Annotated in this window: 102 protein-coding genes and 1 tRNA gene (1 of these 103 cut by a window edge); 53 read left to right on the top strand and 50 right to left on the bottom strand. The window is 64.4% G+C overall.

The genetic code is table 11. The features are described from left to right. Window positions 1–335, top strand: the 3' portion of a protein-coding gene (locus ASC66_RS04460; RefSeq protein WP_055835162.1) for a hypothetical protein. The gene continues 49 nt to the left of window position 1, outside the view; 335 of the gene's 384 nt are visible here — the last part of the coding sequence; its start codon lies beyond the left edge, outside the window; its stop codon occupies window positions 333–335. Between the two features lie 3 nt (window positions 336–338). Here the strand turns inward: ASC66_RS04460 and ASC66_RS04455 are convergent, their stop codons facing one another. Beyond that, window positions 339–1,211 (bottom strand): hypothetical protein, encoded by an 873-nt coding sequence (locus ASC66_RS04455; RefSeq protein WP_055835159.1) that lies wholly within the window; start codon window positions 1,209–1,211, stop codon window positions 339–341. Between the two features lie 236 nt (window positions 1,212–1,447). Between ASC66_RS04455 and ASC66_RS04450 the strand changes: the two genes are divergently transcribed. The 5 genes from ASC66_RS04450 (at window position 1,448) to ASC66_RS04430 (ending at window position 5,276) form a co-directional block, all read left to right on the top strand. Then, complete coding sequence (locus ASC66_RS04450; RefSeq protein ID WP_055835156.1) at window positions 1,448–1,750, top strand: hypothetical protein; 303 nt, start codon at window positions 1,448–1,450, stop codon at window positions 1,748–1,750. Window positions 1,751–2,235: 485 nt separating this feature from the next. Continuing rightward, window positions 2,236–2,661: a hypothetical protein gene (locus ASC66_RS04445; RefSeq protein ID WP_055835153.1), complete on the top strand. Its 426-nt coding sequence runs from the start codon at window positions 2,236–2,238 to the stop codon at window positions 2,659–2,661. Between the two features lie 447 nt (window positions 2,662–3,108). Further along, window positions 3,109–3,612, top strand: a complete 504-nt coding sequence (locus tag ASC66_RS04440; RefSeq protein ID WP_055835150.1) for a hypothetical protein — start codon at window positions 3,109–3,111, stop codon at window positions 3,610–3,612. A gap of 504 nt (window positions 3,613–4,116) precedes the next feature. Further along, entirely contained in the window at window positions 4,117–4,398 is a 282-nt protein-coding gene (locus tag ASC66_RS04435; protein WP_055835148.1) for a DUF3892 domain-containing protein, read from the top strand. Window positions 4,399–4,880: 482 nt separating this feature from the next. After that, a complete protein-coding gene (locus tag ASC66_RS04430; RefSeq protein ID WP_157509639.1) occupies window positions 4,881–5,276 on the top strand; it encodes a hypothetical protein in 396 nt (131 codons plus the stop codon). 974 nt (window positions 5,277–6,250) lie between these two features. Here ASC66_RS04430 and ASC66_RS04420 read toward each other — a convergent pair. The 5 genes from ASC66_RS04420 to ASC66_RS04405 all read right to left on the bottom strand — a co-directional run bounded on the left by ASC66_RS04420 (window position 6,251) and on the right by ASC66_RS04405 (window position 10,116). Beyond that, window positions 6,251–6,883 carry a hypothetical protein gene (locus tag ASC66_RS04420; RefSeq protein WP_157509638.1) on the bottom strand — a complete coding sequence of 211 codons (633 nt, stop codon included), beginning with the start codon at window positions 6,881–6,883 and terminating at the stop codon, window positions 6,251–6,253. A 56-nt stretch (window positions 6,884–6,939) separates the two neighbouring features. After that, window positions 6,940–7,260 carry a hypothetical protein gene (locus ASC66_RS18040; protein ID WP_157509637.1) on the bottom strand — a complete coding sequence of 107 codons (321 nt, stop codon included), beginning with the start codon at window positions 7,258–7,260 and terminating at the stop codon, window positions 6,940–6,942. 143 nt (window positions 7,261–7,403) lie between these two features. Continuing rightward, window positions 7,404–8,420 carry an ABC transporter permease gene (locus tag ASC66_RS04415; RefSeq protein WP_055835137.1) on the bottom strand — a complete coding sequence of 339 codons (1,017 nt, stop codon included), beginning with the start codon at window positions 8,418–8,420 and terminating at the stop codon, window positions 7,404–7,406. 140 nt (window positions 8,421–8,560) lie between these two features. Continuing rightward, window positions 8,561–9,205, bottom strand: coding sequence for an ABC transporter ATP-binding protein (locus tag ASC66_RS04410; protein WP_055835135.1), 645 nt, complete (start codon window positions 9,203–9,205; stop codon window positions 8,561–8,563). Beyond that, complete coding sequence (locus ASC66_RS04405) at window positions 9,202–10,116, bottom strand: peptidoglycan-binding domain-containing protein (RefSeq protein ID WP_162243472.1); 915 nt, start codon at window positions 10,114–10,116, stop codon at window positions 9,202–9,204. Before ASC66_RS04405 ends, ASC66_RS04410 begins: the two co-directional genes overlap by 4 nt. A gap of 653 nt (window positions 10,117–10,769) precedes the next feature. Between ASC66_RS04405 and ASC66_RS04400 the strand changes: the two genes are divergently transcribed. The 6 genes from ASC66_RS04400 (at window position 10,770) to ASC66_RS04375 (ending at window position 15,709) form a co-directional block, all read left to right on the top strand. After that, window positions 10,770–11,669, top strand: coding sequence for a ScbA/BarX family gamma-butyrolactone biosynthesis protein (locus ASC66_RS04400; protein WP_055835127.1), 900 nt, complete (start codon window positions 10,770–10,772; stop codon window positions 11,667–11,669). Between the two features lie 48 nt (window positions 11,670–11,717). Then, window positions 11,718–11,933 carry a hypothetical protein gene (locus ASC66_RS04395; protein ID WP_055835125.1) on the top strand — a complete coding sequence of 72 codons (216 nt, stop codon included), beginning with the start codon at window positions 11,718–11,720 and terminating at the stop codon, window positions 11,931–11,933. Between the two features lie 379 nt (window positions 11,934–12,312). Then, window positions 12,313–12,594: a hypothetical protein gene (locus ASC66_RS04390; protein WP_157509636.1), complete on the top strand. Its 282-nt coding sequence runs from the start codon at window positions 12,313–12,315 to the stop codon at window positions 12,592–12,594. Between the two features lie 138 nt (window positions 12,595–12,732). Continuing rightward, a complete protein-coding gene (locus ASC66_RS04385) occupies window positions 12,733–13,929 on the top strand; it encodes a Gfo/Idh/MocA family protein (RefSeq protein ID WP_055835118.1) in 1,197 nt (398 codons plus the stop codon). Continuing rightward, the gene (locus tag ASC66_RS04380; protein WP_055835114.1) at window positions 13,926–14,630 is read left to right on the top strand and encodes a ThuA domain-containing protein; all 705 of its coding nucleotides are present in this window, start codon (window positions 13,926–13,928) and stop codon (window positions 14,628–14,630) included. The genes ASC66_RS04385 and ASC66_RS04380 overlap by 4 nt, the downstream gene beginning before the upstream one ends. After that, on the top strand, window positions 14,609–15,709 hold the full coding sequence (locus ASC66_RS04375; RefSeq protein ID WP_055835111.1) for a Gfo/Idh/MocA family protein: 1,101 nt from the start codon (window positions 14,609–14,611) through the stop codon (window positions 15,707–15,709). The genes ASC66_RS04380 and ASC66_RS04375 overlap by 22 nt, the downstream gene beginning before the upstream one ends. Before the next feature lie 72 nt (window positions 15,710–15,781). Here ASC66_RS04375 and ASC66_RS04370 read toward each other — a convergent pair whose 3' ends face one another. Further along, on the bottom strand, window positions 15,782–16,816 hold the full coding sequence (locus ASC66_RS04370; protein ID WP_055835108.1) for a LacI family DNA-binding transcriptional regulator: 1,035 nt from the start codon (window positions 16,814–16,816) through the stop codon (window positions 15,782–15,784). 226 nt (window positions 16,817–17,042) lie between these two features. Between ASC66_RS04370 and ASC66_RS04365 the strand changes: the two genes are divergently transcribed. The 6 genes from ASC66_RS04365 to ASC66_RS04340 all read left to right on the top strand — a co-directional run bounded on the left by ASC66_RS04365 (window position 17,043) and on the right by ASC66_RS04340 (window position 26,689). Then, the gene (locus ASC66_RS04365; protein ID WP_055835103.1) at window positions 17,043–18,557 is read left to right on the top strand and encodes an ABC transporter substrate-binding protein; all 1,515 of its coding nucleotides are present in this window, start codon (window positions 17,043–17,045) and stop codon (window positions 18,555–18,557) included. A 20-nt stretch (window positions 18,558–18,577) separates the two neighbouring features. Further along, window positions 18,578–19,519, top strand: coding sequence for an ABC transporter permease (locus ASC66_RS04360; protein ID WP_055835100.1), 942 nt, complete (start codon window positions 18,578–18,580; stop codon window positions 19,517–19,519). Further along, the gene (locus ASC66_RS04355) at window positions 19,516–21,309 is read left to right on the top strand and encodes a dipeptide/oligopeptide/nickel ABC transporter permease/ATP-binding protein (RefSeq protein ID WP_082492001.1); all 1,794 of its coding nucleotides are present in this window, start codon (window positions 19,516–19,518) and stop codon (window positions 21,307–21,309) included. Before ASC66_RS04360 ends, ASC66_RS04355 begins: the two co-directional genes overlap by 4 nt. Then, entirely contained in the window at window positions 21,302–22,150 is an 849-nt protein-coding gene (locus tag ASC66_RS04350) for an ABC transporter ATP-binding protein (RefSeq protein ID WP_055835098.1), read from the top strand. The genes ASC66_RS04355 and ASC66_RS04350 overlap by 8 nt, the downstream gene beginning before the upstream one ends. Window positions 22,151–22,213: 63 nt before the next feature. Beyond that, window positions 22,214–25,069 carry an alpha-L-rhamnosidase gene (locus ASC66_RS04345; protein ID WP_082492000.1) on the top strand — a complete coding sequence of 952 codons (2,856 nt, stop codon included), beginning with the start codon at window positions 22,214–22,216 and terminating at the stop codon, window positions 25,067–25,069. A gap of 102 nt (window positions 25,070–25,171) precedes the next feature. Next, window positions 25,172–26,689 (top strand): glycoside hydrolase family 43 protein, encoded by a 1,518-nt coding sequence (locus ASC66_RS04340; protein ID WP_055835095.1) that lies wholly within the window; start codon window positions 25,172–25,174, stop codon window positions 26,687–26,689. A 324-nt stretch (window positions 26,690–27,013) separates the two neighbouring features. Here the strand turns inward: ASC66_RS04340 and ASC66_RS04335 are convergent, their stop codons facing one another. After that, window positions 27,014–28,003 (bottom strand): Gfo/Idh/MocA family protein, encoded by a 990-nt coding sequence (locus ASC66_RS04335; RefSeq protein WP_055835093.1) that lies wholly within the window; start codon window positions 28,001–28,003, stop codon window positions 27,014–27,016. Continuing rightward, on the bottom strand, window positions 28,000–29,727 hold the full coding sequence (locus ASC66_RS04330) for a glycoside hydrolase family 3 protein (RefSeq protein WP_157509635.1): 1,728 nt from the start codon (window positions 29,725–29,727) through the stop codon (window positions 28,000–28,002). Before ASC66_RS04330 ends, ASC66_RS04335 begins: the two co-directional genes overlap by 4 nt. A 142-nt stretch (window positions 29,728–29,869) precedes the next feature. Between ASC66_RS04330 and ASC66_RS04325 the strand changes: the two genes are divergently transcribed. Further along, entirely contained in the window at window positions 29,870–30,499 is a 630-nt protein-coding gene (locus tag ASC66_RS04325) for a TetR/AcrR family transcriptional regulator (protein ID WP_055835088.1), read from the top strand. An 8-nt stretch (window positions 30,500–30,507) separates the two neighbouring features. Here the strand turns inward: ASC66_RS04325 and ASC66_RS04320 are convergent, their stop codons facing one another. The 5 genes from ASC66_RS04320 to ASC66_RS04300 all read right to left on the bottom strand — a co-directional run bounded on the left by ASC66_RS04320 (window position 30,508) and on the right by ASC66_RS04300 (window position 36,557). Further along, window positions 30,508–31,353, bottom strand: a complete 846-nt coding sequence (locus tag ASC66_RS04320; RefSeq protein WP_055835085.1) for an ATP-binding cassette domain-containing protein — start codon at window positions 31,351–31,353, stop codon at window positions 30,508–30,510. 4 nt (window positions 31,354–31,357) lie between these two features. Continuing rightward, window positions 31,358–33,160 (bottom strand): dipeptide/oligopeptide/nickel ABC transporter permease/ATP-binding protein, encoded by a 1,803-nt coding sequence (locus ASC66_RS04315; RefSeq protein ID WP_055835082.1) that lies wholly within the window; start codon window positions 33,158–33,160, stop codon window positions 31,358–31,360. After that, a complete protein-coding gene (locus tag ASC66_RS04310; protein ID WP_055835079.1) occupies window positions 33,157–34,098 on the bottom strand; it encodes an ABC transporter permease in 942 nt (313 codons plus the stop codon). The genes ASC66_RS04315 and ASC66_RS04310 overlap by 4 nt, the downstream gene beginning before the upstream one ends. Before the next feature lie 68 nt (window positions 34,099–34,166). Beyond that, window positions 34,167–35,714: an ABC transporter substrate-binding protein gene (locus ASC66_RS04305; protein WP_055835076.1), complete on the bottom strand. Its 1,548-nt coding sequence runs from the start codon at window positions 35,712–35,714 to the stop codon at window positions 34,167–34,169. A 267-nt stretch (window positions 35,715–35,981) separates the two neighbouring features. After that, the gene (locus ASC66_RS04300) at window positions 35,982–36,557 is read right to left on the bottom strand and encodes a TetR/AcrR family transcriptional regulator (RefSeq protein WP_082491998.1); all 576 of its coding nucleotides are present in this window, start codon (window positions 36,555–36,557) and stop codon (window positions 35,982–35,984) included. A 154-nt stretch (window positions 36,558–36,711) separates the two neighbouring features. On the opposite strand from ASC66_RS04300, the gene ASC66_RS04295 reads away from it, so the two are divergent. The 3 genes from ASC66_RS04295 to ASC66_RS04285 are packed head-to-tail and all read left to right on the top strand — an operon-like array spanning window position 36,712 to window position 41,452. Next, entirely contained in the window at window positions 36,712–39,006 is a 2,295-nt protein-coding gene (locus ASC66_RS04295; protein WP_082492074.1) for a glycoside hydrolase family 3 C-terminal domain-containing protein, read from the top strand. Between the two features lie 8 nt (window positions 39,007–39,014). Next, entirely contained in the window at window positions 39,015–39,824 is an 810-nt protein-coding gene (locus ASC66_RS04290) for an SDR family NAD(P)-dependent oxidoreductase (RefSeq protein WP_055835070.1), read from the top strand. Then, window positions 39,821–41,452, top strand: a complete 1,632-nt coding sequence (locus tag ASC66_RS04285) for an MDR family MFS transporter (protein ID WP_082491997.1) — start codon at window positions 39,821–39,823, stop codon at window positions 41,450–41,452. Before ASC66_RS04290 ends, ASC66_RS04285 begins: the two co-directional genes overlap by 4 nt. Before the next feature lie 911 nt (window positions 41,453–42,363). Here the strand turns inward: ASC66_RS04285 and ASC66_RS04280 are convergent. From ASC66_RS04280 to ASC66_RS04250, 7 genes are all read right to left on the bottom strand, one after another. Beyond that, window positions 42,364–43,263 (bottom strand): dihydrodipicolinate synthase family protein, encoded by a 900-nt coding sequence (locus ASC66_RS04280; RefSeq protein WP_055835067.1) that lies wholly within the window; start codon window positions 43,261–43,263, stop codon window positions 42,364–42,366. Beyond that, on the bottom strand, window positions 43,260–43,610 hold the full coding sequence (locus ASC66_RS04275) for an antibiotic biosynthesis monooxygenase family protein (RefSeq protein ID WP_055835064.1): 351 nt from the start codon (window positions 43,608–43,610) through the stop codon (window positions 43,260–43,262). The genes ASC66_RS04280 and ASC66_RS04275 overlap by 4 nt, the downstream gene beginning before the upstream one ends. A 298-nt stretch (window positions 43,611–43,908) precedes the next feature. Further along, window positions 43,909–44,487 carry a B3/B4 domain-containing protein gene (locus ASC66_RS04270; RefSeq protein ID WP_235496670.1) on the bottom strand — a complete coding sequence of 193 codons (579 nt, stop codon included), beginning with the start codon at window positions 44,485–44,487 and terminating at the stop codon, window positions 43,909–43,911. Window positions 44,488–44,536: 49 nt separating this feature from the next. Next, window positions 44,537–45,142, bottom strand: coding sequence for a helix-turn-helix domain-containing protein (locus ASC66_RS04265; protein WP_055835060.1), 606 nt, complete (start codon window positions 45,140–45,142; stop codon window positions 44,537–44,539). Window positions 45,143–45,480: 338 nt separating this feature from the next. Next, the gene (locus tag ASC66_RS04260) at window positions 45,481–46,698 is read right to left on the bottom strand and encodes a MalY/PatB family protein (protein ID WP_082491996.1); all 1,218 of its coding nucleotides are present in this window, start codon (window positions 46,696–46,698) and stop codon (window positions 45,481–45,483) included. Between the two features lie 129 nt (window positions 46,699–46,827). After that, entirely contained in the window at window positions 46,828–48,060 is a 1,233-nt protein-coding gene (locus tag ASC66_RS04255; RefSeq protein WP_055835057.1) for a Bcr/CflA family efflux MFS transporter, read from the bottom strand. A 181-nt stretch (window positions 48,061–48,241) separates the two neighbouring features. Continuing rightward, entirely contained in the window at window positions 48,242–50,764 is a 2,523-nt protein-coding gene (locus ASC66_RS04250) for a Tat pathway signal sequence domain protein (RefSeq protein ID WP_157509633.1), read from the bottom strand. Between the two features lie 659 nt (window positions 50,765–51,423). Between ASC66_RS04250 and ASC66_RS04245 the strand changes: the two genes are divergently transcribed. Beyond that, window positions 51,424–53,859: a glycoside hydrolase family 2 TIM barrel-domain containing protein gene (locus ASC66_RS04245; protein ID WP_055835052.1), complete on the top strand. Its 2,436-nt coding sequence runs from the start codon at window positions 51,424–51,426 to the stop codon at window positions 53,857–53,859. Between the two features lie 228 nt (window positions 53,860–54,087). Here ASC66_RS04245 and ASC66_RS18035 read toward each other — a convergent pair whose 3' ends face one another. Together ASC66_RS18035 and ASC66_RS04240 are read right to left on the bottom strand one after the other, a co-directional pair. Then, entirely contained in the window at window positions 54,088–54,513 is a 426-nt protein-coding gene (locus ASC66_RS18035; protein ID WP_157509632.1) for a hypothetical protein, read from the bottom strand. Window positions 54,514–54,529: 16 nt separating this feature from the next. After that, window positions 54,530–55,600, bottom strand: coding sequence for a hypothetical protein (locus tag ASC66_RS04240; protein WP_157509631.1), 1,071 nt, complete (start codon window positions 55,598–55,600; stop codon window positions 54,530–54,532). Between the two features lie 234 nt (window positions 55,601–55,834). Between ASC66_RS04240 and ASC66_RS18030 the strand changes: the two genes are divergently transcribed. Next, window positions 55,835–56,056: a hypothetical protein gene (locus ASC66_RS18030; protein WP_157509630.1), complete on the top strand. Its 222-nt coding sequence runs from the start codon at window positions 55,835–55,837 to the stop codon at window positions 56,054–56,056. Between the two features lie 139 nt (window positions 56,057–56,195). Here the strand turns inward: ASC66_RS18030 and ASC66_RS04235 are convergent, their stop codons facing one another. Continuing rightward, window positions 56,196–57,041, bottom strand: coding sequence for an NAD-dependent epimerase/dehydratase family protein (locus tag ASC66_RS04235; RefSeq protein ID WP_055835047.1), 846 nt, complete (start codon window positions 57,039–57,041; stop codon window positions 56,196–56,198). A gap of 86 nt (window positions 57,042–57,127) precedes the next feature. Here ASC66_RS04235 and ASC66_RS04230 point away from each other — a divergent pair, with 86 nt between their 5' ends. Continuing rightward, window positions 57,128–57,784: a ScbR family autoregulator-binding transcription factor gene (locus ASC66_RS04230; protein ID WP_055835044.1), complete on the top strand. Its 657-nt coding sequence runs from the start codon at window positions 57,128–57,130 to the stop codon at window positions 57,782–57,784. Window positions 57,785–58,359: 575 nt separating this feature from the next. Here the strand turns inward: ASC66_RS04230 and ASC66_RS17745 are convergent. Further along, window positions 58,360–58,578 carry an EamA family transporter gene (locus ASC66_RS17745; RefSeq protein ID WP_286145581.1) on the bottom strand — a complete coding sequence of 73 codons (219 nt, stop codon included), beginning with the start codon at window positions 58,576–58,578 and terminating at the stop codon, window positions 58,360–58,362. A gap of 463 nt (window positions 58,579–59,041) precedes the next feature. Beyond that, window positions 59,042–59,935: a hypothetical protein gene (locus tag ASC66_RS04220; protein WP_157509628.1), complete on the bottom strand. Its 894-nt coding sequence runs from the start codon at window positions 59,933–59,935 to the stop codon at window positions 59,042–59,044. Window positions 59,936–60,404: 469 nt separating this feature from the next. Between ASC66_RS04220 and ASC66_RS18020 the strand changes: the two genes are divergently transcribed. Next, the gene (locus tag ASC66_RS18020; protein ID WP_157509627.1) at window positions 60,405–61,187 is read left to right on the top strand and encodes a hypothetical protein; all 783 of its coding nucleotides are present in this window, start codon (window positions 60,405–60,407) and stop codon (window positions 61,185–61,187) included. On the opposite strand, the gene ASC66_RS18015 is transcribed toward ASC66_RS18020, so the two are convergent. From ASC66_RS18015 to ASC66_RS04185, 5 genes are all read right to left on the bottom strand, one after another. Beyond that, on the bottom strand, window positions 61,180–62,388 hold the full coding sequence (locus ASC66_RS18015) for a hypothetical protein (RefSeq protein ID WP_157509626.1): 1,209 nt from the start codon (window positions 62,386–62,388) through the stop codon (window positions 61,180–61,182). The genes ASC66_RS18020 and ASC66_RS18015 overlap by 8 nt on opposite strands. Further along, on the bottom strand, window positions 62,385–63,227 hold the full coding sequence (locus tag ASC66_RS17740) for a serine/threonine-protein kinase (protein WP_162243470.1): 843 nt from the start codon (window positions 63,225–63,227) through the stop codon (window positions 62,385–62,387). The genes ASC66_RS18015 and ASC66_RS17740 overlap by 4 nt, the downstream gene beginning before the upstream one ends. Window positions 63,228–63,538: 311 nt before the next feature. After that, a complete protein-coding gene (locus tag ASC66_RS04195) occupies window positions 63,539–63,847 on the bottom strand; it encodes a hypothetical protein (RefSeq protein WP_055835023.1) in 309 nt (102 codons plus the stop codon). A gap of 176 nt (window positions 63,848–64,023) precedes the next feature. Continuing rightward, a complete protein-coding gene (locus ASC66_RS04190; RefSeq protein ID WP_055835019.1) occupies window positions 64,024–65,091 on the bottom strand; it encodes a DUF4238 domain-containing protein in 1,068 nt (355 codons plus the stop codon). A 157-nt stretch (window positions 65,092–65,248) separates the two neighbouring features. Further along, the gene (locus tag ASC66_RS04185; protein ID WP_502691556.1) at window positions 65,249–66,550 is read right to left on the bottom strand and encodes an Ea47 family protein; all 1,302 of its coding nucleotides are present in this window, start codon (window positions 66,548–66,550) and stop codon (window positions 65,249–65,251) included. 564 nt (window positions 66,551–67,114) lie between these two features. On the opposite strand from ASC66_RS04185, the gene ASC66_RS04180 reads away from it, so the two are divergent. Further along, entirely contained in the window at window positions 67,115–69,268 is a 2,154-nt protein-coding gene (locus ASC66_RS04180; protein WP_082491992.1) for a putative bifunctional diguanylate cyclase/phosphodiesterase, read from the top strand. A gap of 181 nt (window positions 69,269–69,449) precedes the next feature. Here the strand turns inward: ASC66_RS04180 and ASC66_RS04175 are convergent, their stop codons facing one another. Further along, a complete protein-coding gene (locus ASC66_RS04175) occupies window positions 69,450–70,292 on the bottom strand; it encodes an alpha/beta fold hydrolase (RefSeq protein ID WP_055835013.1) in 843 nt (280 codons plus the stop codon). Between the two features lie 96 nt (window positions 70,293–70,388). Between ASC66_RS04175 and ASC66_RS04170 the strand changes: the two genes are divergently transcribed. Further along, window positions 70,389–70,988, top strand: coding sequence for a TetR/AcrR family transcriptional regulator (locus ASC66_RS04170; protein WP_055835010.1), 600 nt, complete (start codon window positions 70,389–70,391; stop codon window positions 70,986–70,988). A 130-nt stretch (window positions 70,989–71,118) separates the two neighbouring features. Here ASC66_RS04170 and ASC66_RS04165 read toward each other — a convergent pair whose 3' ends face one another. Further along, window positions 71,119–71,466 carry a carboxymuconolactone decarboxylase family protein gene (locus ASC66_RS04165; RefSeq protein ID WP_055835007.1) on the bottom strand — a complete coding sequence of 116 codons (348 nt, stop codon included), beginning with the start codon at window positions 71,464–71,466 and terminating at the stop codon, window positions 71,119–71,121. A gap of 248 nt (window positions 71,467–71,714) precedes the next feature. On the opposite strand from ASC66_RS04165, the gene ASC66_RS04160 reads away from it, so the two are divergent. The 5 genes from ASC66_RS04160 to ASC66_RS04140 all read left to right on the top strand — a co-directional run bounded on the left by ASC66_RS04160 (window position 71,715) and on the right by ASC66_RS04140 (window position 73,934). Further along, on the top strand, window positions 71,715–72,074 hold the full coding sequence (locus tag ASC66_RS04160; RefSeq protein ID WP_082492073.1) for a DMT family transporter: 360 nt from the start codon (window positions 71,715–71,717) through the stop codon (window positions 72,072–72,074). Continuing rightward, a complete protein-coding gene (locus ASC66_RS04155; RefSeq protein ID WP_055835001.1) occupies window positions 72,071–72,400 on the top strand; it encodes a DMT family transporter in 330 nt (109 codons plus the stop codon). The genes ASC66_RS04160 and ASC66_RS04155 overlap by 4 nt, the downstream gene beginning before the upstream one ends. Window positions 72,401–72,486: 86 nt before the next feature. Further along, window positions 72,487–73,167 carry a pentapeptide repeat-containing protein gene (locus tag ASC66_RS04150; protein WP_055834998.1) on the top strand — a complete coding sequence of 227 codons (681 nt, stop codon included), beginning with the start codon at window positions 72,487–72,489 and terminating at the stop codon, window positions 73,165–73,167. A gap of 208 nt (window positions 73,168–73,375) precedes the next feature. Further along, entirely contained in the window at window positions 73,376–73,642 is a 267-nt protein-coding gene (locus tag ASC66_RS04145; protein ID WP_055834996.1) for a GlsB/YeaQ/YmgE family stress response membrane protein, read from the top strand. Window positions 73,643–73,736: 94 nt separating this feature from the next. After that, on the top strand, window positions 73,737–73,934 hold the full coding sequence (locus tag ASC66_RS04140) for a hypothetical protein (RefSeq protein WP_055834991.1): 198 nt from the start codon (window positions 73,737–73,739) through the stop codon (window positions 73,932–73,934). A 103-nt stretch (window positions 73,935–74,037) separates the two neighbouring features. Here the strand turns inward: ASC66_RS04140 and ASC66_RS04135 are convergent, their stop codons facing one another. Further along, the gene (locus tag ASC66_RS04135; RefSeq protein WP_353612510.1) at window positions 74,038–75,279 is read right to left on the bottom strand and encodes a LacI family DNA-binding transcriptional regulator; all 1,242 of its coding nucleotides are present in this window, start codon (window positions 75,277–75,279) and stop codon (window positions 74,038–74,040) included. 69 nt (window positions 75,280–75,348) lie between these two features. Here ASC66_RS04135 and ASC66_RS04130 point away from each other — a divergent pair, with 69 nt between their 5' ends. The 8 genes from ASC66_RS04130 (at window position 75,349) to ASC66_RS04095 (ending at window position 85,654) form a co-directional block, all read left to right on the top strand. Then, window positions 75,349–76,635: an ABC transporter substrate-binding protein gene (locus tag ASC66_RS04130; RefSeq protein ID WP_055834985.1), complete on the top strand. Its 1,287-nt coding sequence runs from the start codon at window positions 75,349–75,351 to the stop codon at window positions 76,633–76,635. A 113-nt stretch (window positions 76,636–76,748) separates the two neighbouring features. Then, complete coding sequence (locus tag ASC66_RS04125) at window positions 76,749–77,684, top strand: carbohydrate ABC transporter permease (protein ID WP_082491991.1); 936 nt, start codon at window positions 76,749–76,751, stop codon at window positions 77,682–77,684. A 5-nt stretch (window positions 77,685–77,689) separates the two neighbouring features. Beyond that, window positions 77,690–78,514, top strand: coding sequence for a carbohydrate ABC transporter permease (locus tag ASC66_RS04120; protein ID WP_055836329.1), 825 nt, complete (start codon window positions 77,690–77,692; stop codon window positions 78,512–78,514). Beyond that, complete coding sequence (locus ASC66_RS04115) at window positions 78,511–80,538, top strand: glycoside hydrolase family 127 protein (RefSeq protein WP_353612509.1); 2,028 nt, start codon at window positions 78,511–78,513, stop codon at window positions 80,536–80,538. Before ASC66_RS04120 ends, ASC66_RS04115 begins: the two co-directional genes overlap by 4 nt. A gap of 203 nt (window positions 80,539–80,741) precedes the next feature. Continuing rightward, entirely contained in the window at window positions 80,742–82,103 is a 1,362-nt protein-coding gene (locus tag ASC66_RS04110) for an NAD(P)H-dependent oxidoreductase (protein WP_055834979.1), read from the top strand. Window positions 82,104–82,192: 89 nt separating this feature from the next. Next, complete coding sequence (locus tag ASC66_RS04105; RefSeq protein ID WP_200944694.1) at window positions 82,193–82,939, top strand: FadR/GntR family transcriptional regulator; 747 nt, start codon at window positions 82,193–82,195, stop codon at window positions 82,937–82,939. Window positions 82,940–83,011: 72 nt separating this feature from the next. Then, the gene (locus ASC66_RS04100; RefSeq protein WP_055834976.1) at window positions 83,012–84,340 is read left to right on the top strand and encodes an MFS transporter; all 1,329 of its coding nucleotides are present in this window, start codon (window positions 83,012–83,014) and stop codon (window positions 84,338–84,340) included. A 66-nt stretch (window positions 84,341–84,406) separates the two neighbouring features. Beyond that, a complete protein-coding gene (locus ASC66_RS04095) occupies window positions 84,407–85,654 on the top strand; it encodes a four-carbon acid sugar kinase family protein (RefSeq protein WP_055834973.1) in 1,248 nt (415 codons plus the stop codon). A gap of 50 nt (window positions 85,655–85,704) precedes the next feature. Here the strand turns inward: ASC66_RS04095 and ASC66_RS04090 are convergent, their stop codons facing one another. The 3 genes from ASC66_RS04090 to ASC66_RS04080 all read right to left on the bottom strand — a co-directional run bounded on the left by ASC66_RS04090 (window position 85,705) and on the right by ASC66_RS04080 (window position 88,688). Continuing rightward, window positions 85,705–86,529 (bottom strand): carbohydrate ABC transporter permease, encoded by an 825-nt coding sequence (locus tag ASC66_RS04090; RefSeq protein ID WP_055834970.1) that lies wholly within the window; start codon window positions 86,527–86,529, stop codon window positions 85,705–85,707. A gap of 4 nt (window positions 86,530–86,533) precedes the next feature. Beyond that, window positions 86,534–87,424 carry a carbohydrate ABC transporter permease gene (locus ASC66_RS04085; protein WP_055834966.1) on the bottom strand — a complete coding sequence of 297 codons (891 nt, stop codon included), beginning with the start codon at window positions 87,422–87,424 and terminating at the stop codon, window positions 86,534–86,536. Window positions 87,425–87,527: 103 nt separating this feature from the next. Next, on the bottom strand, window positions 87,528–88,688 hold the full coding sequence (locus tag ASC66_RS04080; RefSeq protein WP_055834964.1) for a sugar ABC transporter substrate-binding protein: 1,161 nt from the start codon (window positions 88,686–88,688) through the stop codon (window positions 87,528–87,530). Between the two features lie 329 nt (window positions 88,689–89,017). On the opposite strand from ASC66_RS04080, the gene ASC66_RS04075 reads away from it, so the two are divergent. After that, window positions 89,018–90,508, top strand: a complete 1,491-nt coding sequence (locus ASC66_RS04075) for an alpha-N-arabinofuranosidase (RefSeq protein WP_235496669.1) — start codon at window positions 89,018–89,020, stop codon at window positions 90,506–90,508. Window positions 90,509–90,540: 32 nt separating this feature from the next. Further along, window positions 90,541–91,530, top strand: coding sequence for a LacI family DNA-binding transcriptional regulator (locus ASC66_RS04070; protein WP_235496726.1), 990 nt, complete (start codon window positions 90,541–90,543; stop codon window positions 91,528–91,530). 66 nt (window positions 91,531–91,596) lie between these two features. Here ASC66_RS04070 and ASC66_RS04065 read toward each other — a convergent pair whose 3' ends face one another. Continuing rightward, entirely contained in the window at window positions 91,597–94,644 is a 3,048-nt protein-coding gene (locus ASC66_RS04065) for a hypothetical protein (protein WP_162243468.1), read from the bottom strand. A gap of 80 nt (window positions 94,645–94,724) precedes the next feature. Here ASC66_RS04065 and ASC66_RS04060 point away from each other — a divergent pair, with 80 nt between their 5' ends. Then, on the top strand, window positions 94,725–96,614 hold the full coding sequence (locus ASC66_RS04060; protein ID WP_200944692.1) for a BCCT family transporter: 1,890 nt from the start codon (window positions 94,725–94,727) through the stop codon (window positions 96,612–96,614). Window positions 96,615–96,848: 234 nt separating this feature from the next. Then, window positions 96,849–97,502 (top strand): hypothetical protein, encoded by a 654-nt coding sequence (locus tag ASC66_RS18010; RefSeq protein ID WP_157509624.1) that lies wholly within the window; start codon window positions 96,849–96,851, stop codon window positions 97,500–97,502. 19 nt (window positions 97,503–97,521) lie between these two features. Here the strand turns inward: ASC66_RS18010 and ASC66_RS04055 are convergent, their stop codons facing one another. Next, the gene (locus ASC66_RS04055; protein WP_055834955.1) at window positions 97,522–99,021 is read right to left on the bottom strand and encodes a DHA2 family efflux MFS transporter permease subunit; all 1,500 of its coding nucleotides are present in this window, start codon (window positions 99,019–99,021) and stop codon (window positions 97,522–97,524) included. Between the two features lie 181 nt (window positions 99,022–99,202). On the opposite strand from ASC66_RS04055, the gene ASC66_RS18310 reads away from it, so the two are divergent. The 3 genes from ASC66_RS18310 to ASC66_RS04045 all read left to right on the top strand — a co-directional run bounded on the left by ASC66_RS18310 (window position 99,203) and on the right by ASC66_RS04045 (window position 100,629). Continuing rightward, entirely contained in the window at window positions 99,203–99,370 is a 168-nt protein-coding gene (locus tag ASC66_RS18310; protein ID WP_200944690.1) for a hypothetical protein, read from the top strand. Further along, entirely contained in the window at window positions 99,367–99,621 is a 255-nt protein-coding gene (locus ASC66_RS04050; RefSeq protein WP_055834952.1) for a DUF6458 family protein, read from the top strand. The genes ASC66_RS18310 and ASC66_RS04050 overlap by 4 nt, the downstream gene beginning before the upstream one ends. Before the next feature lie 93 nt (window positions 99,622–99,714). Beyond that, on the top strand, window positions 99,715–100,629 hold the full coding sequence (locus ASC66_RS04045; RefSeq protein WP_082491987.1) for an arginase family protein: 915 nt from the start codon (window positions 99,715–99,717) through the stop codon (window positions 100,627–100,629). Here ASC66_RS04045 and ASC66_RS04040 read toward each other — a convergent pair. The 4 genes from ASC66_RS04040 to ASC66_RS04025 form a co-directional block, all read right to left on the bottom strand. After that, the gene (locus ASC66_RS04040) at window positions 100,626–101,315 is read right to left on the bottom strand and encodes a thermonuclease family protein (RefSeq protein ID WP_162243467.1); all 690 of its coding nucleotides are present in this window, start codon (window positions 101,313–101,315) and stop codon (window positions 100,626–100,628) included. The genes ASC66_RS04045 and ASC66_RS04040 overlap by 4 nt on opposite strands. A 56-nt stretch (window positions 101,316–101,371) precedes the next feature. Then, window positions 101,372–101,445: transfer RNA gene (locus tag ASC66_RS04035), tRNA-Met, on the bottom strand. Between the two features lie 121 nt (window positions 101,446–101,566). Then, complete coding sequence (locus ASC66_RS04030) at window positions 101,567–102,313, bottom strand: glutamine amidotransferase (RefSeq protein WP_055834946.1); 747 nt, start codon at window positions 102,311–102,313, stop codon at window positions 101,567–101,569. Further along, complete coding sequence (locus tag ASC66_RS04025) at window positions 102,313–103,092, bottom strand: LysR substrate-binding domain-containing protein (protein ID WP_055834943.1); 780 nt, start codon at window positions 103,090–103,092, stop codon at window positions 102,313–102,315. The genes ASC66_RS04030 and ASC66_RS04025 overlap by 1 nt, the downstream gene beginning before the upstream one ends. A gap of 207 nt (window positions 103,093–103,299) precedes the next feature. Between ASC66_RS04025 and ASC66_RS04020 the strand changes: the two genes are divergently transcribed. Then, window positions 103,300–103,671, top strand: coding sequence for a DUF5997 family protein (locus ASC66_RS04020; RefSeq protein WP_055836315.1), 372 nt, complete (start codon window positions 103,300–103,302; stop codon window positions 103,669–103,671). Between the two features lie 110 nt (window positions 103,672–103,781). Beyond that, window positions 103,782–105,290 carry a CoA-acylating methylmalonate-semialdehyde dehydrogenase gene (locus ASC66_RS04015; protein WP_055834939.1) on the top strand — a complete coding sequence of 503 codons (1,509 nt, stop codon included), beginning with the start codon at window positions 103,782–103,784 and terminating at the stop codon, window positions 105,288–105,290. A 163-nt stretch (window positions 105,291–105,453) separates the two neighbouring features. Here the strand turns inward: ASC66_RS04015 and ASC66_RS04010 are convergent, their stop codons facing one another. After that, window positions 105,454–106,992 carry a PucR family transcriptional regulator gene (locus ASC66_RS04010; RefSeq protein WP_055834936.1) on the bottom strand — a complete coding sequence of 513 codons (1,539 nt, stop codon included), beginning with the start codon at window positions 106,990–106,992 and terminating at the stop codon, window positions 105,454–105,456. 167 nt (window positions 106,993–107,159) lie between these two features. Here ASC66_RS04010 and ASC66_RS04005 point away from each other — a divergent pair, with 167 nt between their 5' ends. Then, window positions 107,160–108,500 (top strand): aspartate aminotransferase family protein, encoded by a 1,341-nt coding sequence (locus tag ASC66_RS04005; RefSeq protein ID WP_055834933.1) that lies wholly within the window; start codon window positions 107,160–107,162, stop codon window positions 108,498–108,500. 149 nt (window positions 108,501–108,649) lie between these two features. Here the strand turns inward: ASC66_RS04005 and ASC66_RS04000 are convergent, their stop codons facing one another. After that, window positions 108,650–109,303 carry an alpha/beta hydrolase gene (locus ASC66_RS04000; RefSeq protein ID WP_055834930.1) on the bottom strand — a complete coding sequence of 218 codons (654 nt, stop codon included), beginning with the start codon at window positions 109,301–109,303 and terminating at the stop codon, window positions 108,650–108,652. Window positions 109,304–109,313: 10 nt separating this feature from the next. Then, window positions 109,314–109,976: a GNAT family N-acetyltransferase gene (locus tag ASC66_RS03995; protein ID WP_055834927.1), complete on the bottom strand. Its 663-nt coding sequence runs from the start codon at window positions 109,974–109,976 to the stop codon at window positions 109,314–109,316. Window positions 109,977–110,080: 104 nt separating this feature from the next. Here ASC66_RS03995 and ASC66_RS03990 point away from each other — a divergent pair, with 104 nt between their 5' ends. After that, a complete protein-coding gene (locus ASC66_RS03990) occupies window positions 110,081–110,671 on the top strand; it encodes an NUDIX hydrolase family protein (RefSeq protein WP_055834924.1) in 591 nt (196 codons plus the stop codon). A 73-nt stretch (window positions 110,672–110,744) separates the two neighbouring features. Here ASC66_RS03990 and ASC66_RS03985 read toward each other — a convergent pair whose 3' ends face one another. Further along, window positions 110,745–111,305, bottom strand: coding sequence for a dihydrofolate reductase family protein (locus ASC66_RS03985; RefSeq protein ID WP_055834921.1), 561 nt, complete (start codon window positions 111,303–111,305; stop codon window positions 110,745–110,747). A 153-nt stretch (window positions 111,306–111,458) separates the two neighbouring features. On the opposite strand from ASC66_RS03985, the gene ASC66_RS03980 reads away from it, so the two are divergent. Next, window positions 111,459–112,376 carry a 3-methyladenine DNA glycosylase gene (locus ASC66_RS03980; protein ID WP_502691553.1) on the top strand — a complete coding sequence of 306 codons (918 nt, stop codon included), beginning with the start codon at window positions 111,459–111,461 and terminating at the stop codon, window positions 112,374–112,376. 132 nt (window positions 112,377–112,508) lie between these two features. Here ASC66_RS03980 and ASC66_RS03975 read toward each other — a convergent pair whose 3' ends face one another. The 3 genes from ASC66_RS03975 to ASC66_RS03965 form a co-directional block, all read right to left on the bottom strand. Then, complete coding sequence (locus ASC66_RS03975; protein WP_055834918.1) at window positions 112,509–113,465, bottom strand: nucleoside hydrolase; 957 nt, start codon at window positions 113,463–113,465, stop codon at window positions 112,509–112,511. A 205-nt stretch (window positions 113,466–113,670) separates the two neighbouring features. Then, complete coding sequence (locus ASC66_RS03970) at window positions 113,671–114,174, bottom strand: GNAT family N-acetyltransferase (RefSeq protein ID WP_055834914.1); 504 nt, start codon at window positions 114,172–114,174, stop codon at window positions 113,671–113,673. Window positions 114,175–114,316: 142 nt separating this feature from the next. Further along, window positions 114,317–115,009: a DUF4232 domain-containing protein gene (locus ASC66_RS03965; protein WP_055834911.1), complete on the bottom strand. Its 693-nt coding sequence runs from the start codon at window positions 115,007–115,009 to the stop codon at window positions 114,317–114,319. Window positions 115,010–115,343 lie beyond the last annotated feature (334 nt).

Raw genomic sequence — 115,343 nt, 5'->3', positions numbered from 1 at the left:
ATTTTGGCACCACATCTCAGATTCGCTGGCGATCTGCGGAAGGGCTCAGCACCGGCGATTACGTCAACCTTCGAGTCGCGCAGGTCCACCACGCGCTTTCGCTCCGCGTGCGCAATGCTGTCGCAGTGAACGGCACGACCATCATGGAGCTTGCTGATGGCATGGGGATGAACCATCTTCGACTTGGTCGGCTACTCCGGGGCGAGATCGTCCTGCGATTTGAGGACGTCGTCTTGATTGACGACGAGCTCGGTACGACCATGCTCCAGGAGATCGCAGATGTGCTCGCAGGCTCGATGAACCAGCGCCGAACTGCCAACGACACGGTGCGCTGACCGTCAGAACGACAGCGGGTGATTTGTCGCGGCGTCGGGGTCAACGAATTGCAACAGTCGGTCCAAACCTTCGGCGTTCTCGAGCCCCGCGGCTTTGAGTAACGCGATCAGCGGGGCGCCGGAGTTGAGGTGATACACGAGCCACGTCGCTCGCATCTTGCGTGCCTGAAGCGGGACCTGCGCCGGATGCCGAGTGACGAAGTCAGTGACGAGGTTGTGATTTAGCGCATCGCGTCCTTCTCGGAACAGCCATGTGTCCGGTGATTCGGATTTCTGCGCGAGAATGAGCGCCGCACTCCACTCGTCGAGGACCGGGACCGTCCTGGCGCGCGGACCCCTAACCGCGACTGTCACTCCGCTCGCGGCCAGTTTGATGTCGCCGATATGAGCCCGCCCGATCTCGCTACCGATGAGGCCGGCGCCGAGCCCCAGGCTGAGCAGTCGCTGCGCCTGAGTGCTCCGGGCCGAAGGCAACGACCGCGCCCACGCGCTCAGCATGATCTGCTGCGCTTCGGAGTAGGGCGCGTTCGGCACTGACGGCCCAAACGCCCGTTCGCGGGGCGGCTCCGCAAGGCCCGGCAGTAGCACTTCGCTAACCCGGCGGAGTCGAGAGCGCATCGTCCCGCGCCCGGCCTTTGTGTAGCGAACCAAGCCCTCCATGCAGAACCTGTCGATGGTGTGCGGGTCGAACGCAACTTCGCGATCAAGCGGGAGCCCGGCTTGAGTCACCATCCAGGCCGCGAGCGGCGTAACGGCGGCGTAAAGCTCGACGTCTCGATATGGAGTGAGCGCGACCGCGTCAACGACCGAGCCATCGACGAAAGGCTTGAGCTGAAGCCAGAGCTGAACGGGAAGTCGGGGAAGGTAGTCAGCCATAGTCGCCTCGCAAAGTTGCGCCCAACTGGCTGTGTGTCCTCGAATCGAAACTCGAGCCGCGGCAGCCACGCCCAGAGGGCAGTCCGGTCGTGTGCGGTGGCAACCAATTCGGGAGATCAACCGCCCGCTTGTGTTTAATACTATCAACACCGTATCTTGGTGTGAATGACCAATTGGACTGGCGTACATCGCGCGCCCATTCAGGCTGACGGCGCGCTCGCCTCTAGTCTTGAGGCATGCCCCGGACCGCCCGCAGAAAGCCGAACGAGATCGTTCGCTCGTGGCCGACGGTGAAGTCTGAAGACCCGGTCGGTGAAGTCGCGAGGCGCTTTACTCTCAACCTGCGCGAAGCGATCGGGGAGCGCAGCATTCGCGCCGCAGCCCGCGCCGCTGATCTCAGCCATGTGACGCTCGTCGCCATTCTCGAAGGCCGGACGTGGCCCGACATGGAGACGATCGCGAAGCTGGAGCTCTTTCTTGACGCGGACCTCTGGCCCGGGCGCCAAAAGCCTTCGTCAGACGAGCAGCCGGCGGACTAGAGCGGTATCACCGTTAGCTTCGAGGTGTGATTTGAGTGATTCGACGAGCATGACGCTCACCTCGCCTGGGCGTATCGGTTTGCCTGGATTGCGGACGGCGACAGTCGTGTCGGAGCATGCCGTTAGCGTCCAGCTCCTGCCGCGAACCCTTCCTGTGGGCGCGAACGTGCGGATCAAGCTGCGCGATGACTTGACCTACAGCGGTAACTAAGCGCTGAACGTTGCCGGGACGAGTTCGCCTTCTCGTCCTCTTCGGCGCCGCCGTCCTGCTTCCTCAGTGTCGCTGCGCAGCCTGATTGGGCCAGCTAACGTGGTTACGGTCGCGGGGGTCGTGGCGACTGCGGGAAAAGTGGCAGCGACCCGATCGCTGCGCCGCACCCCGCACATGCCGGGAACGGACGGTGCCTCGTGACTCTTGGTCGCAATCGCAGGGGTGCCATCGGCGCGATTCACCTCGCGCGTTTGCAGTATGCAAGGATTCAGGAGTGAACCGCAAACTTATTGCTGCTGGTATTGCAGGTATCGCCGCCACGATGCTGGCTGGTTGTACCCAGGCTCCAGAGAGCGTCGCGACTCGCGAGTATGAGGGGTTCCCGGACAGCTTTCATGGCGGAATTGCCGACCTGCCGACCGAGGGGTATGCCGTTCTGATCGACGACGGAGAGACCCTCTCTTACACGATGAGGGCCATGTCAGGTTGCTTTGGGGTGGCGACCAGCATTCGCGCAAACGACTCGGATCAACTTGAATTGCTCCTGACTCCGCACCAGCGAGAATTCCCATGCAACTCTGCTGAACGCGCCGTGACCTATGAAGTGCCCATCCCGGAATCGGTGGGCTCAGTGCAGCTAGACCGCATTTCGGTGGGCAACTTTGTAGTGGCGCTTGAAGCCGCGGGAGAGCCCGGGTAGTCCCGACCCTCCCGCGGCGCGGTCGTATTAGCGGATCGTGCGGTTACACCCGCGTGCGGTACTGAAACGCATACCGACCGTCACTGGTTCGTGCGCAATAGGACAGCACGGTGTACCCCTGCAAGGTGCTGATAAGTGACCGACGAGTCGCACACTTTTCGTACGTACTGAAGTACTCTGCCACGTTGCCCTCTGCATGGGCAGGAACTACCCCGCCGAACGCTACGCTCCCCGCGATCAATAGCCCACTCATAGCGGTGACAGCAAAACGGCGCACAGATTTGTTCATGATTCCCCCAGTTTTATCTTCGAGCAGAGCCGAAGCGGCCCCCGGCGCTCATGCTAGCGCGATCACTCAAAAAAACGGGTCAATTGGTATGTGAATGCTAACGTGGCTCCGCCGCCGGCCGAGAGTAGCTTCTGGAGCGAAAAGACCAGGAGATCACCATGCACACCGAAGCCATTGCAGTCGCCTTTCAGTCAGATTGGGCCTTGGTTCATTGGATGGTGGCGCTCGGGCTTGTTGCGATCGCCTTGGGCGTTTTCTGGTTCGCGGAAGGGCTCGGTGAGTGGGCGGATGCTGCCGCCAGCACAGGCACTTGGGTGCGCAGCACAGTGAAGTGGGTTGTGCTGATTGCTTCAGCGCTCACACTCTTCTTCGCCCCAGGCGCGATGATGCGTCACGTCGAGGTGCAGGCCGCCACATGGATTGTGATTGTGCTGTGTCTTGCTGGCGCGGTGGCGCTTGCGATTCACGGTCTCGACGCCTATGAGCAGCGGTCTGTCATCCTCGGCGGCGCAGCTGCGCTCGTGGCGGGCGCCCTGCTTGGCGGACTCAATGATGCGATCACGCGCATAGCTGCTTCGGTGCCAATGACCGTCACTGGGTTCGTCCTACTCGTCCTCTGCGGGGTCGCTGCTCTGTTCTTTCACTTTCGCCGCACAAGCTGATTGGGCTCTCCCCGGCGGCGGCGGCGGCGTGGTGGTGGCGGAGTCGTGGCGATCGCAAGAAACAGGGGCAGCCCCCCGATCGCCATGGTGATCAAGGATTCATATGCAGTCACTGGGCAGCCTTTCTGTCACATTGTCTTCTGGCCACGGAATCATGCTCGGCCACCTAGTCATATGCGGCAACTGGAAGCAGCTGCCAGTGGAGCGCCGATGCCGACTCACCTATTGCCTAAGGCCGCGGCGGGCACAGATTCTGTTCGCCCTGCGCGAGCATCCCCACCGAAACCATGAAAGCCCGGTATCTTTGAAACAGGACGGTCGGTATTGAATGGCCAGCATGCAGACCCGCAAGCCAGCGGGTTCCAAGTGCGGGCAGTCGACGAGAGCTTCTCTCGATTCCGATCCAAAGCCGCTCGCTCACCCAAGCGACTCAGCGGAGTCCTAGACCAACAACCGAACGTGGCTTACCGAATGGGCTGCAAACAATGAAAGGTACCTAGCAAAATGACCACACGTCGTATTGCCAACGTCCGCTACAGCGGAACTGTCCGCACCCACGAGACGCTCTCCGAGTTCAAATGGGTGGACTCCCTCGGAACGATCGGCAACAACACCAAGGCAGGGATGGTCGCCTGGCTGGACGCGGCCGGAACTTCCGCACACGTGGGCACCGGACCCTCACGGGTTGAGGTGGCGGTAGTTCGCACGCCGGGCGTCACGCCGCACCTGCGCACCCACGCGGATGGCAAGTACAACAACAACCTCTTGTCGCTGCCGCTCTTCTAGGCCGCGAAACGCAGGCGGGCCGCCATCGGTTCGATGGCGGCCCGCCTCTGTCTGTCGCCCAACATTTTGCTTGCTGCTGGCCGGCGCTCTTCGCGCTGTGAACACCGTCTTGAGTTGCGACGAGAGTGCGACCAACTACCCCCTTCGGGGCGCTCATTGTGAGCAGAACCGAATGACAGCGTCCAATGACTACACGACTCGAGAGCAGCCCCACCGTTCGCGACACGGCAAGGCTCGCGACTTTTCGCGACGTGGGATGGATTGCAACGGTCTCGTCACGCGCGTTCGCAACCAACGCGAAACCGCGCTTCCGCGGGTGGCGGGTCGCTCTGGTGTGGCCGCTCCTCGCCATGGCCGTAGTGGGCCAATGCGCAGCGAAAGAGCAGTGGGTCGCCGGTCGGAGCACTGCGGTAGCGTTGCTCGCTCCCAACGGAAGCAAGCGGGCTCGGGTTCGGCGTGCAGCGGCGTTGGCCGCTCCCGGGGTGCTGGCCGTTCTCGTGGTGGGACTCCTCACCATGGTGATGGTGTTTGACCAGGTGGGAGCTCTCGTGCTTGGTGCAATCATATTCTCGCTCGCCGCGATATGGATGGTGCTCGCGACGATGGCGGCAAAAACGATCATTCCGCCGCGTGCCATTCTGCGCGACTTCAAGGAAATGAAACGGGCGCTGGGAAGCGGATGGACTGTGGAAGGGCTTGTCTCTGACGGCTCAGAGGTTGGTCAGTCGCTAGCACTGGCGACATTCGCCAGCGCCGCGCTTCCGGCGGGAGCGATCGTGTTCGCGTCGGCCAGTACCGAGCGCGTTGCGAAGCTTTACTCAAGGCGCATGACTCCTTGGGGCGACTCGGGGCTCGTCTTTTACAGACGTCTGCCCTAACAAAAGAGCGCCAGCATCGCGAGCGCTCCGACGAGCGAGGCAGTACAGATACTCCACGCCCGAATGGCCACAACCGTCGCAACCACTGATGCTGCGACAGCGACCAAACCCAGCCCCATCGCGAGAAAGGGGTGGAACGGCTCGGGCCAGGTCGCGAGCAAGATCACGGCCACCCTCGCGACCGCCACCACGGCAACGCACGCTGGAACAAATTCGAGCGCACGCCACCAAGCCCGCGTAAGGGTTGTTTTCAGATCGGGTGTTGTTACTGACGGGTGCATACCAATCTGTATGCGGCGAAACGAGAGGGCGTGGTGGCGGTTCCTGCGACAAGGGTGTGGGCGCTCAGAACTGGGTCGCGTTCGTCCGACTGCGTCTCTAGAGCTGGAGGTCGCTATCCAGCGAGTGACTCCGCCGATGGCTGCGGACAGCGCTTCATTAGCTCATCAAATCCAGATGAAAGCGCCGTGTCCGGAAGGGCGATATATGGGCTCCACGCCCCGACTGATTCAAGGAACACTTGCTCAGATGGTGGCTCAGGAAGGCTGAAGCCTTCACGAAGGAGGCAGTCTCTTGTATCGAGTTGGGCCTCATACAGGCGCTTCAGCTGCCCTGCGGTTGGGACCGGGCGATCGCTGGCACCAATGAGCTCCAAGCACTGATCGCGGGCTGCGGTATAGGCGGACCGCTGTTCAGAGGGAATGCTTGTGATTACGCCGCCGTCGGCGTCCCGGACGGAATCCCAGCCGAGGTCGCTCATGCATGCTGGGTAATTCTCGCTGAAGTCGGAATCGCTGCCAGTGCTGTTAGAAACGGCGGTGCAACCCGTGAGCAACCCGGCGACCCCAAATAGGACGCCGACGGTAACGTATGCGCCGATTCGCCTCGGCCGATCTCTGAGTGTCAAGCGCGAACCCGATCGACGTTCATCCTCGCGAGATCCAACCGTGTTGGTTTGGCGGGTGCTTCACGCCTCATCCCCACAATCCTTCTGGGACTTGGGGACATTTCTCGTCAAGATCGGCGACGGCCGTCACCGGTACCTCCGAGTATGGGCTCCACGCTCCAGTCCTGTAATAGCTCTCGATGAACTTCTCTCGCGAAGGCGGGTCCGAGGGTGTGTACCCGGCATCGATCAGGCAGTCGCGGAGCGTTGTCGTGTAGTACACGTACAGGTATTCCAACTGCGAGTCGGTTAGCTGCGAAAGGTACTTTGGATCGACGGGGTACTGCGCCTCGCAAGTGTATTGAGCCAGTGCAGATGGCTCCCTCTGGGCTTCTGTGACTCCAACGAGACCAACTCCGCCGTCTTCAGACGTCGCGTTCCATCCGGCGTCTCGCAGACACTGTGCGACTGCTTCAGGCCACTCCTGCAAGGAGACCAGGCGGACAAGCTCGACGTCGGGTCGCTTGTCGTCCGGTAGCGCCGCCCGCACCCATGCGTCTTCGATGGCCGCCGCGGTCAGCTGGTCGGCCGCGCTTTCAGACAAAGCGGCGGGCTTTGGAGATGGGGTCCGGGCTGGCGTGGGTGCGCTGCATCCGGAAAGCAGAAGCCCACTCACCGCGATCGCGATCGCAGCTGCAATCGGCAAGGGTCTGATTCTCATTGTTGTCCTTAGTCGGAGGGGCGCCGGCGCGAAACCGACGCCCCCAGGTGACCGCGCTATCCGCAGTAGTAGGTGCCCCAGCTGGCTGATGCGCCTGCGACGCTAGCCCCTTCAGTCATGCCGACCCAGAAGGTCTTAGCCCTCGTCTGGTTGACCGTGCCATTGGCAAATGTCACGGTCGAGTAGGACCCGCTGATCTTGTGCGCATGGGTGACGTTTCCGCTCCCTCCGCTGCCCGTGTAGACGTACTGGCTCGACGGGGCGCAATTTTTGGAGCCCCACGCCCATTCGCCCGCATATGCGGGGAGTGCAGATCCAGCAACCATGAGCGCCGCGCCGGCAGCCGCCGTGAGTCCTAGTGCCAGTTTCCTCTTCATTGAAGACCTCCAACTTCGTCACCGCGATCTGCGGTAATACATACCTACCGTATGGTTTGTTTTAAGGCAAGCAATGGACCATTCCCGTCGGACGCCTCTACGAGTGAAGCATCGTGTCCGGGGTCGTATCCTGTCCGACGAAGTCAGGGCACTCGAAGCTCGGTGATCGGTTCGCGGCTGGCGGCGTTCAGCGCAGGCGCAAGGGTTGCTACGAGGCCGATCATCACGGCAAGCGTCGCAACGCCAACCACATACGTTGGACCGGGCAGCGGGTCGTTGCTAATCGCGAGGAGGAGCAGGGCGAGCGTCGTTCCGAGGGCAGCGCCGATGAGTGAGAGCAGCCCCGTTTGGATGAGGAGAAGCGCGACGATGAGCCGTTGTGATGCGCCGAGTGCCCTCCTGCGCCCGAAGTCCTTCCGCCGAAGCATGACGATGCCATAGAGAATCGCAGATGTCAGCACCGCAGTCATCGCCAGGATGCCCAATGTGAGACTTCGCCCGAATGTCCCGAGCTGCCCTTCGATCAACGCCCGCAAGCTCGCAAGCCCCTCGCTGGTTGAAACTGTCACCTTCGTGGGGTCGCTTGTCGCGAGCACACCTGTCACGGCGGCCGCAACTGCCGCTACGAGATCCGGGCGTTCGGCGACGACCACGAGAATTCCGACCTCGCCCGGCGCGGTCAGCGGCTGGGGTGCGACGAGCATTGGTTCAAGGAAGCGAAGATGCTCTGGCACGTCGACCCCACCGACTACCGAGAGTTCCACGCCGCTCGTTTGTTTGACGCCGCCTACCCCGTCGGCAAGCCCCAAATCTTCGAGTGCTGGCGGTGACCCGTAACCTGTGTCTCCAGGGCCGGGCGGTACTTGTGCGAGGCCGAGCGGACGCCAGTCTTCGCTCCACGCGAGGCGCAGCGGGACCTTGGTGCCGCCGGAGAACGCGCGGTTTTGCACGTCAGTCGCGGCGCCGAACGCGCCGGCCCATTCGATGCCCTCGATGTTTCGGATGCGGCCGAGCACCGACGAGTCAAGCTCCGCCGAAGGTTCGGCTCGCATAATGATCGAGCGTGTGCCAGCAGAATCGATCGAGCCGATAACGGCATTCTCGGCGCCCACCGTTCGGCCGCTGGTCAGCAGCACGGACGCGCAGAGGCCGGCGATCATGACAACCGTTAGTGCGGACGCTACGGGTGCAGACATCGCTGTCGCCAGCGCCTCACGGAATACGGGGAGAATCGATCGCCTCGAGGCGCCCCCGCCGGAGAAAGGCCTCGCGTCGGCCGCCGCCGATTGATGCTGCACGATCAGAGCTCAATCTTGCGATGGCAGCGCGCGACTAGGGCGGGGTCATGGGTGACGACGATTACTGCGGCGCCCCGAGCAGCCTGGTCGTGCATCGCCTGGATGACGATGTCTGACGAGCTTGGGTCAAGATTGCCGGTCGGCTCGTCGGCGAGGAGAATCCGGGGGTCACCGATCAGTGCTCGGCACAACGCAATGCGCTGCGCTTGCCCGCCCGAGACTTGTCCCGGTTTCGCACCCGCGCGCAGGCCCACGCTGAACTGCTCCATCAGTGCCTCCGCCCGCTTCGCGGCCACAACACGCGATTCGTTCCGGTAGAGCACTGTCTCCAGGATGTTGTCCATGACTGTTCGGGAGGCATCGAGGGCAGAATCCTGGAATACGAACCCGAACACGCTCGCGCGAAGATGCGCGCGGGTGCGGTCTGGAAGTGCGTGAACCGGTTCGCCATCGAGCAGCACTCGTCCCGCAGCCGGCTTCAGCATCAAGCCGAGCAGGTATAGAAGCGTTGACTTCCCTCTCCCAGACGGGCCCGTTACCGCCACGACCTCGCCCGCTTGAAAGTCGGCGGACCACGACTGGAGCAGTGGCGCCGTGGCCTCATACGAGAACGACAGACCATCGGTGCTGAGCAGCGCTGCGCTCATTCCTGGGTGTCTTCCGAGACGGGGACTTGAACGCGCATCCCGGCCTTCGCGCCGTCAATGACGGACATGCCTTGTGCGTTTGCTGTCACGGTCACAGGGTGGGTCCGGCCTTCGTCGTCGATGACGTTGATTGTTCCATCGGCTTTCGTGAGGAGGGCGGCGGTGGGCGCGATGATTCCGGAGACGGGTTCTTGCAGCACGATTTCGCTTGTCAGAAGGTTCTGACCCGTTGCGGGCAGGAGAGCGCAGGAGTCTGCGCAGATCGGGGCGCCGTCGATTCCTTCTAGCGACACATCCACTTGATTGCCGTCTGCAGACGGTGCCTGTCCTGAAACGACGGCTGGCCATTTTGTGTCCTGAAAGGTGATGAGCACGGTCGTTCCCTCCGGCATCAGCGCAGCCTGGGTGGGCGTCGCCGGAATGCTGAAGCTCGGCGCGGCCGCGAGCCCGGATACGACTGACTCTCCACCGGCGAGGGTGGCTCCGCGGAACACGATTTCCTCGTCGATGACCACGCGGCCCGGGAGGTGAGGCACGAACACCAGGTCCCCGCGGTTGACGACTCCAGTCGCCTCGATGCCGAGAGATTCCTGCCATTGTTCGATGGCTCGTTCGCTTTCGACGCCGAGGTCGCCATCGACCGCTCCTTCATAGAATCCGAGCTCAGCGAGAAAGGCTTGCAATTGTGCGGCATCGGCGCCGACGGAGTCACGCGCGAGGGTACGGAACGCTGGCACGTCGCCCTCTGCCACAACGACGGGCCGGAGATCGACTGAGTAGAGGACAGCACCCGCCCCCACTTCGTTCCCTGCAGCTGCGGAAACGGATGTGACTGTCCCCGCTGCTAGATTGGTGCCAACGGGTTCCGGGTCCCACTTCGCGATTGCGTTGAGCGTGATCGAGGAACTCACCTCTCCTTCGGTCAGAGTCGCGAACGTGGATTTCGTGGGCGCAAGGACGTCACCGGGCGAGGCGAACACCGCGGACGCTGCCCAACCGAGCGCACCGCCTACGGCTAGTACAACGACTCCAGACACGGCCCAAGCAGGCCATTTCGCGCGATCGTTCATCGAACGCGCAACTCCGACTCGACCACAAACGATGCCAGTTCATCCGTGTATGGATGACCTAGTTGATCACTCGCATTGAAACTGCCGGATGCCACCCCATCGCAAAGACGACCGCTCATAACTCCCTTTCCGAATGCTTCGCCCCAACCTAGGAATCTGGCGTTGCTGGGCTCTGACCGGAGCCGGAGCCACGGTGAATACAAGCTACGCCGTGCGGAGACTAAAACCAAACGAATGGTTTTCTTTGGACTTACTCGCGACGTCGTTCAAGCGCCGACGGCTGGATTCGTGCCGATATCCCGAGGGGCCCGGGTGACTGGCGGAGTTTCTCGTTGATTGCGCGCCACTCATCGCGAGACAGTCGAGCTGGCATTGTGCCTGATGCTGCCCCGAAATGGGGACGTAGAGCGGCGCCTTTAAAACCAACCAAACGGTATTCTTGGTGCCGGAGCCAGAGCCGATCACGCTCGCTCGTTTCGTCGGCTGGGGGAGCTGTGGGTGATTTGCTCGTTGAATTTGAGCGCGCGGTAGCGCGGAAGCTCACACATCGGCAATCGATCAGTGAAGTCTTCGTCACTGACGTTCACCCCATCTCCGCCGACACGTTCGTCGCTGGCATCCAGCTGCCTAGGCGCCATGCGCTTTTCGGCTCGCCAGCGACCCGCGTCGACTCGCATCTGATTATCGAGATCATCCGCCAACTCACGATCGTCACCTGCCACACCTTCTACGACGTCCCGCTGACGTCAAAGTTTTTGATGTCCGGCGTCGGGTGCGTGATCAACGAGCTCGCCGAGATAGCGTTCGTCGCCGGAGGCTCAACTGATTGCGTGGTCACTCTTCGCGGGCGAGATGTCGTGCGTCGACCGTCGGGGGACCTCCGCAGCATCAGAGTAGATATGGAGGTTGTACGCGCAGGGCTCGTCGTCGCTACTGGCCACGGCGATGCCATTATCGCCGGCCCAAACGTCTACAGCCGGATCAGAGGTGAGCGGGCGAACCACAGTTCACTCGACTTCAGGCGAGAACCCGGTGACCACGTGGAGTCGGCGACGGTTGGGTACTCGGCTGAATCAGACGTCGTCCTCGCCGCTTCCGGTGCCGAGCACTGGCGTCTCAGCGTCGACACCACGAACCCTTTCTACTTCGACCACCCTCTTGATCACGTCCCGGGAGTGCTGGCAATCGAAGCAGCCCGTCAAGCGATTCGAATCGCGCAAGAAGACCCTCAGCTTGACCTTGCTCGTGTCGAGGTCTCGCTCGCGCACGTGCTCGAGTTTGGCGAGCCGATCGACGTTCTGCTGATGCGCACTGCGCCTGGATATGTCGTCGAGTTCGTGCAGGCGGGGCGTATCGCTGTGCGGGTCGTGTGCGAGGCGAGGGCGACTCTCTGAGCGCTCAATCGCGAACGTGTCTAGACGGCCGAGTGGAAGTAGGAAGCCATGACTGGTTCAACAAACGAAGACGTCGCATTCGCCGTCGTCACGAAGTCTTTCGACCCAGGAATGTTCATTGAAGCACTCGAACCCTACGCCTCTGGCCGCTGGCCGATCCGACTTGAGGCCGTTTCAAAGGTCACCCGGCTGATCGCCGTGTACCGGGGCGGGCCGATCGCCGTGTGGCGGGTGCGAGGCGTGTTCGAAACAGAATGGGTCTAAGAAAATTCGTCGCCAACCCCTACACGTTGGCTCCTCGGCTGGTCGGGAGTCGGTGAGGCAACGCTACCGGGATGGGCTACCGGGACGTCACTTGCCGAATGGTGGCAACACTTTAAGCAGGCCGGCTGACTTTTCGACATTCCATCTGAGCTTGCCGTGTTGTCGCCCAAGCCTCAGCGTTCCAGAGAACGCATCCTGTTTCGGGCCAGAAGTCGGATTCGCACAGGCGCAGTCATCCCCGTCGACGGTGCCCCGTTTACGAGTTGTGGGGATAGTCGAAGGAATTCCGGTCGAGGGAGGTCAGATCGGTGCTCAGCGTCGTGTCCGAACGATTAGAGACGAGTACGACGCCATGGTGCGGCAAGTCGCGAGAAGTGAGGTGCCGCAGCTGGTCGGGCCAACCGGCGTTGCGCTACTGCCGGATCCAACCATTGACGACGACTTCACCCGTGCAGTAGATCTGGCTGCCCGAGCGATTGTCGCGGGCTTAGACCCGATTGAAGCCCGCCTGGCGGCGAACGCGGAGCTGCTGCGCAGTGGGCTGGACGTTGTCGCGCTGCGCTCCGGTGATCTTCGGCGTCACAGTGACGCGGTGCGCGCAATCCGTGACGACGGAGACGCGGAACTGCTCTTCAGGCTGATGCTCGAGCGCTACGACTAGGACGACTAGCGCGCGGGGCGAGTACGCGCGGATCGCAGCCGGGCTCGTTTTGCGCAATGCCGTGCGCGAGATATCGAAATCTGCGAGTCTCGGTTAGGAACGGTAGTCGGCCTAACGTCCAATGGAGGAGCCTGGTCCATGTCTGAGCGCAAGCCCCTGCGAGTAGCCATGATCGGAACCGCCTTTATGGGGAGGGCACACTCGCAGGCATGGCACACGGCGCCGCGCTTTTTTGACCTCGCGTTGGAGCCAGTTCCGGCGGTCATAGTTGGCACCTCGGCGAAGCGGACCGAGGAGCAGGCGAGGATGCTCGGCTGGGCCGAAGCTTCAACGGACTGGCGAGCCGTGGTCGAGCGCGACGATATCGACCTCGTCGATATCTGCTCGCCCGGGGACACTCATGCGGAGATCGCGATCGCCGCACTCGAATCTGGGAAGCACGTGCTTTGCGAAAAGCCATTGGCTAACTCGGTAGAAGAAGCCGAACGTATGGTGGGCGCCGCCGAACGGGCGTTTGCGATGTCCGCGTCGATTGCAATGTGCGGGTTCAGCTATCGTCAAACCCCTGCTCTCAGTTTGGCACGCCAGTTCATTGCCGAAGGTCGACTCGGAGCGATACGCCACGTTCGCGCAAGCTATCTACAGGACTGGCTGAGCGATGCGGACGCTCCCTTGAGTTGGCGACTCGATAGATCCAAGGCCGGCTCTGGCTCGCTCGGGGATATCGGTGCCCACAGCATCGACATCGCGCAGTGGCTCACCGGGCAGGCGATCGTCGAGGTGTCGGCGACGATGCGGACCTTTGTGGCCGATCGTCCCATGGGCGTTGCGGCAGCTGGACTTGGTGGCGTCGCAATCGGGGGTGCGCCGAGGGGCCCTGTCACTGTTGACGATGCGGTCGCGTTCACAGCGACACTCTCCGGAGGGGCGCTCGGCGTGTTCGAAGCCACCCGGATGGCGACGGGACGAAGAAATGCGAATCGCGTCGAGGTCAATGGAGATCGCGGTTCCGTTGCATTCGACTTCGAGCGCATGAATGAGCTTGAGTACTTCGATGGTCGCAGCGTCGACAAGCGTGCAGAAGGATTCAGACGCATTCTCGTCACCGACCCCACACACCCATACGCGTCGAATTGGTGGCCAACGGGGCATGGGCTGGGCTACGAACACCTTTTCACCCATCAGGTAGTTGACGTAGTCAGAGCGGTTGCCGATCGTGCTGTCCCATCACCATCTTTCGCAGAAGCGCTCGATGTTCAGAGAGTCCTCGCCGCAGTCCAGGCGAGTTCCGCCGCGCGGTCAATGGCGACAACAGTGAAAAGGACCCCAGAATGATAAGACCCCAAGCTCTCATCGTGCGCGGAGGATGGGACGGACACGACCCCGTCACCGCCACCGAAAGGTTTATCCCCTTTCTTGCAGCAAATGGTTACGAGATCCGTGTGGAAGAGTCGACTGCTGTCTACGCTGACCCCGCGACAATGGCAGCTACCGACCTGGTCATTCAATGCGTAACGATGTCCGAGATCACCTACGACGAGGTCATGGGTCTTCGCGCTGCTGTCCAAGCAGGCACCGGGCTGACCGGCTGGCACGGTGGTATCGCGGATTCGTTTCGGGCATCGTCGGACTACCTGCAGCTCATCGGAGCTCAGTTTGCAACCCACCCAGCTCGGCAGCCGGTAGCAATGTCGCACGACGTGGCCGACATCAACTTCCGCACGTACACGATCGATTTCACGCCGCTGGGGCGGAGTCATTGGATCACGGAGGGGCTCGAGGACTTCGAGCTCACAACCGAACAGTACTGGGTGCTGCATGACGACCTCAACGACGTGTTGGCAACGACAACTCACCCGGCGCCGGAATGGCAACCATGGCATCGACCGATCGTGTCGCCGGCCATTTGGACGCGCTCGTGGGGAAAAGGCCGCGTCGTTGTGACGACTCCTGGACACAGCGTGGAGATCCTTGACGACAAGAACATCACTACCGTGATCGAAAGAGGGATCCTGTGGGCAACTCGCACCGCGTAGGAATCGTCGGGCTTGGAAACATCTCTGCCGTTTACCTTGAGACGCTCTCACAGAGCCGGACAGTGTCGATCACTGCAGTTGCAGACCTCGATGAAGCGCGCGCGAAGGCCGTCGCCGAACAGATCCCCGGTGCGCGTGCACTCACTGTTGAAGACCTCGTCACCAGTAGCGAGGTGGACACAGTTCTGAATTTGACGATTCCATCGGCTCACGCCCAGATCGCACTCGCCGCGATTCGAGCGGGGAAGCACACATACGGTGAAAAACCACTGGCCGCATCGATGAGCGATGCCCGCGCCATCGTCGAAGCGGGAATCGCCGCCGGCGTCCGTGTCGGCTGTGCGCCAGATACGGTACTTGGCACCGGCGTCCAGACCGCCCGAGCATTCGTAGATAGTGGGGGCATCGGGCGGCCGCTAGCCGCTTCGGCGACCATGGTTGCCCCCGGTCACGAGCGGTGGCATCCGAATCCCGACTTCTTCTATCTTCCTGGTGGGGGTCCGCTTCTGGATATGGGTCCCTACTACGTATCGGCGCTCGTGCAGTTGCTTGGCCCGGTTCGTTCAGTTGTCGGTGCTTCTAGCCGGCTACGTGCTGAGCGCGTGATCAACAATGGAGGACGCGCGGGAGAAGCAATCCCAGTGAAAGTTCAGACACACATCTCAGGTGTGCTCGAGCACGAGAACGGAGCCTTGTCGACGCTGACAACCAGCTTCGACGGGGCGGCGACAAACGCCGCGAACATAGAGGTCCACGGTGAGCTCGGCACTCTCGCACTGCCGGATCCCAACTGGTTTGACGGCGAAGTCAGGTTCATTGAAACCGGTGGGACCGAGTGGCGTGCTCTCGATGTCGCCGCCGGCTACCAAGAGGGTGCTCGCGGTGCCGGCCTGCTGGACTTCATTGAGGCGACCCCGGAACGCCCAGCTCGAGCGAGCGGCACGTTGGCTCTGCACGTGCTGGAAATCATGACAGCCTTGCTGCAGTCAGCCGAGCAAGGTCAGCGAATCGCCCTCGCCACGACCGCGGAACGCGGCCCAGCCGTTCCACTCACCGCGCGGTCTGAGTGGCTCAAATAGTCGGGTCGTGTCTCGACGGCCTCTTCGATCACTCGACGTAAAGGCATCGGTGCGGATGGCGTGTGCTCGATATCAACGTCCGTCGCTGGGGAGCGCAGCGACCGACAAGGTGGATTCGCGGACCACGAGCTTTGAGGGGAGCTCGACCCGCTCATGGCGCTTCCCGTCCGTATCTCTCAGTTCGCGCAGTAGCTCCACAGCTCGGTGCGCCATTGCCCTAAGTGGTTGACGAACCGAGGTGAGGGGCGGTTCTGCGGCGGCGGCACGCGGCTCATCGTTGAAGCCGACCACACGGATGTCGGATGGGATGGCACGTCCGATAATGGCCGCTGCTGCATACACGGCCAAGGCCATCTCGTCGTTGGTGGCGAACACCCCTAGTGGGACGGGCGCATCCTTGAGCACTCGGATCAGCTCGGCGGTCGGCCGTGCGTGAGTCCATTCGCTGGCCAGTCGATGGGTAGTGGCTTCCGGCGCGAGCTCTGTGATGGCTGCTCGAAAGCCCTCCTCGCGAGCGCGCCCGAACCTGAACGCCGGAACGCCGGTGACCACCGCGAATGAGGACGCTCCCGATTCAACGAGGTGTGCGCCCGCGTCGTAGCCGCCTTGCCAGTCAGTGGTCCCAACGCTCGCGAGCTCCCCGTCAGGGTCGGACCGTGGATCGAGTAGGACGATTGGGATTCGTAGGCCACGCAGTTCGTCAAGTTGGCGGTGTGTGGGACGAATGATGCCGAGGATCACTCCTGACGGTTTCCGCCTTGCGACCCGCGCTGGCCAGTCGTCGGCCGGGTCATCCCGCTCGAGCGTCAGTACGAGATCAAAGCCAAGCCGGAAGGCAGCTTCTCGGGCGCCGCGGGCAATTTCCTCAGTCCATGCGTCGTCGAAGCTTCCGAGCACGAGTTCTATGAGTCGTTGATCAAGAGCGGGCGGCCGACCCCGTTGCCCGGCCACGCGGTCATACCCCAGGGCGTGCGCCGTCTCTAGGACGAGCTCTCTCGTCTCCCGCTTCAGATCGCCGCGTCCCGCGAGCACTCGCGAGACAGAGGAGATCGAGACGCCAGATTGCTCGGCAATCATCTGAAGCGTGACGTGGACATGGCCTGCCATCAGAGTCCTCCTCGACTATTGCGCAATAAGCTCGACACTAGCGCTCGCAGTGTGCACTCGTAGCCTCGCGCATAGAAAGCTCCGCAAACGTCACGGTTTTTGCGCAACTACTACTTGCATCTTTGACCGAGTGATCTGGCCCGGCGTAGCGTTCCCGGTGGAGCTCGAAGAGTGCACTCAACCCTCTCCAGTTCCTCCCGCACCGATTCACAACAAAGGAGTTGACATGCGCATCACCCGACGCCGCGTTACCGCGGCCTTGGCCATTCCGGCGCTCGCCACAGTCGCCATGCTTTCCGGTTGCGCGCCGAGCAGCGGCGCTACTGACGGCGAGAAGGATACGCTCGCGCTCGGCATGACCGCCGATATTCCTGGCCTCAGCTTCACGATCCAGCCGTCGTACCAAGGATGGTTTGCCGATGCTGTCTGGGACACCCCGTTGAACTGCGATGAGTTCGGAAAGCCGTTGCCGCAGCTTGCCGAAGAATGGGAATACAACGAAGACAAGAGCGCCGTGACTTTGAAGCTCCGCGAGGGCGTGAAGTTCAGCGACGGATCAGAACTCGACGCGGCCGATATCGAGGCGTCCTTCAACGCAATCGGTGAATCAAACGCGCGGTTCGCCGACCTGACCTTTGATTCCCCGGATCCCCGTACGATCACGGTTACTTGGCCCGCGCCGATTCCCACCATCGACCTGGTGCTGTGCGAGCCGCAGATCTCATCCTCCGAGGCCATCGCAGCAGGCAAGGACGACACGACTGTGGTCGGTTCTGGGCCGTACCTTTACGACGCGGCTGCTAGCACCCAGGGCTCGAGCTACACACTGACGAAGAACCCCGACTACTGGGACTCCGAGACCTACCCGTACGACAAGCTTGTGCTGAAGGTGTTGGCTGACTCGACTGCTGGTGTGAACGCCCTCAAGACTGGCCAGATCGATGGCATCCTTGCCGATGCCTCGACCGTCGACGAGGCGAAGAGTTCTGGGCAAGAGATCGTCACGCTCCGCGGTGTCACCACGCGCTTGCTCATCACGGACCACAACGGCGAGAAGATCCCCGCGCTGGGCGACGTCCGTGTGCGCCAGGCCATGAACATGGTCTTCGACCGCGATGCCATTGCGGAACAGCTTTACCGCGGCTACGCCGACCCGGCATCACAGATCTTCCGCGTCGGCAGCGACGCGTACATCGAGGATCTGGTCGACCCATACCCGTTCGACGTGGAGAAGGCGAAATCTCTCATGACCGAAGCCGGCTACGCAGACGGATTCACGCTTCAGATCCCGTTCTTTGAGGGTCAGAACCACGATCTGCTCTTCCCGTACGTGACGGAGCAGCTCGCCCTGCTGAACATCACAGTCGAACAGGTCAACCTGACCGGCCCCGACGCCATCAACAACCTCCTGAGCGGCGAATTTCCCGTACCGCTGTGGCAGCTGGGTAACTACGGTGAATCGCTTCGGGACATTAAGGACTACATCCTGACCGACGGCATTTGGAATGTCTCCCACCAGCCTGATGCCACGGTAGATGCCCTCTGGCAGACGATCCTCACTGCCGACGACGAAGAAAGAGTCGCCGCCCAGCAGGAGATCAACCAGTACGTTGTTGACCAGGCGTGGTTCGTTCCGATGGCCTACCCGGACGGGTTCTACGCCCACAATCCTGCGGTCAAAATCCCAACCATGTCCGACTTCTCGGCGCTGCACCCGCTGTTGCGCGACTTCCAGAAGTAACCCGTCGACGGGCCCCGGCAATGCTGCGCATTCTTCCCATTCATCTCGTCCGAGCAGTTGGCGTCCTCCTGATCGTGAGTCTCCTCACCTTCTGCATGATGTACACCGACGGCATCGGGATCGCTCGAGCTGTCCTCGGTGTCACGGCATCCGACGAGCAAGTGGCGGCGAAAGCGGCAGAGCTGGGGCTCGATCGTCCCCTCATCGTCCAGTACCTCGATTGGCTTTGGGGGGCGGTGCAGGGTGACTTGGGCTCGTCTTTCCTGACTGGCCAACCGGTCACTGACGCCATGTCATCGCGTGTGCCCGTGACACTCTCCCTCATCATTGGAACGATTGTCCTCACGGCGATCATCAGTGTCGTGCTAGGCGTTACTGCCGCGCTCTACGGAGGCTGGGTTGACCGGCTGGTGCAATTCATCTCCGTGCTCGGCGCGGCAGTCCCTGGCTTCATTGTGGCGATCGGCCTGATCTTTGCGTTTGCGATCGCGATCCCGCTCTATCCAGCGACCGGGTACATTCGCGCGACGGACAGTGTTCAGGGGTGGATCTGGTCATTGACACTTCCGATAACGGCGCTGCTGATCGGCACAATCGCGAATGCGGCCTCCCAGTTCCGCGGTTCGGTTCTGGACACACTGTCCCAGGACTATGTCAGGACGTTGCGCTCACGCGGCATTTCGGAACGTGCGCTGCTCTTCCGCCACGTGCTGCGGAACGCAGCGGGACCCGGTCTCATCGTGCTCAGCCTGACAACGTTGGGCCTGCTCGGTGGTGCCCTCTTCATCGAAGCCGTCTTCGCCCTTCCTGGTGTCGGCCAGCTCGCGAACCTCTCGGCGCAGGCCGGCGATGTCCCGATGGTGATGGGTACCGTCATCTTCGCGATGATCCTCATCCTCGTCGTCAATTTCCTTGCGGATCTATTCGTTGGTCTGCTCAATCCGAAGTCGAGGATCCGATGACTATCGACCAGCACGAACTCGACCCGGTTGTCGATGGCACCGCAGATCTCACCACAATCAGAACTCGCCGTTCCACGTTCGGCGCACTGCTGAGAAACCCGTTCGCGATCTTTAGCTTCCTTTTCCTCCTCGCCATCGTGGTCACCGCGATTACCACCCCCTGGCTTGCGCCGTACGCCCCCAACGCCACTGACCTCGGCGCGACGAATGCTCCGCCGTTCAGCGACGGGCACTTGCTGGGCGCCGACGCCTCCGGGCGCGACATCCTCTCTCGACTGATGTGGGGTTCGCAGCAGACGATCATCGCGTGCGTGCTCGTACTCGGCGTCTCGCTCATTCTCGGCCTGACGTTCGGTCTCCTCGCTGGCTACTACCGCGGCAAGCTAGAGACGGTCGCAAACTTCATTTCCGACGTCATCATGTCGCTGCCCGGCATCGTGATGCTTATCGCGTTGTACGCTCTCACCGGCCCGAATATCCCGGCAGCCATGGCTGTGTTCGGCGTCATCGTGGCTCCCTCCTTCTATCGTCTTGTACGTGCGGTCGTCATTTCGGTGCGATCTGAGTTGTACATCGATGCCGCAAAGGTCGTCGGGCTTTCCGACGCAAGGATCGTCGGGAGACACGTTCTTTCCGCCGTCCGCGCACCGGTCATCGTGCAGAGTTCGTTCGTTCTCGCCACTGCGGTCGGAATCCTCGCCGGCGTCGACTTCCTCGGGCTGGGCGACCCGTCGCAGCCGTCGTGGGGTCGCGTGCTCCAAGAGGCGTTCAATAACCTCTACACAAACCCCGCGAACGTCGTGTGGCCGTCTCTGTTGATCAGTCTGACGATCCTTTCCTTCGTGCTGCTCGGCAATGCATTGCGTGACACACTTCAAGCATCAAGCCGCAGCGCAGCGCTGAAGCCCGCCCGGCGACGATCACTCGCGCGCGCGGCGCAGGATGAGCGGGTCGCTGGTGTGAACGATCTGACTCCGGCCCAAGACGTTCTCCTTTCCATCCGAAACCTTCGGATCGGGTATCCGACCTCGGCCGACACAGTGCGCGAGGTCGTGCATGGTGTCGATCTCGAAGTCAGGAAGGGCGAGATCCACGGGCTCGTAGGTGAATCCGGTTCGGGCAAGTCGCAACTCGCCTTCTCCACGCTCGGTATCTTGCCTCGCGAAGCGGTGGTGCTCGGCGGCAGCGTGTTCTTCCAGGGCAAGGATCTGTTGGCGGACTCCGCACGGATGCGCTCCGCTCGGGGCCGTCGCATCGCCTATGTGCCGCAAGAGCCGATGTCGAATCTCGACCCCTCGTTCACCATTGGTGCGCAACTCACGTACGGCCTGCGAGCGGCAACCGGGGTGTCAAAACAGACAGCGCGCAAGCAATTGCTCGATCTGCTCACACGGGTCGGCATCGACGACCCGCAGCGGGTGATGGCGCTCTACCCGCACGAGATCTCGGGTGGGATGGCGCAGCGTGTGCTCATCTGCGGTGCCGTTGCGTCGGCGCCTGAGCTCATCGTCGCCGACGAGCCCACGACCGCGCTCGACGTTACGGTCCAGGCTGAAGTCCTCGAGCTTCTCCGCGAACTCAGTAAAGAACGAGGACTTGCGATGATCATCGTGACTCATAACCTCGGGGTCGTCGCCGACATCTGCGACACAGTGAGCGTGATGAAGGACGGGCGTCTCGTGGAGAGCAACGATGTGGACTCGCTCTTCGCATCGCCGCAGCACGAGTACACCCGGGACCTGCTCGAATCATCGCGGTCGGTCGAACTGCTGGAGGTTGGCAATGAGTGAGAACCTGTTGGAAATCCGTGACCTCGTGGTTCGGTACGGCGGGAAGCGAGGAGGTAAGACCGTCATCGAGGATGTGTCGCTCGACCTCCGAGCAGGGGAGACGGTGAGCCTCGTCGGCGAATCGGGGTCGGGAAAGACGACGATTGGCCGCGCCATTCTTGGCCTCGCTCCCGTCACCGGCGGAACGATTTCCTTCCGTGGACAGACGATCAGCAACATCCCTCGGAACCGGCGGCGCCAGGTCGCGCGCGACATCCAAGTCATCTTCCAGGACCCGTACTCCTCATTGAATCCGTCGATGACGATCGAGAACATCCTTGTGGAACCGCTTCGAGCCGCGGGCATGACCGAGGGACGTGCCCGCGTCCGTGAACTCCTCGACGCGGTCGGCATGCCAGCGGATTCGGGGACCCGGTACCCGCGGGAATTCTCTGGCGGCCAGCGGCAACGAATTGCGATCGCACGCGCTCTCGCGATGGAGCCCTCTGTCATCGTGTGCGACGAGCCTACGAGTGCCCTCGACGTGACGACGCAGTCGCGGGTCTTGTCGCTGCTCGCCGAGCTGCAGAAGGAGACTGGTGTCGCGTATCTCTTCATCAGTCATGACCTCGGCGTGGTTCAAGCGATCAGCGACCGTATTGCGGTGCTGCGCGGCGGCCGCATCGTCGAGCTCGGCGAGGCGCGGCAAGTGGCGACAAACCCGCAACATCCGTACACGAGACGACTGCAGATGTCTGCACCGGTCGCGGATCCCCCTAGGCAGCGGGCCCGACGAGCTGAACGCGCGCGCGTTCTGGCCGGGGAGACCGCGGCGAAGGGTCCGGGGTTGACAGTCAGCTGACGGAACATTTCCGCCGCTTGCACACCCTACGACCGCTCGTCCCACCCAGCCTCAGAGAGACCAATGACAGTCATTTCCGCCCCGACCACGCCGCGATTCGAGCATCGAACCGGAGACGCGCTCGGAATCGCCGTGCCTACTCCGCGATTGTCCTGGACGATTGAATCGGCTCCGGCAGGTTACGTGCAGGCAGCCTACGAAGTGGAGATTCGGCGCAACGACGCGACAGAGACGCTGGTCGTCGAGTCTGATGAGCAGGTACTCGTCGATTGGCCGGGCGCGCCGCTACGGTCACGAGAACGAGTGACCGTCCGCGTCCGTGTCCGCTCTGCTCAGGTCGATGCTGTGTGGAGTGGGTGGAGCCCTGGCGGCACCGTCGAAGCCGGCCTTTTGGAATCGGACGATTGGGCGGCTCGCTTCATCAGCCCCGTGGGCATTGGCGGCATCCGCCAAGCTGCGCCGGAGCTCCGCGGCATGATTCAGGTGCCCGGCCCCGTGGCCAGTGCTCGCCTCTACGCGACCGCGCACGGGATCTACACGGCTCGCCTCAATGGAGCTCCGATCGACGACACCGTCCTTGCGCCGGGCTGGACAGCGTACGAGCACCGGCTTCGCATCCGGGCGTACGACGTGACCTCGCTCGTCGCAACAGGGGACAACCACCTCGACTTTGTCCTCGGAAACGGGTGGTGGCGCGGGCGATTCGGGTTCCTTGGCGAGCGGGCTATCTATGGAGACCGGCTCGCGCTCCTCGCGCAGCTCGAGGTCACCCTGGTCGACGGCTCCGTTCAGATCCTGGCGACCGACGGATCGTGGGTGGCGCGTCCAACAGGAATCCTGTCCGATGACATCTATGACGGCCAGACCACCGATCTGCGCAATGATCCGGACGCCCCGTTCACCGCTACCGTCGAGGAGGTCGACGCCGACCTCTCCCGTCTTGTCGGTGAAGACGGTCCGCCGATGCGAGTAACCGCGACTATCCCGGCCGCCAAGATTTGGACCTCTTCCAGCGGAAAGACGCTCGTCGATTTCGGCCAGAACCTCGTCGGCTGGGTCCGCCTGCGCATACGCGGTGCCGCCGCCGGAAGCGAGATCATCTTGCGTCACGCAGAGGTCCTTGAGGACGGCGAACTCGGCGTCGGACCGCTCCGCACCGCGCGCGCCACTGACACCTTTCTGCTCAGCGGGGCAGCCGAGGAGTTCCTCGAACCGTCGCTCACCTTCCACGGCTTCCGATACGCGGAGATCTCGGGAGCAGGAGAGATCCCCGCTGCCGACATCGAAGCCGCTGTCATCGGCAGCGACCTCGAGCGCACCGGATGGTTCTCCTCCTCGCACGAGCTGCTCGACCGATTCCACGAGAACGTCGTGTGGGGGATGCGCGGAAACTTCCTCGACGTGCCCACCGACTGCCCGCAGCGGGATGAACGCCTCGGCTGGACGGGCGACATCCAAGTCTTCGCTCCGACCGCCACTTACCTCTTCGACTCCGCCGGATTCCTCAGCTCCTGGCTCGCCGACCTCGCCGTCGAGCAGCACCCGGACGGCAGCGTGCCACACGTGGTCCCCGACATCCTCCGCACACAGCTGACGTCCGCGCCGGCCGCGGCATGGGGCGATGCCGCGACCGTCGTCCCATGGACGCTCTGGGAACGCACCGGTGACCGCGGCATCCTCCGGCGCCAATTCGACAGCATGCGAGCGTGGGTCGACTGCGTGCACAAGCTCGCCGGCGACGACCTCATCTGGCGAGGCGGATTCCAGTACGGCGACTGGCTCGACCCGACCGCCCCACACGATGACGCAGCTGCGGCTAAGGCCGATCCGGATGTCGTCGCGACCGCCCACTTCGCCCGCTCTGCAGAACTCGTCGCGCGTGCAGCAGCTGTCCTCGGAGAGGAGTCCGAAGCAGCGCGCTACGGTTCGCTCGCGAATAGCGTTCGTGTCGCATTCCGACACGCTTTCGTCACCGGAGACGGCCGTATTCTGTCCGATGCCCAGACGGTGTACGCCATCGCTCTTGAATGGGAGCTGCTCGAGGATCCCCGTCAGCGACAAGTCGCCGGGCAACGCCTCGCGGACCTCGTTCGCACGAGCGACTTCCGCATCGCAACGGGGTTCGTGGGGACCCCGGTCGTCGCCGATGCGTTGATGAACGCCGGTCATGCCGATGTCGCGTTCCGACTCCTCCTGCAGACTCACGCTCCCTCGTGGCTCTATCCCGTCACCATGGGAGCCACGACTGTCTGGGAGCGCTGGGACAGTCTCCTCCCAGACGGCTCGATCAACCCGAGCGGAATGACTTCGTTCAACCACTATGCGCTCGGGAGCATCGTCGACTGGGTGCACCGCCGTGTGGCGGGCTTGGCGCCAGCCGAACCTGGGTACCGTACGCTCGCGGTCCGGCCAATGCCGCCAGCGCAGCTCGAACACGCCAGCGCCCGACACACTACGCCCTACGGCGAAGCCGCGGTCTCCTGGAGAAAGACGGACGGGACACTCGTTCTCGACGTCCAGGTGCCGGTCGGAAGCACGGCCACGGTCGAGCTCCCTTGGGGAACGGGCACGGCGACGGTCGGCCACGGCGCCCACCAGTGGATCGTGGACCAGCCAGATAGGCCCCGCGCTGCCATCAACACTGTGCGCGAGCTCATCGATGACGAGCCGTTATGGCAGGACTTCACCCGCCTCGTCCTCGCGCACGGTGACATCCTCGATGAGGCCCGGATCGCACATTTGCTGGCCGGCATCCTCGATCAGTCCATTGAAGAACTGCCAGAGGGGGTCTGGACCAAGGCCTGGCCATCCGATTCCACGAAACGGGAGCTCGCCGCCTTCGTGCGGGCGCTCTCCGGCGAAACCGTAGCCGAAACCGAATCCCGCACACCAGTCGGGCACGAAGGAGCACCAGCATGACTTGCACCCATCTCGACGCGGACCTGCCCATAGATGAACGGGTGGAACCCATGCGCGCACAGATGGCGCTGCGGAGCTTCTTCTGGGGTGTGAGCGTCACCGATGCCTGAGCCTGTTGCCGCTTTGCTCGATGCAGAACTCGGTACCTCAAGTGCCGCGATCGAACCAATTCTGCCGGGCTTTCATCCTGATCCGACGGTTTGCCGAGTTGGCGACGACTACTACCTTGCGAACTCGAGTTTCGAGTACTTCCCCGGTGCGCCGATCTTCCATAGTCGTGACCTCGTGTCGTGGACGCAGATCGGTAACATCTTGACCACGCGTGAGCAGTTTCGAAGGACGATTACGGGGCCCTCAACGGGCATCTATGGCTCGACGCTTCGATTCCATGACGGCCGCTTCTGGTTCATCACGACGAATGTGAGTGACTTCAATTCGGGTCAGGTTCTTGTGCATGCTGTGGACCCGGCGGGGCCGTGGAGCGATCCAGTGTTCGTCCCCGGGGCCATCGGGATCGATCCTGATCTCGCGTGGGACGACGACGGTATCTGTTATCTCACCTGGCATGTCCTTGACTTCGTCGTGGGTGGCCAGGGGATCGCCCAAGCTCCGATCGACCTCGAGACGGGGACGCTGCTCGAAGAGCCGTACCCCGTATGGCAGGGCAGTGGCATGATGGCCGCCGAGGGGCCGCATCTCCATCGTGTTGGGGAGTACTGGTACCTCTTCCTTGCGGAGGGCGGCACGGAGCGGGGCCACTGCGTCACGGTCGCGCGGGCCTCGAGTCCCCGAGGGCCCTTCGAGCCCTGCCCGCAGAATCCGGTGTTCACGCACCGCAGCAGTGCCCACCCCGTGCAGAACGTCGGACACGCGGATCTTGTTGAGGCGCCAGACGGGCGCCACGCGGTCGTCTATCTCGGCGCGCGACCGAAGGGTTCGACGCCCGGGTTCCACGTGTTGGGGCGCGAGACCTACCTGGGGGGTATCGACTGGGTTGATGGCTGGCCCGTCTTCGACGAAGCGCGTTTCGATTTCACTCCCGGTGACACCACTTTTTCGGATGCGTTTGGTCCGGGGCCACTCGACGTGCGTTGGGTGGTCGCCGATGGTGAGGCGGAGGCGTTGATTGATCGCCATCCGAGCGGTGGGCTGAGCTTCTTCAGCTCAGGAACCGCAGCGGATCTGCTCTGCTTCCGCGTGCGCGATCTTGAATGGACGGCGGAGGCGGTTGTCGATCATGCTGGCGAACTTCGGCTCCGCCTCGACGACCGCCACTGGTGCTCGATTGAGCACAATCAGGGCGTCGTCCGGGCTACCGTCCGCATCGGGGACATAGAGCAGGAACTCGGCCAGTTCGAATCAGGTACTGATTTGGTCGTCCTGCGACTCCAGGCCGTTCCGCCGGCCTCCGCGCCAGCGCCGTTCGGCCACGGCGGACCCGATGACATTCTGCTCTCGGCAGATGCGGGCGATGGCTTCATCGAGCTGGCCCGCCTCGACGGCCGCTACTTCGCCACCGAGATCGCCGCAGGCTTTACCGGGCGAATGCTGGCGATCGGATCGCCCGACTCTGACGGACGGGTACTCTCGGTCAACTACCGCCCGGCGCGTCGGCGCTGACGTGCGCTCCTAAGAATTTCGACCCAAGGGGGCCGCCACGTATTGCGGTGGGAGACTTCCCCGAGCAATGGCCAGAGAACACCGAGGAGGAGAGACCTAGGAGGATGCTCGGTCACCCGAGCACCCACCCGAGCCAGTTTCGATGCGACTGTCGGGCCGCGTTGCGCTTCCGCCAAGCCGCACCGCCGGCCAGCGTGGCGGCGGCGGGCCTGTGACGCTCGGCGGGATGAGTCCGGATGAGCTCTGTATGCACCTCGCTGTAGTAGGTACGCAGAGCAGGACGTTTCGGTACCGCGCATCATTGGCGTTTGCCAGACGACACGACTACTTCTCGAGCCGAAGTTGGCCGAGCGCCCCGTCGATGGTGGTGAACACGGCGATCGTCGCTGCCTCATCGTGACGTGGGTGCTGTGTCCGTCCGGTAAGCACGGCCTCGCTTACCGCGCGGAGCATCGGGGTGTAGCCGTAGCCCTCTCGCTCCATTGGGAGGCGTTCGGGCTCGTCGAAGATTCGTCGAGCATCGTCGGTGTGCAGAACCAGCTCCGGCGAATTCCAGAACGGCGCGCGCAGATCGATCCAGCCGCGGGGGCCTGCGATGGCCGCCCCCAGATCGCTGAACTCGAGCATGGACGTCGCAAGCTGGGCGTGGCGCCCGTCGCCATAGCGCAGGAGCAACTGGCACGACACGTCCAGTCCATCGTCGCGGATGATGCCATGGCAGATGATCGTGTCTGGGGACCCAAGCAGCGCCTGAGCGAGCGCGATCGGATAAACGCCTTGGTCCCTCAGCACGCCGCCTCCCAGAGTCGGATCCCAGCGGCTGCCGGTGTGTGGCTCCGGCGCCGGCAGTCCGAATGCAGCGCGGACACTTTGTACGGGGCCGATCCGCCCGCGTTCCAACTCCTCGAGGAGTCGTTCGAAGGCCGGAGTGAACTTCATCCACATGCCCTCCATCAGGAAGACGCCATGCTCGCGTGCGATGGCGAACAACTCCGCGACCTCGGCAGCGGTGAATGCCAGGGGCTTCTCTACGAGGACATGCTTGCCCGCCCGAATCGCCCTTTCCGTCAGCTGGCGATGTGTGGCGGCGGGAGTCGCCAGATAGACGACATCAACGTCCGGATCCTCAAGGACCGCGAGGTCGTCGGTGCTCCGCGAGATTTCGTTGGCTTTCGCAAAGGACGCCGCCTTCGCCCCGTCGCGACTGTAGACAACGACGATCTGGTTGTCGGCCACGCGGCGGAGATCGGCGACGACTTTGGTCGACACTGAGGCGGCGCCGACGATGGCCCAACGCAGCGAGGTTCGGGTCACAGGACGAGACCGTCCCCGAAGCGGAACGTGGGGGCCGTGGTGTCGAATGGCACATCGGGTCGGCTTTCCGAGACCGCAGCCATTGATGATGGCACGTCGAAGGGAAGCGTGCCTGTTGGAACGACCTCCCCGAAGATGACCTGCAGGAGAGCCTCGTCTCCTGCCCCGAAGTCAACCGTTAGAGAGTGAGCGAGGTCGACAAGCGGGGCAAGGATGGCCGGACGGTCCAAGTAGACATCGATGACGGTCGGGACGCTTCGGGCGATCTCCTCGATGTGCGCCCGCGTCTCGGGAGCGAACTCGAGCGAACCTGCGTGGAAGTATGACTCCAACGTCCCCGCTTGACCCCGAGGGTCCCACGGGGCAGCGAGACGGATGATCGCCACATCAGCTTCGGCTGGAGAGTCGACGATCCGCGCGTACGTCGCGAGTTGATCAGTATCGATGCCCTCGCTGAAGACCGCGATGCCGCGTGCCAATGGCAGGTGGGCCGCTCCCTCCCGATTGACAAGTGGCGTGATGGCGAGTGCTTGTGCGCGAATGCCCGCCTCGCGATCGGACGGGATTCCGACGATCCGCTCAGCTTGGTCAGCATCGACGTACGGTGATTCGAACAGGCCTAGGCGGAATTTTTCGATCAGCAGCCGGCGCGCCGAACGATCAATGCGCGCTTCGGTGATCCGTCCCGATGCGATGAGCTGGACAAGAGCATCCACATCGGTTTCGCCGCCGAACTGGTCGACGCCTGCCTCGATGGCTTTGACCATCCGCTCGGCGTAGGTCAGGCCCTCGACGCCCCAGTAGTTGCGGCTCAGAATGCTCCAGTCCGCGCACACGATCCCATCGAATCCCAGTTCACCGCGAAGGAGGCCGTCGATGATCCCGGCATTGAAGCCAAAGCCGACCTCTTCGTACTCAAGACCGATGGGCATGCCATAGTAGGGCATCAGTTGGGCGACGCCCGCGGCGATCACTGCTTTGAACGGACCTAGGTGAAGTTCAAACTGCCCGCCCGGGTAGATCTGTTCCCTGCCGTAGGAAAAGTGGGGGTCCTCGCCATCTTTCTGCGGGCCTCCGCCAGGAAAGTGTTTCGCCATGGCCGACACCGAGTCAGCCCCGACCTGTTCGCCCTGCAGGCCCTCGACGTAGGCCACGCCATGCCGGGCCGCGACGTCCGCACTTTCGCCGAAGGTGCCAACGGCGCGGGCCCAGCGCGAGTCGGTCGCTAGGTCGATCTGTGGGTGGAGTGAGACGCGGATGCCGACAGCGAGGTATTCGCGCCGCACTGTGTCCGCGTACGCCCGCGTGAGCTCCACGTCGTCGATTGCTCCGAAGCCAAGGAATTCGGGCCATTGCGAGAATGCACTTGTGCGCAGCGACGTGCCCGGGTTGTAGCCAAATGAATGGCGCGGATCAGTGGAGAAGGTGACGGGAATACCGAGTGGGAGGCTCAATGCTGCGCTCTGTGCGCTGTTGTGCCATTCAGCCATCGCTCGCGCGCTTCCGCCCTGCAGCGTGTTGAAGTGGTTGATCCTTCTGTGTACCAGCTCCTTTGTGGAGGGGGTGTCGAAGACGCTCGGCTGGTCTAGGCCGGCGTGACCGCCCCGGGGGTGAAACATCAGCCCCGCTTTGTCCTGCGTGTCCATCCGTGTCAGCAAGTCGTCCGCACGCTGTTCCGGCGAGAGCGTGGGGTCCTGGTAGGGAAAGTGCGTGTTTCCGGTCATAGTGGTGCTCCTGAATATCGTGATTGAATTTGGTGCCATCGTGTGGATTTCAACTTTTTGCCGAGGTCTTGCCATAGAAGTTAGTGGGACGGGTAGTTCGGTTTTCGGATAGTCATGGCGCGCTACACTGGGAGCCGTGTCGATGGAGAACCGCCCGGCTGATGCCGCGGGCAGCAATAAGAACGCGAAAGTGCGCGGGCCGTACGCCAAATCCGCCGAGGTGCGGGCGCGCATCCTGGATGCGTGCATTGAGGAGTTCAGTGTCAGCGGCTTCCATGGCGCGACTATGAAGGACATCGCCCTGCGGGCCGGGATCAGCCAGACTGGCCTGCTGCACCATTTCGCTACGAAGCGCGACCTTCTCGACGCGGTGCTCCACGCCCGGCAGGAGCAGAACGCTCGGGTAATTCGAGAGGCCCCTGAATCGAACACGCTCCACGCCCAGATGGCCGTCATCCGTGACAACGCTGCCCGACCCGCTCTGATCCAACTTCACAGCATGTTGTCCGCCGAGGCCACTGCACAAACGCATCCGGCGCACGATCACCATTTGCTGCGATACGAGCGGTTCCGTATGCGACTCACAATGGTGTTCACGGAGCTGCGTGACACAGGTCGGCTCAAAACTGAGGCCACGCCGGGTCAACTGGCGAGCCTGTATATCGCCGCCCTTGACGGACTTCAGATCCAATGGCTTTATGACCCGACTTCGGTTGACGTCGAGGCGGGGATGCGCGCTTTTGTGCAATCGGTCGCCGACATTGACGTCTGAGACCGATCTCACGAGGCGATGGACGCGGCCTCCTGCGCGTCTAGGGCACGTCGCCGCTCGGCGCGCCGCTCGGCTTGTAACGCAGGGTCGGGGATCGGCGCGGCGAGGAGTAGCCGTTTGGTGTACTCGTGTCGGGGCGTGAGCGTGACCGTGGCCGCGTCGCCTATCTCGACGATGTCGCCGTGATACGCCACGGCGACGCGGTGTGAGACATGCCTTACGACCGCGAGGTCGTGCGAGATGAAGAGGTAGGCCACGCCTGTGTCGCGCTGGATTTCTAAGAACAGGTCGAGCACCCGTGCCTGAGTCGATAGGTCCAGCGCCGACACAGGTTCGTCACAGACGATGAGCTTCGGACTCGGGGCCAGAGCGCGCGCAATGGCGACCCGTTGGCGTTGACCGCCGCTGAACTCCCGCGGCAGTCGCTCGGCCGCATCGAGTGGGAGGCCCACCTGGTCGAGGAGGCTACGTACCCGTCGACGGGCGTCCTTGCGGCCCATGCCTTGTGTGACCAGTGGCTCACTGAGAATGTCGCCGACCGACATCGACGGGTTGAGCGAGGTGTACGGATCCTGGAAGACCACTTGCAGATCGCGGGAAAGCCGGCGGCGCTGGGTGGCTGTTGCATGGGTGACATCTGTACCGAGTAGGCGGATGGTCCCGCCCGTGATCGGGGCCAACCCGAGGACGGCGCGGCCGATCGTGGTCTTCCCGGAGCCGGACTCGCCCACAAGACCCACGGTTTCGCCTTCGTGTATGTCGAGTGTGATTCCGTGCAGCACCTCCTTGGGTGGCTTTCTGAACCCTGGAGTGGGGTAGCTGACTCGCAGATCGGAGATTTCAAGAAGCGTCATTGGATCAGGCCTTTCCTTGTTCGCTTGAAACGAACGAACGTTCGCGGGGCGGATCGCTGCGGACCGTGGTCTCGTCGAGAATCGAATCTAGAAGCTGACGCGTGTACTCGTCCTTCGGCGATGCGAACAGCTCGTGGGCGTTTCCCTCCTCGACGATGCGTCCGTGGTTCATCACCAGCACCCGGTCGCAGAGGTCTGCGACGACGCCGAAGTTGTGGGTGACGATGAGGACACCCATATCGAGGGTCTGCTGGAGGTCGCGGAGAAGGTCGAGGATTTCGGCCTGCACTGTCACATCTAGGGCGGTGGTGGGCTCGTCCGCAATCAATAGCTTCGGACGACTGGCGACTGCGCCAGCGATGAGTGCTCTCTGAGCCATTCCCCCGGAGATCTGGTGTGGGTAGGACGAGAAGACCCGATCGGGGTCGACGATGCCGACCCGTCGCAATAGCCCGAGGATCCGCTCCTTGGCTTCCTTCTTGCCGAGGGGCGTGGTCGCGCGTAGCCCCGCAACGAGCTGCGCTCCCACCGTCGAGGTGGGTACGAGGTTGCTCATCGGCTCCTGAGGTATGTAGGCGATGGTGCGACCTCGCAGGCGGTTGAGCTCAGCGGCTGGGAGTCCGACGATGTCCCGACCCTCAAGTAGGATCCGACCGGAAGTGATGATCGCCTCCGGAGGGAGCACGCCCAGGACCGAGAACGCCGTCTGGGTCTTGCCCGAACCGGATTCGCCGACCAAACCGACGATCTCGCCTGCCTCGACCCGAAGTGATACGTCGTGGACAACCTCGACGAGTTCTGATCCGGCCGGGTATGCTACGGCGAGGTTCTCGATGCTGAGCAGGCTTGACGAGGTGCCGCTGCCGCCCTTGGAGGATGCGATCCCCTGGGCCTTTTGTATCGAGCGAGCTGCCGCTCCGGCCTTCGATGCCTTCGGTCGGGCGCCCTCGAGAGCATCGCGGAGCGAGTTGCCGAGGAGAACCAGCGAGGCCGTGATAAGTCCGAGAGCCAGGCTCGGCCACAGGAGCTGAAGGGGGTAGGTGTACAGGTTTATGAATGCCGCGGCGATCATCGCCCCGAAGCTGGGCACGTCGGTGGAGCCCAACCCGAGGAATGCGAGTCCCGACTGGGCCCCAATTGCGGAGTTCGCGAGGAAGGCTGCAGCAATGATGATCGGGCCGCGAATCACGAAGAGGACGTGCCTCGTCAAGATCCTGAGATTCGACAAGCCGGAGACACGGGCAGCGTCCACGAAGAGTTCGTGCTTGACCGATACCACTTGGTTGCGAACGATCCGATAGATCGTGGGCGAGATGATGATGCCGAAAAGCACCATTGTCACGCGGAAGTCGCCCCGTGTCACCGGCATGAGCAGGATCAGGACCAGGAGTCCAGGAAAGGTCATAACGAGGTTGAACAGCCAGTCGGTGCCGCTGCGTACTCGATTGCTTAGGTAGCCGCCGATCAACCCTGCGCTGACTCCGACGAGGAGTGCGACGCCCGTGCCGATCAGTGCCGACTGAAAGCTGGTACCCAGCGAAAACAACAGACGTGAGTAGATGTCGCGCCCGCTGCTGTCTCCGCCGAGTGGATACCCTTCCGTTCCGATCGGAGCGTTGATGAGGCTGAGCGTGGCATCGTTCGGTCCGTTGGTTGCGATCAACGGTGCAAGGGCGCCGAGGATCGCCAAGACGATCAGGATCGATCCGGAGACAATCGCTTGCGGATCGCGACAGAGTCGTCCGAACGGCGAACGACGTGGACGTTTGGCCTCGGCCGATGAGATAGCGATACTGACGGTGCTCATAGTGCTCTCGCTTTCGGGTTAAGCCAACCGCCGACGAGATCGACGACAAGGTTGACGGTCACCACGAGCAACACCGAGAACAGAGTGATGCCCATGATGACGGGGATGTCGCCCTGAAGGGACGAGTTGAATGCATACGTACCGAAGCCTGGCAAAGCAAAGACTCGCTCGATGATCAGGGCGCCGCTGAACATGCCGATGAACTCGAGCGAAAGCACCGTGAGTGCCGGACCGGCCGCCCCGCGCAAGGCGTAGCGCAGCACAATCGTTCGGGTGGGGAGTCCACGGGTGGTGAGCGTGCGGACGTAATCCTTGCGCAGCTCGTCGATCATCGCGCCGCGGACTTGAGCCGCGATACCCGCGACGCCGCCGATTACGAGGACGATGGTCGGTAGCGTTATCGAGGCTAGCCATCGGCCCGGGTCTGTAGTGAGTGGTGTGAAGCCGGTAGCGGGGAAGAGTCCCAGCTGGATGGCGAAGACGTACACGAGCATGATCGCCAAAAGTAGGTTGGGGACGACGAGTCCTACCAGTGACACAGACTGCGTGACGCGGTCCACGGCGCCAGCGCGCGTGGCGGCCATCACGCCGAGTGCGGTACCGATGATGGCGGTGGCAACGAGGGCGAAGAGGACGATGGAGAGCGTGACGGTTAGGCGCGAGATAGCGGCGGCGCCGACGGGCTCATTCGTGAAGTACGAGACACCCAAGTCACCCTGAACAACCCCCAGCAGCCATTCGCCGTACTGCAGGGGAACGGGTCTGTCGAGGCCGAGCGAGTTGGCCCGCTGCTCGAGGATCTCCGGAGTCGCTCCAGGGCCGACGAGGCTTAGAACAACATCGTCGAAGGAGAAGCTCAGGAGGAAGAACGTGATGGCGGTCACCAGCAACGCTAGAACTAGTCCTGCCGCCAAGCGGCGTACTGCATAGGAGATCATGGGGCTCCGTGTCGGGAATCTAGGGTCTGGGTTGGGCGGCACAGCCGCCCAACCCAGAGTGGAGGGAATTAGTCCGAGAGACCGAACAGACGGACGCTGGTGGTGTAGGCACCGCCGTTTCCGAGGTACTCGATGCCGGGCGCGGTCGCCCAGGTCTGAGCTGCAAAGAACAGCGGAACGCTGAAGGCGTTTTCAACCAGGTAGGTGTTCAGCTCCTGGTAGGAGGCCTCGATCTCGTCGTCCGTGATGGCTGCGTTCGTCGCGTCATAAAGGACGTTGAACTCAGCGTCCGACGGGTTGAACGGGTTCAGGAACCCGCTCGGCCCAAAGTACGTTTGCAGGTCGCGAGACTGGGCAGAAATTGTCGTGATGTAGAAGGCAGCTCCGTATCGCTTAGCTGCCAGCGAGCTCGCGACCTCCTGGGCCGGCACGGGCTCCCACACGGCAGCGATCCCGATCTCGCCCAGCGCCTGAGTGACGAGGGGCTCAAGCTGGGTCGAGAGGAACGTGCTCGGGAGTGTCAGGCTGAATCCATCGGGGTAGCCGGCCTCCGCCAGGAGCGCCTTCGCGCCATCGACATCGAACGAGTAGGTCGAGTCGAGAGCGTCCACGTGGCCAGAGGCGCCGGAGTAGAAAATTTGCTGCGTCACACCGCCCCGCCCCCTTAGGACGTTGGTTGCCAGGCCCTCGCGGTCGAAGGCCATGTTGATGGCCTGGCGCACGCGGGCATCGCCCAGCGCGGGTACCAGCTCGCCCGCGCGATCGAGCAGGACAAGCGATGCAAGGGAGGTGTTGTTGAGCGTCTTGGTCGTGAACCCGGCGCCTTCGGCAACCGCAACCTGATCGGGCTGCACGGACGCTGCCGAGATCTCGCCCGACTGCAGCGCGTTGAACGCCGCGGCGTTGTCAGAGATGACCTTGATCGTGACGGTCTTGAACGGGAAAGCCTCCGCGTTCCAATGGTCGTCACGACGTGTCAGAACGTAGGTCGCGCCGTTGGTGGTCGCGGCGTCGTCGATCACGTATGGTCCGGAGCCGACGGGGCGGAGAGCAGTAGCTTCGTCCTCGATGGTCGCGGGATCGCCAATGACTCCAGCGCCGAAAGCCAAATTCGAGAGCAGTGCCCCGTCGGGTCGTGACAGGTGCAGCTTGACGGAGAGATCGTCGACTACCTCGATTGATTCAATCGCCGTAAGGCGCGACGACGGCGTGCTCGATGCGGCCCGGGTGCGATCAAGGGTGGCCTTGACCGCCTCCGCGTCGACCGGAGCTCCTGAACTGAAAGTCATCCCGGCTCGTAAGTGCAGCGTCAGATCCAAGGCGTCATCCGAGTACTCCCAACTCTCGGCTGCGTTGGGCTGGAGCTGGCCCTCGGTATCAAGATAGACCAGCGTGTCGAAGACCCCGTTCCAGATGTACTGAGACTGGCCGTCATCCAGGTACGCAGGGTCGAGCGAGGGCGGAACGCCAAGGATTCCGAGCGAGATGTTGGCGTCGCCCGGCTCAGTCGGGGGCGCAGGGGTAGCGCAGGCGGAGGTGAGGAATACAGCGGCGACGATCGCCGCTGCTGCGAGCGTGCGCACTGCCGTGCGTCCGCGGGACGTGCTCCAATGCATGGGGGACTCCTTTGTCGATGGTGCTCACAGCAACCGGCGGACCATGATGGTGCCGCGGTTCAGGCTGAGGGCTGGAGGTAAAAGTAGCATCAGGATTCGAGATTCAGCAAACTGTATTCTTGCCATCGTCCGAAAGTGTGAGCCAAACGCGGATTGCAGGACGTCCGCAAGAGGCTTCCGGAGTTATCCAAAATAGCGATTGAGTGCTATTTCGATGTGACCTCGCTGACCGGTGTCCGTGAAGCCTGTGGCCCGCGGCGGGTGGGATCAGGGCCGGCGGGCGAAGTACGCATCGGCGAAGCTGGTCCACCGATCCCATAGGTCAACGTCGGGATCGCGAAGCCATGTCAGCTGAAGACCATCCATGAAAGACAGGATCTCGATTGCGACGTCGTACGGTGAGCGGTCGAATCCGCCGAGCAGCGGCGTCAGTTGTTGGGCGCCTCGCCGCATCCGCATCTTGAAGTAGTCGTGGGCTGGGTGCGTTGATGTCAGCGCTTCCGCCGATAAGACGGCCAGGAGCCGCATGTGCTCGGGGCGCGCGATGTTGTGCCGCACGAGCAGGTCGAGGACAGCTCGCGCTTCTCTGGCTCCCTCGCGTTCGAGAAAATCATTCGTGAGTTCCTCGGACTCGCGTTCCTTCTCGTTGAGGACTTCGATCAGCAGCTCTTCCCGTGACTCGAAGTGGTGTAACACCCCGGCCCGGGAAATGCTGCAGCGCTGAGCGAGCCCAGCGATGGAGAAACCCTGAAAACCCGATTCGGCGATCATCGCACTTGCTTCTTTGACGAGCTGTGCGCGGCGTCGATCCGCAGTGAGTCGGACCCGTGTGCTGATCGTCATACCAATACCTCACCACATTGGCTTGCATTTGTAATGCTCATTACCTACGATCATGCTACCTACGCTTGTGTAGGTAACGCCATGTGTGGCCCGTAGAGACAAGGATGCCAGTTCGATGACGAACAGAACCGCGAGCGAAGACACTCGCCCGATCATGCCCGCTCGCGCAGACGACCCGAGGACTCCCCTCGCGAAAGTTATTCCGTCGGCTTCGGAAATCGTCGCAGGTCTGACGCTTGAGGAACGAGCCTCTTTGGGAAGCGGCGAGTCGTTCTGGCGCACTAAAAGCGTGCAAGGTTTGCCGGTCGCCGTTCTCGAAGACGGTCCACATGGGGTCCGCCACCAAAGCGGTGCGGAGGACCATCTCGGCATCTCGCCGAGCGATCCGGCGACCTGCTTCCCGCCGGCCACGGCGCTCGCCCAGACCTGGGACCCAGAGCTCATTGAACGCGTGGGCGTCGCTCTGGGCGTCGAGGCGCGCGCGTTCGGCGTCGACGTCCTGCTCGGGCCAGGTGTGAACATCAAGCGCGACCCGCGCTGTGGCAGGAACTTCGAGTACTTCAGCGAGGATCCGCTTCTGAGCGGTTCCATCGGAGCGGCCTGGGTCAGGGGGCTGCAGAGTCGCGGCGTAGGCGCATCTCTGAAGCACTTCGCGGCGAACAATCAGGAGTTCGAACGGATGCGCGTGAGTGCCGACATCGACGAGCGTCCTCTACGCGAGATCTACTTGCGCTCGTTCGAGCGCGTCGTCCGGGCGAGCGCGCCGTGGACGGTCATGGCGTCGTACAACCGGGTCAACGGCATTGCATCGACTGAGAACTCCTGGCTGCTGACAGAAGTCCTGCGCGACGACTGGGGTTTCGATGGGGTCGTGGTGAGCGATTGGGGCGCGGTCAGCGACCGGGTCGCCGCCGTCGCCGCCGGGATGGATCTGCAGATGCCAGGCGGTGATCGCGAGTCGGACCGGGAAGTGGTCGACGCCGTGAGCGACGGATCGCTTCCCGAGCGTCACGTGACGGAGTCGGCGCGACGGGTGATCGAACTCGCGGAGCGCGCGGCTGCGGGACGGGCCAAGTTCGGGGGAGGCGCATTCGATACGCAGTCCCATCACCAGCTTGCCCGAGAAGTCGCTTCGCGCGCGATTGTGCTCCTCAAGAACGATGGTGGGACGCTCCCTCTCCCGCGGACGGGACGCATCGCGGTTGTTGGCCCTTTTGCTGTGGAGCCGCGTATCCAGGGAGGCGGAAGCTCTCGAGTCGTGCCGACTCAGGTAGACATCGTCATCGACGAGCTGCGCACGAGCGCTCCCCAATCGACCATTGACTATGCCGAGGGATATCTGCACGACGGCAGTCGAAGCGAGGAACGAATCGATCAGGCCGCCTCGCTCGCCGCCGCCTCCGACGTGGCCGTCGTGTTCCTGGGCCTCACTGCCGCTGAGGAGGCCGAAGGAACCGATCGCCCGGACATCGAGATTCCTGCGCACCAGATGGCCGTGCTGCGAGCGGTCGTTGCCGCACAGCCGCGGACCGTCGCCGTCTTGGTGCACGGCGGCGTGCTTCGCCTGAACGAGGTCGCGGCGCTCGCCCCGGCGATTCTGGACACCACGATTCTGGGCCAGGCCGGCGGAGGAGCGATCGCCGATGTACTGTTCGGCGATGTCAACCCGTCGGGACGTCTGGGTGAGACGGCGCCCCTCCAGCTCCGAGACGCCCCGTCTTTCCTAAATTACCCGGGCGACGGTTTACACGTGCGATACGGCGAAGGGATCTTCGTCGGCTATCGAGGATACGACCAGCTGGGTAAAGCTGTTGCGTACCCATTCGGGCACGGGCTCAGCTACTCGACGTTCGAGTACGGCGCGCTTCAGCTCGTCGCTACCGAGAGCGGGGTTTCCGCCGCAATTGATGTGGTCAACACCAGCTCCATCGACGGCCGCGAGGTTGTCCAGTTCTACGTCGGAGGCTCGACGGGCGTCACCCGTCCTGTTCGTGAGCTGCGCGCGTTCCGTTCAGTCGCGATCCCCGCCGGCGCGACAACTCGTGTTGAGGTGGAAATACCCCGCGGCGAGTTCGCATACTGGGACATTCGCGAACACGGTTGGCGAGTAGAGGCGGGCCAATACGTCATCGAAGCTGGAGCCTCCAGCCGGGACCTTCGCGCTTCAGCGCAGATTGAGCTCGACGGGGATCCTCGACTTGCTCCCTTCACCGGGATCTCGACCATCGGAGAGCTCATGGAGCACCCCGTAGCGGCGGACCGAATCAAAGCCGTGCTGGTCGCGAGCGGAGCTGGGCAGACGAGCGTCGCCTCGAAGGAGCTTGGCATCGACGCTCACAAGTCGACACTGCGGATACCTCTTAATAGGGTCCGCGGGTTGAGCGCTGGTCGCGTACTGGGACGCGAGCAGCTCGGGGAGCTTCTCGCCGCTGTAAATGAAGAGAGCTGACGATTCACATGCGCATTGAAACTGGCAATATCGCCGTCGTCACAGGGGCCGCTAGCGGCATTGGCTTTGGCCTCTCTCGGGAGCTCGCGGCTCGCGGAGTCTCGCTCGTCATGACAGACGTTCGAGCGGATGCTCTCGAGCTCGCGGCCGCCGGACTCCGTGCCGACGGGGTGGATATCCTCAGCGTTGCCGCCGACGTGAGCAACGAGAAGTCGATGCTTCACCTCGCCGATCTCACATTCAAGCGTTTCGGCAGGGTCGACCTGCTCTGCAACAACGCAGGGTTGGTCGGACCGTCCGCTCCCGCCTGGGAACAGACTTTGGAGAGCTGGAACCGGCTCATCGCGGTGAAAGTAGTCGGCACCGTGAACGGGGTGCGCGCTTTCGTTCCTCACATGGTCGAGCGCGGCAGCGGCCACGTGCTTAACACGGCGTCCTCAGGCGGACTCTCGGTCCTTCCCACACGTACCCCCTATACAGCGACTATGCACGCGGTCGTGGGGTTCACTGAAACGCTCGACGCCGAGCTTCGCGCGGTTTCTCCGAAACTCGGTGCCACGGTGCTCTCGCCCGGGCTGGTCGACACGGACCTCGGTCGTAATTCGCAAGAACTCGGCGCAGTGACTTTGCCCGCCGGGTCTCTAACGTCTATCCGGGATTTTGCTCCCGATGCCCTTACTGCTGAAGAAGTCGCTCGGGCCGCGCTTGATGCGATTGAAGCGGGGTTGGTGCACGTCGCACCGGGCGCGGGTGTTTTGAATCGGGCCCGGGCGAGGGTCGCAAGCCTCCTCGCGGACCTGGAGATTGCGACTCGATGAGCGCGATCGATTCCTCGAATAGGCCTTCGACGAACGTGCTGCGCACACTTGCCGGACTGCTCATGGGGCTCCTCGTGGCACTTTTGGCAACTTCAATCGTCGCGACGTCGCTGCCAATCATCGTTCACGATCTCAACGGCAGCCAAGCAACCTTCACCTGGGCAGTCACCTCGACGTTGCTCGCGATTACTGTCTCGACACCGCTCTGGGGAAAACTGTCGGACCTAGTTGACCGCAAAGCGCTCGTGCAATCCGCGCTGATTATTTTCATCGTCGGCTCCATCGTCGCTGGGTGCGCCCAAGAGCAGTTCACCCTGATCGGAGGGCGCCTCCTTCAGGGGGTGGGTGCCGGCGGGCTCATGTCGCTTGTGCAGATCGTCATGGCCGATATCATCAGCCCGCGCGATCGCGGCAAGTATATGGGCCTATTCGGCGCCGTTATGGTAGTCGGGACAGCCGCCGGGCCGCTCGTCGGGGGGATAATCACCGACGGGTTTGGATGGCGCTGGAACTTCTTTATTCCCGTCGTCGTCGCACTGCTTGCGTTGGTGCTCATTCACTTCACTCTGCACCTTCCACGGCACCAGTCGAAAGGAACTCTCGATTATCTCGGGGCTGTGCTCATCACTTCAGGCGTCTCGCTCCTCCTGATCTGGATCACTCTTGCCGGCAAGGACTTCGCATGGGTCTCGGCACCGTCGGGGTATCTGGCAGGGGGAGCACTGGTGCTCCTAGTAGTTGCAGCAATAGTGGAGACAAAGGTGAAGGACCCGATCATCCCACCCGCCCTCTTCCGGAACCGCACCTTTAACATCGCCATAGTAGCCAGCCTCTCAGTCGGTGTGGGCGTCTACGGAACCTCCGTCTTCATCAGCCAGTATCTGCAACTCGCCCGCGGTGCCAATGCGACGGAGTCGGGCCTTCTCGTCCTTCCGCAGCTCATCGCAGTTGTCCTTGCATCGACCATCGCCGGGGCAGTGATTAGCAGAACCGGAAAGTGGAAAGCGTGGATGGTGGTTGGCGCTACCTTGCTCGCTGCGGGCCTAGCTGGACTTTCGACGATTGATCTCTACACGCCCTACTACCTCATATGGATCTACCTCGCATTGGTTGGCACGGGAATCGGCACGGTCATGCAGAACCTCATTCTCGTCGCGGAAAACACAGCGGACATCCGGCACATGGGAGTGACCAGCGCCTCGGTCGCCTTCTTCCGAACTCTCGGCGGCACAATTGGGGTCACGGTTCTGAGTGCAATCCTTGCGGCCAGCGCTTCACGATCGCTCGACGATGCTAAGCCGGGACTCATCGGGGAGGGAGTTCCCGCGGACGAAGTCGATCTGACGACGCTACCGGACATGACCGCGCTATCAGAGCCCCTCCGCTCCGCAGTCGCCGAAGCCTACGCACAGGGAGTCTCGGACGTATTCCTTGCCTGCGTTCCCCTCGCCCTCGTGACGATCCTGGCGATTGCACTTCTTCCAAATCTTCCCCTCAACGCACGAAACCGTTCTCAACGGCTTGCCGACGCGGAGACAGACACTGCCGTCGAGATCGCTGGCGGGCATGGGGTGCTGGGTGATGGCGAGGAAGCATTGAATGAGGAAAAATCAAGACGTGGATTGTAGAAGGCCGCTGCCGCGCTTTGTTCTGATCGCGAGGCACTGACCGCGCGCGGCCGACAATAGTCCGTTGTTGTATATTGCCGCCTCTGGGCACCGACTAAGCATGAGTCAAATGAGGGTCACCGTGTGCCCGGGCAAGGGAGCCGGACACTGGCGGGCGTGCGGATGGGTTGTGCGACGGCTTGCGCGGCCTGAGTCAGTGGGTCCCGCCAGTGACCAGCTTGAACTTTGGGGTCGGGATCGGCGGGGCGATCTGACCGTCCAAGCGAGCGCGCAAGTCACTTGCAATTCCGGAAATGAGCTCGCGGAAGCTCGTGTCGACTGACGACAATGGAGGCGACCACAGCTGCCCTCTGCCGGCCACGGGTTCAAGGGCCGTCCGCCCTACCGTCAGATTGACCTGATCAGGGTTTCTTGCCGTGGCGAAAAGGCGGAGACTTGATACATCCAACGTCTGTTCAACACTTATTCGCTGAAAGCACACTCCTGCGGACCCTTTCGGGGTGGTGTTCGGCCCGTCCCGATTCACCAAAGGACCTCGAGCACCTTGGTGTTCTGAACGCTGAACGCCTCTCCGGGCTCGGCCTCGAGCCGGTTTTCACCACGAGCGAACTCGCCGAGTACCTCCGCGGTGCACGTGCAGGCCCTCTACCACCTGATATGTCGCCGAGCAGCCGTTGAAAGACTTGACTCGGCCGGCTGCCCGCGGAGCAAGTGCGGGCGGTTTTGGTCCGCTGTACGGGGTCCGCGGTCGGCCGGGCAACGCATTGAGTAACAGGGCGCGCGGGACCCCGCCACCTTTGCCTGGTCGGGAAAACGATCAAATGCGGCGCCGGACGCAAAGGCCGTCGGCAGTTTCGCGATCGAGCGGGGGCGCAGAAGGCGAGTGGCGCTTCGGCTCGGCGTCCGTGCTGTTAGCCAAGGCCGAGTTCGTCCACCACGTCGGCAACCCGCGCCCGCTGAGCATTGGTGAGCCCCTGGATCGGCAACGGCAGGCACTTCTCTGGTGTGAGGCCGAGGTGCTCAGCGATCGCCGCGACCACGCGCAGACTGCCCCCGAACTCCGCGAACAGACCCCACAGTGGGGCAAGTCGCTCCGACTCTGCCACCGCCTCACCGGGCCGACCTTCTAGTGCTGCACGGGTGATCCTCACCGCTGGGTCCGGGAGAGTGCCACCGATAACCGAGTACCAGGCATCGCAGCCCGCGTTCAGCCCATCGGCTGCGAAGGCGTCGCCGGACACACCGATCGTGACGTGCTCGGGCACCACCGCCCGAATCGCCGCGACTCGCTCCCGCTCCTTTCGGGGATCAGCGGGGGCGCCGGGGATCTTGATCGACACGACGCCGGGCAGCTCGGCGATCCTCGCATAGAGATCGGTGGTGAAGGTGAAGTGGGTGGTGCCGGGGTTGTCGTACACGATCACCGGCAGCCGGGTGTGCTCGGTGGCGGTGCGGTATAGCTCGAACACGTCATCCGCGGTCAGAGGCTGGTACGTCATAGGTGCCAGCAGTACCCCTGCAGCGCCGGCAGTTTCGGCGTTGTCGATGTGAGCGAGGACGTGGGAAGTGCGCAGGGCCCCGACGCCAACAAAGACTGGAGTGCTCCCGGCGTGCTCGACTGCGAGGCGGGCGACGCGGGCGCGCTCTTCGCTTGCGAAGTAGGCATAGGAGCCAGTCGAGCCGAGCGCGGTAATCGAATCTACCCCGGCTTCCGCCAGACGCACGACCAGGCGAACGAACGCGGCCTCGTCAACTGCGTCACCCTTGAGCGGGGTGAGAGGGAAGGCGCTTAGACCGGTGAAGATGCTCATGCCTGCTCCTCAAGCCCGGGGGTATGTTCAAGGCCGAGAGTCGGGTTGCCGTATACGGTCTGCACCTCGGAGATCACGACGCGGTATTCGCCGAGCCATTCCCCGTACCGTGACTTTGCCAGCCGGTGAGTGTTCATATCGACGAGCTTCCGCAGGGCATCCATGTCGGCCCAGTAGTACACCTCGGCGTGTAGCCCGGTGTCTTCGTTGCGCCAGGCCTCCTCACCCAAGAACCCGGGGATCTGGCGGGCACGCAGCGCGATCTCGCTATTGATGCGATGGAAATCGCCAGTGAGATCCTTCGTCTCGAAGATGAATGTCGAACTGTACTTCGGAGTTGCGGTCATGGTGCCTCCTTCGTTGTCGTGGGCATTTCGGCGGAAACGGGGTTGGTCGTGCGTGCCCCGCCGCGTTGCGCGGCGGCTCCGGCGACGACGATGAGGGCGATGCCGAACAGTTGCCCGAGCGTGGGTGTTTGGGCGAGAACCAGCAGCCCGATGAGGAGGCCGAAGGGCGACCGCCATCGACCACGGAGGCACTCCCGTGGCGCGTCGGCCGATCACGGGGCGGCGAGTTGACGCCGCACCGCCCGAACCTCGCTGCCGAGACTGCTGAGGGCATCGGCGAGTGCGTCTGCCGCTTTGGTCAGGGCTTCGTCGCGAGGGCATCGAGAATGAAGAACGCCGTATCCGTGGCATCGGAAAGGGCGGTGCGTCGTCCCTGCCGCCAGTTCCAGCGACGGCACGTCACCCCGGCACTGTCGCACCAGGTCACCTCGCCGGGCTCTGGATGCTCGATCACCGTGTCTCCGTTCGCGGTTGTATCGAACGGTTCCTCTCCGGTGGCACGGGTCAAGCGGGCGGCGCCGTCGTAGAGGTGGAAGTCTTCGCCGCCGAGCGGAATCTGATGCAGCACGGAGATCGCGTTGTAAATGTCGGTGAGCGCATTCACCCGCGGGAGGCCCTGCTCGGCGCGGCGGGTGAGAGCTTCGAGGCTGTTGCGGGTGCGTTGCGGCTTCGCCCCGAACGCCCGATACGCCTCCCGCCACGCTGCGATATGCGGCAACTCCTCAACAAGGGAAGCAGCGAGCAGCGCGCGGGAATGAGCCTCAGCCGCCGCGACCAACGCATCGAGACGTGCACCGCCGCCCGGATCGCTCCCGTCGGGGGCGAGGCCGTCAACCACGAGCAGCATGGCCCGGTAGTCCGGGCGCAGATCGAACACGGCAGGGTCCACCTCGCTGGCGTCCAGGAACTCGTTCGGGGTCATGGGGTTAGGCATTCGGAATCTCCGTTCTGTGCGCGGCACCGACTCCCGGTTCGAAGACCGTGAGCGAGAACCGGGCAGGCTCGTCATGACGGTTGATGTAGGCGTGGGCGATGTCACCGTAGAACGACAGTGCGTCGCCGGTGGCGACCTCGTAGCTCTCGCTGTCGACCGCAACGGTCAGAGTGCCGTCCTGGACGTGAAGTAGTTCCCGGGTGCCGTCGGCATGGGCTTCGCTCTCATGGCGTTCGCCCGGTGCAAGAGTCCAATCCCACAGCTCGACCACGTCCGGCCCCCCTGTGCCCGCGACCAGCACCCCCTTCCCGCCAAGATCGCCGGTCCACAGCACTGCGCCCTCACCGCGGCGGGTGATCTTCGCGGTGCGCGCGGCGGGTGGCTCGACCAATGCAGGCAACCCAACACCGAGCGCATCCGAGAGTCGCAGCAGCGTACCAATGCTTGGATTGACCCCACCCTGCTCTACGTTCACGAGCATGCGGCGACTGACGCCTGCCGCCGCGGCGAGCTGGTCGAGCGTCCACCCGCGACCTTTGCGCTCCTGCTTCACCCGCGCACCAATGGCTCGTGCCAATGACTCCGCCACTTGATCCATTTGGTGCATAATACTGCACTACTTTGGCACTGTCGATGGCTGACCAGTTCTTGCGAGATCCTTCAGAACTCAACGGAACTGTTGCCTAGTCTGCTCAGCTCGCATTGATCCGGAGACGGGCAAGCATCGATGCGGGGTCGACGTGCAGGCCGAGCGCTGTTGGCCAAACTGGCGTCGGTGCTCTCGGCCGCGAAGCCGCGGATTGCAGACATCGTTAAGGTGAATGCCTAAACGGGACGCGGTCATCGTTGACTGAGCACGGTGGATCTTTTGACCCCGTGCTCCATAAGGGTTGGACGCGCCGACCTCTACGGCGCGGCCAGCGCTCGGGACCGTCGTCAGTCCTTCGCGGCGGCCGCCTCTCCCATCCTTTTCAGAGCGAGGGTGAGGATCGCGCTTGAGGTCGCGAAGTTGAGCCGCACATACCCGTCTCCTCCCGATCCGAAGATGTGTCCGGAGTTGAGTGCGACCCGCGCCCTGTCGCGGAATAGCTTTGCGGGGCCGTCGATGTCGGTGGCGACAGCGAACGCCGTGCTCGCCGGGGTGGTGCGCGGAATCGCGAGCTGCCGGCAATCGAGCCAAGCCAGGTAGGTGCCTTCAGGTGGGATCCACGACAGCTGTGGTAAGTGCTCCTTTAGGAGCCGCCCGAGTAGCGTGCGGTTCGCGTCGAGACCGCCGAGAAGGTCGTCGAGCCAGTCAGTGCCGTACCGGAAAGCGGCCGTGTGCGAGATGACCCCGAGGTGGCTCGGTGCGTAGTCGATCTCGGCTGGCACGCTTCGGAGGTCTGCGGCGGCCTCAGGGCCCGCAACTGCGAGCGCGGCCTTCAGCCCCGCGAGGTTCCACCCTTTCGATGCCGAGATGAAGGAAATCGCGTCCTCCGAGCCGGCAACGGTCAGGTACGGGACGAAGTCTGCACCGGCGAGTACCAGTGGGCCATGGATCTCGTCGGCCAACACCCGCACACCAGCCGAGCTGGCGATCACCGCGAGTGCCTCGAGCTCGGAGCGGGTGTGGACAGTGCCGGTGGGGTTGTGCGGGTTGCAGAGCAGTACGACGCATTGCCCGCCTTCGCTCTGCACTCGCTCGATCGCGGACGCGACTGCATCGGGATCGAGGCGGCCCGACGGAGTCAATGGCGCCTCGACGACATGGCGACCGGCGTGGGCAATGTACGAGAAGAAGGGTGCGTAGACGGGTGACATGACGATCACGGAATCTCCCGGATTGGTGCTGACGCGCAGCACCTCGACGATGCCTGTCATGACCTCGGCGAGCACCCGGGTGTCAGCGACTGGGAGATCAGGCCACCCCCAGCGGGCGGCGGCGAATTCCGCGACAGCCTCGGCGTAACCATGACGCGAGGCGTAGCCAGTGTCCCCAATGTCGATCGCGTGCCGGATTGCGTCCGCCACCGGCGGCGCGAGCGGAACATCCATCTCCGCCACCCACAGCGGCAGCAAGTCGGCATCGTGCGCCTGCCACTTCTGGCTCGTGCGCCGACGCAATTCGTCAAGAGTGAGTTGCTCCAGTGGGTTCGGTCTCAGGGATGAGGTCATCTGAGCAGCCTAACTGCCGGACTCGAACGTGGACGAGGAGGCCTTTGTGCTTGCAGCCAACGATGCCAACTTCGCCACGCGAGGGAGGCTCGCCGCCGCCCGCCAGCGTGTCTCGCGGCGTCGGCTCGTTCAGAGACCTGGCCCATCCGATACGGATCTACGCAGCACCATTGTCCAAAGTACTAGTGTCGCCAGTGCCATCGCCGAACCCATAACCACGCCGAGCGGAAGCACCGTGGCGATGCTGATCGCACCGACGATGGGGGAAGCGAGGCCCGCAAGCCCAAAGTTCACGGCACCGAGCAGGGCCGCCGCAGTGCCCGCTCGGTCTGCGTTGTCGGCGAGGCCGAGCGCTCCCAGACAAGGGCCGCAAGCACCCGCGAACATCATGAACAGCAGCATCACGGCGATCACCGGCCAGATTGAATCGGACGACAGCCCAATGACGCAGAGCGAGAAACCACTCAGTGCTATGGAGGGCAGAACCACGGCGAGGATTCGTTCCGGCGCGGCGCGCTGCGCAACGAACGCGGACACCTGCGTACCGAGAACGAAGGCGACCGCATTGAACGCGGAGATCACGCCGTAGAGCTGCGGGGTGAGCCCGTACTGCTGCTGGAAGAGGAAGGACGACGTGGAGAGGTAGGCAAAGACCGAGGATACGAGAAAACCGCCGATGAGTGCGATGCCAACGAACCGTCGGTCGCCGAGCAGCCCGCGGTAGCTGCGCCAGACAGCGCTGCGGTCCGAGCGAAGGAATCGTCGTTCGAAAGGGAGCGTCTCCGGCATCCAGATGAAGGCGGCGGCGAGCATCAACAGCCCGTAAGCGGCGACCACCGCGAACAAACCCCGCCAGCTGAGCGCAGCCATGAGTTGGGCCCCGAGGAACGGAGCGATCACGGGTGCGATCCCTGTGAAGAGTGCGACTCGGGCGAGACCCTTGACGAGTTGCTTGCCCTCAGCGACATCACGCATCATCGCCATCGCGACCACACCACCCCCCGCGGCGCCGGCGCCCTGCAACACTCGGAGGACGAGGACCCAGGTGGTATCGGGCGCTGCGGCGATCGCGATACTGGCAACAACGTGCAGGGCCGTCGCAACGAGTAGGGGCCGCCTGCGCCCGATCGAGTCACTCCATGGCCCAACGACGAGCTGGCCGAGCGCGAAGCCGAGCGTGGCAGCGCTCAGGGTGAGCTGAATTAGCGCTGGTGTGGTGTCTAAATCGGCCTGCATCTGCGGAAATGCCGGCAGGTACAGGTCGATTGTGAGCGGGCCCAGTACGGCGAGGAGGCCGAGGAGTATGACGAGACGAGGTGAGGCCCCGGCTCGGGTCTGCGGTGTGAGCAGCGTTTGGGACATGGTGGCAAAGCCTCCGGGAACGTGAGCGACATTTCCGGGGCGGAACCGGCCGGGCGAGAGCCCTCATTCAGCGTTCCATGGTTCCTCAAGGCTTGCATTTGTTTGCGCAAAAGAAGGAGCGGGCGGGCCGGTCAGGCTGTCGCCATTTCCGATCCGCCCGCGAACCATGGTTGCTGCCGCGTCAGCGGCGAGCTGGCCGTCTCCGAACGCTGAAGAGGATGCCCCCTCCGAGCAGAGCGATTGCAAGGATGATCCAGCCGGCCGCCTGTACACCGGTGGTCGCGAGATCTTCCTCGGGAGCTGCCGGCTGACTACTCGGCTGAGGGGAGCTCGTCGGAACCTCTGAGATGAGCGTGACCGATGCGGCCGCGCTCGTGTTCCCTGCGATGTCGGTGGCCCGATAGACAATCCCGGTCGTGGCGGTTGCTGGCTGCACCGGTGAGCTATATGCCTGCCACGCTGCCTGCCGTCCCGTATCGTCGACCTCGGCGTATTCGATGGTGTCTAGCCCCGATGTTGCGTCGTCGCCGGTGATGGTGACTCGGCCCGATGTCGCGTCTATGGATGCATGGGCGGCGGGGGCGGTCTGGTCGATCCGACCCGACCACTCTGCCTCAGCGGAACTGGCTGCTGAATCCGTGGCACGCACCCTAAAGGTGTGTTCGCCATCACCATCGAGGGTGATCGGGCCGCTCTGCGGAACGAAGCCGTGACCGTCGACGTCGATCTCGACATCAGGGTCTGGGTCTACATCGTCGGTCGCCGTTGTGGAGAGCGTCACTGGACTCCGATACCACCCATCGTTGCCGTCGGGCGACTCGGGGCTTGAAGCGATCGAGACATGCGGCGCCGCAACTTCGTGCACGACGACCCGTACCCGGTCGAGGTTTTTCACCTGGGCGAATTCTTCGTCGACTTCGCCATTCCTATCAGTGGTCACGCGCACCGCGGCAAAGTAGGTTCCGGGCGTCGGGTAGCTCTGTTCGGCGGTCGCGGTGATCACGGAGCCGGTCGAGTCCAGGCTCGCCGCGCTCCACGTTCCGGTTCCCGTCAGATCCCAGTCGATGCGGACGATCTGCCCGGTTCCCGGCGGAGCTGCAGCTTGCACGGCAAAAGATGTCGGCTGACCGACCTCGACGTCCACGCGTTGTTCGCCTGACACAGTGAGATTCACCGTGGGCTGGATGCCCCCACGTGTAGTTGCGGCGGCGTTTACCGAGATTTGTGCGTCGTCAGTGACGTCGTAGGCAGTCGACGCGGCTGGCTCGATATCGCTCTCCGCCCAGGCTGAAATGTCGCGCAGCGCCTGCTGCAGCACGTCTTCGAACGATACGACGTAGGTCGAGCGGGTGCCCGTCACCGGGCCCTCGAGGTGATCGGCACTCTCCAGATACCAGACCCGGAAAGTATCGTCGTACGAGCTTCCCAGCGCCTGCTCAGCTCGCTTCGCGTACCAGTCAGCGTGCCAGGAGTATGCGTCTACATCGAGCAGGTTGCCCACCACGATTGTCTTCGCGGTGACTTTCCCCGAGTACGCCGCGCCGCCGGAGATGCTGCCAGCGAGCACTTCGCCGAGTTTCAGTGGCCTGGTCGGGTACTTCGCACTCCCGTCAGCATTGCGGTGCTGATTCCACGCGTGGAAATCCAGAGCTGTCGGGGTTTGGTGACGTTCGTAGGCAAAGAGTGCGAGCGACCACGAATTGTCGAACCGGATGGTGGCGCCCTCGACGAGTGCGGCCATTGCCTCTGCCGAGTTCTCACCCAGAGTGAAGGTGCCACTCGCGGCGTCGAGGGAGCCGCTCAAGCGTTGCTTCGTGCCGTCGGCTTCGAGCACGGAAACGTCTAGCGGGATCCACCCTTGCTCGCTGTGGGGCAGGTCGGCGGCGGTTATTGCTGTGACCGCGCCCCCTCCATCCCGGGTGAAGCTTGCGATCGAGGTGTCGGCGACTATGCGATGGGAACGAAAGTAGTCGCCGAGGGGCGTCTCTTCAGTGCCGAGGTAGCCAGGAGCCGTCCAGAAGTCGTTCTCGTACCCTGAGTCGATTTGGCGGACCGTTGCACCGAAGCCGAGCAGCGCGTCATTGCTCGTGCCCTGCAACAGATAGTCGGGGGCGATCCAACCCGCAAGCGGCAGGCCGAGTCGAGTGACTTCAGTCAAGACGTCGGCTTGGAGGTCGTCGAGCGTCGCATAGGGGTCGCCACTACCACCGGGGAGCATGGCGTCAGCAATTGCAGGGGCCTCTTCTTCGAGCACGAATCGCGCGAGGGCACGGCTGAAGAAGGTGTTTGGGATCGCGGTCGGCGTACCGATCACGAACGGAACGAAGCCGTCCCAGAGTCCAGTTGTGTTCTCGGCAGCGCCGATAGTCGGGTATGAGCCTCCGCTGCCTCCATAAAGATATGCATGTATCTCCGCGTCGGAGCCGTAGTGCTCGGCGGCAAGTGACTTGGCAAACTTGACGGCCGCCGCCTCCGCCCGATAGCCGGATGCGCCGGCCACCTGCACGGTTCCAGCTCCGCTTGCGATGCCGAACGCGATGGTCTCGTCGCTCGCCTGTGCGCTCTGCAGCGGGTAGGTGCGCTGGAAAAGCCTCCCCTTCCAGCTTTCTGCAGGCGGCAGGTAGACCGTAAACTCACGGCCGCCGACTGTACCGGATATCCGATGGTGCGGAGTTGGCAATGTCTCCTCAGACTCGGCTGTCACCAGAGGTTCTGCGAACTCAGGGTCTGTGCACGCTGCTGTGATCAGCCATGCCCGACCAACTTGCTGGCAATCTTCCCCACCAGCGGCTACCGCAGGACCGGGCGATGCACCTACGAGGGACGCGGCGAGGGCGACCATGACAGCTCCCAGTGGGATTCGAAACCGGCGTCGCTCCATTCGTTCAGCGCGTTTTGATGAGGTTGACGAATGATGATGCAGCATACTGCTCCTTTGCAGACGGATGGCACGACCATCGGTCGTGCAGCCGGGTTCACGACGGACGGGCGTACCGGGCGATACTTCCAAATGCGCCGCGAAAGTGCCGCGTTTTGCGCAACAGCCAGCGGCGGCGTTGACGGGCCTTTCCGCGAAATCTAGGCTCAGTTGAACTCACTGGGCGGCTTTTGCTGCGCTTCCGGCCCGAACGCTCTCGTCGCTCTGCGGCCGTCGCGCCGGTCCTCGGAGAGAGTCAGCATGCACGAATCGTGTCCCCATGGAGACGTGCGGTTTGGGCTCAGTATCTGCTGGACGCTAGCACCACACATCGGTGTGTCTGGTCCGAAGCCAGAGGATCAACGCGAGCCCGATTGGGCAGTCCTCGATGAAGGTAAGAATGGGTGCTTAGACATGCGCTGGGCCGAACGAATGGAAAGAACACGATGACGAAGTCCTTCTTCAACGGCGACTGGAGCGTGCGGAGAAAGGTGAGCGGCTTCGTTGATCTGCTCGGCGGAGCCATTCCAACAACCGTCACGCTCCCTCACGATGCCATGCGTGAGTTGCCGCGGTCGGGTCGCGACGGAGGAGGCCCGTCGTCGGCATTCTTCCCCGGCGGAGAAGTTGAATACACCAAACGCTTCGACGTGCCTGCGGAGTGGCGCCAGCGGCGCGTATCAATCGAGTTTGAGGGGGTCTATCGTGACGCGATGATCTATGTCAACGGCGAGTTCGCAGGGCAGTGGAGGTATGGATATTCCGTGTTCCGGATCTCCCTGGACGCCCACCTGCGATATGGCGAAGAGAACACGATTAGCGTTGAAGCACGAGCACATGAGGACTCCAGATGGTACTCCGGGCTCGGAATTTACCGGGACGTGCATCTCATTGTGGCGCCGTTGGCTCATATCGTGGACGACCACGTGCGGGTCAGCACGCCGGACGTCGATGATGAGCGCGCCGTCGTTGAGACGGCCGTGATCGTGCGGAATTCAGATCTCGGCACGCGCCGGCTCACGCTGGAGGTAACCGTCCGCGACGCAGAAAGCAATGTCGTTGCATACGACCAAAGCCCGGTGACGGTCAGGCCAGGCGGCGAGGCCGTGGCGCGGAACCGACTCTATGTTGACGAGCCGAAGCGGTGGAGTGTGGATGATCCGTACCTGTACCGATTCAGCGCTCGTCTTCTCGAGGAGGACGGCCGTGCGAACGACGAGGATGTCGACGTTCACTTCGGCATCCGGACTGTGCGAATCGATCCACGGCGGGGGCTCCGCATCAATGACGAGCCCCTGAAGCTGCGGGGAGCGTGCGTGCACCACGATAACGGTCCACTGGGCGCTGCGACTATCCGCCGGGCGGAAGAACGTCGTATCGAACTCCTCAAGGCGGCAGGTTTCAATGCGATCCGCAGCTCGCACAATCCTCTGAGTCCGGCGATGCTCGACGCTTGCGATCGTCTGGGGATGCTCGTGTTCGATGAGTCTTTTGACGCTTGGACCGAGATGAACAAGCCATTCGACTACACGCTCGACTTCAATGAGTGGTGGGAGCGCGATGTCGATGCGATGGTGCGAAAGGATTTCAACCACCCGAGCGTCATCCTCTACTGCATTGGCAATGAGATCCATGAATACGGGACAGGGGCAGGTGCGGCTATCGCCCGAGACATCGCAGAGCGTATTAGGGCGCAGGACGACACCCGGTTCATCACCACGGCGGTCAGCGGGTTCTGGGCTGTGGCAACCGAGGTGATCGGCGATCTCAAGGGGCGCCTCGATGACGCCGCTGCGCGAGGTGTCAATGACGTCATGAATGAAATGACGGAGTTCTTCGACGAGGTCACCATCTCCGATATCGTCGGCGAAAGGACGGCCGAGGCGCACGCCGTCGCCGACATCGCCGGGTTGAACTACGCAGAAGCGCGATACTCCGCCGACGGGGCACGCTTTCCGAACCGGGTTGTCCTCGGCACCGAGACGAATCCCCGTGATACCGCCAAGTCGTGGCTGCGGACTCTCGAGAACCCTCACGTCATCGGTGGGTTCACCTGGACGGGGTGGGACTACCTGGGAGAGGTCGGGCTCGGCCGCACGGACTACACCGACGATCCGGACGTCCGAGGCGGCGGCGACCCGGAGTTCCCCTGGCTGACGTCCTGGTCCGGCGACATCGACATCACTGGCGTCCGCCGCCCCCAGTCCTACTTCCGTGAGATTGTGTTTGGTCTTCGCAATGAGCCATATATCGCGGTCCGCCGCCCCATCGCAGAGGGCATGCGGCGTCTGGAGATGCAGTGGGCCTGGAGCGACGCAATTGCTAGTTGGACCTGGACGACTGGCCACGGGACACCGATGGAGGTGGAGATCTATAGTGCTGCCCCGGAGGTAGAACTTGAGCTGAACGGGGTCTCGTTGGGTCGCCGGGCGGCCGGAGCAGACTCCGAGTTTCGCGCCATTTTCACGGTCCCATACGAACCGGGCACGCTCACGGCGTTCAGCATCGCAAGTGACGGCAACCGGTCCCGCACCGATTTGCAAACGGCTGGGGCAAGCACCCTTTGGACGACCGCGGACCGGTCGGTTCTCAGTGCCGACAGTGGCGATCTCGCGTATCTGAGCATTGAGTTGCGTGACGGCCTGGGCATCCTTGATACGGCACGAGAGACAGTCGTGACCGTTCGTATCGAAGGGCCCGGGGTGCTTCAAGCGTTGGCCAGTGGCCGACCCTCCACCGAGGAATCGTTCACGCATCCGAGTTGGAGAACGTTTGACGGGCGCGCGCTCGCAATCGTTCGCCCCACTGGTCCCGGCGAGATCACCGCGATCGTTACGAGCGACGATCTAAAGGAGTCGAGGGTGAAACTGACCGCGGTGTGAGTGCGTTGATTGCGTTGCCGTTGCAGTAGAGAACGACACTCGGTTGGTTGAGGTCCTTCCGCACCAACACGCTCGACTTCAATGAGTGGTGGGAGCGCGATGTTGATTCGGTTTGTTCATCTCGGACCAAGCGTCGAACGATCCATCGAACACGAGTATTCCAGGGATCGCATAGCGGGGCGCGTCCGGTCTGCTCGAGTCGTGAGGACCGCACGCGCCCCGTGAAGGTTAGTGCCAGTCGCGCGTGGCGAAAAGCACGTCTATGGCTTGACGCCTCTGCTCGAAGGAGAGGTCGGTGTCTCGCATGTCGAGCACGATTGTGCCGAACCGTCTGCCGTCATCTCCGAGCACAGTTGCCCAGTACTCGGCTTCCCCGGCGCTTTCAAACCTGAGGTACGAGCCCACGTCGGTATGCCAACCTTCTACGCATCCCGGCTCGGCGCATAGCGTGCTTGTTTCTTCGACAGGTGAGATGCTCGGGCTTGAGGACAACAAATCACCCACGGTTCGCGGCCCGAAGGCGTTGGCCCCGCCGATGACCCACCAGGCTGCCGCGATGAGAAGAGCGATGAGGATGGCTCCGCCGACTGCGGCTGCGATCCATCGACTCTTCGATGATTGGGTCGGGCTCGGTTGTGTCGAGTTCTGAACCATGTGTGTTGGTCACTTCTTAGTATTGGTTGGCGGTGGTCCAGTTGCAGTGATGCACAGCCACTCCGAAGCCCCAATCGCCGTTCGTCCGGTTGGGCCGGAACTTCTCCAAGTTCCAGGTGCCGGCGGCCACGGCGCCGAGTGCGTGGCAGGAGAACTGCTGACGCTGGCTGGGCTTGTCGAGGGCTGTCCGGATGGTGCCGCCCTTGCCCCAAGCCTCATCCCATCCTGCCGTGTTCAGGATGGCTTGGCCAGCAGCGATGCCTGTGAGTCCGCCGCCCTGTGCTGCGCCGCTGTAGACGGACCAGCCCCAATTGGAGAGGTTGAGATTGACCCGCGGCTGGGAGTTGTAGCTGTCGACGGTGATGCTGCTGAAGAGGTTGATTCCGATCCACGGGTCGGCGACCACCGGGTAGCTATAGCTTTGATCGTGCTCGACAATCTGAGTCACGGTTGCGCCCTCGACCTCGTACCGAGTGGGAACGTCGCGTCCGGCGGCATCTTTCGCCCATGCAGGTGCCAGTCCACCGAGCAGCTTGTCGCCGTCGACAAAGAGCAGGGCGTCTCCAGAAGATACGATTGTCGCGCTCGACGGCAGAACAAAGCTGTAGCTGTAGTCGGTAGGTGCGGTGGCAGCGTTGATCACCGTGTTGATCTGAACGCCCCCGTCCTCCCGGACGATCGGTACCGTGGTTGATCCGTTGTTGTTGTCGTAGACAACGACACCATCTGCTGTGCTCACAGCGTCCGATGCTTCCGCGGCAAACGGCAGTTCCACCGCGATCGACGACGTGCCTTCGCTGGGGCTGAATATCACGTTCTCGGACGCGTCGGTGGGAATGATGATCGAAGAGTCAGCGGTCGCGGCGTCGAGCGCTATCTCCTGATCGGGAGTGGCGCTGACGGCTACCGCGCTTGCAAGAAGGTCGGGATCAACGTTGTTGATCGCAGCCAACGCGTTCGCGGCGACGGTGGCGTCGGTGACCTCTGGTGCCGGCTGGGTCTCTGCAGAAGCAGACACTGCCGACGTTGCGACAAGCGCGCACGCCGCTGCCATTGTGATGATTCCTTGCGATATCGCCATCTTCATTACGAAATTCCCCCTATATATGACGTGCTTTTTTGGGCTTCATCGGATGCTCTGCCCAGTTCCCCCCTGGAACCTTCCACAGCGTCGCAGAGTATGACGAGGGTCACAGTCCGCATATGAGAGGACTTGAAATAAACCAAACGTATGGTATTTATCGGCCAGGCCAGCTGGCCTTCGACCATGTCGCCTCGCTTCGATTTCGGGGCGACTGCGGATCGCACATCCTAAACCTGCATGGACCGGCACCCCGTGGTGATGGCAGCAGCAAGGTCGAACATCATGCGCATTGCAGGATTGGTTTTCGCGGTAGTCGGTGTTGTCTTGGCCGTGGTGGTGATTCTCAACCCGGGTGGGCCGGCCAATAATGTTTTGCTGCCATCGATGGTGATGTGCCTGCTGCTCGCTGCGCTCGTCGTTGTTTGGCACGAGAAACGCCGCAAGAACAGCTCCAAATAGGCTGCGCCACAACGAGAAGACGCCCCCGTAAGTAGTTGCGGGGGCGTCTTCCTGTCTAAGCGTGCCCGATCGATCCGGGGCGCCGGTCGGCTCGGCCAGAACCTTCAGTCTGGCTCCATCAGCTACTCCATCTCGGGGATTAGAGAAGCCCTCGTGTGCTGGTCTTGAAGATCGCTTCGCGGATCGCCGACGAATCGTAAACGTGATCGTCCGCGAGCCAGTCGATATGACGCGCGCTCAGCCCAGCGTTCTGCGCTCGTTCGTACGCTTCGGCCCGCGTCAGGGACTCGAGGGCATCGAACTCTGCCGGTGACAGCGCTGATTGGACGATGTGCGTGAGCGTCACGGGTTCTTCTTCTGCGGCATGGAAGACCGTTGGCCCTGGAATGTCGGCGGCGACGACGAGTCCCGCGAGCAACTCGCCCAGGACTTCGACGTCGATCGCGCTGTGCCGTGCACGTCCGCCGTCCGGCAGTCCGTTGATTCCGGTGATGAGCTTGAGGATTCCAGGCACGAGCCATTTGTCGCCGGCTCCGAAGACGAAATGTGGCCGCACCACGATTCCGCCAGCCTCGAGTACAAGCTCTTCTGCACGCGCCCTGGATGCGCTGAGCACTGAGTTAGGGGCGACGACAAGCTCCGGCTCGCGTGCGTTTCGGTGGACGCCGGCGCCGTAGACGCCAGCGGTGCTGACGTAGATGAGGCGGGCCACATCGGCTTTGGTGCATGCCTCGATGACGTTGGCGGTGCCACGAACGTTGACGCGTTCGCATTCTGCCTCGTCGTATCCGATGTAGCTGGCTGAGTGAACAACGCCTCCTACACCGTTGAACGCAGCGTGAAGCGAGGTGATGTCGGTGATGTCTCCGCGGATGAAGCCAGCGCGGAAATCGCTGTTGCGGTGCACGCCGATGGCCGTCGCGTTTGTTCGGTTTTGCGCTGCCTCAAGAGTGGAGCGGCCGATGAACCCGCTGGCCCCCAGCACCGCAATCCGTGTGATGTCTGGGGTTTCTGAAGCTCCGTAAGCTGGCACGCTAGGTAGGATAGCTCTGGCAGACGTGGGGGAGATGGATGGCGAAGCAGGACCGGGCGATTCAAACGCGCGACAGCATTGTCAAAGGCGCGGCCAGGACTTTCTATCGCGTTGGGTATGCAGCCGCTTCGATCTCAATGATCGCCGAAGCGGCGGGCGTGACCAAGGGGGCGTTGTACTTCCACTTCAGCGCCAAGGAAGACATTGCCCGGGCAGTGATTGACGCGGAGCACAAGTCAGTGACCGACGCCGCTCAGCAAATCCACGAGACGACGACCAGTCCAGTTGAGATCATGATGCTGATGTGCGCGGATCTCGCACAGAAGCTTGTCAGCGATCCCGTCGTTCGAGCGGGAATCCGACTGACCACGAGTGGCGCCATCTTCGATCCCCCGACTCGAGCGCCCTACGATGAGTGGCTTGAAATCTTCGAGGCCCTTTCCCAACGCGCGATCGAAGCCGGCGAGTTCCGGGACACGACAGATCCCGCGAAACTGGCGCATTTCATCATCCCGTCGTTCACCGGAGTGCAGCTTCTCTCCGATGTGCTCACCGACATGGCCGACTTGATGACTCGAGTGGGAGAGATGTGGGAGATGATCCTCCCGGCTGTCGCCGTTCCTGCGCAGCTTGAGCCGTTGACTGCTGTTGGAGCAAGAGTGTTCAGCCGCAAACTGGTCCGGCCGAAAGGCTGACTTCGCGGGCCCGGTCGAATGGCGAGGGCCGAGTCTGTTGTTTGAGTGCACACTGCCCGGCGCTTAGCGGACTTGTGTCGTTCGACGCCCTCGCAGACGCAGGAAGGCAGGTGTCCTGCGCAGCTCTTGTTGGGCGGTGCCAGCCGCAGCGGCTGACCCACGCATCTGGTTAGCGGCGCGGGCCGAGCTCGGGTGTCCGCCGGAGCGGCCCCCAATCTCCGCGTCTTCTTAGTGACGCAAAAATGAGCCGGGCAGATGCCGCATGATCGTGCCGAACCGTCGCATTCCGGGGAGGGCGAGTGGAGTCGATTGTGCGCTCAGCGAGCCAGGACAGAAGCGACCCGTCGGTGTCGGTCTCCTTCGAGGACATGGAGAGGAACTCGATTTCGTGCGGCCTGCTTCCTCGTCGGACAGGATGCCCCCCCACTCTTGCGCCGCTTGTCGAGCGCGGTCGTCCACGCATCCGGCACGGTGGCCAATTGCATTTCGAAACGTCCTCAGAAATCGCTATAGCGGATGCCAAGCGTAGCGTTGCCGGCCCTCCCGTTCGCGGATCGGGCGAGTGAACGGTGTTGCTAGCGAGCTACTCGCGTGCCGCGAACGACAGCCCCCCCGACTACGGCGCCCACTCCGATCCAGCCGACCGGTGCGATGCTCTCCTGCACGATGAGGACGGCGAGCAAAGTGGCCAGGACTGGCTCAATGAGAGTGACGGTCGTCGCCGTACGGGCGCCAACGCGGCGAAGTCCGACGCCGAAGAGCCAGAAACCCAGGAATACGGGACCGACTGCCAGGTACAGGCCGAGCCCCTGGACTGATCATCGTGCCTTGGACGTGGCCAACCAGAAACGGTTTGTCTCTGAGGTCTGACGGCAGCTGATCGAGATCATCGTTGAGCGCAGAGAATGTCTTCTCGATTGTTGTGAGCAACTCGGTCTTCGAAGCTGGAACGGCCACGGGGTTCTCCCTAAACGCGCGGAAGCATCAGTAGACCACATCGCGACTCTGGGTGAGGGTTGTCGCTTCCGCCTGGAGACCGCCTCGCGCTGCCGCGTAGGTGTTCAAGAATCCGACGGCCCGGGCACGTGACCGCGAAGCGCGACTCATGCGTCTCTTGCACAAGCGCCCGCATTCAAATTTTGAGGCGCCTTTCGTCGTTGCTTCACGCTCGGAAGGCAGGCGCTCCGCACCCATCGGCGTTGTCAGGCTTCGTGAGTCAAGCGGGGCGCGGACGAGAGTTGCTCGAGACGTTCAGTGTCAGGCTCTCAGCTCGGGCTGCCACTCAGCGGTCTCTGCTTTCATCCATTTCTCTCGGCGTTTGCGAGCACTCTTGTGGTGGCCCAGCTGCCAAAGCATTGATCCATCGCTTCGCAACTCATAGCCGAGGGCCTGCAATAGCTGGGCGCCGGACAATGGCGCAATATCGAGGCGCGTGCAAACCTCCTCGAGGTGCCAGGCCGCGTTCAGTTCAAGGAACTCGCGCAGGCGGGCAGGAGTTCCGATGCCACGGGCCTCCCACTCGCGTGCAGTACGTCGAGCTCGCTTGTCGCTCTTGGAGCCCGCAATCCGAATTCCGATCCGGCGAACCGACCACGCGGCAATGCCACCCACGGTGGCGTCGAGCCCAATCTGCACGCCCTGGTCTAGTAGGAACGACGCGATGTCGTACCAAACTGAGTCACCCCCGAACCCGCCTTCGGAGCGAGTGACGAGAAGGTCAGAGAAGTCTTCCTGGTTGTAGCCGGCGTCCGTCGCGTTCGACGCACGCCGAAGTATCGTTGTCTTTCGACTGTGAAATTCGAGGCGGTGGTTGTACCCGAGTCGACCAGATTCGTCGAGGAGCCAGATGCGATCTGGGTACACGTAGTCGGACATGGTCGCGCTGTCTGGATCGATGGAATTGAGCCTCGCATGCGTCCTAACCGGGCGCCGCATGGATGGGCCGGGCACCCCCGGTTCGAAGCCGACCACGGCACCCTCCGGGTCCAACTCACTCAACGCGCTGGCGAGCATGAATCCCCATGAGTTGTCCGGAGGGATCTGCACACTCGGCAAAGAGTGAATCGCCGGTTCGACGAGCCCGTGAGCTGACGGATGCGCTGGATGGAAGCCGTCGTAGAGTCGCACCGTCACGAATTGTCGATTGGTCATATGTCATAGGTACTGTACGTTCAACGTCGGCTCGCGCAGGCGCGTCGCTTGCGGGGCGCTAGTTTTCAAAGGTGCGGTCTTAGCCTCGATCCACCGGCGGTTGTTCTGAGCGAGCGTGGTGACACGGAAATGCCTTGGTGACAGGGCACTGATGCCTGACCAAGACACCCGATCGATTCGCGGGCTGGCGCAGGACTGCGATCGCACGTTGAGCTGAGACTGTTCTAAGTGAAGTCGTCTTCGCGCTGGGCTGCGCGAGCTCATTGTTTCGACGGGACTCGCTTGTGGCCCCTTGCTTTCCTTTGGGAAGGCGTCGATCTTCGCCGCATGTGAGTTGATGGAGCTGCATTTCACGGCGAAAACTGTGAAGGTGCGCTCCAAAGGACCGCCAACTGGGTTGTGTATCTCAGTCGGTCCTCGACCGTAGACTTAGGGCGAATTAGGAATGCTTGAACGGAGGTGGGTGGTTGTGAGCGTCGTTGAAGCACCCGTGAAAGAGCGATTCCGGTACGAGATCGACTTGGTCGACGCGCTCGAGCCCACATTCGCCGCCTCGGTTTTCAAACGCCACGACCCCGACGTCGAAACGTTCAGAGAAGTTCCTGCAGCCCGCGGAGTGCCAGACCTCAGCGCGGTGCGGTTTGACCGTGACCGGGTTGCGCAACGCCTAGAGGCCGGCGTGCGTTGCCTGAGCACCGACGTTGAGGTTCGTGCGGTCATAGCGCTCCGCACCAAGACAATGACAATCACCGAGCTCGCCGCCCGCATCGGTATGACAAAAGACTATGTCCGACGCGCAGTAGTGCCTCTTCTGCTCGATCTTGGATGGCTCGACGGGGGAGGCGAGAGACTACGACTGCGGCCGGAGGCACGACCCGTTGGACGCAGGGTGGTTACGGTTGAAGCGAAACTACGCGACTGGCTGCGCGCGTTCAACCAGGCCCGACACCAACAGCTTTCCGCAGACGCCGCCTACATTGCGCTAGATTCTGCGCACTCCCGAGTTGCCCTCGAGCGCCTTGATGGTATCGCGCAACGTGGGATCGGAGTGATCGTTGTTGACGCGGCAACGAACCGTCATCGAGTTGCGGTTCGTCCACAGCGGATCCTGCGTTCCGTGGACACGGCGGTCGGACGCATGCTTGTTGCCGAGCGCAGCCTCGAGCTTCACCTGCGCGGGGAACGTGCAGGCCAAGTCGCGCCGGTGTTCGGATGGTACCCACCCGAACACCGCGAGCAATCAGCTAGTTAAGTAGCCTGCCCCACCCACCCAGGTGCAGCGGGCTGTTTCCCCCTGTGGGTTGGTCCAGATCGTCGACGCCCGCAAGAAACCGTTCCGCTTGGCGAAGCGCTTTCGTGGCGGTGATCGTCGGGTTGCTGCTGGAAAGGTTTGCCTGCAGATTCCCCACAGACGTCAGGTAGTGAAGCCCTGCCAGCTCCTTGTTGTGCTCGTCCTCTGCGATCGCTCGAGAGAACGGCGTCTCAAAGGGTTTGTGTCCGTCGATGACGGCGAGACGCTGTTCCATTGTGTAGTCCAACGTGTGAAGAATGTGCCGGTCGAAGAAGCGGGGAGTATGGGGCGGCGGTTTTTGCCCTTTTCGTCCGCCCATAGGGCGTTGACGGGCAAACGCTTGATCAGGCCAGGACGTTCCGGTGGAGAAGCCAGCGGCGCCGAGCGCGCTCATCACCCAACCAGTGAGCCCTGAGTTGGGGAGAATGAGCTGTTTTCCTTCAACTGCTGCCGTCCGGGTCAAGATCCGGTACCCGCGCAACACGTCCTCGTCGAGCAATTGGCCGTAGCGGTAGGTGACGATAGGCCACCAAAAGCGTAGATACCAGAGCTTCTCGGAGCTCTCCGTGATCTCCTGGAGAAGCATCCCACGGAGTTCTTTGTCGACCAACCAGCGATAGTCCATCGTGAGGTTGACGAACATCGGGTGGTGCCCGAGGACCGCGCGCGATTCCGCGACGAATGCCATTGCATTTGCTAGTGAAACATTCGCTTTCGTTGTGTCGACCCAACCCGATGCCGACAACGCGACGGTGGCGCCAAATTGATACTGGGCTTGAATTGAGCGCCCGACCCAAGCGCGGTCTGGCTTCTTTGGAATGTCGTCGTAGATCGCCCAGGGGTTCGCGCTTTTCGCGGGGTTCGCCGGTGCAGCGCCCTCCCACCCGGACTCTGGCCGGCGATGGAATTCTGGGTCGACGAGCTTCAGCGGAACGTTATCGAGGCGATCGAGATAGTCGAGAGTTCGAGCGGGGGTCATCCTTGATTGCATCCGCGCAACGGTCCCAAGCCCAAGCTTGCGCCCATTCGTTTCTGCGAGGCTGTCGAAGACTTCCGGGAGTCGATCCTGAAACTGGGCGCCGCGCTGGACTATGAAGACCGGGGCCTTGCCTGCGAGCATGCGCTTAAGCGAAGCGCCCTTCGGCCGTGCGGTGTTGGTCATTTCATGGCCTTCCGTAGGTCTTTCAGAGCCCGCCGGGCGCTGCCTCGTTCATAGGGTTCTTCGCTCAGCAGCCGCATGATGATGTCAGCCAGTGGGGCAAGTGTGTCGGTAGGCAGCGGCCGTGGCGGCCCAGCGATGGCGTCAGCGACATCGTCTTCGCTCAGACCGCGGACGTCGTCTAGGTACGGGTGTCGCCTTGTCAACACGATGTACAAAACGACGCCGCAGGCCCAAAGGTCAGAGGCTTTTCGAGCGCGCTCCCCAGCGAGCTGCTCCGGCGACATAAAGAACAATGAACCGATGCGGCTCGGATATGCAGTCAAGGTGGAATCTGTAGCGCTCTTCGAGAGTCCAAAGTCGATGAGGACCGGAGCCTCCCACTGGGAATCGCGCAGGATGATGTTCTCGAGTTTCAGATCGCGATGAACCCGCTCTGACTTGTGCACAACGTGGACAGCATCGAGGAGTGCTGTGGCAAACGCGAGAACCTGTTCTTGAGTTGGCTGATTGGTGCGGCAGTTCTGGCCCACGTCACCGCCATCGATGTACTCGCAGAACAAAGCAGTTTGTGTTCGCCCGTCTACATCTACGTCGCGTACATCGAAAAGCTTCACAACGCCCTTGTTGTCAAAGGAGCGAAGCCCACCGATCTCGCGTTCGACCAAATGTGCCCGGTGCATCTCCGGACGAAGGAGCTTGACAGCGAAAGTGCTCGATCGCCCTGAATCATCGACGAAATCTGCTCTCCACGTTTCTCCGAACGTTCCTGAACCGAGATAGGCGACGCTCAGGGCGCCGAGGGCCTTCCGTACAGATTCTCCGAGAACAGTGGTCGTCACTTTCGCCTTTCGGGTGAGGCGTTCGTGCCCAGGCGGGCAGAGGGCGGCATCGTTGATTGCGCCGACACAGACGCGCGGCCAATCCTTTCAGGAAAAGAAACCGGACGCACGCCCTTTTTTGGGGGTCATGGCGCTGCGGGGCCGCCTGAGCTCCTCATAGATTGAACCCGGTCGGGGCAACGCAGGGCCACGGCGGTTGGCACTCGAGCGAGAGCGTTGGGACGGTGGGGCCATTTGCTTGATGCCAGTTGCGAAGCGCGCTCTCGAGTGGCCCGGGCGGAGACGACGGGCCGTCGTGCCCCCTCCGCCGGCTACTGATCCCAGACTTCCAGGTCCACGCGCTCGATCCGCACGATCATCGAACTCATCGCCCAGTACGCGTCCGCCGCAATCCCGTCTTCTTGCATCGTCCAGTACCCCTGTTGGCCGACCGAACAGTGCCGGATCTCGTGGAGCGGGCGTACGCGATCGTTGACGGTCCGTGGCGCGTCGGGTGCGCGGCGCCTTTCGACTGTTTTGTGGTCGAGATCGAAGATGTAGGACGAGCCGCTGGCGGTGTGGACGAGCCAGGTGCCAGGCGTGTCGAGGGTGAGGGTGGTGAGGGTTTCGGGAGCGTTCATTGTGGAGGTCTCCTCTCGCTGCCGGGATGTCGAGGGCGTCGGCCGACGCTGGCCGCAGGAACCGGGTGGTACCCCAAGCGAAATCCGGTGGTTAATGTATTACACGACCGGAGTGGATCGAGCAAGGTCGTTCAGTCGCGTGCTGAGGGACGATCCAGTGCGTCTCGTACCGCGAGCTACAGCTGCGTCGCGACGGCAGGAGTCATCTCACTGGATCTTTCGAACCACGGGGTCCCATCGAACGCGATGTCGCTCGCGCCGCGCATCTCAATGTTGATGAGCGTCGGATCATGGAGGTCCGACGGCACGTAGCTTGCGTCGTCCGGGTGTCGGTAGATCCACTCGCGTGCACTCGCCGCGACGTGATCGTTGAAGAGTCTCTCGAGGCTTGTTGTGCCCTGCTGAACACGGTCCATTTTTCCCTCTCGGATCGACTTGGCGATCTCCTGGTGGCGCGGGCTGTCCGGTGCAAACGCGTCCGCTATGACAGTGGGGTCGCTCATGAGGAGGCCAAGCTTGCGGGTGAGCGGGAAGGCGATGCCCCAGGCCGTGCCGAAGCCCACTCCCTCCCAAGGTTCGACTTCGGGATTTCCGATCAGCGCCACAGGGGCGTCCGAAGTGATCAATGATCGACGCCGAAAGCGAGTGAGCGACCAGGGCCGACCAGCGATGTATGGCACGAGCTGTGCTGCTGCTTCGACCATGTGTTGGATGTGAGCGAGATTCGAAAACGTGATGGGAGGGCCATCTGGGTGGGTCGCTTCCACCCAGATTCTCTCCGCTTGCGCGTCCGTTGCGTCGAAGCCGAAGTTCTTCTTGATCCATGCTTTGACGTTGTTGCGACCGCCGGCACCGACTTCGAGGCGGATCATCTTGGCTTGGATCTGTTCGGCGGTGCGTCGCGTATCCGGTCCGCGTACGGCTTGAAGCGCGATGAAGTATGCCAGCGTCCAGCGGTCGCCCTCAGGCAAGGGAAATGGATTGTGCTGCTCAAGCTTTCGGATAACGCTCTGCGCTTCGCCCTCGGTGACTGCAAGCACATCCTCAAACTCATCCGGCCGTTCCAAACCTTCCACACGGTGAAAGTGGGTTTGAGCGGCAACGTTTCGCACGGACGTAGTGAACGGTTCGCTGGATCCCGGCAACCGAATCGCGGTGACCCGGTCTTTGGCGTTAGCGAAGCCGCGCAAGTACGCCTGAGGGACGTAATGATGCAACTTCTTCGTGCTCTCGATCCCCGCCATGTGCGCATCCTCTCATGGGAGCGACCGTGCAGCGCATTGACCGCGACCGATGTGAATAGCGCACTAATAGGCGCGAGTGTGCATCGGCTCGAATCATCGGGGATCTGCGCGGGCGCCGCATCCTCCGAATTGGAATTGTCGCAAGCGAGGGCGGACTCTAGCCAGGCGAAGGTGCTGACTGTCGGGGCCACGTGCGCCAGATGGGGCTCAAGAATGAGGGGATCATTGAACCCGAGTAGTCATCGATGAGCTCTCCGTAGACGATGCCACCGTCCGTCCTTCCGAACGGCTGAATTAGACACCGCGACCGCCCTTCGGCAGTCAAGGCGATCACGATCAGCGCCTCGTCCCGGTCTCCCTTGGTGTCAGGTCCGAAGAACTCAGAGTTGCTTTCCAGAAGTTCCTCCGGACTCACCCCAACCGCGACGCCACGCCCACCCGGGAACGCAATCCAAGTTTCTGATGAGTACACGGCTCCGTCAAACGGCCAGGCCCCCGCTCCATCAACTGTCGCGGCCACCTTCAACTCGCGTTGCTCTTCATCGTCGAAGGAGAGACCATACATTCGCATTGCGGTCCCTTTGATGAGGGCGAGCATCGGACCCGCGTAGCCGTCTGCCTCAAGGAATTGTTTCGAGAGTTCGAGCCTTGCGTGTGCGTGATCAATTGGATCGGTCGTGAACTTTGGAGGCGTGCCGTATCGGCCCAAGCCAACCCTGGCTAGATCGTCGTCACGCTCAATCCTCATGTACTTGAAGCTGGTTGATTCCCCAGTCTCTAAGTCCAACAACATGCTGGGCATTGGGTCCCCAATGGGGAGGCAGGGGAGTCCGGACTTGATCTCAGAACTAATGCAAGCTCGGCTGAAAGGCGGCAGCTCGCACTCTTCAACGCCGGTCGCTAGATGGGCGCTCCGGACGACTTCCGCTACGGCCCTGTACATCTCCCTTAACGCCGAAACCAACTCGTAGTCCGGAAGCTGGTCATCGACCCATCGGCGCTGGACTCGGAGTATGCCCCTGCGCTTGCGTCCAGATTTTGCCGCGGCGCCTGCGAATACCGAGGTGATCATCTCTACTGTGTACTCCGGCGGGACTACGAAGACATCTTCGATGCGCTTGAGCTGACCGTGGTAGACGCTGATACGCGCCTCGCTGAGCGTTCGGAGGTCCTCTTCCTTGACCACTCTGTTTCGAGCGGTAACTCCCCACGTGAGGACTGAGTTTTTCCTCGCGGCATCTTGCCATTCCCCGTACCAGGTATTGAAATCGTCCCACTTAGACTTTTGCTTCTGCAGGAGGAAGGTGACGCCTCTTGAATTTTGAATCGCCGAGTTCAGCCACCTGCGAAACTCATACGGATCGACGTATGACTCAACTGCGCGGTGAATGTCTTCGTGCAGATCCATCAACCGGCGATGAGCATCCGCACACGGGCAATCAGTTGGCGAGTCGGGCATCAGCAAACCGTACCGACTTGACAGAGTGCATGCCAAGAGCACAGACGGCCAGTCGGAAAGCGTAGCGGCGCAAATCTGCCACCTGGCCCGGCAGGCACGAGGAGCGCATGTGGCCGTCAGCTCAGGGTTGAAGCAGACCGAATTTCTCCGATTGGCTGTACCAGCCTTCTGAAGGGATTATTTTCCGGCATGCGGGGGATCTTCAGGAAGCCTGGCGGCCGGTGCCCTACTCCTGCCTAGGGCTTTCGAGTTCTTAGAGCGGCCCGCCATTGTGACGTGTCGAGACATCGAATACAGATGTGTCGAGACGTTGATGACAGAAAGCCTCTCCTTCGGGAGGGGCTTTCTTCATTTCTTGGTTGGTAGTTCTTGTCTGGGTCGATCGTGTGCTCGGCGGACCCCGGCGGGCGCGGACGCTGCCAGGAACCGACCACTACCGGTGCCCGAAACCGAGACCTGCTCGCCGCGTCCGTGCCCTGGCGTGTTACCTGAGATCTTCTTCCGTGAGCAAGGCGTCTGGCGCGTACACTGACCGCAAGAGACTGTCCGAGGGGGGTGGCAGCAATGGTCCAGAGTGTGTCGTTTGATGCTCCGGAGGTGTTTTTCCGGGGCGTCGTGGCGGACAACGCTCCCGATGCACTGGTTGTCGTTCGAGATGATGGGCTCCTTGCGTTCCTCAATGGTGAGACGGAGCGGTTGTTCGGTTACGAGCCCGGCGAGTTGTTCGGACAGCATTACGAGGTGCTGCTTCCGGAGCGGTTTCGGCAGGCGAGAGAAGATTCCCCGGTCCGCGTCGGAATCGAGGGAAACGTAGCACGTTTGAGGGCGAGCACGAGCCTATACGGGCTCCGCAAAGACGGGCGAGAGTTTCCCGCCGATATGGCGCTCGCGCAGGTGAGCACCGCCGTCGGTGACGTGGTCGTCGCCTCGATCCGAGATGCTACCGAACGCCGCGAGCATGAGGACGAGTTACGGAATGCCCTCTCGCTGGTTCGCGCAACGCTTGAGTCAACGGCTGACGGACTTCTCGTGGTGTCGGCCGACGGAAAAATCGCGGGTTCCAATGAACAGTTCTCCAAGATGTGGGGCATCCCGGCGGGGCTCATCTCCGCGCACGACGACGAGAAACTCTTGGGCTTCGTAGTAGAGCAGCTCGTCGATCCGAGCATCTTTGTCGAGAAGGTGCTTGAGCTCTATGCACAGCCCGAGGCAGAGAGTCTCGATGTTCTCGAGTTTCGGGACGGCCGAACCTTCGAGCGGTACTCACGGCCTCAACGAATCGCCGACGAAGTCATTGGCCGAGTGTGGAGCTTCCGCGATATCACGGCTCAGAGCGCCGCTCAGAAGCAGATTCAGGAGGCCCTTGCTGAGTTGGCACAGCAGGCCGCACAGCTGAAACAGCTCGCATACTCGGACTCCCTCACCGGGCTGGCCAATCGGGCCTTGTTCCATGAGCGACTCGAGGAGGCGTTGAACCTCGCCGAGGCGGGATCGATCAGCGTTCTGCTGCTCGATCTGGATGATTTCAAAGAGGTCAACGACATCCTCGGCCACCAGGCCGGCGACAAGATGCTGATTGAGGCTGCGCGGAGACTGCGAGAATGCGTGGGCTCCTCCGACACTGTTGCCCGAATAGGCGGGGACGAGTTCGTGATTCTCCTTGTGGAGCCGGAGGATGCTGAGGTTGTGGCAGACCGCGTGGTGAACGCCCTCAACTCCCCAGTTCTGCTGGACGGTCACGAGGTCCACCCGAGTGTCAGCCTGGGACTGGCTACGAGCGGCGGCGAGTCTCTTCAGGCGTCCGACCTCCTTCGCCGGGCAGACATTGCCATGTATGTGGCCAAGGCTGCGGGCAAGAACCGCTATCTGAGGTTCCGGCCGGAGATGATGACCGCATTGCTCAAACGCAACAACGTCGAGTCGGGACTGCACGAGGCGATTGAACGCAACGAATTAGTCGTTCATTACCAACCGATAGTGATGGTCGGGGAGGGCCAGGCTTCGCAGGTTGAGTCGCTCGTTCGGTGGAACAGACCAGACGGCCTGATACCCCCGCTCGATTTCATCGCGATAGCGGAAGGCAGCGGCCTGATCAACGCCATCGGGCTAGAAGTGCTCACCCAATCCTGCGTTCAACTGGGGGCATGGCTTAGCGCAGACGACTCGCACTCGGCCGCCGTCAACGTCTCCGTCGTACAACTGCGAGAAGACGGATTCGCGAGCGCAGTCCTTCGCACCCTCGACGACTTCGGCATCGATCCCCACCACCTGATCTTCGAGGTGACCGAGAGCGCATTCATGGACTCAGAGGTCCGAGCGGTCAAGCAGCTCAAAGGACTACGCGACCACGGAATTCGTGTGTCCCTCGACGACTTCGGCACCGGCTATTCCTCGCTCGGGCGACTTCAGAATATCCCTGTCGACATCATCAAGCTGGACCGTACCTTCGTCACGGGTATCCGCACCGGCAAAGAGGACTTTCCTATCCTGAACTCGATGATCGGCCTCGCCCACAACTTGGGGTTGCATGTCACCGCGGAGGGGGTGGAGACCGCGCGCCAGGCGCGCTACCTCATCGCGCTTGGATGCGACTCCCTGCAGGGGTTCTTTTTCTCGCGACCAGTGCCGATCGGTCTACTGCCCCAGGCGGCGGATCACGCGACGTCCGTGTACCACAACGCAGTCGCTGGAGCCCCCGAGAGGAACTCCGACCGCTAGGCACCAGACGTCCACGAGGGGGCACATCCTGTTTCGGAATCCCGGTCGCTGCACAGGGGATGCACGGTCTCGTCGCCGGGGGAATAGCTGAAGGATCCGGGGGATTCTCAGGGAATCCACCCGAAGAAGAGGGCCTCCGCAGTGCGGAGGCCCTCTTCTTTGTTTCGTGATCCGCGCGCTCTTACTTGTTGACGAAGGTCAGCAGGGCGGCGTTCACCTCGTCGGCGTGGGTCCAGAGCAGCCCGTGGGGTGCTCCTTCCAGCTCGACGTAGTCGGCCTCGGGCAGTGACTGGTGGAAGCGGCGGGCGGTGACGTCGATCGGGAGGATGTTGTCGGCCGTGCCGTGCAGGATGAGGGCCGGCTTGCCGCTGGCGCGGACGGCTTCGACGTCTCCGCGGAAGTCCTCGATCCAGGCCGGGACCACCGCGTAGGCGGCCACGGGTGCGCTGGAGGTGGCGGTGTTCCAGCTCGCGGTCACGGCCTCCTGGCTGATTCGCGAGCCGAGGGTGTCGTCGAGGTTGTAGAAGTCGGAGAAGAAGTTCGTGAACCAGGCGAAGCGGTCGGCCTTGGCCTGAGTGGCGATGCCGTCGAAGACCTCCTGGGGCACGCCGGCGGGGTTGTCGTCCCGGGCCACGAGGAAGGGCTCCAACGACGCGAGGAAAGCGAGCTTCGCGACGCGGGCGTGGCCGAAGGTGGAGACGTAGCGAGCGAGCTCGCCGGTGCCCATGGAGAACCCGACCAGGATCACGTCCTGGAGGTCGAGGGTTTCCAGGACCGTGTTCAAGTCGGCGGCGAAGGTGTCGTAGTCGTAGCCGGCCCCGACCTTGCTCGACTGGCCGAATCCACGGCGGTCATAGGTGATCACGCGGTAGCCCTCGGCGAGGAGGGCGCGGGTCTGGCGCTCCCAGCTGTGACCGTCGAGCGGGTAGCCGTGGATCAGCACGACGGGCTGGCCGGCTCCCTGGTCCTCGTAGTAGAGCTCGATCGAGGTGCTGTTCTCGGTGCCGACGGTGATGAAAGCCATGATGAGTCCTTGTCCTGATTCGGTGAGAACGTGCGTTCTCGCTTCGTGTTCCCCACAGTAGAGAACGGACGTTCTCATGTCAAGTAGAATCGGAGAATGACTTCAGATGACGCACGCGAACGCATCCTCACGGCCGCGGAGGGCCTCTTCTACGCCAAGGGGTACGCGGCCGTCGGGATGGACGAGCTGCGCGCGGCCGCCGGGGTGTCGCTCCGTCGTCTCTACGCACTCTTTCCCTCCAAGGGCGACATCGTTGTGGCGGTGCTCACGCGCAAGCATGAGGAGTGGGAATCGGGCCTGTCCGGCTACGTCGCGGCGGCGGGTCCGAGTCCGCGCGCGCAGCTGCTTGCCGTGTACAGCTACCTCGAGGAGTGGTTTCGCACCGACTCGTTCCGCGGCTGCGCATTCATCAACGCCTTCGGGGAGCTGGGCGGGACACACCCCGAGATCGCGCAACTCGTCCGAGAGCACAAGGAGTCGTTCCAACGCTTCATGGCCGACCTCGTGCGCGAGCTGGGCGCTCCTGGCCCACTGGCCGCGCAACTGGCGATCCTCGCCGAGGGCGCCCAGAGCACAGCGGCCATCGCCCACGACTCCGCCGTCGCCTCCCACGCGAAAGCGGCGGCCGCGGTGCTCATCGACGCGGAGCTCAGCTCCGCGTCCCACTCTGAGCGGGCGTTGCCGCGCTCGATCTGAACTCCAGTGATCTCAACCGCACCCTGAGCTAGATCCAAGGGCGAGACCGCGGCCAACCCTCCCCGCTTCACTCCACAGAAAATCCCCTGATGCGGGCAACATCAGGGGAATCTCCTGCGTGGCCGAACGGCTACTCGTCGTCTTCGTCTTCGAGCAGCGCGATCTCCAGATCGGCGAGCTCGATCTCCGCCGCCAGCGCCCGGACGATGTTGCCGGTGGCGGCAGCGACTCGCGCCGTTCCGACGATGGGGGCGATCGCCGTCAGCACGCCGCGGATGTCATCGGCGTCGAGGCCGAGTTCGGCTCCGACGTCGATGTTCAACGCGTACGAAACGGGCGGCGCCCCGACGGCGACGAGGGCGGCGAGACGCACCAACATCACCGTGTCGGGGTCGAGGGTTGACGCGTCGAGGGAGTCGGCCGTCATCCGGGCGAGCAGATCGAGAACGGGAGCATCGTCGGTGCTTGCATCAGACATGAAAATTTCCTCTCACTGAAGCTTTGGTGTAATCGCAGCGACGCTGCAGGCCCCATTCGACCTCCGGAGATTTCGGGTCACATCATGGAGTTCGCATGAAAGCCCGGCGCTGCCCCTACAATCTGGGAAGGCGTGGCGGAGTGTGGCCACCGGCCGGATGTGCACCAAGAGAAAGTGCAGCGCGAGATGACCGTGATCGTCCACGTTCGACGTACCGAGCATGGCCCGTGCGGCCGCGGATGCCGCTCATGAGTCGCGCATGGTTCGCACTCGGAGTCGCGATCGCCGTGGAGGTCGCCGCGACGCTCGCGCTGAAGGCCGCGTTGTCGAACCCGGCCTGGTACGTCCTGGTCGTCATTGGCTACACCTCCGCACTGGTGCTGCTCGCCGTCTGCCTGCGTCTCGGCCTGCCCGTCGGCGTCGCCTACGGCATCTGGGGCGCCAGCGGCGTCGCGCTGACTGCGGTGCTCTCCGCGGTGATCTTCGGGGATCCGCTGACACCGGTGATGGGCATCGGGATCATCCTGATCATCGGCGGCGTCCTCCTCGTCGAGGTGGGCTCGCAGCGCGCCATCGCCGCGCGCGAGCGGGAGGAGGTGGCCGCATGAGCTGGCTCTTCCTCGCCCTCGCGATCATCACCGAGGTCGCGGCAACGCTCTCGCTCCGCGCCTCCGAGGGGCTGAAGCGCAAGATCTGGGCTGTGCCCATCGCCATCGGCTACATCGCCGCGTTCGTGTGCCTCGGCTTCTCACTGCATTTCGGGATGCCGGTGGCCGTCGCGTACGGGGTGTGGGCGGCCACGGGCATCGCACTCACCGCAGTGCTCTCCCGCGTCATCTTCAAGGAGCCGCTCTCGCGCACGATGGCGATCGGCATCGCGCTCATCGCCGTCGGCGTGATCACGGTCGAGCTTGGCAGTAGCGCGGCGCACTGAGCGTCGCGCGTCGTCCCAGTAGCGCAAATCCGGCGTCGGCGCTTCGACATAGGCTGGGCTCACGCCAGCACGAGGAGGGGCGCCAGATGCCCGAACGCCGTACGAAAACAGCCCGTTCCGCGACGAAGGCCCCGCGGCTGGACCGGGTCGATCCGCAGAATCTCGCCGCGGGTTACGCGGGAGATCTCGGGGCGAACTCGGGCATCGACGCGCTCGCCTTCGAGGCGCTCAGCCTCGAGACCTTCGCCCTCGACTTCGCGACGGTGAGCGAGAGCACCTTCGCGGGTGTCATTGCCGACGAGGCCGAGATGCGCAGTATCCGGATCGTCGACTCGGCGCTGAACGGTTTCAACGTTCCCGTCCTTCGGGCGGCGCGTTCGACCTGGCGCGACGTCGTCATTCGTGAGTCGCGCATCGGTTCGGCCGAGCTCTACGAGTCGGGATTACGGGCTCTCCGCATTGAGAACTGCAAGCTCGGCTACGTCAACCTGCGCGGCTCCAGCCTGTTCGACATCCTCTTTGTCGACTGCACCATCGACGAGCTCGACCTCGGCGGGGCCAAGGCCGAACGGGTCGCGTTCGACGGGTGCGGGGTCCGCGCACTCGACCTGAACAACGCGACCGTTCGCGACTTCGACCTGCGCGGCGCCGACGTGCAGGAGGTGGCCGGCATCCGCAATCTCGCCGGCGTCACAATCAACGAGCTGCAGCTCGGCATGCTCGCCCCGGCGATTGCGTCGAACTTGGGCATTATCGTCGAAGACTGAGCTCGTCAGCGGCCTCTCAGGGCTTTCCCAGCTCCACGCTCCGTGCCCCGTGTTTGCGGGGAACAGCATCGTCTCGATTGGCATTTTGTACCCCGAATGGGTTGCATTCGCCGTGCCGGAGTGGGACGGTGGAGTCCGCTCCTCAGCTTCATTGGGGAGCAGGGATCGGACGCTCGGCGTTCGACCCTCAACGGGAAGGGATATGACCATGGGGTTCTTTGCATTTCTTCTCCTCGGCTTGATCGCCGGGGCCCTCGCCAAGCTGATTCTGCCCGGCAACCAGGGCGGTGGGTGGTTCGTCACACTCCTGCTCGGTGTCGTTGGCGCGATGCTCGGTGGATGGCTGGGTGGCCTGCTGTTCAACGTCAGCCTCGAAGAGTTCTGGTCGATCCAGACCTGGCTGGTGGCCATCGCCGGTTCGATCGTCGTGCTCCTGATCTGGGGGCTCATCTTCGGCCGCAAGAAGACCGCGTAGGCGCGGTCACTCGCGGGCCGTGGCGGCTCAGGGCTCTCTGAGCCGCCACGGCCTCACGCATTCGTCTGTATACGACTCGCAGTAGGAGGAAAATATGGGAATTCTCGATGACGCCAAGGAGACAGCCGGCGCCGCAGCCGAGAAGGTGTCGCGCTCGGTCGAAGACACCGTCGATCGGGTCAGTGACAAGATCGATGAGGTGAAAGCGGATGCCGAGGTGAAGAGGGCCGAGGCCGAGGCCGACTCCGTGAAGAAGCGCAACGAGGTCAAAGAGGAACTGCGCGACAACTGACCGCGTAGCTGAGTGGCAGACAACAGGGGAGGGGCGCCGACGGCGCTCCTCCCCTGTTGCTGATCACGCGTCTTGATCGAAGCGCGCCACCGGCCGCTCCGGGCTAGTCGGCCAGCGCAGTCGATCCCCTGGTCACCAAACGGGTGGCGATGCTGTGCACTCCCGGTTTGACGGCGCCGTCGATTGCGGCGAACAGCAGATGAGCGGCCTTGCGCCCCACCTGTTCGAGATTCATATCGATGGTTGACAGTGGCGGGCGGGATTGGGCGGCGATTTGCTCCCAGTTATCGTGGCCCATCACCGCGATGTCACCGGGCACGTCGCGTCCGGCCTCACGGAGGGCGTCAAGCGCCCCACGAGCGATCTGATCGCTTCCACAGAGGATCGCATCGATGTCGGGATGCCGCGCGAGCAGTGTGCGAACGGCACCTCGTCCCCATCCCTCGCTCCAGGCGCCGTACAGCGCCTCACCGCCGACGAGCTCGAGCCCGTGCGCGGACAGCGCACGTGACGCTCCCTCGACACGCTCAACCGCCGCCCGATAGTTCACGTCACCGGAGATGTATGCGATGCGGCGACGGCCGCACTCGACCAGATGGTCCGCCGCGATCTGGCCGGCACCGACGTTGTCACTCACGACCGATACATCGCGAGGGTCGATGGATGGGGCATAGGCGTAAACGACGGGAACCGGGATGTCGTGACCCAGGGTCTCCCGCGGGTTCGTCGTGTCTCCAACGATGATGAGCCCATCGACGCGGCGGCTGAGCAGAGCCCGGAGGTGATGCTGCTCCCGAATCGAATCGCCGCGGGCATCGCACAGGAAGACCGACGTGCTGCCGGACCCGAATGCATCCTCGGCCCCCATCATCACCGGGATGGAGAAGCGACCGTCGAGATCGCTGGTGAGAAGTCCGACCGTTCCGGTGCGACCGGCCAGGAGGCCCTGGGCGAGCACGTTGGGCGAGAAGTTCAGCTTCTCGGCCGCATGCTGCACGCGAACGCGTGTTTCCGCCCGCACGTGCTCTCGCCCGTTGAGTGCTTTCGAGACGGTGGCGATGGAGACGCCGGCGAGCAACGCCACGTCCTTCAGCGTCGCCGGTTTGAATCGCTCGTCCGTGCCGTGCGCGACTGGTTCCGCCATTGGAGTCCTCCTCGCGGGAATTTTCGGCAACTGTTTTGCCGAATGGGCTTGACTGCGAGTGTAGCGCGGTCGTACGGTGATGAAAACCTTTTCGGAAAGTTTCGCGAGGTCTCGCAAGAGCTCCGCGATACCAGTCGGAAAGGCACTATTCACCAATGCTAATCCGGCTGCCTTCCGGATGGCACGGTCTGGGATGCGCACAGCATTCCCGGTGTGTGGCGACAGAGTGTCGTTGCACAGCTCAATGAGGAGCAGGAGGACAGCACTCACATGTTCGCAAGCACACAGCCAGGCAATCGAAACACTCGCCGTCGCATCGTCGGTGGACTCGCAGCCGTCGCGGCGGCCACCCTTGTTCTCACCGCATGTTCGACCGCCGGCGACAGTGGCGAGGCAACGCCAGAGGGTGGCACCGAGCTCACCATGTGGACCCGGGCGGCGACCCAGATCCAGAGCCAGGCGTTCGTGGATGCCTACAACGCCAGCCATGACAACCAGGTCAAGCTCACCATCATCCCCACGGACGACTACCAGACGAAGATCGGTGCGGCTGCAGGCTCCAAGAGCCTGCCGGACATCTTCGCGTCCGACGTCGTGTTCGCTCCGAACTACACCTCGCAGGGGCTCTACCTCGACATCACCGACCGCATCGCCGCGCTGCCGTTCGCCGCGGACATCGCGCAGTCGCACGTCGAGGTCGGCACGGTGGACGGCAAGTCGTATGTTGTCCCCCACACCATGGACCTTTCCGTGATGTTTTACAACAAGGATCTCTACGAGAAGGCCGGCCTCGACCCCGAGAAGCCGCCGACCACGCTCGCGGAGTTCGACGAGCAGGCACGCGCCATCGACGCGCTCGGCGGCGACGTGAGCGGAACCTTCTTCGGCGGAAATTGTGGTGGCTGCATGGTGTTCACCGGATTCCCCTGGATCTGGGGAGCCGGCGGATCCGTCATGAACGACGACGGAACGGAGTCGGACCTCGCCAGCGCAGATGCCCAGACCTTCTACGAGACGTACCGCGGGCTCGCAGCTGATGGAATCGTCGCACCGGGAACCAAGGACGAGACCGGAGCAACCTGGGTTGCTCCGTTCGCCGAGGGAAACATCGGCGTGATGCCGATGCCGTCGACGATGCTCGGCTCGATGCCCGACTACACCGGAGTCGCCGTAATCCCCGGCATCGACGGGGGAGAGTCGACGTTCGTCGGCGGCGACAGCATCGGCATCTCCGCGACGAGCAAGAATGCGGATGCCGCGTGGGACTTCCTGTCATGGACCCTCGGCGACGAAGCCCAGGTCGAGGTGCTCGCGAAGAACGGCGACGTTGTCGCCCGCACCGACCTCGCCTCGAACAAGTACTCCGAAAAGGACCCCCGCGTCGTGACGATCAACGAGGTCGCTGGCAAGGGAACGACCCCGTACTCACTCAACTTCGGAGCGGCGTTCAACGACCCGAACGGACCATGGCTGGTGCTGTTCCGCAACCAGGTGTTCGGCGATGCGAGCTCGCTGGAGAAGGACAACGACGCGCTGAGCACGGTCCTCGCCGGCTAAACGCCACGAGTGTCACTCCGGGCACGGTTCGTTCCGAGCCGTGCCCGGTCCCTCTGCACCGCAACACCATGGCCACGCGGCATCGCTGCGGAGGCCTTGTCAGGAGAAACATCATGACCATCACCTCCGCGCGACCCGCGCAGAGCACGCAGCCACTCCAGCAACGACGCAAGCAGAGCTGGTTCCGCACTCGCTCGGCCCAGGGCCTCGCCTATGCAGCCCCACTGGCTATCTTCGTGATCCTGCTCTTCATCGTGCCGCTGCTCACGGTTGGTCAGATGTCGATCAGCGACTGGTCGCTGCTCGGCGGCGACAACGGCATCAATGCGCCAGACAACTTCACCGGTCTCGCCGACAATCCCCTGCTCTGGCCCAGCGTCGTGTTCACGATCAAGTACACCGTGATCGTCACGATCATCATGCTCGCGCTCGCGCTCGGCATTGCGCTGCTCGTGCAGGAGAGCACCAAATGGAATTCTTTCCTCCGCACGGCGATCCTCGTCCCGAGCGCGCTTGGGTTGGCATCCGCATCCCTGCTGTTCTGGGGGCTCTACAGCCCGAACATCGGGCCGATCAGTCCGATCCTGGAGAGCCTCGGGCTCATCGACGAGCCGATCTCCTTCCTCGGCACGCCGGAAGCCGCGCTCTGGTCGACGGTCTTCCTGATCATCTGGCGGTTCACCGGCTTCTACATGCTGATCCTGATGGTTGGCCTCCAGGGCATCTCGCCCGATATCTACGAGGCAGCCAATCTCGACGGAGCTGGCCGCTGGAAGCAGTTCCGCCACATCACGCTCCCGCTGCTGCGCCCGTCGATCGCACTCTCCTTGATCCTGTGCATCACCGGCTCGCTGCTGGCATTCGACCAGTTCTACATCCTCACCAAGGGTGGGCCAGACAATTCGACGATCACCATCGTGCAGCTGATCTACCGCGAGGCCTTCCAGAAGTTCGACCTCGGCTCTGCCGCAGCGCTGTCGATCTTCGTCCTCCTCGCCCTTGTCGTCATCAATCTCGTGCAGTTCCGCGGCTTGCGGGCGAAGGACTAATGCTCATGAAACAACTACGACAGCTCTCTCGCACTCCGTACTACGTGTTGACCGGCGGCCTCGCCATCATCTTCCTTTTCCCGCTCGTGTGGAGCGCCTTCGCCTCCGTGTCCCCACAGGGCGGCACGGCGCAGAGCGAGGGCTTCGGCTTCGGAAACTACGTCAAGTTGATGAATTACGACGCCGGTCTGCCGACCTACATCCTGAACAGCGTCATCGTCTCTGGCCTGACTGTGATCCTCGTCGCGTTCATCTCCCTGCTTGCCGGTTACGCGTTTGCGCGCTTTGAGTTCCCCGGCAAGAACCTGCTCTTCCTGATGGTGCTCGCGATCCTCATGGTTCCCTATGCCACCCTGCTCGTGCCCCTGTATGTGTTGCTCGGCAACCTGGGTCTGACCAACTCGCTCGTCGGGCTGAGCCTCGTGCTCACGATGTACCAACTGCCCTTCTCGATCTTCATGATGCGCATCTCCTTCGAGGCGGTGCCGACGGAGCTTGAGGAATCGGCGTTGGTCGACGGAACAGGCAGTCTGGGAGCGCTGTGGCACGTTCTCACCCCCGCGGTGATGCCCGGCCTGATCACGATCAGCCTGTACGCGTTCCTCGCCGCATGGAACGACTTCATCGCACCGTTGATCCTCATCAACGACTCCGCGCTCGCCCCGCTGCCCCTGGCGGTCGCCAATCTGCGGCAACAGGCCATGGGGGCAGTCGACTATGGCGTCACTGAGGCCGGTGTGGTCGTTCTGGCCCTGCCCTGCGTGTTGCTCTTCCTCGTGTTGCAGCGCTTCTACATCAAGGGATTCATGTCAGGGGCACTCAAAGGATGACCACGACGCCCGGCGCACTCACCGGCACGCCGACCGCACTGAAACTATTCTCGACGCCCGCACCATCGAAGGACACCATGACCATCACGACATCCTCTCGCGCGGCACACGCCGTGCTTCCGGTCGCTCCAGTCGCGACACTCCTCAGCCCGCTCAGCATCGATGAAGCGCGCTTGGAGAGCGCTGGGTTCTGGGGTACCCGGGTCGCGATCAACGCCAGCGCGACGATCGACCACTGTGCGTTCTGGCAGGAGAAGGCCGGTTGGCTGGCCAATTTCGACGCGGCGGCAACCGGCGACCTCCCCCAGACCCGCACCGGGCGAGAGTTCTCCGACTCCGAGGCATACAAGTTGATCGAGGCGATGGCGTGGGAGCACGGCGTGCACGGTGACCCGGCCCTCGATGCATCGATCCGTGCCCTGACCTCCCGGATCGGCGCGGCCCAGGAGCCCGACGGCTATCTCAACACCAACTTCGGGCGCCCCGGTCAGGAGCCGCGCTACTCCGACCTGGAATGGGGGCACGAGCTCTACAACTACGGCCACCTCCTCCAGGCCGCTGTCGCCCGGGTGCGCACGGCGGGACGCGATGAGTTGTTCGAGATCGCGCTCCGCGCAGCTGACCATGTGTGCGAGGCCTTCGGAGCCGATGGGATCCAGTCGGTGTGCGGTCACCCCGAGATCGAGCTCGGACTCATGGAGTTCGCCCGGCTGACCGGAGAGCCCCGGTACAGGGAACAGGCGAGGCTCTTCATCGAGCGACGCGGAACCGGCACCCTGGACGACATCGTGTTCGGCCGTTCCTACTTCCAGGATGACATCCCGGTGCGCGAGGCGACCGTGCTGCGTGGGCACTCCGTGCGGGCGCTGTACCTGGCTGCGGCCGCGGTGGACCTGGCGGTCGACACCGATGACGCCGAGCTGCTCGCCGCGATCGAGCTGCAGTGGCGCAACACCGTTGCCAGCCGTACGTACATCACCGGCGGCATGGGCTCGCACCACCAAGATGAGGCATACGGCGAAGACTTCGTGCTGCCGAGCGATCGGGCATACTGCGAGACCTGCGCAGGCATCGCCGCGGTCATGTTGAGCTGGCGCCTCCTGCTCGCCACGGGACGGCCAGAGTACGGCGACCTCATTGAGCGGTGCTTGTTCAACATCGTGGCCACATCGCCGTCCGACGACGGTCGGTCGTTCTTCTATGCAAACACTCTGCACCAGCGCACGCCCGGCGCCGTGACCGACGCCAACGCCCAGAGCAAGCGCGCCTCGTCCAGCATGCGGGCTCCGTGGTTCGACGTGTCGTGCTGTCCGAACAATGTCGCGCGCACCTTTGCCTCGCTCGGCGCATACATCGCCACGGTCGATTCGGCCGGACTTCAGCTGCACCAATACGCCAATGCGACGATCGCGACAGAGCTCGGCGACGGCCGTGCCGTCTCCGTGCGGGTTGAGACCTCCTACCCGCGGTCCGGCGAGATCCGCGTGACGATTGCGAACGCGCCCGCCGACCCGAGTGCCCCGTGGTCGCTCAGCCTGCGCGTGCCGGGCTGGGCTGAGGGAGCGACGGTCACCCTGTTCTCGGGTGCCACCGGTGTGGAAGTGACACGGCCGGCGACACCGGGCACCGTCACTCTCTCCGAGCGTTTCGCCGCCGGCGATCTCGTGACGCTGAATTTGCCGATGGTGCCTCGTTTCAGCACACCAGACCCCCGCATCGACGCGGTGCGCGGCTCGGTGGCCGTCGAGCTCGGTCCGCGCGTCTTCTGCCTCGAGTCGCAGGATCTGCCCGCTCGCGCCCACGTTGACCAGTTCATCGTTGACACCGAAACGGAGCCGGCCCGAACGCCGGACGACGCCGTCACCGTGCGGGGGGCGGTCACCGATCCTGCGCGACAGGCATGGCCGTACGGGGCGGATGCTGGACGGAGCACCCCGGCGACGGAATCCGTGCGCCTCGTCCCCTACCACTCGTGGGCCAACCGTGGCCCTGGGACCATGCGTGTGTGGTTGCGCACCAGCTAGGAGCGCCACCGGCGATGAATGAGCGGGGTGTTCGGCGAGAGCCGGGCACCCCGCTTCGTGCGTCCACTCACCCATTCCATGGAGCACTTGACAGATGGTCTGACCATCCTTAGAGTAATTTCAACAGTTGATGGTCTGACCATCAAACACAATTGTCTCCGCCTGGTTCGGTCCTCGTCGGAAGTACTACAAAGGAGTGGTCCATGAACCTCTTTTCTCTGATGCAGCAGCGCACAGCGGAAGCAGGCCCCATTCGGGTCGGCGTGATCGGGGCGGGTAAGTTCGCCTCGATGTTCCTCACCCAGGCTGTCGGCTCGCCCAACATCCACGTGGTCGGCGTCGCCGACATCAACGTGCCCAAGGCGCGAGATGCGCTTGCGCGCACCGGTTGGCCGGTCGAGCGGTACACGGCGACATCGCTGGACGAGGCGCTCCGCACCGGCGGCACCGCGGTGATCAGCGACTCGAATCAACTTCTCACCCACGATGCCGTCGAGGTCATCCTCGAGATCACCGGCAATCCCCTGGTTGGCACCTACCACGCGGTGACCGCGATCGACCACGGCAAGCACGTGATCATGGTCAACGTCGAGGCCGACTGCATGGTCGGCCCGATCCTGCAGCGCCGCGCCCAGGCGGCCGGTGTCATCTACGCGATGGCCTACGGCGATCAGCCGGCGCTCATCTGCGAACTCGTCGACTGGTGCCGCACCGTTGGCTTCGACGTCGTCGCCGCGGGCAAGGGCACCAAGTACCTGCCCGAGTACAACTACTCGACCCCGGACACGGTCTGGGACTACTACGGATTCACCCCGGAACAGCTCGCCTCCGGCGACTACAACCCGAAGATGTTCAACTCCTTCCTCGACGGAACGAAGTCGGCGATCGAGATGGCGGCCGTCGCCAACGGCACCGGCCTGATTCCGCAAGACGAAGGCCTGCTGTTCCCGGCGGCCAGCAAGGATGACCTGCCAACCGTCTTCCGCGAGAACCGATTCTCCGGTGGCAGCCTCACCCGACGCGGCACGGTCGAGATTGCATCGAGCATGTACCGCAATGGAGAGGAAGTGCCGGACAACCTGCGCTGGGGTGTCTACGTCACCTTCGAGGCGACCACCGACTACGCCGTGCAGTGCTTCAAGGAATACGGCGTGCACACCGATGAGACGGGGCGATACGGATCGCTGTACCGCCCGTACCACATGATCGGGCTCGAACTTGGAGTCTCGATCGCCTCCGCCGTGCTGCGCAAGGAGGCAACGGGGGCACCGACCGGGTTCCGTGGCGACGTCGTGACGACGGCCAAGAAGGATCTCAGGGCCGGCGACACCCTGGACGGCGAAGGCGGATACACCGTCTTCGGCAAGCTTGCACCGGCGGAGCTGTCGCTCGCCCGCAATGCGCTTCCGCTCGGCCTCGCGCACGGCGCAAAGCTCATCCGCGACGTGCCCAAGGACCAGACCGTCTCCTGGGACGATGTCACGGTTGACGAGAGTCAGTTCGCCGTGCAGATCCGCCGCCAGCTCGAGGCTGAGTTCCGTGCAGAACATGCCGCGCTCGTCTAGGTTCCGGTCAGACCGTCCGACCATGGAAACTACGATGGACGTATTGGGCCGCATTGCACGTGCGGCCCGCCGACCGGAGGAGTTGCAGCGTGGCGGATGTGAACGACGGGTGGGAGCCTGTTCAGCGACTTCGCACCTACGAACAGGTGATGGCGCAGATCGAGGAGCGAATCCTCGACGGGCGCCTCAAGGCGGGCGACCACCTGCCCAGCGAACGAGACCTTGCCGTCTCGCTCGGGGTGTCGCGCCCCTCACTGAGGGAGTCGCTCCGGGTGCTGGAGGCGCTGGGGGTCGTGGAGATCCGCAGGGGAGGCGGCTCGGACGGGGGTGCGGTGCTGCTCTCGACACCGGGCGACGGGATGGTCAACCTCCTCAAACTCCAGATCGCCCTCGCCCACTTCAACTGGGACGACGTGTTGGAGACCCGCCTGTCGCTGGAGGTCTGGAGCGTAGAGGAGGCCGCGTACCGCTCAAACGCTGACGACCACCGCGAACTCCTCGCGATCCTGGATCAAATGGACGACCCGGGAATCGACTCGTCGGAGTTCAATCGTCTCGACGCCGCATTCCACATGAGGATCGCGGAATCGACAGGCAACGCACTTACTGCCCATTTCATGGGTTCGTTGCGCACAGCCATCCATCGGCAGATGGTGCAGATGTACGCGGAACTCGAAGATTGGCACGAAACGGCGAAGACCGTCAGGGCCGAACACCGAGAAATCCTGCAGGCGATCATCCAACGCGACGGTCAAGCGGCCGCTTCGCTGGTGCGCATGCACATCGCCGACTTCTACAACATGAACATTCGCGGCGGGAACGCAGACCGGACATAGTTTTCGGCGGTCTGGGGGCCCGCAACTTTGAGGCCCCAAGCGGTCTCGCTATCAAGGGAGATAGATCCGCCCATGACCACCATGACACTCGAAACCGCGAACCGCGCAGAGCACGGTTCACCTGACAAACTCCGCACCGCGATCGGAAGCGCGGTCGGAACAACCATCGAGAATTACGACTTCCTGGCCTACGGCACGGCGGCGGCGCTCTACTTCAACACCGTGTTCTTCCACGCGGAAGACCCCGTCGTCGGCGTGCTCCTCGGCTTCGCCACCTTCGGCATCGGCTTCGCCATGCGCCCGCTCGGCGGAGTCATCGGTGGTTACCTCGGCGACAAGATCGGCCGCAAGCCGGTTCTCGTCGGCGCCCTGCTGCTCATGGGCATCTCGACCGTGCTCATCGGCGTGCTTCCGACCTACCAGCAGGTCGGCATCCTCGCCCCCATCCTGCTCACGTTGATCCGCATCATCCAGGGCATCGCCTTCGGTGCCGAATGGGGCGGCGCGATCCTGATGACCTTCGAGCACGCTCCGTGGAAGAAGCGTGGCCGCTACACGGCCATCCCGCAGGCCGGCGTGCCGCTCGGACTGCTCCTCGCCAACCTGGTGTTCCTGTGGTCGAGCACGCTCGACAGCGAGCTCGCCTGGCGGCTGCCGTTCCTGCTCTCCTCCGTTCTGATCATCGCCGGCCTCATCATCCGGGCGAAGGTCTCCGAGTCACCTGAGTTCGTCGAGACCAAGACAGCCGGCCTCGTGGTCAAGAACCCGCTCAAGGAGGTCTTCAAGAACGACTGGCGCACGATCCTGCGCGTCATCTCGCTGCGTCTGGCCGAGTCCGGCGGCTTCTACGTCATCGTCACCTACATGCTCTCGTACCTGACATCCGGCGACGAGCCGATCACCGACCGTGCGACGGCGCTCTCCGGGCTGATCGTCGCAGCGGCACTCGGACTCTTCACCACGATCCTGTTCGGCTCCCTCACAGACAGGATCGGGCGAAAGCCGGTTTACTTGGTCGGCACGATCGCGCTCATGGCGTTCGCCTTCCCGATGTTCCTCTTGGTCAACACGGGCGTGCCGTACCTGATCGTGTTCGTCTACATCATCGCGATGTCGATCATCCACGACGCGCTCGCCGGAACGCAGGGCGCCTGGTTCTCCGAGCTGTTCAACACGAACACCCGTTCCTCCGGTGCGTCGATCGGCTACCAGTTCTCCGCGGCCATCTCCGGCTTCATCCCGCTGATCGCAACCGCCATCGCGGTGCCGCTCGGCTGGTCTGGCGTTGCGTGGGTCTACCTCGGCTGCGGACTCATCGGCTTCATCGGCACCGTGCTCACCCGCGAGACCTGGGGCGCGGAGAAGCGCGCAGAGGTCGACGCGTTCATCGCCCGCTCCTAGTCAAACTGTGCCGGGTCGGCCCTGCGGGGCCGGCCCGGCGCTCCCGCAACTCAGAAGGAACGCTCCATGAAGACCATCGTGTTGGATGACGACCCCACCGGAACGCAATCGGCGACCGGCGTCACCGTGCTTCTCGAGGTGGACGCCGATCAGTTGACCGACGCCCTCGGCGCCGCCGACAGTGTCTACGTTCAGACGAACAGTCGGGCCCTCGACGAGCCGGCGGCCGTCGCACTGACCCAGCGAATCCGGGCGGCCGGTGAGGAGGCCGCTCGTCGGCTCGGCACCGAGGTGCGGTTTGTGCTCAGGGGCGATTCGACCCTGCGTGGTCACGTCTTCGCGGAGACGGCCGTCTTCCTCGACGACGCCGCCGTCATGCTCTTCGTCCCGGCCTTCCCCGAGGGTGGGCGCACGACGAAGGACGGCGTGCACTTCGTCCGCGTCGCCGGGCGCGATGTCCCCGCGGATCAGAGCGAGTATGCCGATGATCCCGTCTTTTCCTTCGATACGGGCGTTCTCGCCGACTATGTCACGCAGAAGTCCGGGAGGGCATCACATCTCGTGCCGCTGGATGCGGTGCACGACGGGCGACTGGTGCAGGTGCTGCGCGAGGCCGAGGCCGGAAGCGTTGTGCTGCCGGATGCCGTCGATGCCGCCGACATTGCGGCGATCGCCGCCGCGGTGAACGAGGCCACGGCGGTTGGTGCCCGAATCGTGGTGCGCTCCGCCGCGCCGCTCGCGGCCGAACTGGCCGGGGTGGCGAGTCGTGGCCTCCTCGATACCCCGCTCCGTGCGGAGGCCGGGCCCGTTCTGCTGGTCTGCGGTTCGCACACCGCCGGAGCGACGGCCCAACTCGCTCCCATCGTCGCGGTGTGGGGTGACCCCGCCGTCATCGAGACGGAGAAGGCGCTCGCTGCGCCGTTCGCGGCCGGCCTGGATGCAGCCACGATGGCGCGCGGCATCCTGACCCACCACGATCTCGCGATCATCACGACGGAGCGCGACCGCTCGACATCACACAACACCCTCGCCCATGGTGAGAAAGTGATGACCGCGCTCACCTCTGCGGTGCGGAACATCTTGCCCGAGGTCTCCGTGGTCGTCTCGAAGGGCGGCATCACCTCGGCGGAGGTCGCACGCACGGGCATCGGAGCGTCGTCGGCGCGCGTGCTCGGACAGGTGCTCCCTGGCGTGTCTGTCTGGGAGATGAACGCCCACGACGGCCGCCCGATCCTGTACATCGTCGTGCCAGGCAATGTGGGGGAGCCGGACACACTCACCCGCGTGCTCGAGGCCCTCGCGCTCGGCGGGTGATGCTGGGGTGACGCTTGCGCGCCGCCCCAGCGCCATCCGCGCTTCGCGTGCTACTTGACCGCTCCCATGGTCAGCCCGGTGCGGAGGAGTCGGAAGCTGGCGATGTAGACGATGAAGACCGGCACGGCCGACACGACCGCGAATGCCATCATCGACGGCCAGTCGACGCCGTACGCCCCGGCCTGTACCGCGATGAGGGCGCTCATCGGGTACTTGTCCGGTGAGACCATGAACGTGATCCCGTAGAGGAACTCGCCCCACGTCACGAGGAACACGATGGCCGTCACGGTGAGAATGCCGTTGCGCGCGAGTGGAAGCGCGATGGAAAAGAAGGAGCGCAGCGTGCGCGCGCCGTCGATGCGGGCTGCCTCGTCGATCGATGGGGGGATCGACGAGAAGAACGGGCGGAGCAACAGGATCGCCCACGGCAGCAGCAGCACCGCGTCCGCCAGAATGAGCCCGACGTTGCTGTCGAGCAGGCCCCACCCCGCGAGAAGCCAGAACAACGGGATGAGCGTCGCGGTCTGCGGGATCATCTGCAACAACACGAGCGCGGCGAGGGCGATGACGATCACATGGCTGCGGCTGCGCGCCAGCGCATACGCGGCCGGCGTCGCCACAGCCAGACAGAGCACCGATGTGCCGATGCTGATGATGATCGACTGGCTGAGCGAGGCCCCGAGCGCCGGATCGGCGAGGGCGTCCCTGTAGCTGTCGAGGGTCGGGATGAAGAACAGCGAGGCCTGGGAACTCAACACCTCGCCCTGGCTCTTCAGCGAGGTGAGCACGATCCAGACGAGCGGGACGGTGTAGACGATGTAGAGGACGATGCGGATGCCGAATGCGACCGGCTCGCGCTGCGTGCGTGATGACATCTCTTCAGAGCTCCTCTGTGCGGCGGGCGTCGCGCGCGTAGATGAGCGCGAGCACGACGATGACGCTCAATCCGATCAGGGCGGTGGCTGCTCCACTGCCGTAGTCGAGCTTCACGAACGCCTGTACGTAGGCGAGGTAGGGGAGTGTGGTCGAGGCGGTTCCCGGGCCGCCAGCCGTCATCACGTAGATGAAGTCGAAGCTGCGGAATGCGTAGACGACCGTGAGGATCGCCAGCACGGTGGCGGCGGAACGGGAACCGGGGATCAGTACGTGGCGGATGCGTTGCCACGGGCCCGCGCCGTCGACTTCCGCTGCCTCGAGCACCTGCTCGTCGATGTTGAGCAGGGCTGCTCGGAAGATGAGCGCGTTGAATGGAACGACCGCCCACGCATTGACGAGCGCGACCGACCACAGCGCCAGCTGCGGGTCGTAGAGGAAGCCGATGCCGCCCTCCGTCACGCCCAGCGCCCGCAGCGTTTCGTTGAATAGGCCGTTGTCTCCGAGCAGGAACTTCCAGATGGAGCCGTTCACCACGGGGGGCAGCGCCCACACGAAGACCATGAGCCCGAGCAGGAACGATGCCCCCCTCGTCGAGGATGAGACGGCGACGGCGGCGGCGAATCCGCCGACCAGGCCGATGGCCGTCACGATGACCACGAAGATGAGGGTGTTCGCGACGACGCGCGGGAATCCGGGATCGGCGAAGAGCTCGCTGAAGTTGGCGGCCCCGATGAAGCCCCAATCGCTGTTGAGCGTTGCGGAGGTCACGTCGTTCACGCTCATCACGGCGAGTTGGATGAGCGGCCAGATGGCCAGTATCAGGATGAGCGCCGCGGCGGGGAGCGCGAGCGCGAGTCGCTGGTCGCCGAGGCGTTGCCCGTGCCTGCGCCGCATCGTCCCCGCCCGGCCGTGATGGCCGGGCGGGGACGGTGCGCGATCAGGCTGGCGAGAAATGCTCGCTGGGGATGTCGAGGAGCGCATTCTGGCCAACCGCCCGTCAGCCTTCCAAGAGCGGGAGCAACTGCGCGATCAGGTCGTCGGCCAGTTGCTCGGGAGTGCCGTCGCCTGCGACGGCGCGGCTCCAGTAGTCACCGACCAGGCTCTCGACCTCATTGACGTTTTTGGACGGCACCTCTGGGCTGGGCGATGGGCGCCCCTGCGTCTGCACGATGTCGGCGAAGACGCTCAGGATGGGGTCGTCTCCGATCTTCGAGGATGCGGCGGCATCCGCGCGTGCAGGGATCGATCCGAAGGTGTCGAGCAGGATGAGCTCACCATCGACGGAGAAGAAGGTGTCCTCGAGGAACTCACGTGCCAGCTCCGGGTTCTTGGAGAATGCGCCGACGTTCTGCACCTCGCCTCCGAGCAGCACGCCTCCGTCGCTCGAGAGTGGCAGGGGAGCCACTCCATACTCGAACGCGGCCTCCTGTGCTGCGCCGATCTGCCAGTTGCCGTTCACGGCAAACACCGAGTTGCCCGCGGCGAATTCCTGGAAGGGAACAGTCTGGTCCCACGTGGCTGCCTCGGGGGAGAGGTAGCCATTGGCAACCCAGTCCTGGAGCATCGTGTAGGTGTCTGCCATCGGGGCGGCCTGGGGATCGCCGTAGGAGAATCCGTTTGAGGTGAACCAGGGGAAGCCCTGCCACTGGCTCTCGAGACCCGGCTTGCCGGTGAGGGTCACGCCCTCCTTGCCCGCGGCGGCGGCCTTCTGCATGACGCCTTCCATCTCCTCGATGGTGGTCGGCGGCACGGCGCCCAGCTCGTCGAGCATGTCCTGGTTGTACCAGAGCCCGAGAAGGTTCACATAGCCCTGCACGCCGAAGAGCTCGCCGTCGACTCGCTGCATGACTCCCTCGGGGAACTGGTCCTTGTCGGCATAGCCATCCCACCACTCGTCCATGGGCTCGATGGCCCCGGCTTGGGCCAGCGAATAGGTTCCGGATGCGCCGAAGACGAGCACGTCGGGGCCGGTCTTGGCTCCCGCCGCGGTAACCGCCTTGGTGGTGAACTGGTCGACGGGAACGTAGGCGAATTCCACCGTCACGTCGGGGTGCTCTGCCTCGAAGCCTTTCGCCATCTCCTTGAGGCCATCGACCTGCCCGTCGGTGTTGTAGTAGTGCCACACGGTCAGGGTGGTCGCGCCCGAGTCGGCGCTCACTGAGGAACACCCGGTCAGAGCGAATGCTCCGATTGTTCCGATTGCAGCTAGGCCAGCGGCCAGCCGGCGACGTTTTTGCTTCATTGCGTGTTTCGCCTCTCTGTGATGAATGTCCGGATCGAGGTAGCGCATTTCATCGATGAAATGCTTCGGCTTCAGTGATCCCGAATGACATCCTGCCGCCCGAAAGGCTTTTCGTCAACCGTAAATTCTGGAATTCGTCAAATTCGCGTCAGCCTTGACAATGCCGAGTCCCACTGCGTACATTCGCAGTGTATTTCATCGATGAAATGGAGAATTTTGTGGGCGCACCGCAACCGACATCCCCAGTGGGTGCCTCTCGAGCCGTGGTCTCGGTCGGCGAGCCGATCGGAGTAGCCGATCCCCGCTTGTTCGGATCCTTCGTCGAACACCTCGGACGTGGGGTGTACGGCGGCATCTTCGAACCGGGCCATCCCCGCGCAACCGTCGAGGGCTTCCGCGGCGACGTGCTCGAGCTCGTCCGCGAGCTCGGCGTGAGCGTCGTGCGCTACCCGGGCGGCAACTTCGTCTCCGGCTACAACTGGCGCGACGGGATCGGGCCGAGCACCGACAGGCCGCGCCGCCTCGACCTCGCGTGGAAGTCGATCGAGACCAACGAGTTCGGCACAGACGAGTTCGCGGCCTGGTGCCGGGCGGCGGAAGTTGAGCCGATGCTCGCCGTCAACTTGGGGCTCGGCGACGTTCGCTCTGCACTTGAGCTGCTCGAGTACACGAACTATTCGTCCGGCACCGCGCTGTCGGACGAACGCCGCAGCAACGGCGCGGCCGACCCGCACGATGTGAGGCTCTGGTGCCTCGGCAACGAGTTGGACGGGCCGTGGCAACTCGGGCACCGATCGGCGGAGGAGTACGCCGAACTGGCGGCGGCCAGCGCGTCCGCAATGCGAATGTTCGACCAAGACCTGGAGCTTGTGGTCGTCGGCAGCTCGAACGCCGACATGGAGACCTTCGGGAGCTGGGAGGCGACCGTGCTCTCTCGCACCATCGATCTCGTCGACTTCATCTCCTGCCACATCTACTTCTACAACGATGGTGACCTGCCCGCCTTCCTGGGATCCGCCGCGGCGCTCGACCGATTCCTGGAGGGGGTCGCGTCGACCATCCGTCACGTGCAGACCGTCACGCGCAGCTCGCGCGACATCCGGATCAGCCTGGACGAGTGGAACGTCTGGAACTATCGCGCATACGACGCTCTCAAGCCGGGGCGCAGCTTCGAGCAGGCGCCGCGACTGCTCGAAGAGGAGTACACGCTCGCCGACGCCGTCGTGGTCGGAACTCTGCTCCAGAGCATCATCAGCCACGCGGATGTCGTCGCGATCGCCGCGCTCGCCCAGCTCGTGAACGTGATCGGCGCGATCAGGGCCGAACCGAACGGCGAGGCGTGGCGTCAGAGCATCTTCTACCCGTTCGCGGCCGTCGCGCGGAGCGCTGGGCACACCGTGCACCAGACGGCCGTGCGATCGGGTTCACCCGAATCGGACGCACGGGTAACCGTCACCCGCAGCGCTGACGGTGAATCCGTTCACGTGCACGTGGCGCACCTCGCGCTCGATCGCCCCGTCGACGTCGAGATCGATCTGGCGGAGTTCTGGCCGGAGCGGGTGGCGCACGCCGAACTGCTGTGGCACCCGGACCCGTACGCGAGCAACACCCAGGAGGACCCGGTCACAGTGGCGCCGAGCACCCTGGAAACGAGCCTGCGCGGCGGGCGGCTGAGCGTCACTCTGCCTCCTCTATCATGGGCGAGTATGCGTGTTGCATGCAGAGTGAGCGGGTAGATCAAGTGGCCAACAAGGCGACGAGCGTGACCATGGCCGACGTCGGCCGGCTCGCCGGCGTGACCGCGCGCACGGTGTCCAATGTGCTCTCGGACAGCCCCTCGGTCAGGCCTGAGACGCGAGAACGCGTGCTCCGCGCGGTCGAGACTCTCGGCTACCGCATGAACACCTCGGCCCGCAGTCTGAAGACGGGCCGCACGGGAACGATCACGCTCGCCATCCCCGACCTCGGCATTGAGTACTTCAGCGACCTCGCCCGCCGCATCATCGTGGAGTCCGAGCGATACGACTGGGCGGTTGTCATCGAACAGACCGGGGCACGCCGAGAGGCCGAGATCGCGATCCTCTCCGGGGTGCGCCGGCAGCACTCCGATGGGCTCATCTTCCAACCACACGCCCTCGGCCCGGGAGACGAGCGATATCTGACGGGTGGCGATCGGCTGGTCATCCTCGGAGACCGGATTTTCAACGGGCCCGTCGACCATGTCGCGATGGCCAACACCGAGGCGGCCGCCATGGCAACGCAGTACCTCATCGACCGCGGCCGCACCCGGATAGCCGCAATCGGGTCGAACCCCCGCGTGAACACGGTGAGCGCCGCCTCGCTGCGATTGGAGGGGTACCGTCAGGCAATGCGGGCAGCAGGGCTGCCGACGCCGGACGAGCGGATCGTCGTCGCCGAGGAGTGGCACCTTCGAGACGGCGCGGCAGCGATGGCGCACCTGCTCAACCTTGACGAACGCCCCGATGCGGTCTTCTGCTTCAACGACACGCTCGCGATCGGCGCACTCCACACAATCGCCATCAACGGCCTGCGCGTTCCCGAGGACATCGCCGTGATCGGATTCGACAACACGCCGACCTCGCAGTACTGCTCGCCCCCGTTGACAACGATCGAGCCGGGAACCGACCAGATTGCAAAACACGCGGTGAACATGCTCTGGGCGCGCGTGAACGGTCGGGAGGACCCTCCGCGCGAGATCATCGCTGACTGCTCGCTCGTGGTGCGCCGCTCGGTCTGATCGATCGCCCCGTTGGCTCCCTCGCTTGTGGCGTATGCAGCACAGTTGCGCGAGACGCGGCGGCCGTCACGGCCGCGCGTCGGGTGCCGCGTGGGGCTCGGCACGCTGCGCCGACGGCCCGCGAGAGGCGCGGCGCCATGGCAAGGTCAGGAGCAGCCCGATGAGCAGCAGGATCCCACCGCCGACCACGGCGTACCACGGCGTGGCCGCGGGAATCTCGAGGTAGACCGTGAGGCCCAGGATGCGTGAGAGCCCCCACGGCAGCAGCGACATCTCGTCGTTCCACACGGTCAGCGCCTGCTCGAGCCCGACCACAGCGAGGAAGCCGCCCAGCGCCGCGAGCACCAGGCCGGCCGCGGCGAGTATGACCCCGGTCGCCCGTCGTGCACCGATCTGGATGCCGAGAGACCAGCCCGCCGCGACGAGGACCCAGAGGAACAGGGCGAACGCCACGGTGATGTAGGCGGTGCGGGCGAGTGGATCGGTCCAGAACTCGAACCAGTAGTGGCCCGGGCCGCGCACCGCGAGCACGGCGAGCAGCAGGAGCGTGCGCAGGAGCACGGCCCCACCCACGGCAGCGATGACCGCCCACGGGGAGCGGCGCCGCAGCGCGAGCGCAATGGCCGCGGCGAAGATGAGCCAGGCAGCGGTGGTGAACAAGAGGTGCGACGGCGACAGGAACCAGGTGTAGATTCCGCGGCTCGCGACCAGCAACACGGCCGGCACCACAACGAGGAGCGCCCGGGAGCCGGTCCCGAGCCCGGCGACGGCGTCCGCGGCACGCCAGGGCCGCGTCCCGGCGAGCCACAGGGCCCGCGCGGCTCCGGCTCCCGGCCACGCCGCGAAGCGGGGCCGGCGCGCCAGGACGCCCAGTGCGAGCCAGAGCACGAGCAGCACGCCAACGACGCGCGCCAGCCACGCCATCGGCAGGTCGAGGGCCGCCCTGGTCTCGCCGATGCGAGCCGCCGTGAGGTTGAAGGCCGGCAGCTCAATCGACTCGCCGTATCGGGCTTCGTGCTCAGCGGCGAAACCGTCGAACGCCGTGCGTGCAGCGGCCCACTGCTCCTTGGCCGTGCTCGACCCGGTGTCGAGCCATTGGCTGTGGCGCAGCACCATGGTGCGATAGGAGCCGAGCGTCTCGAACAGATTCACCTGGTAGTCGAGGGCGGCAACGAATTGCTCGCGCAGCGCCTGGTCTTTCCATGTCGCCGGGTCGGATGCCGCGACGAGATCGCGCATCGATTCGGCGGTCCGCACGGCCTCGGCGCCCCCCGCGATCGCCGTCTCGAGCTCGGACTTGCTCACGTGGTAGATCACGGAGAGCACCGCGCTGTCTCCGGTGAGGATGTCCCATTCGAAGATCCACATCATGGGCGGCGGCTCGAGTCCGAGCGCCTCGACCCGCTGGGAGGCGAATGGTCCGATGTAGAGCCCGCCGGTCACGGCATCCCTCGACTCGGACATGGCGGTGGCGATCGCCTCCACGGTGGCCGGATCATCGGAGAACCACTCATGGATCCAGTCGGCCGTGAGCGCAGCCGGGTCCAGCGATGGATCGCGGGCGAGCCGCACGGCGAGTTCGGTGTTCAACTCGTAGAGCTGCCAGAAGCCGGCCTTGAGCTCAAGTGTGAGGGGTCCGGCACGCCACGGTCCGCCATCCTGGGTCCAGGTCCAGATCCCCTCGACGTTCGGATTGCTGGCGATGAAGTGGGCCAGCGCCGTCTGGTAGAGCGATCCGAGATCGTTGGGCAGGGCGCCGAATGCCTCGAACTCGCGCCGACTCTGGAACTCGACGATGCGCCGCTGACTGCCCGTCTCGAGCGTCGTGTTCAGCGGGAGGTAGCTGTAGAAGTCGCCGAGGGAGTACTTCGTCGACACGACGAGCGCGGGTGAGTCGATGCCGTCGAGCACCTGCGCGTAGGATTCCGGGTTCGTGTGCATGTCGCCGACCGCTCCGACGCCGACGCTCCACGAGCGGAAGATCACCTCACGTCCGGACTCCTCGGCCTGATCGCTGAAGGTCGTGAGCATGGCGCGCACCGCGTCCACCGAGGTCACGGCCAGCTCGGAGTAGTAGTCCCAACCGGGCAGGTCGTAGACCCGACCGGCCTCGCCGATACGGATGACGACGCCGTCGACGACGGGCAGAGCGGCGTAGAGCTCATCGAGTCCGGCGCGGTAGACGTCCCAGAACCTCGGGTCCTCGGTGGCGAGCCCGCCGAAGGTCTCATCGAAGTACTGCGCGAGCGGCGTGCTGAGCGCGAGCATGTCGGTGCGCAGGTAGACCTTCATGCCGAGCTCGTCCGCGTACTCGAGCAGCGGGCCGAATGCCTCCTGCATGGCGAGAGCGCGGGCCCGGTGCGGATCATCGGCGCCGTAGATCTCGGTGCCGTCTCCGACCGCGTCGAAGGTGAGGTACTCGATGAAGCCAGGCACCGCGATCGCGTTGTAGCCGAGGGCGAGCGAGTGGCGGACGTACTCCTCGAATTCGCTTGTCGCGATGGCCAGCTCGGCTGTGTCGATGTACGGGGCGTCCGCGAGCATCACGTCTTTGAAGGCGTTGGAGTTGTGCGAGTAGTCGGTGCCGTCAGCGTAGGCCGCGGCATCCGGCTTCACCCCGACTGCTCCGAGGTCGACCATGCGGAACGGCAGCGCCGAGTCGACGGTCTGGCCGAGATTCTCTGTGACGGAGCGCCCGGCCCGCACCGCGGACGCCAGGTCATAGACGCCGAGCACGGCGCCGGCGCGGGTGGGGGCGGTGATGGTGATCGCCTCCGCGCTGCCGGAGACCGCATAGCTCTGCTCCGACTCCGGTTCGAAGGCATCGAATCTCACGGTGAGCGTCGCGGTCCCCGCCGTCGCGCCCGCATCGGCAACGGCCTCGCGCAGCTCGTCGAGAGCCGTGTTCGTGCGCAGATCGTCTGGCGCATCAATGCCGGTGAAACGGGGTGGCAACACGGCGGCCAGCGTTGGGGCGACCGCGAGTTCCTCAACAGGGATTCCGACCGACGGCTCACTCTGCAGGCCCAGCGCATCCGAGACCTGCACCGCCACGCCGGCGCCGAGTGCGAGAAGCGCCGCCGCGGCACCAAGGAGCGTCAGTCTCTGCCTCATCGCACGTTTCACTGGGCCAGACTAGTGCGCGCCGAGCCGAGAACTGGGCAGGCCACGGCCGAGTGAGTAGCCTGAGAGATGTGGCAATTGCGGAGAAGTCCAAACAGCCCGCGGTGAAACGGTGGGTCTTCTGGCCCGCGGCGGTGATCGTGGCGCTCTTCGTGAGCTTCGCGCTGCTTGCCCCGGCGGCTGCAGAAGCCATGTTCGGCGCGATCCAGTCCAGCATCGTCAATACCTTCAGCTGGTACTACGTGCTGATCGCCGCGTTCTTCGTGGTGTTCTGTCTCTTCCTCGGATTCAGCCGTTTCGGCGACATACGGCTCGGGAAAGACAGCGAGGAACCCGAGTTCTCGCTGATGTCGTGGTTCTCGCTGCTCTTCGCCGCGGGAATGGGCATCGGCCTCGTCTTCTACGGTGTGAGCGAGCCGCTCAGCCACTACGCGGACCCACGACCCGGCGTCGCCGGCACCCCGGCGCAGCTGGCCCAGCAGGCGCTCACCCAGACCTATCTGCACTGGGGCATTCACGCCTGGTCGATCTACGTCGTCGTCGGCCTGGCGCTGGCCTACGCGATCCACCGGCGCAGGCGTCCACTCTCGATGCGCTGGGCGCTCGAGCCGCTGCTCGGTCGACGTGTCCGCGGCGGCTGGGGCAACGCGATCGACACCGTCGCTCTCGTCGGCACGCTGTTCGGTGTGGCCACCTCGCTCGGCCTCGGCGTGCTGCAGATCAGCGCGGGCCTCGGCGCCGCCGGATTCGGCGAGCCGACCGAGCTCATGCAGCTGCTGATCATCGGCGTCATCTCCGTGTTCGTGCTGTGGTCGGTGCTCTCCGGTGTGACCAGGGGCATGAAGTGGCTCTCGACCGCGAACCTCGTGCTGGCCGGGCTGCTCGTCGTCTACCTGCTGGTGATGGGCCCGACGACGTTCCTCCTGCGCGAATTCGTGCAGTCCATCGGCTCGTACATCCAGAACTTCATCAGCCTGTCCTTCAACGTGAGCGCGTTCACCGGCGAGGAGGGCGAGGCGTGGCAGGCGCAGTGGACCTCGTTCTACTGGGGATGGTGGATCTCGTGGGCGCCATTCGTCGGCGTCTTCATCGCCCGCGTCTCGAAGGGTCGCACGGTGCGGCAGTTCGTCACCGGAGTGATCATCGTTCCGACGCTCATCGGCATCCTCTGGTTCAGCGTTCTGGGCGGCACCGCCATTGCCATGGAGCTCGCCAACCCCGGCACCCTCGTCGGTGAAGACGGAACCGTCGAGCTGCAAGGAGCCCTCTTTGCCATGCTCGCCCAGATTCCTGGCAGCCAAGTGCTCACGATCGGTGTCATCATCCTGATCGGTGTGTTCTTCATCACCTCGGCCGACTCCGGCGCTCTGGTGATGGGGATGCTCGCATCCGGCGGACAGATCCACCCCGCACGATGGGTGCGAGTCTTCTTCACTGTCATCACGGCGCTGCTGGCCGCGGCGCTGCTGCTCTCTGGCGGGCTCGTCGCGCTGCAAACGGCCGCGATCATCATCGCCCTGCCGTTCAGCGTCGTGATGCTGCTGATCTGTTGGTCCACCGTGATTGCCTTCAGCAGGGAGCGCAGAGCATACGAGCTTGCGCGGCGGGCGCAGTTCGTCGACGACATCGGCGACTTCTATGGTCTGGATGCCGACGACGGCGGCGGCGAGGAGTCCGCACCGCCCCGGCCGGCACTCTGGCCGTGGCCGCTCCGACGGCGGCCGGTGGAGGAGCCGGTCATCGTCGTCACCACGGCGAGCGCGCTGCCGAACCCCGAACCGTCGACGGCTGCCATCGACACCCTCATGGAGGCCGAGCAGCGGGCCATCGATGATGCCGCGGCCGACGACATCGAGGCGGCGATGCTCAACCTGGGGCAGGGCGGCGATGAGCCGGACGCCGAAGGTGCCGACGACGCTGGCAGAGCCGAGATTGAGCCGGACGAACCGAGCGCGCGTTAGAAGCCGGGCGGTCGCGGTAGCTTCCCATCAGCTCTCATCGGCAGCCCGCGAATGGCCACATCACGTGGTTGCGTGCCGCGGCAACGGCCGCGCCATCTGGCATCATCGCCATATGCCTGCAGAGTCCCTCGCTTCAGCCCACTCAGGACTCGCTGCCATCCACGACGTGGTCCCCACACGCAACGCGGGCGGCTTGCATCCGCGTGCGTCGCGGGGGACAGAGAATAATTGACGATGTATCGCAATACTTCACGGGTGCCGCTGCTTGTCATTGCCGCGCTCATCCTGGTGCTCGCGACTATCGGCCAGATCTCTCGTGATTCAGCAAGGGGGCTTTCACTGGCTGAGCGGATCACGCTTCCGTTCCTCGGACTCAGCCTGGGTTTCCTTCTCTTCGTTGTCGTTATTCGGTTCATTAGTCGACAAGGAAGAAAGAGGATTCGGAAGCTACGGCGTGCGATGCCAGATGCCGTCCTCTACACGACGGTGAACACGCAGGATTTGCGCGATGCCCTCCAGTGCACAGCCGATGGCGCTCTGCCTGGCATCGACATTTCTCCACACCCGACGTTGCAGATTGGTGTTGATGGGCTCTCACTCTGGGGCGACGACCGGTCGACTGGCGAGCCCGGTCGCATATGGTCAGTTTCGTGGGGCGAAGTCGGCGATGTCGAAGACGGTGAGTTCAACGACCATGGCATTCGGCACCGTGCGCTGCATCTGGCCATCGGCGACTCGGCCGAAGTCCCTTTCGTGTTGGTCAGGGAAGATCTAGGCGGATTCGCGGTCGGGCGAAAGACGATTGAGGAGGTCAAAGGGCTTCTACGTTCCCACGCGTCGCGACCATCCGGCAATAGCGGCCCCCCACACCCTGATCCGACTTCATGAGACATCGGGAGCCGCCGCTCTAGTGCGTCGGAGCCCGCTTCGGCAGGGTGAAGACGAAGAGGAACGCGACGATGCTGAGGCCGGCGCTCACCGCGAGGGCGGATGCCGCACTGCTCGCGAACGCGTCCGCAATCGCCTCCGGCGTGTTCGCCGTCACGTTCAGCGTGCCGAAGAGCACGCTGCCCACGACGGCGATGCCGATGGCCGCGCCGACGCGCTGCATGACACTGATCACGCCACTCGCCGCGCCCGCCTCCGAGCGGTCGACGGTGGCGACGATGAATTGGGCGTTGGGGGCGATGAAGCAGCCATTGCCGACACCGGCGATGAACAGGGGCACCAGCAGCAGCCAGCTGTTGAGCTCGGCGGCCGGTGTGAGCAGCAGCACCAGCCACACCCAGACGAGACCGATACTCACCAGCGCGGTGCCCATCACCAGAACGGTGCGGCCCAACAACCGCGACAGTCGGTCGCTCTGGGCCGCGCCGATGATGCTGCCGATCGCGAAGGGCAGCGAGACGAGGCCAGCCTCGAGTGCCGTGTGGCCGAGCCCCGCCTGCCAGAGCAGCGAGATCGTGAAGAAGATGCCGGTGAACGAGGCGAAGTAGACCAGCGCGAGGATCACGCCGCCGCTGAACGCCGGGTGGGAGAACAGGCGCGGCGGCACGAGCGGCGAGCGGCCGAGTCGGGCCAGGCGCAGCTCCCAGAGCGCGAACAGCAGGATGAGCACGGCCCCGGCTGCGAGCGTGAGGTACGTCCACAGTGGCCAGCCGAGATCCTGCCCCTCGATCAACGGGACGAGGATGGCGATGAGTCCGGCCGAGAGCAGCAGCAGTCCGACCGGATCGGTCGCGGTCCTGACCCGGGGCCCGCCTCTGGCTGGCAGCAGGATGGCCGCCGCGATCAACGCGATGACGCCGATCGGCAGGTTCACCCAGAACACGACGCGCCAGCCGTTGACGTCTCCGAACGCCTCGATGATGAGGCCGCCGAGGATGGGGCCGATCGCGGTGGAGACCCCGATCGTCGCCCCCATGATCGCGAACGCCTTGCCGCGGGCGCTCAACGGGAACATCAGCTGGATCAACGCCGTGACAGCCGGAACGAAGACGCCGCCCGCGAGGCCCTGGGCCACACGGGCGATCACGAGCTGCAGGTCATTCGTGGCGAGCCCGCAAAACAGGCTCGCGACCGTGAACAGGGCAAGACCGGTGAAGAACACCCACTTGTGGCCGATGCGGTCGCCGACGCGGCCGGCCGGGATGAGCGCGAGGCCGAAGGCGAGTGCGTAACCGGAGATGATCCACGACAGCGTCGCCTCTGAGGCGTCCAGACTGGTGCGGATCGTGGGCAGCGCGACGTTGACGATGGTGGTGTCAAGCAGCGCCATGAACATGCCGAGCAGCAGCACGATGAGCGCAGACCATGCTCGCCTGGGTACCGCGGATACCGGTGCAGCAGCCGTGGCAGGCACGGAGGGTGCGTCGAACGGCAACCCGGAGGGTGTGGGCTCTGGCATGATCCGTGATCCTTCCGAACGGGGTGCGACAGGACCGTTCCAGTATCAACCCGGTGGGGTGCCCCGGCCAGAGCGGAGTTCGACCGGGGCGTTGTCAAGCCCTTCTCACTGCCTCGACTGCCGCGTATCCTCCGAGCTGGGTACCGATTTCGGGGTCCGTGCTGAGAGTTGAGGTGGAGCCATGAGTATTCTGCTGATCGTTGTACTTGTCGTCGCCGTGGTGCTGGCGATCATCGGGGGTCTCGTCGAGGCCCTCCAATTCCTACTCTGGGTGGGCATCGTGCTGGCGGCCATCGCCGTGATCGCGTGGCTGATCCGAATGATTTCCGGCAGGGGGACAACGCCATGAGCATCGGCCTCGGAATCTTCTTGATCGCGATCGGCGCCATTCTGACGTTCGCGCTGAACGTGACGGTGGACTGGATCGACCTCGATCTGGTCGGCTACATTCTGATGGCCGCCGGCCTCGTGGTCACGATCATCGGCATCGCACTGCTCGTGCGCCGGCGTCGCACCGTCTCGACCACCCAGTCGGTGTCTGACCCGGTGCGCGGCGAGCAGATGACCCGCAGGGAGGACGAGATCTCCCCGGAGCTGTGACGCTCCTCGGTGTGCGCCCGGTCGCTCTGCAGTACGGTGACTTGTGTCGCGGAGCGACCGAGCCAGTCGGTGCTGTCCTCTAGCGTTGCGGCCATGACCTCAGACGCGGGAAACCGGTGGGTGCTGATCGATGCACCGAGCAATCTCGGTCTGAGGCCGCCAGAGCCCGGAGCGGTGCCGGGCGCGGACAAGGCTCCGGGCGCGTTGCGCGAGGCCGGGCTTCACAGACGGATGGAACGCGCCGGCGCGGGCTGGGCCGGTGTCGTACTCGCCGGGCGCTACGTCGACGATGTACACCGAGCCGATGGAGAGCTGCGCAACCAAGCCGCGATCATCGACCATTCACTGCGCCTGGCTGCGCGCATCGAAGAGGTCGTGGCATCCGGAGGGCGCCCACTGGTGATCGGCGGTGACTGCAGCATCCTGCTCGGCGCGGCGATCGCGCTTGCACGCCGCGAGGGACGTTTTGGGCTGGTGCACATCGACGGGCACAGCGATTTTCGGCATCCGGGCAACAGCGACGAGTGCGCAAGCCTGGCCGGAGAAGACCTCGCGGCCGCGGTCGGGCGGCACTGGCCAGCTGTCGCGAACATCGACGGGCTCGGGCCCTATTTCGCCGCCGAGGATGCCGTGCACATCGGCTGTCGCGACGATGACGAGTACCTGAATGAGGTGCGCAGCGTGTTGGGAGCCGTGATCACGGCATCAGATGTGCTGAGCCGGGGAGTGGCGTCGGCGGCGGAGCGGGCGCTCGCCGTTGTCGGGGAGCGTGAGGGATATTGGCTGCACGTGGACGTCGATGTTCTCGACCCCACCGTCATCTCGGCCGTTGACAGCCCCGACGCCGGTGGGCTGGACGCTCAGGCGTTTGTGGAACTCCTCACGACGCTCGCGGCGGGCGCACTGGGAGTGCAGTTCACCGTCTTCGATCCGGACCGGGACGAAGATGGGGCTCAGGCGCGCCTGCTCGCGGAGCTCATCGCCGCCGGCGTGGGCGTCGAGGCCTAGCAGACGCCCCAGAGGCCGATGGCGGACGCCGCCGCGGCCGTCTCTGACCGGTGGAACAGCTCGGTGTGCGCCCGGTTCGGGTCGATCTGCAGCACGGTGGCGGCGCCGCCGAGGAGCATCTCGTTGTTGACGAAACGGCCGTCGTCCGTCCACATCAGCAGCAGGCTGCGGCCATACCGGTCGGTGGGGTTGGTGTCGGTGAGCGCCCACGCCGTGCTGCCCTCCGGCAGCAGCGCGCGGAGCGCCTCCGTCGCCTCGGCGCCGAAGCACTCGGCGTCCTCGCCCACCTCGGGGGTGTCGATGCCGAGCAGGCGCACCTTGGTCTTCTCTGTACTGCCGAGCACGGCCGTGGCCTGCTCCGGATAGACGAAGAGGGTGTCGCCGTCGTGCACGTAGTCGACGGTGACGGCGACCGCGGTCTCGGGGCGGGGAGGGGCCTCCGCAGCGCCCTGCGGAGGCTCGGAGTCGCCCTCCACTGTGGCTCCCGCGTCGAGGCCCTGCTCGCTCGCCGCGCCGCTGTCTGCGCCGGTGCCGGAACCGCCCCCGAGGGGATCGAACCAGCCGAGCTTCGGTGCCCAGATGGCGGCGGTGGCCAGCAGCACCAGCGCGAGCGGGATGAACAGTCGGAGCCAGGGGTTCATGCGGCGTTGGCGCGATGATGACGCGCGGGACGGGGAGGAAGGCACGACGCGAGCGTACGGCATCCGCCCGACGGGGGTCGGCGCCGGTCGCGCCTCGGCAGACGCGACGGCAGGATTCGAACCTGCGAATGACGGGCTATGAGACCGTTCCCTTTGACCACTTGGGTACGCCGCGATGCCTCGACGATACCTGCAGCCGTCGACGGCGCCGGGGGATGTTGCGGCGCCCTACCCCGCGTGACGCAGGATGAAGCGGGCCTTGCCGGAGGCAGGCCTGCGCGCGGCTGGCTGTACGGCTAGCGGACGGTGCTGAAGCGCTCCACGAAGCGGGTCATGATCTTCGGCGGCTCGGTGACGACGGATGCCGCGAGCCTGGCCGCGACCTCGTCGAGGGCGTGCGCAGGAAAGTAGCCGTGCTCCTTGTAGACGTGTGCGCGGGCGATGAAGTCATGCGGCAGCACCTCCGGGTGGAACTGCGTGGCGTAGACGTTCGTTCCGACCCGGTAGATCTGCACGGGGCAGGCCTCGCTCGTGGCGAGGAGCGTGGCCGACGCCGGCAGCACGCTCGTCGCCTCCTTGTGGCCGACGAGGGCGCTGAAGCTGGACTCGAGCCCGGCAAGCAGCGGGTCTGCCCGGCCGTCGGCGGTCAGCGTCACGGTGACGGGGCCTGCCTCCTCGCCGTATTCGGTGCCGACGACGCCGCCCTGGCACTGGGTGAGCATGCCGATGCCGTAACAGGTGAACAGCACGGGGAAATCGGCGGCGACCGCCCAGTCGGCGAGCCGGGCGAGGTCGTGCTCGACCCGCAGCTGGGTGGCCGACTTCCGCTCGGAGAGCTGGGTGATGTTGTACGGGCTGCCGCCGACGATCACTCCGGCGAAGCCGTCGAGCGGCAGCGCCGGCAGTGCGTCGACGTCGAGCCGGTGGTGCAGCAGCTCGGCGGCGCCGAGGCCGGTCGCGGCGAGCATCGCCTCGTACTCCGGGGTCACCGCGTCTTCCTCTGGGCGCGCAGAGAGGAAGAGAAAGGGACGGCTCGTGGTCATCAGCGGCGCTTGCCCTTCTTGCCCTTGTTGGAGTGCGGCCGACCGGGGTTCGGGTTCGGCCGGTGGCCGTTGCCGGCCACCTTCTTCTGCCCCGGCTTCTTCTGCTTGCCCGATGCCTCCCGCACGGCGCGCGCGGCGGCCTTGGCCTTGGCGGCGCGGCTGAGCACCTTGCCGTTGGCGTCGGTCTCCGGGGCGACGCCGCGGGAGCTCTGCGCCGTGCGGCCGCGCACGATGCCCACGAACTCCTCGACGTGCTCGGTGGTGGCGTCGGTCGGCCAGGCGATCGCGATGCGGGTCTCTGCGGCATCCGTCACGGGCCTGGCGGTCAGGTCCTTCCGGCTGTGTAGGCGGGCGATGCTGTGCGGAACGATGATCGGCCCGACGCCGGCGGCGACGAGTTCCATCGCGATGCCGAGGTCCGGGTCGCCGGGCGCGTAACCCGTCGTGCTCTCGCCGGCGAGTTCGGCGAGTTCGGCGAGTTCGGCCAGGGTGAGCTCGTCGAGCTTGGCGATGGCGTGGTCCTTGGGCACGACGACGACGGCGACCTCGGAATACAGGGGGATGACGCTGAGCTCGAGCGCGTCCGGGGCGTTCAGCGGCAGGCGCACGAGCACGACGTCGGCGTGACCGTCGGCCTCTGGTTCTGCGAGGAGCGGCTCGAGCTGCGCGCTCTGCGGCAGCGAGACCGCGACGATCGCGACATCCGCGAATCGCTCTTTCCAGATGCGGATCCACTTGGTGGGGGTGACCCCTTCAACGAAGCCGAGCTTGAGTGTCACGAGGGTTCCTTCTGCTGGCTGGGCCCGGCACGACGACCTCGCGCTGGGCGGTGGGCGCACGGATGCTGAACCCACAGCTTCAGGCTATACGCTGGGCAGGTGAGTACCGAAGAGAGCAATCCAGTCGCGCCAGTCGCCGACAACGCCGAGGCACCCGTTTACGTCGAAGACACGCGTCAGCAGCCCAAGCCCAAGAAGCAGCAAATCATGAAGCCGGAGACGGCGGCCAAGAAGCTCGGCATTCTGCTGAGCGCCGCCCCCGCAGAGTTCACCAGCGAGCCGATCACCCGTGACGGCCTCGATGCGATCATCGCCGAGCCGCCCGTCTGGCTCGTCGAACTGCGCGCCAACGGCCCGCACCCGCGCCCCGTCGTTGCCGCCAAGCTCGGCGTCTCGATCTCCGGCCTGATCCGTGCCGAGGTCACCGAGCCGTTGACCACCGCCGAGATCAAGCACTTGCTCGAGACCAAGCCGCAGTGGCTCGTCGTCGAGCGTGCGACACAGCACGAGGTGCGCGAGGAGCAGATCCGCGTGAAGGACGCGAAGGCCGGCAAGGAAGCGCTCAAGAACAAGAAGTAACGCTCGGGACGTTTGTCGAGACCGGGGCTCTGCCCCTGACAGATGTCCATCATGTGGCGGGGCTGCTCATACCTAGTGTGTGATGCAGCCCCACAGAGAGAGAACCCCACATGAGCGAGAAGTACCTGCCAACCATCCCGCACTGGATCGACGGCACCCGGCACGAGCCCACCAGCGGTCGCACCGCCCCGGTCTACGATCCCGCGCTCGGCGTCGTGACCGCGAACGTCGGCCTCGCCGACCAGGGCGAGATCGAGAAGGCCATCGCCTCCGCGGCGGCCGCTTTCCCCGCGTGGAGCACGACCTCGATGGCCAAGCGCCAGTCGATCGTCTTCAACTTCCGCGAACTGCTGAGTGCCCGCAAGCACGAACTGGCCGCGATCATCACCGCCGAGCACGGCAAGGCCCTTTCGGATGCCGCTGGCGAGGTGCAGCGCGGTCTCGAGGTCGTCGAGCTCGCCACCGGTTTCCCGCACCTGGTCAAGGGTGACTTCTCCGAGAACGTCTCCACCGGTGTCGACGTCTACTCGACCAAGCAGGCGCTCGGCGTCGTCGGCATCATCAGCCCATTCAACTTCCCTGCCATGGTGCCGCTCTGGTTCTTCCCCATCGCGATCGCGGTTGGCAACACCGTCGTGCTGAAGCCGTCCGAGAAGGACCCGTCTGCGGCGCTCTGGATGGCAGAGCTCTGGAAGGAGGCCGGTCTGCCCGACGGCGTCTTCACCGTGCTCAACGGCGACAAGGAGGCCGTCGACGGCCTCCTGACCCACCCGGAGGTCAAGGCGATCTCCTTCGTCGGCTCCACCCCGATCGCGCAGTACATCTATGAGACGGCCGCCAAGCACGGCAAGCGCGTGCAGGCCCTCGGCGGCGCGAAGAACCACATGCTGGTGCTTCCGGACGCCGACCTCGACCTGGTCGCCGACCAGGCCATCAATGCGGGCTTCGGCTCTGCCGGTGAGCGCTGCATGGCGATCTCCGTGGTCCTCGCCGTCGAGCCGGTCGCCGACGTGTTGATCAAGAAGATCACCGAGCGGATCGCGACGCTGCGCATCGGCGACGGCCGCCGCGACCTCGACATGGGCCCGCTCGTGACCGAGGCGCACCGCGACAAGGTCGCCTCCTACATCGACATCGCCGCCGCCGACGGCGCCGTTGTCGTCGTCGACGGCCGTGGCATCGAGGTCGACGGTGACCCGAACGGTTTCTGGCTCGGCCCGACCCTGCTCGACGCCGTTCCGACGAGCAGCCGCGTCTACACCGAGGAGATCTTCGGACCGGTGCTCTCCATCGTGCGCGTCGCGAGCTACACCGAGGGCCTCGAGCTCATCAACTCCGGCCAGTTCGGCAACGGAACGGCGATCTTCACGAACGACGGCGGCGCCGCCCGCCGCTTCCAGAACGAGGTCGAGGTCGGCATGATCGGCATCAACGTGCCGATCCCCGTTCCCGTCGCGTACCACTCCTTCGGAGGCTGGAAGGACTCCCTGTTCGGCGACTCCAAGGCCTATGGCGTCGCGGGCTTCGACTTCTACACGCGCCAGAAGGCGATCACGAGCCGCTGGCTCGACCCGGCCACCCACGGCGGCATCAACCTCGGCTTCCCCGAGAACGACTGACCCGAAAACGACCAACACGAGAACGACCAACACGCAATGCAGATGGCGGTCCGGTGCGCAAGCGCCGGGCCGCCCTTCGCGTTGCGCCAGTTCGTGGGCCTCCGCGCCCCATACTGTGGCGCGGAGCGCGCCGCCTTCGGCCGGAACTAGGCTGCGGGCGGCGCTAGTCGGTGAACTGCACCGCCGCCCAGAGCTCCAGGCGATCCTGCAGCAGGTCGAGGTCGAGCCCAAGCAGGGTTCCGGCCAGGTCGATGCGGTTGCGCAGGGTGTGCCGGTGGATGCCGAGCTGCTGCGCCGTCGGCTCCCATGCGCAATTGTTGGAGATCCAGGCGCGGAGGGTCGGCACGAGGGCCGTGCCTTCCCTCGCGTCGTGGCCGACGACCGGAAGCAGCACACCGCGGGCGACGGCTGCGGCCCGGTCGGTGCCGAGCAGGCCCAGCATGCCGTCGCCGAGCAACTCGGTGAAGCCGACGCCATCGGCACCCGTCTCCACCGCCCGCGCCAGTGCGCGTTCGGCCTCGGTTACCCCGCGGCCCAGCTCGGCGTAGCGCACGGGGGTCGAGCTGCCGACGGTCGCCCGGTGCGCGGCGAAGAGCTCGCGCAGATCGCCGCCGTGCTTCTCCCCGGCGATCGCGACGATGTGATCGTTCCGCTGCGCGTAGAACACGCCGCCGCGGTGCTCGTCGGATTCGAGTTCCAACGCCTCGAGCAGGTGGTCGCCGTGCTGCGCGTCGCGCACCACAGAGACCGTGATCGGCTCCTCTGGCAGCCGCCCCCACACCTTCTCGGCGGTGCGGTCGGCGACGGCGCGGTCGCCGGCGAGGAGCTGCTCGAGCAGGCCGGCCCGGAGGTGCCGGCGCGCATTGTCGAGAGCGCGGTTCTGCTCCAGCGCCAGGCTGGCGAGGCCGATCACGCTGCCGAGCAGATCGGCGCCGGCCGGATCCATCGCCTCCGAGGTGCCGAGCGCCAACGCGCCGCGGAGGCGCTTGCCGCCGCCGAGCGTCTGCAGGGTGAACTCCTGCGGCCCGCTCTGGCGTGAGGCGGAACGGGTCCCCTTCTTCAGCGCCTGTCTCGCGGCATCCGCCACGAAGTCGACGAGGTCGCCGGGGACGGGGTGGCGGGTCGGGAACGGCACCCGGTTGCCGGCCGCATCGAAGAGCAGCACCCAGCAGCCGAGCTGCTTCTCAAGCTCAGCCAGGATTGAGCGCAGGCCGTCGGGGCGGAGGGCGGCGCGGGAGATCGCCCGCTGGGCGTTGAGCGACCATTCCACGCGCGCCAGCTGCTCGCGCGAGAGCTCGGCGGAGATGAAGCGGATGATCGCGATGAACGGCGTGCGGTTCGAGACCTCGAGCAGCGGCATCCCGGCGCGCTCACAGGCGCTGATGAGGCGGGGCGGGATCTGCGGGTGAATCACGGCCGTGGCGAAGCCGAGGCCCCGGATGCCGAGGTCGGCGAGCCGCTCGACGTAGGCGTCGTAGTACTCCTGCGCGCGGGCCCGCTGCGGGAATTGAGCGCCGTCGGTGAGCAGCAGCTGACCCGGTTCGAGGAACTCGGTCGGGTCGGCCAGGTCGGAGCTGTGCACCCAGCTGAGCGGCTCGTCGAGCGCGCCGTCCGGCGCCCCAGCGGGAGCCCCGCCCTGGGTGTTGACAACGCGCACGCTGAACGCGGGGTTCTGCAGGATCGCCCGGATGGATGGTGGCATCTCTGTTCGCTTCCGATTCTGTGCCGCATGCGGTTCCGTCTGGTGAGGATCGTGCAGCCGGCGCCGTGTACATATGTTGAGACAACTACGCGTGACTATACAGAAGTCGAGTGGGTGGGGCGGGCGCGGTGGGACAGGATGGTGGCATCCATCACGGAAGGACCCCCATGACGACCCTCGACAGCCCCCGCGAGACGAGTAACGCCGACGCCGTCGCGCGTGATCGCGCGAACGTCTTCCACTCCTGGTCGGCGCAGGCCGCCCTCAAGCCGCTCGCCTTCGCCGGCGGCTCGGGAACGACGATCTGGGACTACGAGGGCAACGAGTACCTCGACTTCTCGAGCCAGCTCGTCAATGTCAACATCGGGCACCAGCACCCGGCCGTCATCGCCGGCATCCAGAACCAGCTCGCCCAGCTCGCGACCCTCGCACCGGCCCACGCCAGCGATGTGCGCGGCACGGCGGCCGAGAAGATCCTCGCGCACGCCCCCGCCACCATGAGCAAGGTGTTCTTCACCAACGGCGGCGCAGATGCCAACGAGAATGCGATCCGCATGGCGCGCCTGCACACCGGGCGCGACAAGGTGATCTCGCGCTACCGCTCGTACCACGGCAACACGGGTGCGGCCATCGTCGCGACCGGCGACTGGCGCCGCATCCCCAACGAGTACGCCCGCGGGCACCTGCACGTCTTCGGTCCGTACCTCTACCGCAGCAACTTCTGGGCGACGACGCCGGAGCAGGAGAGCGAGCGCGCCCTCGAATACCTGCGCCGCACGATCGTGGCAGAGGGCGCAGAGAGCATCGCCGCCATCCTGCTCGAGACGATCCCCGGCACGGCCGGCGTGCTCGTGCCGCCGCCCGGCTACCTCGCCGGCGTGCGCGCGCTCTGCGACGAATTCGGCATCCTCCTGATCCTCGACGAGGTCATGTCCGGCTTCGGCCGCACGGGCGACTGGTTCGCCTTCGACGCTTTCGACGTCGTGCCAGACCTCATCACCTTCGCCAAGGGCGTCAACTCCGGCTACGTCCCCGTCGGCGGTGTCGTGATCTCCGAGGAGATCGCCGCGACCTTCGACGAGCGCGTGTTCCCCGGCGGGCTGACCTATTCCGGCCACCCGCTCGCCGCCGCGTCGATCGTCGCATCGATCACCGCATTCGAAGAGGAGCAGATCGTCGAGAACGCCGCGATGATCGGCCGTGACCACCTCGGCCCCGGCCTGAGCGCGCTCGCCGAGCGTCACGCCGTCATCGGCGAGGTGCGCGGCCGCGGCGTGTTCTGGGCGGTCGAGCTCGTCGCCGACAGCGAGAGCCGGATGCCGGTCGACGCCGCGTTCATGGGCGCCCTCAAGGCGCAGCTGCTGCAGCGCGGGCTGCTGCCGTTCATCGCCGACAACCGCATCCACGTCGTGCCGCCGGCCACCGTGACGGCCGAGGAGGTCGCCAGCGCCCTCGCCATCATCGACGAGGCGCTCAGCGTGGTCACCGCAGCGGTCGCCGCCGCCTAGGCCGCCCGCCGGCCGCCTCGGCCCCCGCGCGGTCGCCGGCGGGCATCCCGGTCGGCCGTGCTGAGCCCTACACTCCGCGCGGCCGGCCGCTCCGCGCCAGCTGCTGCGGTTCTGCGCCACACTGTGCGGCGCGGAACCGCAGGACGTGGCTAGCTGCTTCGTGCTTCGGCGTAGCGTTCACGGAGGAATGCGACCGTGTCGGCCAGCTCGGCCTGCGACACGGAGTGCCCGAGCCCCTCGTAGATGCGCTCCGTGAGGGTGCTGTGGTCGGGCAGCCACGCCTGGGTGCGGTCGATCGCGGCCGCCGAGATGACCGTGTCTGCTGTGCCGCGGCCCCAGAACACCGGTGGCCTGCTGGCTCCGAGTTCGGTGTCGCCCGCCTGCTGGCCGCCGGCCTGGAAACCGGCGAGAACGACGGCGTAGTCGAAACGCGATGGCGCCAGCCGCAACAGCTGCACGGCCATGGCGCCGCCCTGCGAGAAGCCGAGCAGGCCGACGGAGCTGGGCTGCACCGTGAGGGCGTCGAGCCAGGCCAGCACACCGCGGGCGGCATCCGTCACCAGCTGGGGGTCTGGCACGCCGGGCTGGGCGCCGAGCGGGAACCACGCGTGCCCCTGCCCCATGGGGATGGGCGCGCGCACGGAGGCGATCACCGGCTCGAGCGGCAGGTAGGGCGCGAGGTCGAAGAGATCGGCCTCGTTGGAGCCATAGCCATGCAGGAGAACCAGCAGCGGGCGGTCGACGCGGTCGTGTTCGTTGGCCGACCACAGCACGGCGTCGGCGTCGAGGGGGAGAGCGGTCATGATTCCTCTGTCAGTGTTTGGACGGCGTGTGTTCGGTGCTCTGCCGGATGGCGGCCTGGGCGGCCGCCCAGTCGGAGTGCATGAGGCGCAGGTGCACGGCCGGCAACTTCTTGTGGTGGTCCTCCGCCTCGGCCGGGAGCTCGAGGAAGATGCGGAATCCGAGCTTCTCGAGCAGCGCGATCGACGCCGTGTTGGGCGCCCAGGAGATGGCGCGCAGCTCGCGAGCCGAGCGCTCCTCGAACAGCCAGCGCACCATGCGGGCCGCCGCCTCGCGCGCGTAGCCGTTGCCCTGCATGTCGGGGTGGAAGGCGTAGCCGATCCAGAACACGTCGGGGCTCTCAGTGGCCGGGCCGCTGGCGTCGAGCTCGAGGTTCCATGCCCGGAGATCGCCGATCACGCGGCCTCCGCTCGAGTCGGTGGCATCCTCCAGCAGCTCGGCCGCGAAGTTGGCGTTGAACCAGTCCGCTGGGTAGCGTCGCCAGTGCTCGACGCCGACGCGCAGTCTGTCGCGGGTCGCATCGAGCGAGAGCGGTTCGTGGGTGAGATAGCGCACGACGTCGTCCCGCCCCCGGTAGCTCTGCACCGCGAGGGTGTCGTCGATGGTGACGGGGCGCAGCCGCAGCCGCTCGCTGAGCAGGATCGGGCTGCCGACCGCGTCGCTTGTCTCGGGCATCGGACACCTTTCTGCCGGGGAGCTCGTCGCTCCATCTTGACACCGACTCCGCCAGATTGGCGCGCGCGGCGGCGTGCGGAGGCGCGGTGAGACACAATGGAGCCATGAGCGTGCGCACACCTGATCCCGACCCCGAGTGGACTCCGGATTCCGAACCGCCCCGCCCCGCGATGCCATCGACACCGGGCTGGCTGAGTGATCTCGAACTCGCCGAGATCCGTGAACGCCTGCCACTGCTCTACGTCGAGGCCGTTCCCGTGCGGGTTGACGGGCTCGGCCAGGTGACGGAGCTCGGGGTGCTCCTGCGGGCGACCGCGATCGGAGAGATGACGCGCACCCTCGTCTCCGGGCGCGTGATGTTCGGTGAGACCGTGCGCGACGCGCTGTTCCGCCACCTGGAGAAGGACCTCGGCCCGATGGCGTTTCCCCAACTGCCGCTCAGCCCGGTTCCGTTCTCGGTCGCGGAGTACTTCCCGATGCCGGGCCTCTCCGCCTTCCACGACGACCGCCAGCACGCCGTCTCGCTGGTCTACGTCGTGCCCGTCACCGGCACATGCGAACCGAGGCAGGACGCACTCGAGCTCACATGGATGACGCCGGAGGAGGCGGCATCCGACGCCGTCTGCGCCGAGATGGAGGGCGGCCGCGGCGTGCTGCTGCGCCAGGCGCTCGCCGCGGTCGGCGCCCTGCGCTGATTCGGTACGCGCTGATTCGATGCGCGCTGATTTCGATGCGCGCTGATGTTTGCGCGGAACCGCTGCGGCCGACTCAGCCCGTCACCGCGTAGCTCAAGTACACGACCCCGCTGGCGAAGCGGCGCTCGTCGATGAGCTCGAGCGTGTGCGTGACATCGGCGGGGAACATGTGCAGCCCGCCGCCCAGGATGACCGGCGAGACGATCACCCGAATCTCATCGACGATCCCGGCGCGCAGCGCATGCGAGGCGAGGGTCGGGCCGCCGATGCCGATGTCGTGATCGGATGCCGCCTTCATGTCCTTGACCGTTGGCGCGTCGAAGCGGCGCTCGAACCGGGTGCGCGGGCCGGCCGGCTCCGTCAGGGTGCGCGTGTAGACGATCTTGTCTGCGGCCTGCCAGATCGAGGTGTACTCCTTGATGTAGTCCGGCAGCTCCGTGGCGTCATCCACGGAATCCCAAAACGTCATCACCTCGTACATGCGCCGGCCGAACAGATAGGTCTGGATGGACCGCGAGTAGTCGTTCACGAAACGGTGCACCTCTTCATCCGGCATCGCGAAATCGAAGTTGCCGTGCGCATCGGCGGTGAATCCGTCGAGCGAGCACAGGCCGTCGTAGATCAACTTGGCCATGGCGGCCTCCTCAGTGTCGGGCGAGGGTTGAGTGGAGTGCGTGTCGAGCCTAGGAGCGTCCGCGGCGTTCCGCCAGTGCCAGTGCCCGTGTTCATGCCCGTGGTCATGGGTGCCGTGCTGCAGGCACTCAGCAGGAGCGCGTACCCTCGAACGGTGTCTGTTCCCGTCGTTCTCGCCGCACCCGACGTGCCCCCTGCGCCCGTCGTGTCGGCGCCGGCTGTGCTGACGCGCGCGGAGTGGCGCTCGCTCGAGGCCGCCCACGAGGCGCGGGCCGATGCCATGACCGCCGGCCGCCGCGAGCGTGCAGAGCGCGGAGAGAAGCACCCGGTGGAGGACTTCCTGCACACGTACTACCCGACCAGGATCTCGGCGTTGCGGCGCTGGCATCCGGGCGCCGGCGTGCTGCTGGAGGACGCCAAGGAGCGCTCCGATTGGCGTTGGTACCGCGCGGCATCCGCCATGTCCGTCTCCGTCGACGCGCGGGCCTTCCTCGCGGCGCGGGCAGCCAGCGTCGACTTCATCCAGCTGCTGCTCAGCCGAACGGCGGAGCGGACCGCGCGCTTCGGCTGCTTCGGCCTGCACGAGTGGGCGATGGTCTACCGCCAGGGCGAACACCGTCACCAGGCGCCGCTCCGGCTCGGCCAGGCCGGCACCGACGCCGTCGTCGAGGCTGCAAACATCAGCTGCACGCACTTCGATGCCTACCGCTTCTTCACGTCGGAGGCCGCGCCGCTGAATGCGCTGTCGCCGAGCCGAGAGAACCAGCCGGAGCTGGAGCAGCCCGGCTGCCTGCACGCCGGCATGGACCTCTTCAAATGGGCCACCAAGCTCGGCCCGCTGGTGCCGGGGGATCTGCTGCTCGACAGCTTCGAGTTGGCCCGTGACATCCGCTGGCTCGACATGCAGGCATCGCCCTACGACGTCAGCGCGTGGGGCGCGGATGCCGTCGCCATCGAGACACCGGAGGGCAAGGCCGAGTACGTGCGCGCCCAGCGCGGCTTCACGGAGCGCGGCAACGCGCTGCGGGGGCGTTTGCTGGCGGCGGTCACGCGCGCCCGCTCTGTTGCCTGACACCGATCCCTACGCCGGCTGAGGAGGAACGACGAAGCCCTCGAACAACGCGGTCAGTCTGCGTGGTGCGAGGGCTTCGGCCGCTGGCGCTCCCTCAGCCGACGTGAGGGATGTGCTCGTGCGGAGCAGAGGTTACTTCAGGCCGAGCGTCTCCAGGAACAGCTCCGCGTAGCGCGGGGCGTCGACGTCGAGGGCGATGTCGATGCTCGTCCACTCCTCGGCGAGACCGTGCAGCAGATCCTCTCCGCCGTAGATGCGCATGTCGACGATCGTCTGACCGCGGCCGTATCCGCCGAGCTCGATCCGCACCGGGCGGCTCTCGATGCGCAGTGACTCCGGTTCGACCAGGGCACACACCGCGCCGGCGTCGCCGATCAGGCCGGTGTACTGGGCGGTCGCGTCCTCGCTGAGCGCGACGCGGTTGCCGAGCAGCGCGCCGACGATGCGCCCGACGGCGTCGTCGCCAGCGGCCAGCGTGGCGGCGGCATCCTGCTCGACCGAGACCTGGTTGAACACGTCGAGGCCGTACATGAAGGTGGGAACGCCGGAGCCGAGCACAATGGCGGCCGCCTCCGGGTCGTGCCACACGTTGAACTCGGCGACGGCTGTCGCATTGCCGACGGATGCCGAGCCGCCCATGAACACGATGCGCTCGAGCTTGGGGGCCACCTCGGGGTGCGTGCGAAGCAGCAGGGCGAGGTTGGTCTGCGGAGCGAGCGCCACGAGGGTCACGGGGCGTTCGGCGTCCATGATCGTGCGCCGCATCAACTCGACGGCGCTCACCGTCTCGGCAACGCGGGCGGTCGCTGGCAGCTGGATGCCGCCCAGGCCGTCGGCTCCGTGCACGTGCGAGGCCGAGCGTGCCGGCTCGATCAGCGGGCGCAGCGCACCGGCGGCGACGGGGATCGCCGGCGCGTCCGCGGCATCCAGAATCTTCAGCGTGTTGTCGACGACCTGCTCGAGCGAGGCGTTGCCCGCAACACAGGTGATGGCGAGCACGTCGATGTCGGGGTGCTTGACGGCGAAGAGGATGGCGAGGGCGTCGTCGACGCCGGTGTCGACGTCGAGGATGACGGGAATCGTAGGCATGCGACCAGCCTACGGCCGCGGGTGGGACTGATCCGCCGGGCGGAGCGATGCCCGCCCGGGCGAACACACCGGGCGGGCAAACTGGGGGCGAGCGTCAGGCCGAGTTGTACAGGATGCCTTGGACGCTGCTCGGCGCTGGCGCGCCTCGCGAGCTGGGGCTGCCGCCTTGCTGACGGAAGCGTGTCGCTTCGCGCCACGCTGACCGTCAGCGCACGAGGCGCACCTCTTTGATCTCCTCGCCGAGGAACGGCTGCAGCTGAGTTGCGCCGTCGGGCACGAAGCCGTTGCGCGTGTAGAAGCGGTGCGCACGGGGGTTGTCCTCGGCGACCCAGAGGTAGCCGGGGCGCGCCTCGCAGGCGGCGTCGAACAGCTTCTGGCCGATGCCGGTTCCGTGGAAGGCGTCGAGCAGGTAGATGAAGTACAGCTCGCGCTCGCGCGGGGCGTCCTCATCGCGGGCGGGGCCCGAACCAACGAAGCCGACGATCTCACCCTCGACGAGTGCGACGTAGAGGTGGTGATCCGGGCCCTGGCTCATCCAGTGGGTCCAGAGTTCGGCCATGCGGCGGGGGGAGAGATTCGCGAGGGTCGCCTCGCTGATCAGGTGGTCGTAGGTCTCGTGCCAGCACTGGGCGTGGACGCGGCCGAGTGCTTCGGCGTCGACATCACGAACGGGGCGGATAACTGCTTCGGCAACTGCATTGGTGCTCATGACCAGAGACTAGGCCAGCATCGGCCGCTCTGCGAAATCGAGCATTCCGCAGGCACGGATGTCGCGGCGACGCGTCTCAGGGCAGGCCCGGATGACGCGGTGGCCGGCTTGTGCTTCCGCTGCCGCCCGCCCCGCCAAATCGCTAGCCGGCCTGCACCGGCGTCGTGCGCATGAGCTCAACCGAGTCGTCGGTGCACGGGGCGTATGCGGTGGTCGGCACGAACACGGCGTCGAAGGAGTGCGGCGGGTAGACGCGGAACCCGTCGGCGGTCTCGCTGCCGCACGTGTCGTAGTTGCCGGCGTTCGTCACCGTGACGAGGGCCTGCACGGTATCGCCGGGCGTCAGCGTGAAGACCTCGATCGGCACGGAGTCGTCCTCAGCGGCCGCAGCGCCCAGCTGCGTGCCGTTCTCGTCGCCGACGAGGGAGACGCCGGGGAATCCCTCGAGCTCACAGTCGCGGCTCCCGGAGTTCGCGAAGATGATCGGCACGACGGTGCTGCCGGCGCCGCCGTCTGACTGGCCGAGGCTCAGCGTGAGCTCGTCGACCGTGCAGGTGGCGGCATCCGGGGTGGAGGTCGCTGTCGCCGTCGGGGTTGCCGACGGGCTCTGACTCGGGGTCGACGACGGGCTTGCTGATGCCGACGGGCTCGCCGTGGGCGGCGATGTCGCCGGGCGGGTCGCCAGCGCCCAGATCAGGGCGATGAGCAGCCCGAGGATGGCGACGGAGGCGATCACCCCGACGATGATGAGGGTGCGCCGGGACGATGGCGGGCCGCCCGCCGCGTCGGCCGGATTCTGAGGGGCGGATTCAGGCGTGCCGTTGTCGGAGCTCATGCACCGATCGTGTCACGACCGGGCCCTGACCCCGCGGATTTCCGGCAAACCCCGCTGGTTGAGCCTGTCGAAACCCTCCCGGCGGTGGGTACGCCAAAAGGCCCGGGGCTAAACACACCCACCCGGGATAATTCACCATGTGTGTGTGCATGGTGGGCGGAGTCCTGGCATGCCAAAAGGCCCGGGGCTAAACACACCCACCCGGGATAATTCACCAAGTGTGTGTGCCGCAACCGGGCCTGTCGGTCCTGCTGTGTGTGAGCGCCGAGCCGCACACCGAGATGTCAATGTGGGCGCGCTCGTGGAATGCGAGATGTGCGAATCAGTGGGGCAC

The organism is Leifsonia sp. Root4 (genome assembly GCF_001425085.1).
Classification (GTDB): Bacteria; Actinomycetota; Actinomycetes; order Actinomycetales; family Microbacteriaceae; genus Microterricola.
This window is presented reverse-complemented; position numbering and strand designations above follow the sequence as displayed.

Coding starts and splice junctions, on each gene's coding strand:
- ASC66_RS04455 (WP_055835159.1), bottom strand. CDS start 1,211: ATGGCTGACTACCTTCCCCGACTTCCCGTTCAGCTCTGGCTTCAGCTC.
- ASC66_RS04450 (WP_055835156.1), top strand. CDS start 1,448: ATGCCCCGGACCGCCCGCAGAAAGCCGAACGAGATCGTTCGCTCGTGG.
- ASC66_RS04440 (WP_055835150.1), top strand. CDS start 3,109: ATGCACACCGAAGCCATTGCAGTCGCCTTTCAGTCAGATTGGGCCTTG.
- ASC66_RS04435 (WP_055835148.1), top strand. CDS start 4,117: ATGACCACACGTCGTATTGCCAACGTCCGCTACAGCGGAACTGTCCGC.
- ASC66_RS04420 (WP_157509638.1), bottom strand. CDS start 6,883: ATGAGAATCAGACCCTTGCCGATTGCAGCTGCGATCGCGATCGCGGTG.
- ASC66_RS18040 (WP_157509637.1), bottom strand. CDS start 7,260: ATGAAGAGGAAACTGGCACTAGGACTCACGGCGGCTGCCGGCGCGGCG.
- ASC66_RS04415 (WP_055835137.1), bottom strand. CDS start 8,420: ATGATCGCCGGCCTCTGCGCGTCCGTGCTGCTGACCAGCGGCCGAACG.
- ASC66_RS04410 (WP_055835135.1), bottom strand. CDS start 9,205: ATGAGCGCAGCGCTGCTCAGCACCGATGGTCTGTCGTTCTCGTATGAG.
- ASC66_RS04395 (WP_055835125.1), top strand. CDS start 11,718: ATGACTGGTTCAACAAACGAAGACGTCGCATTCGCCGTCGTCACGAAG.
- ASC66_RS04385 (WP_055835118.1), top strand. CDS start 12,733: ATGTCTGAGCGCAAGCCCCTGCGAGTAGCCATGATCGGAACCGCCTTT.
- ASC66_RS04380 (WP_055835114.1), top strand. CDS start 13,926: ATGATAAGACCCCAAGCTCTCATCGTGCGCGGAGGATGGGACGGACAC.
- ASC66_RS04370 (WP_055835108.1), bottom strand. CDS start 16,816: ATGGCAGGCCATGTCCACGTCACGCTTCAGATGATTGCCGAGCAATCT.
- ASC66_RS04365 (WP_055835103.1), top strand. CDS start 17,043: ATGCGCATCACCCGACGCCGCGTTACCGCGGCCTTGGCCATTCCGGCG.
- ASC66_RS04360 (WP_055835100.1), top strand. CDS start 18,578: ATGCTGCGCATTCTTCCCATTCATCTCGTCCGAGCAGTTGGCGTCCTC.
- ASC66_RS04355 (WP_082492001.1), top strand. CDS start 19,516: ATGACTATCGACCAGCACGAACTCGACCCGGTTGTCGATGGCACCGCA.
- ASC66_RS04350 (WP_055835098.1), top strand. CDS start 21,302: ATGAGTGAGAACCTGTTGGAAATCCGTGACCTCGTGGTTCGGTACGGC.
- ASC66_RS04345 (WP_082492000.1), top strand. CDS start 22,214: ATGACAGTCATTTCCGCCCCGACCACGCCGCGATTCGAGCATCGAACC.
- ASC66_RS04340 (WP_055835095.1), top strand. CDS start 25,172: ATGCCTGAGCCTGTTGCCGCTTTGCTCGATGCAGAACTCGGTACCTCA.
- ASC66_RS04330 (WP_157509635.1), bottom strand. CDS start 29,727: ATGACCGGAAACACGCACTTTCCCTACCAGGACCCCACGCTCTCGCCG.
- ASC66_RS04325 (WP_055835088.1), top strand. CDS start 29,870: ATGGAGAACCGCCCGGCTGATGCCGCGGGCAGCAATAAGAACGCGAAA.
- ASC66_RS04320 (WP_055835085.1), bottom strand. CDS start 31,353: ATGACGCTTCTTGAAATCTCCGATCTGCGAGTCAGCTACCCCACTCCA.
- ASC66_RS04315 (WP_055835082.1), bottom strand. CDS start 33,160: ATGAGCACCGTCAGTATCGCTATCTCATCGGCCGAGGCCAAACGTCCA.
- ASC66_RS04310 (WP_055835079.1), bottom strand. CDS start 34,098: ATGATCTCCTATGCAGTACGCCGCTTGGCGGCAGGACTAGTTCTAGCG.
- ASC66_RS04305 (WP_055835076.1), bottom strand. CDS start 35,714: ATGCATTGGAGCACGTCCCGCGGACGCACGGCAGTGCGCACGCTCGCA.
- ASC66_RS04300 (WP_082491998.1), bottom strand. CDS start 36,557: ATGACGATCAGCACACGGGTCCGACTCACTGCGGATCGACGCCGCGCA.
- ASC66_RS04295 (WP_082492074.1), top strand. CDS start 36,712: ATGCCCGCTCGCGCAGACGACCCGAGGACTCCCCTCGCGAAAGTTATT.
- ASC66_RS04290 (WP_055835070.1), top strand. CDS start 39,015: ATGCGCATTGAAACTGGCAATATCGCCGTCGTCACAGGGGCCGCTAGC.
- ASC66_RS04285 (WP_082491997.1), top strand. CDS start 39,821: ATGAGCGCGATCGATTCCTCGAATAGGCCTTCGACGAACGTGCTGCGC.
- ASC66_RS04280 (WP_055835067.1), bottom strand. CDS start 43,263: ATGAGCATCTTCACCGGTCTAAGCGCCTTCCCTCTCACCCCGCTCAAG.
- ASC66_RS04275 (WP_055835064.1), bottom strand. CDS start 43,610: ATGACCGCAACTCCGAAGTACAGTTCGACATTCATCTTCGAGACGAAG.
- ASC66_RS04265 (WP_055835060.1), bottom strand. CDS start 45,142: ATGGATCAAGTGGCGGAGTCATTGGCACGAGCCATTGGTGCGCGGGTG.
- ASC66_RS04260 (WP_082491996.1), bottom strand. CDS start 46,698: ATGACCTCATCCCTGAGACCGAACCCACTGGAGCAACTCACTCTTGAC.
- ASC66_RS04255 (WP_055835057.1), bottom strand. CDS start 48,060: ATGTCCCAAACGCTGCTCACACCGCAGACCCGAGCCGGGGCCTCACCT.
- ASC66_RS04245 (WP_055835052.1), top strand. CDS start 51,424: ATGACGAAGTCCTTCTTCAACGGCGACTGGAGCGTGCGGAGAAAGGTG.
- ASC66_RS18035 (WP_157509632.1), bottom strand. CDS start 54,513: ATGGTTCAGAACTCGACACAACCGAGCCCGACCCAATCATCGAAGAGT.
- ASC66_RS04240 (WP_157509631.1), bottom strand. CDS start 55,600: ATGAAGATGGCGATATCGCAAGGAATCATCACAATGGCAGCGGCGTGC.
- ASC66_RS18030 (WP_157509630.1), top strand. CDS start 55,835: ATGGACCGGCACCCCGTGGTGATGGCAGCAGCAAGGTCGAACATCATG.
- ASC66_RS04230 (WP_055835044.1), top strand. CDS start 57,128: ATGGCGAAGCAGGACCGGGCGATTCAAACGCGCGACAGCATTGTCAAA.
- ASC66_RS04220 (WP_157509628.1), bottom strand. CDS start 59,935: ATGACCAATCGACAATTCGTGACGGTGCGACTCTACGACGGCTTCCAT.
- ASC66_RS18015 (WP_157509626.1), bottom strand. CDS start 62,388: ATGACCAACACCGCACGGCCGAAGGGCGCTTCGCTTAAGCGCATGCTC.
- ASC66_RS04195 (WP_055835023.1), bottom strand. CDS start 63,847: ATGAACGCTCCCGAAACCCTCACCACCCTCACCCTCGACACGCCTGGC.
- ASC66_RS04190 (WP_055835019.1), bottom strand. CDS start 65,091: ATGGCGGGGATCGAGAGCACGAAGAAGTTGCATCATTACGTCCCTCAG.
- ASC66_RS04185 (WP_502691556.1), bottom strand. CDS start 66,550: ATGCCCGACTCGCCAACTGATTGCCCGTGTGCGGATGCTCATCGCCGG.
- ASC66_RS04180 (WP_082491992.1), top strand. CDS start 67,115: ATGGTCCAGAGTGTGTCGTTTGATGCTCCGGAGGTGTTTTTCCGGGGC.
- ASC66_RS04175 (WP_055835013.1), bottom strand. CDS start 70,292: ATGGCTTTCATCACCGTCGGCACCGAGAACAGCACCTCGATCGAGCTC.
- ASC66_RS04170 (WP_055835010.1), top strand. CDS start 70,389: ATGACTTCAGATGACGCACGCGAACGCATCCTCACGGCCGCGGAGGGC.
- ASC66_RS04165 (WP_055835007.1), bottom strand. CDS start 71,466: ATGTCTGATGCAAGCACCGACGATGCTCCCGTTCTCGATCTGCTCGCC.
- ASC66_RS04160 (WP_082492073.1), top strand. CDS start 71,715: ATGAGTCGCGCATGGTTCGCACTCGGAGTCGCGATCGCCGTGGAGGTC.
- ASC66_RS04155 (WP_055835001.1), top strand. CDS start 72,071: ATGAGCTGGCTCTTCCTCGCCCTCGCGATCATCACCGAGGTCGCGGCA.
- ASC66_RS04150 (WP_055834998.1), top strand. CDS start 72,487: ATGCCCGAACGCCGTACGAAAACAGCCCGTTCCGCGACGAAGGCCCCG.
- ASC66_RS04145 (WP_055834996.1), top strand. CDS start 73,376: ATGGGGTTCTTTGCATTTCTTCTCCTCGGCTTGATCGCCGGGGCCCTC.
- ASC66_RS04140 (WP_055834991.1), top strand. CDS start 73,737: ATGGGAATTCTCGATGACGCCAAGGAGACAGCCGGCGCCGCAGCCGAG.
- ASC66_RS04130 (WP_055834985.1), top strand. CDS start 75,349: ATGTTCGCAAGCACACAGCCAGGCAATCGAAACACTCGCCGTCGCATC.
- ASC66_RS04125 (WP_082491991.1), top strand. CDS start 76,749: ATGACCATCACCTCCGCGCGACCCGCGCAGAGCACGCAGCCACTCCAG.
- ASC66_RS04120 (WP_055836329.1), top strand. CDS start 77,690: ATGAAACAACTACGACAGCTCTCTCGCACTCCGTACTACGTGTTGACC.
- ASC66_RS04115 (WP_353612509.1), top strand. CDS start 78,511: ATGACCACGACGCCCGGCGCACTCACCGGCACGCCGACCGCACTGAAA.
- ASC66_RS04110 (WP_055834979.1), top strand. CDS start 80,742: ATGAACCTCTTTTCTCTGATGCAGCAGCGCACAGCGGAAGCAGGCCCC.
- ASC66_RS04100 (WP_055834976.1), top strand. CDS start 83,012: ATGACCACCATGACACTCGAAACCGCGAACCGCGCAGAGCACGGTTCA.
- ASC66_RS04095 (WP_055834973.1), top strand. CDS start 84,407: ATGAAGACCATCGTGTTGGATGACGACCCCACCGGAACGCAATCGGCG.
- ASC66_RS04090 (WP_055834970.1), bottom strand. CDS start 86,529: ATGTCATCACGCACGCAGCGCGAGCCGGTCGCATTCGGCATCCGCATC.
- ASC66_RS04085 (WP_055834966.1), bottom strand. CDS start 87,424: ATGCGGCGCAGGCACGGGCAACGCCTCGGCGACCAGCGACTCGCGCTC.
- ASC66_RS04070 (WP_235496726.1), top strand. CDS start 90,541: ATGGCCGACGTCGGCCGGCTCGCCGGCGTGACCGCGCGCACGGTGTCC.
- ASC66_RS04065 (WP_162243468.1), bottom strand. CDS start 94,644: ATGAGGCAGAGACTGACGCTCCTTGGTGCCGCGGCGGCGCTTCTCGCA.
- ASC66_RS18010 (WP_157509624.1), top strand. CDS start 96,849: ATGTATCGCAATACTTCACGGGTGCCGCTGCTTGTCATTGCCGCGCTC.
- ASC66_RS04055 (WP_055834955.1), bottom strand. CDS start 99,021: ATGCCAGAGCCCACACCCTCCGGGTTGCCGTTCGACGCACCCTCCGTG.
- ASC66_RS18310 (WP_200944690.1), top strand. CDS start 99,203: ATGAGTATTCTGCTGATCGTTGTACTTGTCGTCGCCGTGGTGCTGGCG.
- ASC66_RS04050 (WP_055834952.1), top strand. CDS start 99,367: ATGAGCATCGGCCTCGGAATCTTCTTGATCGCGATCGGCGCCATTCTG.
- ASC66_RS04045 (WP_082491987.1), top strand. CDS start 99,715: ATGACCTCAGACGCGGGAAACCGGTGGGTGCTGATCGATGCACCGAGC.
- ASC66_RS04030 (WP_055834946.1), bottom strand. CDS start 102,313: ATGACCACGAGCCGTCCCTTTCTCTTCCTCTCTGCGCGCCCAGAGGAA.
- ASC66_RS04020 (WP_055836315.1), top strand. CDS start 103,300: ATGAAGCCGGAGACGGCGGCCAAGAAGCTCGGCATTCTGCTGAGCGCC.
- ASC66_RS04015 (WP_055834939.1), top strand. CDS start 103,782: ATGAGCGAGAAGTACCTGCCAACCATCCCGCACTGGATCGACGGCACC.
- ASC66_RS04010 (WP_055834936.1), bottom strand. CDS start 106,992: ATGCCACCATCCATCCGGGCGATCCTGCAGAACCCCGCGTTCAGCGTG.
- ASC66_RS04005 (WP_055834933.1), top strand. CDS start 107,160: ATGACGACCCTCGACAGCCCCCGCGAGACGAGTAACGCCGACGCCGTC.
- ASC66_RS04000 (WP_055834930.1), bottom strand. CDS start 109,303: ATGACCGCTCTCCCCCTCGACGCCGACGCCGTGCTGTGGTCGGCCAAC.
- ASC66_RS03995 (WP_055834927.1), bottom strand. CDS start 109,976: ATGCCCGAGACAAGCGACGCGGTCGGCAGCCCGATCCTGCTCAGCGAG.
- ASC66_RS03990 (WP_055834924.1), top strand. CDS start 110,081: ATGAGCGTGCGCACACCTGATCCCGACCCCGAGTGGACTCCGGATTCC.
- ASC66_RS03985 (WP_055834921.1), bottom strand. CDS start 111,305: ATGGCCAAGTTGATCTACGACGGCCTGTGCTCGCTCGACGGATTCACC.
- ASC66_RS03975 (WP_055834918.1), bottom strand. CDS start 113,465: ATGCCTACGATTCCCGTCATCCTCGACGTCGACACCGGCGTCGACGAC.
- ASC66_RS03970 (WP_055834914.1), bottom strand. CDS start 114,174: ATGAGCACCAATGCAGTTGCCGAAGCAGTTATCCGCCCCGTTCGTGAT.
- ASC66_RS03965 (WP_055834911.1), bottom strand. CDS start 115,009: ATGAGCTCCGACAACGGCACGCCTGAATCCGCCCCTCAGAATCCGGCC.